Genomic DNA, 85,255 nt, shown 5'->3' on the forward strand with positions numbered 1-85,255 from the left:
ACGCAATCTGGCTGTTTCCAATCACGGCTCCGCCGCTCGCCACCTGGATGCCACCCGAGGTTTCGCCGGCGGTCGTCGGCGCCCTGGCGACCGCACCGTTGACCGTCGTGTTGCGCACGACGAGCTGCACGGCGCCCGCGCCAGGCAGGATGTTGATGCCCGAGCCGGTGAACCCCTGAATCGTGCAGTTCTCCACCAGCACCTTGTCCGCCGCGAGGATGCGGATGGCGTCCAGTCCCGTGGTGCCGCCATTGATGGCGACATTTCTCAGGATGACAGTGGCGCCGGCCGCGTTCACGACCACGCCATGCGTCCCTGAATAGAGGATGCCTCCGGCGCTGGGCCCGCCGTCAATCGTGATGGACTTGGTGATGGTCAGCGTGCCGTAGCCACCCGGGTCCATGGCATCAACCTCTCCACCCGTGGCCGTCTTGCTGAGCGCCCCCATGAACGTCTTGCACGGCGCGGTGCGAGAGCAGGGGTTCACATCATCCCCCACGCCCGAGACCCACGTGCGGGTCGCCTGGGCCGAGGCGGAGGAACCCAGCAGCAGGCACAGCAGGGCGGGAAGCGCGAACAGACCGGTCGCGCGAGAACGAGCAGAGCCAGGAGAGGACATGGTGAGACACGATACCCCGCTCGTGCTCACTCCACGAACGACGCCCGCGCGTGACTCATCCCAGGACAGCCCGAGTCCATCGGCACTCAGATTCTTCAAGGTGTTTCAGCCTTTCCCATGAAAGCTGAACGCACCCAGGAAGGGGTGTTTCAGCCTTTCGCATGAAGGCTGAACGCACCTTGTCGAATTCCTTCGCACGGGACGCTCGCCAGGCCGAGCGCGGCGAGTGTCCCCGTGTGGCTCCAGCCGGGATTACTTCGTCTTGTTGTACTCGCGGCTGGCGATGACACCCTGCACTTCGGCCAGGGCGCGAGCGCCGGAGGCGGACTCGAGCGCCTTCTCGGCGATGGTCTGCACCTGGCGCTTGGCGTCCGCCAGCTCCGCCTGGAGCGACTGGATGGCCTGTGCCTGCTTGGTGTTCGTGTCCTTGAGCGAGGCAATCTCCATGCTGGCCACGCGCTGCGACGTCTCCGCGTCCTTCGTGGCGAGCGTGAGCTTCAGGTCCCACTCCGACTTCACGCGGTTGCCGACGATGGCCGCCGCCGTGTCCGCTTCCTTCTTCAGCACCGCCGGGAACTCGGAAACCTGCTTGCGCAGGTCCTCCAGCTCCTTCTCGCGCAGCTTCAGCGCGTCCTCACGCGCGGCCCAGTCCTTCTCCAGCTTCTCCCTGCGGTCCCGCTCGGCCGCGGACTGCACGCGCAGCCCTTCCACGAACGCGTCCTGCTCCTTCTTGCGCAGGTTCTGGACGTCATACGCGTACTGCTCCTCCGCCCGCTGGCGCGCCATCTGCGCCGCCTCACGCTCGGTGGCCAGGTCCGTGGCCGCCTTGGCGCGCGTGTCCTCGATGTCCTTGTTCAGCCGCTCCATCTCCTCCTGCAGCTCCGCCTTGCGCTTGTCGTACTCCGCCACGAGCACGTCCACGGCGCTGGCCGCCACGTCCTTGCCGTGCAGCTCCGACAGCTCGTCCGTCTTGAGCTGGATGGCCTCGTCCAACTGCTTCATCTCCTCCACCAGCGCGATGACCTGCTCGTTGATGCCCGAAAGCGTCTTGTTGATGGTGAGCCCCGCCTCCGTGACTTTCTTCACCGCGGACTCGGCCGACAGGGTGGAGACGTCCGCCAGCACGTTCTTGGCGTGGGTGTCCCGGGCCTCCTGCTCCTTGGCGGGGACGACGGGCTTGCTGCGCGCCTTGCGAGCCAGGTCCTCGAAGGCGGCCTTGGTGGACTCCGAGGAACGGTTGCGGGCGGCGGACTTGCGGGAAGCGGACTTGCGCGTAGCCATGTGACTCTCCAGGTAGGGCACGGCCAGGCGGGCCAGGGCGGCTCGCGAATGACGTGCGGGTTTCGTGGGATTCGTGGTCCCCTTTTTGGGCGACCATGGGAGAAGAGTACCTGTGGGGTCTGACATGGTTGGCCGGGTTCCAGGCATCCGTCCGGGGCCCGGAAACAGGCGTTTGGGGGCCCGGAAAGCCACACCGGGCTTGTCCTTCGGGCCGGCGCGCGGCTAACTCGCCCCCCGAATCCGCTCAAGGGAGAGCGTCAATGCAGGTCGTCAGTGTGAAGCAGGTCCTCGCCGGCGCGGTGGAGGCAGGGACGAAGGTGGAGGTCCGTGGCTGGGTTCGCACCCGGCGCGACTCGAAGGCGGGCATCAGCTTCGTCAATGTCAGCGATGGCTCGGTGTTCGACCCCCTCCAGGTGGTCGCCCCCAATTCGCTGCCCAACTACGAGAAGGAGATCCTCCACCTCACCGCGGGCTGCTCCGTCGTGTGCCGCGGCACGCTGGTGAAGTCCCAGGGCAAGGGCCAGGCCTTCGAGGTCCAGGCCGACGAGGTCCAGGTGCTGGGCTTCGTGGACGACCCGGACACGTACCCCATTCAGCCCAAGCAGCACACGCTGGAGTTCCTGCGCGACGTGGCCCACCTGCGCGTGCGCACCAACACGTTCAGCGCCATTACCCGCGTGCGTCACCGCGCGGCGCAGGCCGTCCACCGCTTCTTCGACCAGGAGGGGTTCTTCTGGGTCAACACGCCCATCATCACCGCGAGCGACGCGGAGGGCGCCGGGCAGATGTTCCGCGTGTCCACGCTGGACACCGTCAATCCGCCCCGCACGCCGGAAGGCAAGATTGACTGGCACAAGGACTTCTTCGGCAAGGAGGCGTACCTCACCGTCTCCGGCCAGCTCAACGTGGAGGCCTACGCCATGGCCATGTCGAAGGTGTACACCTTCGGCCCCACGTTCCGCGCGGAGAACTCCAACACCACGCGCCACCTGGCCGAGTTCTGGATGATCGAACCGGAGATTGCCTTCGCGGACCTGAACGCGGACGCGGACCTGGCCGAGCGCTTCCTCAAGTTCGTCTTCAAGGCGGTGCTGGAGGACTGTGGCCCCGACTTCAAGTTCTTCGAGGAGCGCGTGCAGAAGGGCGTCACGGAGCGCCTGGAGAAGTTCATCCACTCCAGCTTCGAGCGCCTGACCTACACGGAGGCGATTGAAATCCTCAAGAAGGCGAAGAAGAAGTTCGAGTACGCGCCGGAGTGGGGCAAGGACCTCCAGACGGAGCACGAGCGCTACCTGTCCGAGGAGCACGTGGGGAGGCCCGTGGTGGTGATGAACTACCCGGAGGAGATCAAGGCCTTCTACATGCGCATCAACGAGGACGGGAAGACGGTGGCGGCCATGGACGTGCTGGCCCCGGGCATCGGCGAAATCATCGGCGGCAGCCAGCGCGAGGAGCGCCTGGACGTGCTGGACGCGCGCATGAAGCGCTTCGGCTTGGACCCGGCCCACTACCAGTGGTACCGGGATTTGCGCCGCTACGGCACGGTGCCGCACGCGGGCTTCGGCTTGGGCTTCGAGCGGCTCATCGTCTACATGTGCGGCCTGCAGAACATCCGCGACGCCATTCCCTACCCGCGCGTTCCGGGCTGGGCGCAGTTCTAGTCGGGGCGGTCCACCGGCGGGGAGGACGTCAGGGCAGTTGGGACTGGAGCGCGGGCCAGCGGGTGCGAACCCACTGGCGCACGTACTCCAGCTCCTCCTCGTAGGTGAGGAAGTCCGTGCGCTGGTACCAGGCGGGGAAGTTGCCCTCGCCCACGGTGCCGGGCGCGCCCAGGGCGCGGTACTCCAACTGCCACCGCGCCCAGTCTCGCCTCGCGACGGCGGACGTCTCCTTCTCGTAGCCGTCGATGAGCGCGAGCACGTTCTCCAGCTTCAGCTCGTTGCGCAGCAGCGTCTGGTAGCGCTCGCGCATGGGCCCCGCGAAGGTGGGGTCCGCGAGCAGCCGCGCGAAGATGCGGTTGTTCCCGGTGAAGGTGTTGCGCGTCGTCGGCGAGGTGCGCGTGGTGTCGAAGTTCTGGCCGAAGCTCGCATCGAGGTCCCAGGGGATGAAGCGCCAGGGACCCTGCGTCTTCGGGTCATACGCGTGATAGGCGTTCTTCGAGTGGGAGTCCGTCCCGAGGATGAGGGAGTTGAAGATCCACCAGTCCTCGTAGTCCTTCAGGCGGGTGCGCTGCGGGAAGCCCGAGCGGAACGTGGCGTCGTCGGAGTCCGCCACGAAGGTGATGAAGGCCTCCAGGGTGTCCCAGGCGTGGGGCTGGCCCATCTCCGGCTCGCCGACCTTCTTCTCGAAGCCCTCGCGCAGCGACGTCTTGGGCTCGCCGTTCTTGCGGATGCGGGAGAAGTTGGCGTCGTTCTCCACGGCCTTGAACAGGTCCGAGTCCTTGTCCATGCCGTGCTCCGCCATCAGCCGCTTGTGGGGCAGGTCCGCCGCCGTATAGAGGCCGAGGAAGCGATTGTTGGCATAGAGCACCGCGCTGAAGGTGCGCACGCGGATGTGCTCGGGTGACATGCGGCTCCACAGGTCGAACGCGAGCCGCGTGCGCACGTAGGAGTTGTCATTGAACGTGGTGACGAGCGCGACGCGCTTCTTCTTGAGGAAGCCGTCGCCGTGGACGGGCTCGTTGAAGAGGTCCTCGTCCGGGAACTCCAGCGTGAAGCTGCGCTTGGGGAAGGCCCCGGACGTGGCGCCCCGGTACTTGGCTTCGATGTTGTAGGTGCGGCCCCGGTAGATGAGCTGCGCGGGCTTGTCGCTGCCGGAGGTGAGGGGCGGGGTGTAGATGAGGTGGAAGACGGGCAGCCCGTACTCTTCCGTGTACTTCGTCGGGTCGACGATTTTGATGTTGCCGGGGCCTCCGTCGTTCTCCGCGACGCCGACCTTGAGGGTGCCCGTCTCATTGCTCGTGTGCTCGCGCAGGACGAGGTTCCACACGGCGGCCTGGTCCCTGCCGGGCGTCCAGCGCAGGGTGGCGGTGGCCTCGTCGAAGGTGGCGCCGGGCGGGAGGTTGTCCACGCCGAAGCGCAGCCCCGTCGTGGTGCTCCCGGTGGCGCACGTCACGGTGGCCGTGACGAGCTGCCCTTCCGTCAGCCAGCGCGTCTCGCCAGCGGTGGGGGCGCAGACAATGGGCGCGGGGCCCGCATCGGGCGGACCCGCGTCCGGAAGGGGGCTCCCCGCATCGGGCACGCCCGCGTCCGGAAGCTCCTGGGGATTCGTGGGGGGCGGGTCGGGGATGGTCCCCGAAGGTCCCGTCGGCTCGTCCGGAGGTTCACCTCCAGGGCCGGGGGAGGTGCCACCCCCACAGGCCACCGTCAGACAAACGACACACGCCAGCACGCCTCGCGACAAGCTTCTTCCGGCCACTGTGTAGCTCCCCCGTGTCCACCCACCCATGTCGGAGCGGAAGAGATAGGCATCCGGAGAAGCGCTGACAGGCCCCCGCCCCCGCACCGGTGTTGGCTCATGGACGCAAGGGTCCTTGAAGGCTCAGTCGAAAGCGAGCTGGTAGGCGCCGTAGCGGAAGTCATAGCCGACGTTCGTCTTCACCCTCAGGTGGTGGATGCCGGGCAGTCGTGGAGTGAAGTCTCCCTCGAAGGTCTTGGGCACTTCCTGTCCCTCCGGGTCCAGCACCGTGACGACCATCGTGGGATGGCCACCCGCGTTGACCCGGTGCGGCTGGCCGGCACGCAGGTTCACCGAAAACACGTCGGTGTCGAAGGGCGTCTCCATCAACGCGGAGAGCCTCAGCGGGAAGGTGATGGGCGTGGCCCGGGCCGTGTCGTCTCCATGGTCGTCCTTGCCGAGGAACGCCAGGGAGAGTTGATACGAGCTCCCGCTGACGACGCTGATGTGGACGGGACCGGTGTCGATGGCATCGAGGAGATAGCTGTCCGGGTTGGCGACATGGAGCGGGAGGACCTTGCCGAACGGTTGCAAGAAGACGAGGCCACAACCGCTGCACGTGAGTCGATAGAGGTTGTTCTCCTCGACGTGGAAGACGAAGACGTCCACGTCATCGTTCCGATGACGCCATCCGGGGAGTGTCTGTCCCACCTCCAGCAGGGTGGCTCCCTCGGGGAGGTTCGCATGGTCGTCGGGCCCCAGGTCCGTGGCCTGGATGGCGTAGGTGCCCGTTCCCCAGGTCTGGCTGAGCTTCACCTCGAACTGGTACATCGCCTCCTCTGTCGCCTCGTGGACCATCCAGTTGAGCGTCGAAAACTGGAGCTGCTTGCCCTGGGCGTCGTTGAGCTGGAAGGAGGTGTTGCTGGCGGTGCCCTCCACCCACTGGAATCGGTAGCTGTGGCCGGGGCGCAAGGGGAAGGTGAAGACATCCACGTCGGAGCGCGTCTCGATGCGCCCCGTGAGCAGCGTGGAGAGTGACACCTCCGTCGCCTGCGTGGCCGAGTCACCGTGGTCGTCGAAGCCCAGCTCCTCGAAGCGACAACGATACGGGCCCTCGTAGGCGCCATGGGAAAGCTCCACGAAGTAGTCGGCCGCGGCGGGGGCCTCCACGGCGACGCTCGTGCCCATGCCTTCGACAAAGGACGAGCCCTCCACGTACTGTCCCGCGCGGTCACGGAGCACCAGGGTGGGGCCAAGAGAACGGCCGAGCAGGATGTCGCAGGCGAAGCGGTAGACGTGCCCCTGGAGGGCCGTGAATGCGAAGACATCTCGGTCCACCGAGCCAGACAACTTGCCGGAGAAGGGGGCCGGAGAGGGGGCCAGTCGGGTGGCGTTATCCGAGGTGTCCGCGTGGTCATCGTCCTCCAGGTGCTCGAGACGGAGGGAGTACGCGCCCCGGATGACCACGTCCGTCCCCGGCGCGGTGGCGACCTCCACCAGATAATCGCCGGGATGGGTGGCATTGAAGGTGGCTGTGTTCTCGAGAAAGCCAGTGCCCACGCCGCTCGGCGCCGCGACATTCACCTGACACGGCGTGAAGGTCGGCGAGTCGCAGGACACGCGATAGAACGCACCGCGCGGCAGGGGGATGGCGAAGGCGTCGCGGTCCTCGCGCAGTTCCAGGACACCCGTGGCGAGGGTGTCGGGAACCCAGGGCGTCGCGGTGGCCAGCGTGTCGCCGTGGTCGTCCGCGCCCAGGTCGACGAGCTGGCAGGAATAGGGTCCGGAGACCGCGAAGGTCCTCGCCGACAGTCGCACATAGGCCACTTCCTGGGCGACGGCCTTGAAGTAGAGGCCGCGTCCCGGAGGACTCCAGACCACCTCGGTCCTCATCGGGGAGTTTCGCGCGTCGATGCGGTCGTGCTGCCAGCCCGGACGCAGCGAGGGAAAGGTGCACTGGAAGCGGTAAAAGTGCTGGGCCTTCGCCTGGAAGGAGAAGACATCCTTGTCGAAGGAGTCTTCCAGGGTGCCAGTGAAGGGACTGGCCGAGGCCTGGACGGGGGTCGCGGTCGCGGAGATGTCTCCATGGTCATCCAGCAGCAGCGGCGCGCGCTGGTGGAGCGAGGGCGCCCCTCCGGCGGGAGATTGCCCTTCGACAGGACCGGGAAGCTCTCCGCCGCAACCGATGGGGAGCGTCAGATAGACCAGACACAACAAGGGACGCCGTGACAGTTTGGTCATGGAGGTGCCTCCGCGTGAGGGTTGATGCCTCGAGGTCGACGGGACGATGGCTTCATTCCTGAAGCCATACGCGCTCGCGGAGAGGAATTGAATGGAATGGGTGCTGAACTGACTACCCCGCCCTGAGGCGCGCGAAGTCCTCCGCGTGTTTTTCCAGCGCCGCGGCAATCTGTGGCGCCGTCCACAGCGGATCCAGACAAGGGCAGAAGTAGCCAGGGCCCGCCTTCTCACGCACGGCCCACTCGAAGAAGCCGCGAGCCGTCGGGTGCAGTTCTTCCGGGAGGAAGAGTGCCGCCACGTCGTACTCGGTGAAGCGCAAGAGGCCCGGCACGCGCCACTCCCGCTCCCAGTCGAAGCGGTAGTTGTAGGGCGCGTTGTGCTTGTCGCCCTGGATGTCCACGAAGGGCGTCATGGCCCAGAGCGGGTGTGCTCGCGAGTCCGTCGCCGCCAGCGCCTGGTCCACCTGGTGCTTCAAGGAGAGGTGCGCGGGCGAGGCGTACTGGACGTACCAGACGGGGCCGCCGCCCTGGGAGAGGATGAAGCTCTTGCTGAAGCCGATGCCATACAGGCTGCGGCGCTGGACGAGCCTGCCGAGCTGGTCGAGCGGAATCTCGCTGAAGCAGACGGCGCGGTGCCGGTCCGCGACCTGGGGCTCCTTGCGCGCCAGCCCGAAGCCCTGGGCGCCGGGGATGAGCGTCCGCGTGCCCAGGATGTTCATCATGTTCTGGTAGGCGTCATGGAATGGCGGTCCGGGCTTCGTGAAATGCACCACGAAGTCAGACATGTCACGCCACTGTGAGTTCGCCTGATAACCCAGCATCGTCCAATCCCCGGAAGCAATGTCCCGGAGCGAGGTAGGCGATGCAACCGGACTGCATTCGCGACCCCACTGCCTGCCCGCCCTGCCGACGACGGGCCCGGTGCTCGGTGGCGTCAGGAGTCGACGCGAAGGGGCACCGCGAGCGCTGTCTCCGCTGGTCCGTCGGGGTGTTGGTTGATGGGCGACATCACAATCGTTGTCGAGCGGAGTGGGCCTTCCGCGCGGGGGGGAGCGAGCGATGCGCCACGATGGACGATTGTCACCAGTCGAGCTGATGCGGCGTCTGACCCTGTCACTCGAGCGAATCGCCGCCCATGGGCTCACGAGCGGCGCCATTCAGGGGGCCTCGGAGGGACTCCAGGCGGAGCTGCCAGGGCTCGACGGACAGCTTCGTCAGCTCATCCAAGACGCCGTGGCCCTGCTTGCTCGGGAGGTCGAGGTCGCGGCCGAGCGTCCTCGCGGTTCGTGGTCTCGCTCGCTCGTGGAGAGCGCGGTGCAGGGGGTGGTGGCGGAGCTGCGGCGCTCGATGCCCGGGGCGGATGCGTTGTCCCATGACCTCCTGGAGCGGGTGAATGGATGGTTGGACCACTCGGCCAAGGCGGCGGACCAGCGTCAGCGGGAGCTGCGCCAGCCCGGCGCGCGTGCCCGGACGCTGGCCACGGGCGCGGTGCGAGGCGCGGTGCTGGAGCTGGAGCACGAGATGCCCGTGCTGGCGCCCATCGCCTCGGAGGTGGCGTCCCAGGCGGGGCGCGGGCTCGTCGAGGGACTGAGCACGGCCCTGGATGCGCGGACCGAGCGGCTCGACGAGGTGCTGGAGCAGGTGGGGCGGCGGTTCATCCACGCCGTGGTGGGGCAGTTGGAGCTGGAGCTGAAGGAGCACCGCGAGCGCTCCGACGTGGACGTGGGCGTCGTCGTCGCGACGATGGCCGAGCGCACGGCGACCGCGACGGTGCGGGGCGCCTCCGAGGAGCTGCGACGCCAGCTCCGTACGACGCGAGACGAGCTGGGGAATCCTTCGCTGCGAAGCGCCAGCCGAGAGGTGACGCTGGGCGTGTTCTCCGCGTTGTCGGAGCGGCTGCGCATGCCCCTTGCCGTCGCGATGGGAGCGGGCGGCGCGCTCATGCTCACCGCGTTCACCCTCGCCAGGCGACGCTGAGCGGCGCGTGGCCCGGGTGCTTCGACGGAAAAAGCCCGAGGCCGACGAACTGCAGCGCGAGGTGGGGGAATGCGGATAGGCTGACCGGACGACACGAGGTCCTCCGGGGTGGGCTCGCGCATGAGGCGATGGTTTGGAATCGGCGCGGGGCTGCTGCTCCTGACACTCTTCCTGGGGCGTCTGTTGCTTGGCGGGACGAGCGTGGATGGGCGCGACACCGGAAAGCCTTCCTCCTCTGGCCTCGGAACGGAGGGCCGGGGATTGTCATGGCGCGCGCTGCTCGCGGCGCCCGTCGAGGCGCCCCGAGGTGAGTTGAGGGTGCGTGGCGTCGTGCTCGGACCCGATGGGCCTGTCGAGGGCGCGGTCGTGGTGGCCACCGAAGCAAAGCCAGACATGCCGTTGCTCAAACAGCCTTGCGACTGTGGCGAGCCCTGTGAGCTGCTGTTGCTGAGCACCCTGTGCCGGACGGAGGGGCTGCTGGACTGGTTGGAATCCGGCGCGGGAGAGACGCCTCCCCTGGCGCGCACCACGACGGACGCGGAGGGGCACTTCACGCTCGCGGGCCTGGAAGCGGGACGGTACGCGGTGTGGGCCGAGGGGCCGCGAGGCGTGGGGTTGAGCGAGGACGTCGCCGCGGGCGGCGAGGAGGTCGAAGTGCGGTTGGGCGGCGAGCCTCCGCTGTCGGGCCAGGTGCGGGACGAGTTCGCGCAGCCGGTGGAGGGCGTCCGCGTCACCGCCATCCTCGTGGCACACAACCGTGCCTTCGAGGTGTCCACGACGTTGGATGGGCGCTTCCAGTTCGCGTCGTTGCCCTTCGGGGACTACAACGTCCTCTTCTCCAAGGAGGGGCTGCTCCCGCAGCGCGTGCAGCTCCGGGGAACCGGCATGCAGCGGCTGGACGTGATGATGCCCCGCGCACGTCGGCTCTCGGGGCGTGTCGTCATGGGAGACGTGCCCATCCCTGGCGCGAGTGTGAGGTGCGGGAACCCATACTGGACGCGCGACGTCGTCACCGACGACCAGGGGCGCTTCACCTTCGAGGCACTGCGGCCTGACCAATATTCGTTCTCCGCCACGCACGGCGAAGCGGTGGCCGAGGAGCGCGTCGGCCTGGCGCCTGGGGGCGACTATCCCGAGGTCGTGCTGGCGCTCGGCAATGCCCTGCTCCTTCCCGGCGAGGTGCGCGACTCCAGGGGCGCGCCCATCGTCGGGGCGAGCATCTCCGCCTGGTTGATGGGGACGCCCGCCGTTCCCCTGGAAAAGCGTGGGACCACGGACGCTCGCGGGGCCTTCACGTTGGGGCCGCTGCTGCACGGCATCTACGCCGTCAATGTCGAGGCACCGGGCTTCCTCGACCATAACGGCGAGGTGCGGCTGGGAGCGGACACCGTGCCGTTCGCCATCGTGTTGCGCGACGCGGTCACGGTGGAGGGAACGGTGGTGGATGCCGAAGGCCATCCCCTGGCGGGAGCAAGCCTCGCCTTGAGGTCCGCGCGCGACCTGAGTGGCCCGTTCGATGCGTCGGTCATGGCGCGGGATGACCTCGAGTTGGAGAGCACCACGAAGACCGAGGAGGACGGCTCGTTCCTGCTCTCTTCCGCCGAGGCGGGGGAGCATGGACTGGTCGTCACCCATGACGCGCATCGGCCGACGTGGCTTCCCGTGACGTCACCTCGGAAGGGGCTCCGGGTGGTGCTCACGCCGGGCGCCACGGTGAGCGGCGAGGTGCTGAGCGAGACGGGCGCTCCCGTGCGCTCCGCCCAGGTGGACGTGGTGCCGGTGGTGTCGGAGGTGGCGGGCGCTCACGACAAGAGGGCGTTCACGGATGCGAGGGGCCGCTTCGCGCTCCAGGGCATCGAGGAGGGGCGGCACCACCTGGTGGTCACCCAGAAGGAGTCGGAGACGCTGCGCCAGTTGACCACGCCAATCGAGGTGCGGGGGCTTCAGCCCGTGTATGCGCGCCTCCAGTTCCTCGCGGGACTGTCCCTCTCGGGTGTCGTCGAGGACGGGGATGGCCGTCCCGTCGATGGAGCCCAGGTGCGTGCGCAGCCGGCGGGGAAGGCCGTGGTGGTGCGACCTCAAAGCGACGGCTCCAGCCGCATCCTGTCGCACCCGGGACCGTCGACGGGCAAGACCGACGAAGGAGGGCGCTTCACGCTGAGCCACCTCGTTCCGGGCGCGTACTCGCTCACGGTGCGAGGCAGTGGCTATTCACTGGATGCGACCCGGACACAGGGGGCCTCGACGACCAGGGGCCAGACCTCCGTGCCCGTCGAGGCGGGCGACGCCGAGGTGCGCCTGGTGATGCGCCGGGACGTGGGCATCCGGGGGCGGTTGGTTCGTGAGGATGGCACTCCCATCACCCGGTTCCAGTTGTGGGACGGCACCGTCACGAATGCGCGGGGCGAGTTCTTTCGGGGCCCCCTCAACGAGGGGAAGCTGACGCTCCACTTTTCCGCTCCCGGCTTCGCGAAGCTGTCGCTCACGGTGGAGGTCGTGGAGGGGCAGTCCCTGGACCTGGGAGCGGTGGTCCTCCACCAGGGACGGCCGCTGCGGGGGCGCGTGACGGACGCGGCGACGGGAAGGCCCGTGGCGGGAGCGCTGGTGGACGTGGGCGACGTCCCCGAGGATGCCGAGGGCTGGGAGCGGCAGGCTCGGCCCAACGAGGAGGCGGGAGCGGCGAGGACGCGGCAGGACGGCACCTTCACCTTGCCGCATGTCATGGAGCGACCGTATGCGCTCGTCGTGACGCACGCTTCGTATTCGCAGAAGCGACTGTTGCTCGGCGCGGGACAGGACGAAGTCGCCGTGGCGCTCGATGCGGGGGCCACGCTGCGCGGCACCGTGAGCGGCTTGAAGACAGGCGATGGCACGGTGGTCCTCTCGGGCGCGGCGAGTGGCTTCCGGAGGGAGGTGCGGGTCGTCTCCGGTCGCTTCGAGCAAGGAAGTGTCCCTCCCGGCACCTATCTCGTGGCTGTCCAGCCTCATGTCCACGAAGAGGAGGAGCCCGCGTCGCGCCCCGTGTTCATGGCGCGGCACGTCCAGGTCCCCGCTACCGGCACGGTGACGGTGGACTTCGAGGCGCGTCGGGACGGGGTGACGCTCCACCTGCGGGTCGAGGGGGCCTGCGAGGACTCCGTGGCCATCCTCGTGCCAGGGTCGGTGCCCGCTCCGAGCACTCCGGGGGAATTGGTGCTTCTTCAGTCCATGTACTCGCGGGAGCTGGCGCGGGAGGGCGGTGGCTGGACGTTCCGCTCGCAGCCGGAGGGGGCCTATACGGCCTTCGTCTTTCGAAAGGACGCGCAGCATCCCTTCAGTGTCGTGCGCGAGGAGTTGACGCTGCCGGGGACAGGAGAGGTGACGCTCGAATTGCCGCCCTCATGGACGCTGCTGCCGGAGAAGCTGTTGATGAAGATGGAGTGGAACTGACGGCGTGAGGCCCCTTCGCGGCGCGGTCCGTGGCGACTACCATTGCGCGCCATGCTCCGCCTCCGTCCGCTGTCTGTCGTGGCCCTGCTCACGCTGGTCGTCGCGCCGCTGGCGCTCGCCGCCGGTGGGACCCCCCAGCTCCAGGCCTTCTTCCAGCCCGAGCTGACGAGCGCCGCGTATCAGCAGCGCGCCTACTCCCAGGTCGCCGGCAAGTGGAAGCAGCCCGCGCGCAAGGGGCTGCCCGCCGTGGGACGCAGGACGGTGGTCCAGGCGGTGATTGGCCGGGATGGCAAGCTCGTCACCGCGGTCATCTCCCAGGAGTCGGGCTCCAAGGTCTGGGATGCCGCCGCGCTGTCCGCCGTGCAGAAGGCCGCGCCGTTCGCGCCGCTGCCCAAGGACTACGCCCTGGCCACGCTCGACGCGCACTTTCATGTCGCGTGGGTCGCCGCACCTTGAACACCTCGCCGCGCTCGTTCGCCTCGGTGCCACCGATGAAACGCTCGTCCCTGTCGTTCGCGCCCCTGCTCCTCCTCGCGCTCGCCCTGGCCGCGTCGCCCGTCGAGGCCGCGCGCAAACCTCGAAGCATCCAGAGCGCGACGAGCGTCGAGAAAATCTGGTCCGAGTCCCAGCACGTCTATGTGAAGGGAGACGTCGGCGCCTCCGAGGAACAGCTCGAGGAGCTGGAGGCCTGGCTCGCGACGAACGCGCCCCACTGGACGGTGGTGTTCCTCTGGAGCGCTGCGGGGGAGCGCTTCGTCGACGCCGAGGGCACGACCTTCACGGGCATCGACGCCGCGTTGCATGCCCTGGGCAAGGGGTTGTCCAACCGCACCCGCTTCGGCGCGCTGAAGCATCCGAAGACGCAGGAGCCGGACGGCGCCGTGTTCGTGCTGTCCCTGGCGGAGCGGAACCTGTCGTATTTCGGCTCGGAGGCGCAGGACCGGCGCAAGGCGGGCGAGGCCCAGTGGAAGGGCGACCTGGATGCTCCGGCCATCGAGGCCATGCGCAACGGCGGTCGCATCATCGACGCGGCGAAGAACACCGTGACGCTCGTCGACTCGCGGGTGGCCTCCGCCATCGACCAGGAGGTGGCCGAGCGCAACCGGCTCATCGAGTCCCTGCGGGGCCGGCTCCTGGCGATGCAGGAGGAGGTGCCGCGCCTCTCCGCGCAGCGGCTTGCGGCCTTCGGGACGGCGCTTCCCTCGGGGCTGACCGCGGCCGCCGTGGACCTTCCTGGCGCGGAGCAGCAGGTCCTCCAGGCCCTCGCGCTGCTGACACCTCTGGAGAAGGCCGACCTCGCGAAGGCGACGGCGGTTCATGACGGACTGCGGACGCGTCTGGACGGGCTGCGCGTGGCGATGGAGACGCACCGTGCCGCGTCCGAGCGACTCAAATCGCTGGAGTCCGCGCAGGTGACGCTGTCCGCGCATCCGTTGGCCGCGTTCGCGTCCGAGCGGCTCACGCTGCTGCGCACGGAGACGGAGACGGCGCGCGGCGCGGTGCGCGACATGACGCTCGCTCATGGCGGCGCGCTCACGTCGGCCGAGGCGGCACGCGCGAAGGTCTCCGAGACGCTGGATGCAGCGGGGCGGGATGGGCAGCGGCTCGCGGAGCTGGCGGGGTTGCTGGAGCGCCTCGCGACGAGGCCGGAGGTCGAAGACTTCCAGGAATCGCTCACCTCGGCCCGGCTGGCGCTGGGGCAGGCTCGCGAGGCGTTCGAGGCGCGCGCCCCCACGCACGGCGAGCTGCTGCGAGCGACTGAGGACTCCTACCGCACGGCAGTCGCGGCGGCGGACGAGGCGGAGCAGGCTCGGAGGACGCGCAACCGGGGCGGGGCGGCGGGTGGCGCGGGCCTGCTCCTCGCGGGTGTCTGGGCGCGTCGTCGCCGCAACGCGAGTCGGCGCAAGGCCACCGAGCTGCATGCCCGCTGGCGCACGGCCATCGACGAGAAGACCCACGCGCTCTTCGGTCTCCTGGAGCGCACGCACCTGTGCGCCGGCAAGTCTCGCGAGGACATCGAAAAGCGCTTCGCGGGGGTCACCCGGGAGCGCGGGCAGCAGCTCGCCTCCGATGTGGACGAACTCTTCCTGCTCGCCACCGCCGCCGCGCGCGTGCTGCATCGGGCCGAGGAATTGCTCGAGGGCTCGGGTATGACGAAGGCCCTGGGAGCGCATCTGGGGACGGCCCGCTACGAGCAGGTCACCCGCTTGCTGCGCGACGAGCCCATCGTCTTCCACCCCGACGAAGGTGTGGAGGACGTGCTGCGCGGACCGCGCACCGAGGCGCAGCGGCTCATCGGCGACCTGAAGAGTTACCAGCCCTTCTCGCTCTCCTTCGAGGCCTTGCTGGGGGCGTTCAACACCCATGCCGAGCGGGCCCTTGTGCTGGTGGACTCGCTGGAGAAGGCTCCGACGACTTCAGTGGACTCGGTGAAGGTGCTGGAGTCCTTCTCGGCCGAGCTGAAGACGACCGCCTCCGGGGACGCGGTGCTTCGCGTGAAGGACGTCATCGGTCACGTCACGCCGTGCCTGGACGCACTCGCGAAGCAAGCGAGGTCCCTGTTGGGTATGGACCCGCTCGCCGCGCTGGAGGGGCCGCTCGCGCAGGGCGCGCGACGGATGGATGATGCACTGGCGCTCGTCACCGTGTTGGACGTGGCCGCGCGCGAGGTGCTCCCGGTGGTGACGCAGGCGGGAAAGGCGCTGGGGGGCGCGGGCCTGTCGCGCCGGTGGTTGGATGACGCGCTCGCGGCCCTGGGACATACGGCGGAGGAGACCGCGAAGGCGCTGGTGGACCAGCCGGTGAAGGAGTCCGTCGAGGTGCTGGGGCAGTCCTTCTCGGCGCTGGCCACGCGAGCGACGGAAGCGGACGAGTTGGTGGCGCTCTCGGCCCGGGCGCGAGATTCCCTGGCGCGCGTGGAGAAGGAAACGGCGAAGGCCCGCGCGGAGCTGGGGCAGTCGATGGACAAGCCCGCCTCGGCGATGCTTCGCGAGAAGGACGCGGACCCGACCGATCGGCACGCCTCTGGCACCCACTCATTGACGGAGGCGCGAGCGGCCCTCGGTGAGGGACAGCTGGATGCGGCGCTCACGGCGCTCACGGCCACCCTGACGCGCGTGGGAGAGGTGGAGGCGCTCATCGCCGGCAGCCACGAGGCCCGGAAGAACTTCGCGGCCCGGCGGGATGCGTGCCGTGCGGAGGCCCGGCGTCTCGAGGTGCGCGTGGCGGATGGCACCGTGCTGCTCGAGGCGCTGACGCGTGGCTATCGCCCCTCCGCGTTGCGGCTGCGGCCGGAGGACCCGATGCATCCGGAGGCCAATGGCACGGTGCAGGACAACCTCGCCGAGGTGGCCCTTCATCGAGGTGAGGCGGCGAAGCGCCTGGCGGAGTCGGAGCTGGCGTATGCGGAGGCCCGATTGCTGGCCACCGCCGCGTTGCTGACGGAGGTGGAGGCGCGCCATGCCCGGGTCCACGCCCGGCTCGATGAAGTCGAGGAGAAGTCGCGGAGACTCCAGTCCACCGAGGAGGGCAATGCCCGCACGCTGCTCGTGGCCCAGGGCCTCATCACGGCCTGTGACACTGATGCCTCCGATGCCCGCACGATGCAGCCCACGCGCACGGCCCGCGATGCAGCCCGGCAGCTCCTCCTGGCGGCGGTGACCGCGGCGGAGACGCGCCCCGCGGACCCCTTCGACGCCGCCGAGCGGCTCGCCTCCGCCTGCCTGTCACTGGAGCAGGTGCGGCAGACCGCCGCCTCGGACCGGGCCCACCACGCCCAGGCCGAGGAGAGCCTGGCCTCGGCGGACCGCGCCCTGTCCTTCGCGGACCAGTGGATTCGTCAGGCCGCCAACGACGGCATCACCGACAGCCGCGCGACGACGGTCGCCATCAACGCCCTGGTGACGCTGCGTCGCGAGCTCGACACGACGATGAAGGACTTCGCGAAGCCCCATGGAGACTGGGTGGCCTTCGACCGGGTGGCGGACCGCATCGCCTCCGAGGCCGCGCGCAAGTCGGCGGACCTGCGCGGAGAGCTGCGCGCCGCCGAGGAGGCCTCCGACGCCATCCGGTCCGCCGCCAGCCTCGTGCAGAGCGCCGCGACCTGGCGGGGCAGGGCGGGAGGCTCCCAGCTCGACTCGGCGCGCCGCGCGCTCGACAAGGGGCTGTATCAGGAGGCACTGCGGTCGGCGGACTCGGCGACGCGCGAGGCTCGTGACGCCATCGAGGAGGCCGAGCGCGAGGAGGAGCGGCGCCGCGAGGAGGCCCGTGAGCAGGCGCGGGCTCGCGAGTCGTCCTCGTCCAGCTCGTTCTCGTCGAGTTCGTCCTCTTCGAGCAGCGACTCGGGCTTCTCCAGTTCTTCCTACAGCAGCGGTTCTTCTGGGAGCGGCTCGGGGTTCGGCAGTTCGAGTTGGTAATCGCGGGCAGGCGCACGGAGCGTTATGGTGCGCCCCCATGGCAACCCCTCATATCTCCGCCGCACCCGGCGACTTCGCCGACGTGGTGCTGATGCCCGGCGACCCCCTCCGGGCCCGCTATATCTCCGAGCGCTTCCTGGAGGACGCCCGGGGCGTCACCTCCGTGCGCAACATGTTCGGCTTCACCGGCACCTATCAGGGCCGCAGGATTTCGGTGATGGGACACGGCATGGGCGTGCCGTCCATCTCCATCTACGCCACCGAGCTCATCAAGGAATATGGCGCCCGTGTCCTCATCCGCGTGGGGAGCTGCGGCGCGCTCCGCCCGGACGTGAAGCTGCGGGACGTCATCGTCGCCACCGGGGCCGGCACGGACTCGAAGGTGAACCGGATGCGGCTCATGGACCATGACTTCGCGGCCGTGCCGGACTTCCAGCTCGCCCGGTGGGCGATGGAGGCGGCGGAGCGACGGAGCAAGGCCGTGCGCGCGGGCACCGTCTTCACGTCCGACCTGTTCTACCACCCGCAAGAGCAGCTCACCGCCACGCTGGTGCGCATGGGCGTGCTGGCCATCGAGATGGAGGTTGCTGGCTTGTACGGCGTAGCAGCCGAGTTCGGTGCGCGCGCCCTGGCCCTGCTCACCGTGTCGGACCACCTCCAGACGGGTGAGGCCCTCTCCCCGCAAGACCGGCAGACCTCGTTCGACGAGATGATTGAGCTGGCGCTCGACGTCGCACTCAAGGTGCCGGTGCCGGCGCCCTGACGCGGACATTCTCGCGCGGGAAGTGTGGCCCTGGCCACGCAGAGAGCGCCCCCCGGGGCAGGGGGGCGCCAAAAAATCAGGGCGGGGCTTTGTGCTCGAACGATTCTCGGGCCATCCTCCGGCCCGGTGCGTTACCCCCTCTGGCTCCTATTGGTTTGCGCCGGCTGTGCCGCGCGCGTGGCTCCCCCCTCTGGCGGCGAGGCTGCCCTTGCGTCCGTGCGTTCGGAAGGACTGACGCCCGCGCGAGAGCAGGTGCCTCCGGCACCGGTTGAAGCCGTGCCGATTGTCTCGGCGGAGGGGGCGACTTCCGGGGCCGCCGCTGTCGTGGCCCAGGCTTCCGACGAGAGCTGCGCGCTGTCGGCGGAGGACCTGGAGGACGAGGCGGCGGAGGCCGGCGAGGGTGAAGGCGACGACGGCGAGGGAGAGACGCCGGTGGTGGGCGGCGAGGTGCCGACGGGGCCGTTGTACTCGGCGGAGGTGTCCGATGAGGACCTGACGCGGCGCTGGAAGGAAGACATCGCGTCGCTCGGCTCGATGGCGGTGGGTTTCGCGCACAGCGGCCGGCTGGTGAACTCCGTGCAGTTCCCCCGGGGCGACGACTGGATTGTCGTGTCGCCGGAGATTGCGTGGGGCACGCAGGAGAGCATCGACTACCTGGTGTCGGCCATTCGTGAGGTGCGCTCGAAGTACCCGGAAGCGCCGCCCATCCGCGTCAACGGCATCAGCAACAAGGAGGGCGGCTACAAGCGTCCTCACAAGAGCCACCAGAATGGCCGGGACGTGGACGTCGGCTTCTATTACCCGACGGTGGACCCCATCCGTGAGCGCGAGCGCGAGAAGTACATCAACGTGCCGCTCAACTGGGCGTTCATCCGCGCGGTCGTCACCAAGACGGACATCCAGCTCATCCTCGTGGACAAGCGCGTGCAGAAGGTCCTGTATGACCATGCGCTCGCGGTGGGCGAGGACAAGGCGTGGTTGGACTCGCTGTTCAGCCCGGTGGGCATCATCCGGCACGCGCGTCGGCATCGGGACCACTTCCATCTGCGCTTCCACAACCCGAGGGCGCAGGAGCTGGGGCGCAGGGTGCAGCCGCTCCTGTCGTTGCAGCCCGAGCACAACGTGACGGTGCACCGCGTGCGCTCCGGTGACACGCTGGGCGGCATCGCGCTGAAGTACGCGTCGACGGTGTCGATGATTCGCAAGGCGAACCGCATGCGGAACAACTTCCTGCGTGCTGGCCAGCGGTTGTCGGTGCCGCTGCGGGGACCGTGCACGAACTGCCCCGTGCCGCCGCCCTTCGTGCTGCCGCCCCGGCAACTGCCGCCCGAGCCGAAGGCTCCCGCGATGGCCGTCGCCACGAGCGCCGCGCCCACCATGGATGCAGCGCTCGCGACGAACTGCGCGAAGCCCACGCCCGTTGCCGAGGCGGTGAAGCCGGCCGCCGCGCCCGTTGCCGAGGCGGGGAAGCCCGTTGCCATGCCTGTCGCCGAGACGGTGAAGCCGGCCGCCGCGCCTGTTGCCGAGGCGGTGAAGCCGGCCGCCGCGCCCGTTGCCGAGGTGGTCAAGCCCGCTGCCATGCCTGTCGCCGAGACGGTGAAGCCGGTTGCCGCACCTGTCGTCGAGGTAGTGAAGCCCGCTGCGCCCGTTGCCGAGACGGTGAAGCCCGCCGCCACGCCTGTTGCCGGAGCGGTGCAGACCACCATCCCGGTCGCTGCGTCGGCGCAGTCGGCCTCATTGCCAGTCGCCGGGTCGGTGCCGTCCGCTTCGGCTACGGCCGTGCCCGCGTCGCCGGCCTCCGTGCACGGTGCCTCGGAGGGCTCGTCCGCCGGTATCTCCCACGGACGCTGAACGTCGAGCGCTTCGCTAGAAGCGCGTCCTCACCCCCAGGTCCAGTGCGGGCAGGAACTTCACCTCGGTGAAGTCGTCCATCCGGAGGACGGCCACGGGCAGTCGTCCTCCGATGAGCAGCGCGAGCTGGGGCATGACGAAGACCGCGATGGACCCCACGGGCGCGACAGCGGGTCCAACGGTCCACAGTGTGTCACCCGACCGGCTCTGCACAACGAGCTGCATGCTGGCCTCGACGCCGCCGGTGAACTCCACGATGCGGGCCTGCTTCTTCCACGCATAGCCCACGCCCAGCCCCGTGATGAACTCCCGGTCATCCTGGTGCGGCCCCTGGCCCAGCTCCAGCGAGAAGGTCATTCCGCTCGACTCCGTCCGGGACAGTTCCAGTCGGAACGACACCAAGGCCCCGTCCGGATCGATCACCGTCTGACGCGCTCCCACCGTCAGGCTCAGTGCACGGCTCCCAGGAGGATTCTGGAATCGTGACATGGGCAGGGGTGGAGGCGGCAGTGCCTGTTCGAACACCGGCTTCTCGGCCGCGGGCTCCCGCGCGCCGACCGCCAGGGGCTCCGAAGTCGGAGGCTCCGGGGACTCCACCGAGACCGTGCCTGCCTCGGCCGCGGCCCGGCGCGTGGCGGCTTCCTCCCAGGGACGAGGTTCCTCAGGCGCCGTCTTGGAGGTCTTCGCACCGGGCGCCTGCCCAGGCTTCACCGGAGCCGCCGACCCCGGCCAGTTCCACTCCTCGGGTGACGAGGAGGAGACGGCCGTCCGCGCCACCGGCTCCGAGCCTCCCTTCCTGCCACCGACGAGAGGAGCGGGAGCCACGAGCTGAAGGTCTTCCCACCGCACCTTCTGAACCTGTCCCGACGGCGCGCGCACCGTGCCCTGGTGCTGCTTGCCCGCGCGCCATGCCCGCAGCTCGTACTCCCCGGGAGGCACCGCGAGCCGGGGCACCGCGCCCGGCCCCAGCTCGGCGAGCACCTGTCCCCGCCCGGGACGCAGCAACAACGCACGCTCGAAGTCGGAGGGCAGCTCCAGGGCCGTGCCCGGGCTGGGGAGCTGGGTGAGGATCAGCTCGCCCTTGCCCGTCAGCCGGTAGTCATAGGCGGGATGCTGCGCGCCCGTCAGCACGTCCGCGGTGGCGGAGACCGTATGCGCATAGGCGTACTGATACGCCTCCGCCAGCGTCACCAGCCCATCGCCGGAGGCATCCGCCGCCCCGCGCAGCCCGGACACCAGATGGTGCGTGAAGAGCGAACCGCCGACCTCGCGAGACTCCAGCGCCAGCTCGTCCTCCGCGCTGGAGGTGAGCAGCGCATGCCCCGTGCTGTGCACCTCGTCCGTCAAGCGCAGCTCGAAGGAGGGGCCGGGTCTTCCGCCCTTGAAGCGCAGCAGCGCGCCGCTTCGGCAACTGTCGACGATGGCCAGCCGCACATCCGCGTGCGTCGCGTCCAGCCACCGGCGCAGCTCCGCATACAGCAGTCGCTCCGTGCCCAGCTCCAGGGCCACGCCATCCGAGTGCCCGGAGAAATAGAAGAGCAGCACCACCCGCGTGTCCGGCGTGACGCGCAGCGAGTCGACCTTCCGCGCGGCGGCGTCCAGCGCGGCGCGTACCGTGGCGAGGTTCTCGCCCTGCAGGACGATGAGGTCCGAGGGTGGCACGTCTCCCAGCTCGGAGAGGACTCCGGCGAGCTTGACCGCGTCGGCCTCGGCGTAGCGCAACGGAGGCCGCTCTCCACTGCCGACGTTGTGGCCGACCAGCACCGCGATGCGCCGGGTCCCCGCCTGGGCGGGCAGGGCGGCGCAACACACGAAGGCGAGGGCGAAGCAGCGGATGAAGGTCATCACGGCTGGGTCTTCTCGAAGAGGAAGGAGGCCTGTGCTCCGGCGGGAACCGGCAACCTCGTGCGGTCTCGGATGACGTCAGCCCCCCCGGCCGAGATTTCACGCAGTGCGGGAGCCACGGACTCAATGGACAGCGGCTTGCGAGAGAACAGGGCGAACAGTCGCTCGGGGCCCGGGGCGCTGTCGAGCACCACGCTCCCCGGAATCTCCAGCGGCAGCCCCCTCGAGGGCAACAGGCCGCTCTCGGTTCCCCCGAACGGGAAGTAGGTGCTCACCTGTCCCGCGCCATCCACGGAGACGACGAGGACGTAGGGCAGCCCCAGTCCCTCGACGACGAAGCGCACCTGGTCGCCCGCGGCCAGCGCCTCGCCTTCCTCCACCTTCCACGTGCGCTCGCCGCGGTGCGCGAAGAGCTGGAGCACCGCGCCTCCCTTGAGGGCGAGCTCGGGCTCCTCGGCAGAGGGGATGGCGACGAGCGCGAGCAGGAGCAGCACCGCCGACGAGAGGGCCAGGGCGGGAGCCCACCATCGCCAGCGGTGTCCCCACGGCGACACGCGGGTGGGGAGCCGGTCGGCGCGGGGCAGCACATAGGCGGTGAAGTGGCGGCGCAGCGACGCCAGTTCGTCCGCGCGGGTGCGACACGTGAGGCAGGTGTCCAGGTGGGCCTGGGTGGCACTGCGCTCCTGGGGGGAGAGCGCATCCATCGCGAGGGCATCCAGCTTGAGGCTGGAGACGTGGGAGGGGGCGGTGTTCATGAGGGGGGCCTCCCGGCGAGCGTGTGTGCGTGCCGGTGGAAGTCTGCGAGCCGGTTGACGACGGTGCGACGGGAGATGCCGAGCACCTGGGCGACCTCGTCCTGGGTCATCCCATCGGCGAGGTGCAGCCAGGCGACCTCGGCCGCCTTGGGGGGCGCGGTGGTGATGAGGCGGCGAGCGAGGTCCCGGTCCTCCAGGAGTCGCTCGGCGTCGACGCCTGGTGCCTCGGGAAGCTCTCCGACGGGCACGGCGCGGCGGCGGCGGTCCCGGGCCTGGTTGAGGCAGTAGTTGGTGGCCACGCGGTAGATCCACGCGAGGGCGTGGTGGGCATCCGGGGCGCGGGCCAACTGACGGTGCAGGCGAAGGAAGGTCTCCTGGGCCGCGTCGGCGGCCGCGGCGTCGTCGCCCAGAATCTGGCGGCAGCGGGCATACAGGGCGGGCCCGTAGGTGCGGTAAAGCGCATGGAGGCGGTCTTCGGACATGGTGGTTTCGCGTTCCGGCCTCCCTACCAACACCCGGGGTGTCCGGATTGCGCAACAGGCGCTCCGGACAGAGCGGGTGTGGTAGCACGGGGCCGCCCATGGCCCTTCCCCCCCGCCGTGGCCCCTCGCTGGCCCAGAAGGCCCGCCAGCGCACTCCGGGTCACCACTACAACGCGAGCTTCCTGTCCGACGCGGACCGGATGGACATCCTCAACTGGCTCGGTGGGCTCCACCCGCTCTGGGAGGAGCGTTACTCCAAGCACTTCCCGCCCCCGCCGGGGCAGCAGCAGCGGCGCCTGCTGCGGCCGGTGTACTGGCTGGGAAACTGGCAGTTCGCGTGCCTGGACTACTACCGCCCCCCCAAGGGCCTCTTGAACCGGTGCGTCAAGGCGGAGCCCTTTCCGGCGGTGCTCCAGCGGCAGGTGGACAAGGTGGAGGCGCTGGCGCGGCGCATGTTCCGGGGGCCGGACATGCCCAAGGGCTGGCACCTCAACACCTGTCTGGTGAACTTCTACGGCAGTCGCCTGGAGGATGACCGCTGGGTGGACACGGCGCGGGTGGGTGAACACAAGGACTTCGAGCCGGGGCCGGTGGCCTCGCTGTCCTTCGGAGAGCGGGCGCTCATCCAGTTCGTCACGTCCTCACGGCCCGGTGAGCGGGACGCGGTGGTGCTGGAGCAGTGGCTGGATGACGGCTCGCTGGAGCTGTTCGGCGGGACGCGGTGGAAGGAAGAGACGTTCCACCGGGTGCAGCGGGTGGACACGCGCGAGGGGCATGACCTGGCGCCGAAGCTGCCGGACTTCCGCACGCGGCGCATCAACCTGACGTTCCGCTACGTGCCGGATGCGCACGTGATGCCCTTCGCGAAGCTGTCCGACGAGGCGCGCGAGGACGTGCGCGGCTACATGGCGCAGCTCGCCAAAGGCAGCGCCTTCTTCCGCGCGGAGCTGGAGCGCGAGCGCCCCGCTTCCCCCTGACGCGAACCCCCGTCGCCGGGGGTGGGTGGCCCTGGAGCCCTCGGCCTGGTCAGCGCTTGCGATGCGTGCGGGCGTGTCGGCCTTCGGGCCGCCGCTGCTCGCGCTTGGGCGCCTCCGATTCCTGCTGCGCCGGGCCCGGGTTCTTCTGTGAGGCGAGGAACTGGGCCCACGCCTCCTGGAACACGGGGGCCTCGCGAGGCACCGGCACTCGGGGAATCTGTCCGCGCATGATGCGCTCAATCTGCGCGACGACTTCCTTGTCCTTGGGGATGGCGAACGTGGAGGCCACGCCGCTGGCCTGCGCGCGCGCCGTGCGACCGATGCGGTGCACGTAGTCCTCGGGTGAATGGGGCAGGTCGTAGTTGATGACCTGTCCCACGTCCTCCACATCCAGGCCGCGCGCGGCGATGTCCGTGGCGACGAGGCACCGGTACGTCCCCTTGCGGAAGCCCTCCATCGCCTGGCGACGCTGGTTCTGCGTCCGGTCCGCATGCAGCACCGCGCTCTTGTGGCCCGCGCGCTGGAGGATGCGCATCACCTTGTCCGCGCGCTCCTTCGTCTTCGTGAAGACGAGCGCCGTCGTCGAATCCTCCGCCAGCAGCGTGAGCAGCAGCGAGGACTTCTCCTCGGCCTTGACGATGTAGAGCCGCTGCTCGGCCCGCTCGGCGGGAGTGCCGCTGCGAGTCACCTCCACGCGCACGGGACGGTACAGCCGCTCGCGGGCGAACTCGGTGACGTCCGGCCCCAGCGTCGCGGAGAACAGCAGCGTCTGCCGACGGCGGGGCAGGGCCTCGAAGATGCGCTCGAGTTGAGGGAAGAAGCCCATGTCGAGCATCCGGTCGGCCTCGTCGAGCACCAGGGCCTCCAGCTTGCTGAAGTCCACCATGCCGTTCTCCAGCAGGTCCACCAGGCGGCCAGGCGTGGCGAGCACGAAGGTGGGCTGGGCCTTGAGGGCCTCCACCTGGGCGCCCATGTCCTCGCCGCCGATGACCACGGCGTGCGTCAGGCCGCGGGCCTCGGCGAAGACCTGCACGGGCTCGGCGATCTGCTGGATGAGCTCGCGGGTGGGCGCGAGCACCAGTCCGAGCGTGCCCGACTTGCTGTGGAAGCGCTCCACGAGGGGCAGCACATAGGCGGCCGTCTTGCCCGTGCCGGTGGCCGCGCAGCCGATGATGTCCTTGCCCGAGAGGGCAGGGGGAATCGCCTGGGATTGGATGGGGGTGGGCTGCGTGAAGCGCACCCGGCGCAGGGCGCCGAGGGTGGCCTTGGACAGTCCGAGCCGTTCGAAGGATTCACTCACGGCTTCGGGGTATCACGGCGCGAGGCTCCGTGGGAAAGAGCCTCGACCGACACTGTCCTACGTCGTGGCTCGCAGCTTCTGGGCCCAGGGCTCCAGCGCCCGCAGGATGCCCTTCACCCGCTCGGGGGGCTTGCCGGAGTCCCGAAGGCGCTTGGCGATGGCGTCGAGGTGGGGGACGGCGCGCTCGGTGAGGGCCACCAGCGCGGCGGCGACGTCGCAGGTGTCCACCGCGTCATCCATGCAGATGACCCTGTCGCCCATGACGATGCGCCAGAAGTCCTCGCAGTAGCCCCTCCGCCGCTGGTCCGGGATGAGGAAGAACGGGTGGAACGTCCGCTCCAGCCGCTCGACGGCCTGATAGATGGGCATGTCCTTGTCGAGCGTGTCTCCGATGAGGGACTTCACCTGGGTCAGGGACACGTTCTCCAGGGCCGGCTCGTCGCCCGTCATGAAGAAGTAGCCCTTCTTCCCGCGCTTCTCGAAGCAGTCCATCGCGGTGTGCTCGGCGGCGAAGTACATGCCCAGCTCGTACGACTCGCCGGGGTTCGAGCCACCGCCGCGCTCCAGGAACATCCAGGTGAGCCACTGGTCCAGTTGATTCTCGGAGGACTCGAACTGGCCGACCTGGAGCGGGGCGCGGTCGAAGAAAGCGTCACCCACCGCCATGAAGAGCACCTGCGGGTCGGGGATGCCCGCCTCCATCAGGTCCTTCATGAACGAGGGGAACGTCTGGCGCGCGAGGCTCTCGGGGATGTTGCCCATGGAGCCCGTCACGTCGAGCGCCATGACGACGGCGAGCGAGTTCGGGTGGGACGCGCTGTCGCGGCTCTCGCGGAACTTCACCCCCAAGGGGTCCATCTGGGGATGGCAGGCGCGCTGCTTGAACACTTCCTGAGGCGGCAGCTCGCTGCGAGCCTTCGTCATCGCCTCATGCGCCTTGTGGCTGTAACTCCCGTAACCCATGACTGAAAGACCCCCTCGGTGGAGACACCGCGAATGCACCTCGCGATGTGCCCGGACGCTAGCCCGGAGGCCCTGTCGTCGTCAGCCCCGGGAGCGCTTGTCCCGGGCCCTGGGGCCCTGTGACGTCACGGAGACGCGCACGCCCAGGGTCGCCTCCACCCAGGTGATGAAGCGCTGCGTCCGGGTGTCGGCGCTCTCTCCCAGCGCAAGCGTCGTCCGCTCGGGTGTGCAGCGGGCGAGCGCCCCGGTGAGTCGTGCCTGCCATGCGAGGTCCTGGGCCGCGCCGGGACGCAGCGCAGTGACGCGCCCGGCCTCGTCGCGCACCACGAGCGCCTCGTCTTCCGCGGTGCCGGGAGGTGCGTGGTACGCGGAGCACACGGGCCAGTGCGGGCCAAGCCTGTCCACATGTGTCAGGGCGAGCGAGTCCACACCGCCGCAGACCTGGAGCGCATAGCGTCCGAGGACCGCGTCGAACCCGCCCACGCGGAAGCCGCCCTGCCAGCCGTCGGCGGTGTTGTGAGGCTCGGGCACCAGGGCCGCGAGCGATGCTTCCTCGGTGGGCAAGGGGCCCTCGCCGTGGCGCGTGGCGTAGGCGCGAAGCACGCCGAGTCGATGCACGTCCCCGTCGAAGCCCTGCTCGCGCAGCAGGGCCAGGGCCGGCTCGAAGGTGCAGGTGCTCCAGGTGGTGTGCGGATGGAAGCCGCGCCACTCATCCAGCAGGACGCCCTGCGCGCCCTCGAAGACGGTGTGGCCCTCGCGCAGCCGGGGGCCGAGCCAGCCATCGCCCACCACGCGCTGCTCGGGATGGATGACGCGCACGGCCTCCACCCAGCGCGAGGAGATGTCGGAGTCCTCCAGCAGTCCCAGCTCGGGCGCGGAGTCGGGATGGCCCATGGCGGCGCGCCGCACCTCGGCCAGCTCCGCGCGAAGTCGCTCCTGCGCGGCGCGGGCCTTCCTGGTGAGGACGTCGGGTCGACACAAGTCTGCTGCGAGGACGGCGGCCTCCGGATGCGCGAGCGCGTCGCGCATCGTCTCGCCCACGCCCACGCCGCAGGTGCCATGCCGCCGCGCGCCCCGGCCCAGCTCGCGCAGCCGTCCGGCCGCTTGATGGAACGGGGTGATGACGCGGGCGCGCTCGCTCACCGTCACGCGCGACAGGGCGTCCGGGACACCGCGCTCCGCGAGGTACTGCGCTTCCACGTGGAGGGCCAGTGGATGGAAGACGGTGGAGTGCGCCAGGTGCGTGGCCACGCCAGGGACGAAGGTGCCCGCGCCGAGCTGGGAGAAGGTGTGGTGCCTGCCGTCATCGGTGACGACGTTGTGGCCCGCCTGGGCGCCTCCGTTGAAGCGCACGACGAGCTGGGCGCCGTGGCGCCGCACCAGCCAGTCCGTGAGCGTGCCCTTGCCCGCGTCGCCGAAGCCGAGGTCGACGACGACGTGGGCCGCGCGGGGCGCCTTCATCGCTCGTCGCGAGGGATGCGGCGGTGGCCGGAGTTGGCGTCGTTGGTGGGCAGCGGCTCATCCTCCAGGCGAGGCTGTGGCGTGCCATCGCGCCCCAGCGTCGCGGCGAAGGACGTGAGCGCGCGGATGACGGCGCCGCGTCGGGGTCGCTCCAGTCCGCCTTTCTCCAGATGTCGGGCCAGCGCGTCCAGGTCTGGGATTGCGCCCTCGCACAGACCCACGAGACTGGCCGCCACATCCACCGTGTCGGTGGGGTCCTCCATGCAGATGACGCGGTCTCCGAGCAGCTCCCGCCAGTCGCGCTCGCAGTTGCGGCGTCGGGCCAGGTCCGGGATGAGGAAGAACGGCTCGAAGCCGACCTGGAGCTCCTCCACCACCTGCCGGACGGACAGGTCCTCGTCGAGCGTGTCGCCGATGAGGGACCTCACCTGCTTGCGAGAGACATACCCATAGGGGCGCTCGTCGCCCGTCATGAAGAAGTAGCCCCGGTGTTTGCGCTTGCGCCAGCAGTCCAGGTCCGTGTGGCGCGCGGCGAAGTACATGCCCAGCTCATAGGACTCGGTGCCGGGCGTGCCGCCGCCGCCTTCCAGGTAGCTGGACGTCAGCCACTGGTCCATCTGCCGCTCGGAGGACTCGAACTGGCCCACCTGGAGCGGAGCGTGGTCGCTGTTCGCGTCGCCCACCGCCATGAAGAGGACCTGGGGGTCCGGGATGCCCACGTCCATCAGGGACTTCATGAAGTCAGGCAGCCGGCGCCGGGCGAGCAGCTCCGGGATGGAGCCCATGGAGCCCGTGACGTCGAGGGCGAAGACGATGCCCAGGGACTTGGAATGCGCCTCGCTGTCGCGACTCTCCCGCCACTTCACGCCGTGCGGGTCCATCAGCGGGTGACAGCGCTCCTGTCGGAAGACGCGCTGCACGGGTATCTCCTCACGGGCCCGTGTGAATGCCGCATGTGCCGCGTGGCTGTAGCTCCCGTAACCCATGGCTCGACTCTCCTTCCTCGCACGGCCAGGCCGCGCTCAACGCCACCCAGGCAGGGTGAAGGGAACGTAACTCGGCGGACCGAAGGACTCCTGCGCGGCGGCGGAGACCTGCTCCTTCACGCTCCACGCATCGACGTCCAGGCCACTCCGCCCCGAATGCTGCGCGCGCAGCAGCTCCGCCAGGGGCGCTGGCACGCGGGACGGCACCGAGCCCGTTGCCGGGTCTCCACCGAGGACCCAGGTGATGGAGCGCGCGCACATCGCCACGTCCGTCTCCGGAGTGGGCACGCCTCCATTCCACAGTGTGTCGGGATAGAAGTCGCGGTGCGAGGCGCTGGTGGAGGGCAGGGACTGGAACGAGCGGTGCCGCACGGCGCTGGACCAGCCGACCAGCATCAGCCCGTGGTCCCTGGGGTGGAGGAGCAGGTGGGGCGGCAGCACCGCGCCGTGGACGTAGCCCGCGCGATGCACGAAGCCCAGCAGCTCCAGCGCGCGCTTCCACATCCAGACCGCGGCGCGTGGGTCGACGCCATCGGAGTACACCTCACGCACCTCCGAGAAGGTGTGCTGGAAGCCGCTCGTCCACCGGTACACCAGCGCCGCGCGAGCGATGCCCTCCGGGTCCTTCGCGGTGCCTCGCGCCACGGGCTGGGGGAGCAGGCGGGTGAAGTACTCTGCGCCCTGGGCGTCGGTGCGCTGCAGGTCCTCCAGCACCTCGTACTCGCGGGCGAGCAAGTCCTTGTCGTCGAGCGCGCGGGCCACCTTGAGCACCACCAGCTCGGTGATGCGGGAGTCGCGTCGCGCGAGGAACACGTCACTGCCGTCGCCTCGGCCCAGGCGCCCGAGCAGCACGTAGCGCGTGTTCGCCACCGTGACGCGGGGTCGGTCCGGAGCGAAGAGAGGGTCGTCCGCGGGGCGAGCGGGCTTGGGCCAGACAGCCGCGCCCTTCGCGGACACCATGGCACCGCAGTAGTCGCAGGTGAGGATGCCATTCGGTGAGGACGGGGGTGGAAGCTTCGCGCCGCAGCCAGGACACTTCAAAAGCTGTAGTTCCATCCACCCCTCACGCAGTGCCGGGCGAGCATACCGCAGCCTCCAGGAACCCGAATGTCCCCATTGACGCCTCCGCTCCCCGTGGTGCTCGACACCAACGTCGTCCTGGACCTGTACGTCTTCGAGGACCCCGCGCTGCGCGTGCTCCAGACGGCGCTGGAGGCGGGCGCGCTGGAGGCGTGGGCGGAGGACGCGACGCTGGCGGAGCTGGGCTTCGTGTTGGCGTCGCGCCACTTCCTGCCGGGACGAGACCTGGAGGGCCGGAGGACGGCCCTGGAACGCTACCGGGCTCGCGTGAAGGTGCTCCCGCCGGACGCGTCAGGGCCTTCGCTGGAGCTGCCTCGTTGCAAGGACCGCGACGACCAGAAGTTCCTCCTCCTGGCCGCCCGTGCGGGGGCGGCGTGGCTCGTGAGCAAGGACAAGCGCGTGTTGTCGATGTCGGACCGACAGGGGATGCCCTTCGTCATCCTCACCCCCCGGCAGGCCGTGGCGCGACTGGAGGCTCAGGCGTTGGTGGCGGGCCGGTAGCGAAGCACGCGCACCGACTCGAGGCCGATGATGAAGGTGGTGATGGCGCTCAGCTTCGCCTTGCCCCCGGACTCGCTCCAGTCGAGCACGTGCACGAAGACGGGCTCTCCACCCTCCTCCGCGTTCCGGTTTCCGAAGACGAGCACCGTGTCGGCCTTCTCGCCCGAGTAGGTGACGAGCGTCTGGCGGAAGGAGATCCACGACTCGCGGCTGCCGTTCTCCTCGCTGAGGCCACGCAGGAACGCGGTGGGCTGGGCGAGCGAGCCCTGGACGTACTCGCCACCGGTGAGCTGGTGCTTGAGCTGCTCGCTCCGGGTGCTCAGCTCGGGCTCCCGGTCACCCATGCAGCCCATGCACTGTTCATCGCAGCCGCAGATCTCCTCGGGCTCGGAGAGCGTCCGGCCCTTGCGGTCCGCTTCACACTGCTTGACGCAGGCGGCGAGCGCGCGGGACTCGGCCTTGTGGGTGCTGGCGATCTTCGCGCGCATCTGGGCCTGGGTGGCGTCGGACTCGAAGAAGGACGCATCCGCCAGGTGCAGCAGACCGGCGACCCGCACGAGTCCCGGGTCATCCATGGAGGACAGCGCTGAACTGGCGGCGGCCTTCTGCGGGCGCAGCAGCGCGGGCCTCACGCGAACCCACTTCGAGCGGGCCTCGGACTTGTCGCCGTCCAGGTTCAGGCTGGCGCGGTCGAACAGCGCCGCCGCGGCCTTCGCGCGAGCCAACTCCGCCTTGTAGGAGTCCTTCACCTTCACCTGGGCCAGCCACTTCGTGGGGGTGCGCTCCGTCTGGTAGAAGACCTCCTGCTGCTTCTCGGTGTTCTTCTGGATGAAGAGGTCCTCGGTCTTGTAGCGAGGCGCCCACTCCAGCTTCGCCTGTGTGTCGTTGCGCGCGGCGGCCATCTTCCGCTCGTACGCGTAGGCGCGCACCTGCTCGAAGGCGGCCGTCTCCATCTCCGCCTTGTAGGGGTCCTCGCCCTCCACGTAGACGCGCAGGTCGCTCAGGCAGGTGTCGTCGTACGACGCGCCGGGATAGGTGGACACGAGGGTGAGCCGCACGCCCTGGACCTTGCCGGGCACGGGCAGGGGGATTTCCTGCCAGCCGAGCACGTCCTTCAGCTCCACCTCCACGGCGGTGCCCGTCGTCTGCGGCCCCGTCTCGCCCTGGACGAGCGGCTCCAGCTTCACGCCCTTGGGACGGGCGTTGGCCCGGTAGAGCTTGTCCGTCTTCTGGTAGCCGTTGCGCAGGAAGACGCGGAAGGACTTCGCGCGTGTCAGCTCCGGGCCCCACCACTCGATGGCCTCGCCCTCGCCGCGTCCCTTGGCGCCCTCCACCCAGGCGGTGGCCGGGTCATCATCGGCGACGTAGAGCGGGAGGTAGTTCTGGGCATGTTTGTTCCAGCCGTTCTCCAGGAAGGAGGACGCTGTCACGCGGCGGGGATGCAGGCGGTGGGCGGTGCCCGCGTCGGGCTCCAGGAGGACCGGCGGCGCGGCGGCGAGGATGAGCGACAGGAGAATCATGGCTTGCGCTCCATAGGTGTTCGGGTCGAGGGAAGGGGCGCGGCCCACAGCACCAGCTGTGAGAGCCCCGGGGGATAGAGTCCCGAGTCTTCCTGCTCACGGGACACCAGGTGGTAGACGACGCGGGCATAACGCGCGCCCGCGGGCATGCGGATGCGGCGAGGCGGGCCGGGAACCAGCCGGGTGTCCTCGACGGCGCCCAGGTGTGGCAGCGGCTCCGGTGGCCAGGCGCGCACTTCGATTCGACGGCCCAGCGTGGCCACGGTGCGCGAGGACTCGAAGAGGGGATGGTCCGAGACCTCCACGCTGACCCAGCGCATGACGTCACCGGAGGGGAAGGCGTGGCCCACGTCGCGCGTGGAGAGCAGGAGCGCGCCGTCCACGGCCTCCACGACGAGCGCGGCCTTGAGGGACTCCGTGCGACGGGTGCCGCCCAGTCCGTGGTCGCCGCGAGGCATGTGACAGCTCGTGCAGTGGCGCGTGTCGCCCGTCTGTTTGCGCCACCGGGTCCATTCGCCCACGGTGTCCTGTTGCCACTGGGTGTCGGAAAGCCGGACGCGTTGGCCATCGCCCTGGAGCACCGGGAAGCCGAACTGGTGACAGCCCGCGCAGGGCATCGCGGGGGCGGCCTTCGCGTCACCGAGGGGGGCGTGACAGCCCGCGCAGGTGACGCCGTGCTCCTCGGGAGGGCTGCCCGTGGGAAGCGCGCCGCGCTCGAGGTTCCGCGCGAGCGGGGCGTGACACTGGACACACCAGGCGGGCCGGTCCTCGGTGATGGCGACCTGGAAGACGTCGTCCGTGCGCGCGGTGGCGTGGCCGCTGCGCTTCCAGGCCTCGACCTGGGGGGCGTGGCACTCCGCGCAGCGCTGGACGCTCCAGTCGGGGAGCCCGTGCGGCGCGGGGCCAACCTCCATGCGCGCGGTGCCCTGGGGGAAGCGAGGGCCGGGCGCGGAGGCCAGCAGTGCGCAGATGAGGAGGAGGGCGTGCACGATGAGGCGGGGAGTGTAGGCGCCCTCCGTGTGCGAGCGCGACTCCCACTCTGGGGCGTGGGCGCGGTAGAACCCGACCCATGCGGGCCTATGAAATTCGAGGCGGATTCGGGTTGGACAAGCTGGTGCTGGGCGAGCGGCCGGACCCCGAGCCGGGCCCGTTCCAGGTGCGGGTGCGGGTGAAGGCGACGAGCCTCAACTACCGCGACCTGATGATGGTGGAAGGTCGCTACAACCCGAGGCAGAAGCTGCCGCTGATTCCCAACTCGGACGGCGCGGGTGTGGTGGACGCGGTGGGGCAGGGTGTCACGCGCGTGAAGGCGGGAGACCGGGTGATGGGCCTGTTCTCGCAGGCGTGGCCCGCGGGTGAGCCGACGCGCACGGCGCAGCAGCACACGCTAGGGGGGCCGCTGGACGGCGCGCTGGGCGACACGATGGTGCTGCACGAGGACGGGGTGATGCTCACGCCCGCGTACCTGTCGGACGAGGAGGCGGCGACGCTGCCGTGCGCGGCGCTCACGGCGTGGAGCGCGCTGGTGACCTATGGCGCGTTGAAGGCAGGAGACGTGGTGTTGCTCCAGGGCACCGGCGGCGTCTCCATCTTCGCGCTGCAGATAGCGAAGCTGCTGGGCGCGCGCGTCATCATCACTTCCAGTCGCGACGACAAGTTGGAGCGAGCGCGCGCGCTGGGAGCGCACGACCTCATCAACTACGTGACGACGCCGGACTGGGACAAGGCGGCGCGGGCGCTCACCGGGAACGCGGGCGTGGACCACGTCGTGGAGGTGGGTGGGGCCGGGACGTTCGAGAAGTCACTGCGCGCGGTGCGGCCCGGGGGCACGGTGTCCGTCATCGGCGTGCTGAGCGGTGGCTCGGGCGCCGTGCCGCTGACGTCCATCCTGATGCAGAACCTTCGCGTGCAGGGAATCCTGGTGGGGCATCGCCAGGGCTTCGAGGCGCTGGTGCGTGCCTTCTCGCAGCACTCGGTCCGTCCCGTGGTGGACCGCGTCTTCGCCTTCGACGAGGCGGTGGCGGCGTTCCATCACCTCAAGAGCGGCGCCCACTTCGGGAAGGTGGTCGTTCGCGTCGGGTGAGCGGGTGCTGCTCTGTATCGCAGGAGTGGAGACGGGCCCGGTGACGTGAAGTGCTCACCGGGCCTGGGTCCTACGGGGTGGTCAGGAACCCGTTTCCGTCGGGCCCGAGTCCGAAGGGTTGTTGTTGCGAGCGACGTAGCTCACCTGGGGACCGCCGCGAGGAGCACGGGAGCCGCCGCCCCGGTTCGGAGCGGAGCGTTGCTGCCGGGGGCCGGGCCCATTCTGCCGAGGCTCTCGCAGCGTGTTGCCGCCGGGATTGGCATCAGGTGCGTTCGTCTCGGGGCGGGCCTCCACGACAGGCAGTGAGGCCCTGCCGTTGCCCCGATTGCCACCTCGCTGCTCGTTCCGGGCAGGTCGCTGCCGCGACTCGGGGAAGGGGCTTTCGGCGCCAGCCTGGACCTCGTTGCCGTGACGGCCGTTTGGCGCGGAGGATTGCTCACGAGGCGTGCCGTTGCGGGCGTCCCCCTGGGGGGCGCGTGGGCCGCTGCGTGAGTCTCCCTGGGTGGACCGGGGGCCTCCGTCGCGCTGCTCGCCCTGCGCGGAACGTGAGGAGCCACGGCGCTGCTCTCCTGAAGCCGGGCGGGTGTTGTCCACTCCGGACTGTTCTCTCGGGGCCCGGTGGTGTTCGCCCGGGGCGGAGTGCTGCTCGCTGGAGCGGGTGCGCGGGCTGCCGTTGCGCGAATCATCCGCGGTGCGGGAGCCGTTGCCGTTCCGTTGCTCGCCATCGAAAGCGCGAGTGTTCCCGTTGCGCGAGTCATCCGAGAATCGAGGTTCTGCGTTGCGCGACTCGTCCGAGGCACGAGGGTGGCCGCCGCGCGGAGCGTCCGAAGCCCGAGTGTTCCCGTTGCGCGAGTCATCCGAGAAGCGAGGTTCTGCGTTGCGCAACTCGTCCGAGGCACGCGGGGTTCCGCTGCGTGAGTCCCCCGACGCGCGAGCCGCCCGACCGTTGCGGGGCTCTCCTTGAGCGTCACGGGGACCGCCGTTGCGCGGATCACTCGTGCCTCGCGGACCACCGCTGCGCTGCTCGTCTTGAGGCGAGAGCGTGCTTCCGCTGCGCTGCTCACCCGGCGCGGAGCGCGTGCTTCCGTGGCGCTGCTCGTCCTGAGGCGAGAGCGTGCTTCCGCTGCGCTGCTCACCCGGCGCGGAGCGCGTGCTTCCGCGGCGCTGCTCGACCTGAGGCGATAACGTGCTTCCGTTGCGCTGCTCACCCGGCGCGGAGCGCGGGCTTGTGCTGCGCTGCTCATCCGGCGCGGAGCGGGGGCTTCCGTTGCGCTGTTCAACCTGAGGCGAGCGGGGGCTTCCGTTGCGCTGCTCATCCGGCGCGGAGCGCGGGCTTCCGTTGCGCTGTTCAACCTGCGGCGAGCGTGGGCTTCCGTTGCGCTGCTCGAACTGGAGAGCGCGCGGGCTCCCGTTGTGCTGTTCAACCTGCGGCGAGCGTGGGCTTCCGTTGCGCTGCTCGAACTGGAGAGCGCGCGGGCTCCCGTTGTGCTGTTCGACCTGAGCCGAGCGAGGGCTGCTGTTGCGCTGTTCACCCGGCACGGAGCGCGGGCTCCCGTTGCGCTGTTCGACCTGAGGCGAGCGGGGGCTCCCATTGCGCTGCTCGACCTGAGGCGAGCGAGGGCTCCCATTGCGCTGTTCGACCTGAGGCGCGCGAGTGCTCCCATTGCGCTGCTCGACCTGAGGCGCGCGTGAACTCCCATTGCGTTGCTCAGCGGGCGCCGAGCGCGGTCCACCTGAGTGCTGACCACCCTGCGGCGGGCGCGCGGCATTTCGCTGATCGCCAGCGCCACCCGTTCGCGGCGCCGACGCGGGAGCATTCGGGCGATTGCCTCCGGAACGCGGCGGCGATCGACCGGGCCCGCGGCGTCCGCCTCGCGGCGCTGGGGCCGCGGGAGGCTTGCTCCGCTCACCACCACCCTGCCGGAGCACCAATGCCTCCAGCGCGCGCAGCTCCGCCTCTTCGGCCTCCTCGGGCGTCATGGGCGCCTCTGGGGGCGCTTCCACCGGCTGCGCATGGACGGGGCGGCTCGCTCCCCGGCCCGCGCTACCATTGCGACGCGGCGCCTCGCGGAAGCTGCCGGAGGGAACGAACGAGGGCGTGAGCTCACGCCGCGTGTACGCGCTCCAGATTTCGCTCGTGTCGCCCCCGGCGCCGTGCAGCCAGGGCGCGATGCCCGCGAGGAACTCGCGCACGTTGTCCAGGTCGCGCCGGAAGTAGAACTCCGCGCGGTTGTTGCGCGCGGCGGCGATGGTCTGCGGAAAGTCGATGATGGTGGGCCCCAGGTAGCCCATCAGAATGTTGTAGGGCGACAGGTCCCCATGGATGAGGTCGGCGCACAGCATGCTGACCACCTGGGCCCGCAGGTCCACGTACATCGCCTGCGCTTCCTCGGGCGTCGCCGGAGGAGCCTCCACCAGCCGGGGCGCGGGTTGTCCCTGCGCGTCGAGCACCAGCTCCATCAGCAGGATGCCCTCGTAGAACATCACCGGCGTCGGCACGCGCACGCCCTGGGCGTGCAGCTTGTAGAGCGAGTCGGCCTCGGCGCTCTTCCACGCCTCCTCGGAAGCGGCCTGCCCGAAGCGGCTGCCCTTCTCCATGGCGCGACGCGTCCGGGAGTTGCGCACCTCGCGCCCTTCCCGATAGCCCACGTTGTTGCGGAAGTTCCGCTCGTGGCGCTGCTTGTACAACTTGGCTGCGACCACCTGCCCGGAGTGCTGAACCAGCCACACCTCCGCTTCCTTACCGGTCTTCAACTGGCCAATGACGGCCTCGATGATTCCGTCGGCGAGGAGGGTCTCTAGCGAGTCATTCATTCAGAGGCGGAAGTCCTGATGGGGCTCGGGCGGGTGTCTCGAAACGCGCGCGGTGCGGCCCTACTCGCAGCGCGCGGTGGCATGTGAACATCTGGCGGGGCCCTCTTTCTACCGCGTTGTCGCCGCGAGCAGTCAGGAGGGCCGACGCTCGGCCTGCTAACAGTTTGTCTGCCAGGGTTCCAGGGTATCAAGGGGACGCCAGAGCGGGTGGGTCATGTCGGACCTTGTCCTCGAGGCCTCTCCGGCAGCCCGTTCTGAGCAGAAGCGGCCTGGGTGCCGAGCGACCTGGTGGCACGCTGGTCGCTCGGAGAGAGGGCAGGGGCAACAACCCCGCGGAGCCCGCCAGATTCCGGAGACCGGGCATGCGGGCTAGGCGGAATGGGCTGTCGGGAGGGGAGGGCAGGCTGGGGCTTACCTGCACGCAGGGGGCTGCCGACCCGCACCGGGAGAGCGCTACGATGCGCGCCGCCCAGGAGGAGTCACCCATGGCGACGAAGAAACGCAAGACCAGTGCTGCGAAGAAGTCATCCCGGCGCGCCTCCACCCCGAAGAAGGCCGCGACTCGCAAGAGCGCGACACGGAAGGCCCCCGCCAAGAAGAGCGCGACTCGCAAGAGTGCCGCGAAGAAGGGCACGGCGCGCAAGAGCGCGGCGAAGAAGAGCGCGACTCGAAAGAGCGCCGCGAAGAAGGGCACGGCGCGCAAGAGCGCGGCGAAGAAGAGCGCGACTCGAAAGAGCGCCGCGAAGAAGGGCACGGCGCGCACGAGCGCCGCGAAGACGACGACGTCCGTGCCCTCGAGCGGAGGCAGGACCTCGACGTCCCCATCGCCCCGGCGCGCGGTCTCCCGGAAGGCGCCCGCGTCGCCGTCCGTCGAGGTCACCTCGGTTGCCTGGGACGAGCGCCCCGCCACGGGCTCGCCCTTCGTCGAGGAGGTGGAGACCTCATCCGCCGGCATCCAGCCCCTGGCGCCCGTCCACGCGGCGGTGGACGAGCTGACCAGCTCCGGCAACGAGCTGCTCGACATCTTCCAGCGCTACGACCGCAACCGCACCGGCTCGATTGAGCGCACCGAGTTCGCGCGGCTGCTGGAAGCGCTCGGGCAGAACGTCACGGACGAGGAGTTGGAGATCGCCGTCGACATCGTCGACACGGACCGCACGGGGAAGATCTCCTGGAGCCAGTTCAAGGTGTGGTGGACCAGCCGCTAGCAAGGAACGAAGCACGTCCGCCGCGCAGGGCCCTCTCCGGGGCGGAAGGTGACTGGCGAGTGCGCGGTCACCGGCCGGGTTCAACCTGGAGAGGACCCAGGCCCACGGTGAGCGGCTCCCAACGAGCCCTCTTTTTGGGAATGGTGGGGTCCATCATCTGTTCGAGCGCCCCTAAATAGTGACGGGGGGCCGAGCTGACCTACACTCGCGACGGGAGGGGGAACGGTGACCGACCTGGCGTCCAGAGCACATTCCACCGTCTTCGAGCACGCGCGCGACGCGGTGCTCGTGCTCGACGCCACGCACCTCATCCAGGAGGTCAACCGCGCGGCGGAGCGCATCTTCGGCCCCCGCGCGGAGCTGGTGGGCATGGCGGTGACGCGGCTGTTGTCGGGCTGGCGTCCCCCGGACACGCGAGGCTCGCCGGACACGCCCCATGAGACGGAGCTCGCCGGGCAGCGTCCGGGCGGCACGGGGCCCGCGTACTACCTGCGCGTGCAGACGCTGACCCAGGTGGACGCGCAAGGCGCTCCGCTCGGCTGGGTGCTCCAGCTCCAGGACATGCGCGGAAGCCTGGAGGTGGAAGCGTCCATCCGCCAGCAGAAGGAGTTCTTCGAGGCGGTGGTGCGCAACAGCCCGGTGGCCATCGTCACCATCACCCGCCAGTTCATCGTGCTCTCGTGGAACCCCGCCGCCGAGCGCCTCTTCGGGTACACACCGCAGGAGGCGCTGGGCAAACACATCTTCGACCTCGTTGCCACGGAGGAGACCGTCCTCCCCGACGCGAAGAAGGCGCAGCGCGATGTCACGCAGCGAGGCCGCGTGCACTCCGTCACCCGGCGGCTGCGCAAGGACCACACCATCGTCGACGTGGAGTTGCTCGCGCTGCCGGTGTCGGTGGGCGGACGGCAGTTGGGCTTCATCGCCATCTACCACGACATCACCGACCTCCAGCGCGCGCGCCAGGCAGCCGAGTCCGCCAACCAGGCCAAGAGCCTGTTCCTGGCGACGATGAGCCACGAGATTCGCACGCCGATGAACGCCATCATCGGCATGACGGGGCTGATGCTGGACACGCACCTGACGGTGGAGCAGCGGGAGTTCATCTCCACCATCCGTCAGAGCAGCGAGGCGTTGCTCACGCTGCTCAACGACGTGCTGGACTTCTCCAAGATTGAAGCGGGCCGCTTCGAGACGGACCCGCACCCGTTCGACCTGCGGCAGTGCGTGGAGTCGGTGCTGGACCTGCTCGCGGTGCGCGCCAGCGAGAAGGGGTTGGACCTGGGCGCGGACATCTCGCCGCAGGTGCCGCAGGTGGTGATGGGCGATGCCTCGCGGCTGCGTCAGGTGCTGCTCAACCTCGTGGGCAACGCGCTCAAGTTCACCGAGTCCGGCGGCGCCGTCGTCTCCGTGGACGGCGCGCGCCGCAAGGAAGCTCCGGACGCTCCCTGGGAACTCACCTTCTCCGTGCAGGACACGGGGCCCGGTATCACCGAGGAGAAGCAGAAGGGACTCTTCCAGCCCTTCAATCAGCTGGACGTCTCGGTGACGCGCAAGTTTGGCGGTACGGGCCTGGGGCTCGCCATCTCCAAGCGCCTGGTGGAGGCGATGGGTGGACGCATCTGGGTGGAGAGCGAGGGCGTGCCGGGCAAGGGCGCCACGTTCCATTTCTCCCTCACCGTGCAGGCCGCGCCGCAGACGACCGCCGGGTACCTGCGCGCGGACCAGCCGCTGTTGCAAGGCCGGCGCGTGCTCATCGTCGACGACAACGCCATCAACCGGCGGCTCCTCGGCCGGCAGCTCCAGACCTGGGGCGCGGTGCCGGTGGAGGCGGGCTCGGGGATGGAGGCGCTCGCGAAGCTCCAGCCAGGCGCGGGCTTCGACGTCGTGCTCATCGACCATCAGATGCCGGGGTTGGACGGGCCTTCGCTCGCCGCGCGCATCCGTGAGCGCGAGGACCTGCGGGCGCTGCCTTTGTTGCTGCTCACTTCGCCCGGTCGTCGCGCGGTGCCGCCGCCGGGCCTCTTCACAGGGGTGCTGTCCCGCCCGATGAAAGCCTCCCAGCTCCATGACACGTTGATGTCCTGCTTCTCCCAGGACGTGGCTCGGGCTCGCGCGGAGTCTGCCGCCACGGGGGCGCCCATCCCCAGGGACCGTCCGGGAGACCGCGTGCCCCTGCGCATCCTGTTGGCGGAGGACAACCCCACCAATCAGCGGCTGGCCAGCCTGATGTTGGATCGACTGGGCTATCCGGTGCAGGCCGCGTCCAATGGTCGCGAGGCGCTCCAGTGGGCCATGCGTCAGCGCTTCGACGTGGTGCTCATGGACCTGCAGATGCCGGAGATGGATGGGCTGGAGGCCACGCGTCGGCTGCGTCAGGAGCTGCCGCCCAACGTGCAGCCATGGGTCATCGCGATGACGGCCAACGCGATGGACTCCGACCGCGAGCAGTGTTTCGAGGCGGGGATGGATGACTTCCTCGCCAAGCCCATCCGCGTGGAGGCGCTGACCGCCGCGCTGGTGCGCTGTCAGACGCCGCGGCCGCAGGGCGGCACGCGCTCCAGACCCGAGCGTGGCGCGCTCGTGGACGCGCCGCTCGACGAGGACATCGTGCCGGTGGCGGCGCGCATTCCCGGCCTGCAGCCCGCCGCGCTGGCGCGGTTGTGGCGGGAGCTGGGCACCCAGGCGGGGAACATCCTCCCGGAGCTCATCGACACCGCGCTGCTCAGCATGCCGGCCCTGCTCGAAGACGCGTACACGGCGTTGCGGCATGGGCTGCTGGATGATGTCAGCCGCGCGGCGCACACCCTCAAGTCCAACGCGGCGTGGTTCGGCGCCTCGGGGCTGGAGGCGCAGTGCCGGGACATCGAATTGCGCGCGGACGCGGGCGAGGTCGCCGACATGGCGGAGCGCCTGGACCGCTGCCGGGCGGAGCTGGAGACGGCTCGCAGGCTGCTGTCCCGGCTGCGTGAGAGCATCGGGACGACGGTGCCCCGGAGCTGAGCCGACGGGGTGGTCAGCCCCTCGGGCTTCGCGCCGTCCCTGGCCGACCGCGACTTCCACTTCGAGGTGAACGATGAGCGACTCTCCAACGGACCCTCCCCGCTCGGGGACTTCTCGCATCCGGGGGCTGGAGCAGGTGGACCGGCTGTCGGTGCCCTTGCCGCACGGCACCGAGGTGACGACGCGCGTGGAGCGCCTGGCCTCGGGCGGGCGCCGCATTCCGCAGGGCGTGGTGGGGCGCGTGGTGCGCGCCCGGGATGGCGGGCTCGACATCCAGATTGTCGGCGTGGGCGAGGTCTGGTTCACGCGTGAGGAGCTGGTGCCTCGTCGTCCGGGGCAGGTCCAGTTCGCGCGGCGTCGCGAGGCGGCGTGGCAGTCCCTGGTGCCCTGCGTGGTGCTGGAGACGCGCGTGGGCAGCCATGCGTGGGGACTGGCGAACGCCCAGTCCGACGTGGACGTGCGTGGCGTCTTCGCGCTGCCGCTCTCGTGGACCTTCGGCCTGGTCGAAGCGCCCATGGACCTGGTGAGCGCCGATGGCAGCAGCACCTACTGGGAGACGCGCAAGACGGTGGAGCAGGCGCTGCGGGCGGACCCGAACACGCTGGAGACGCTGTTCGTGCCGGGAGCCCGGGCGCTGGACGAACTGGGCGAGTGGTTCCTCGCGGAGCGTGAGGCGTTCGCCTCGCAGGCCATCTTCGGCAGCTTCGGGCGCTACGCCATGAGTCAGCTGGACAAGCTCACGCGCAGCCAGCGGCTGGCCGAGCACCGGGACCTGTTGCTGGAGTGGCTGTGCGAGGAGCCCGCTCCGAACCTGGACGAGGTGGCGCGGCGCCTGTCCGAGGTGTCTCCGCGTGAAGCGCCCACGCAGCAGGACGCGCTGCTGGCGGCGAAGACGTACGTGAAGCAGCTCTACCGCTCGCTGTGGGACCAGGGGTTGTTGACGGCGAACGACTTCGCGGCGCTCACGGCCTATGCCCGGGGTGGGGGGCAGCGTCCTCCCTCCGCGCGGGAGCTGCGGCCGAAGAACGCGTACAACCTGCTGCGGTTGATCTCCACGGCCACGGGCTGGCTACGCCATGGCGAGCCCGTCTTCGAAGCGACGGGCGCACTGAAGGCACGGCTGCTGGACATCAAGGCGGGGAGCGTGCCGCTCGATGACGTGCTGCGGGACGCGGAGGCGATGGCGCCGGAGCTGGAGGCGGCGCGACGGGAGAGTCGACTGCCGGAGCATCCCGACTACGCGCGCGCGGACCGACTGTTGCGACGCGTGGGGGCCGAGGTGGCGCGACGCTGGGTGTTGAAGACACCGGGACCGCTGGGGCGCGAGGCGCCCGAGGCCCCGGAGACGGAGTGGAGGGATTCGGAATGAAGGGCGCCATGACGGAGCACGAGCGGAAGGTGGCGGACGGCGTGCTCGACGAGGAGTCCGCGAAGCGAGAGCACCTGGTGGTGTCCTTGTCGGGTGCGCATGCGTATGGCTTTCCCTCGCCGGACAGTGATTTGGACCTGAAGTCCATCCACATCGCGCCCACGGCCCTGCTGCTGGGCCTGCAACCCCGGCAGCTCAACGCCGAGCGGCTCCAGGTGGTGGACGGAGTGGAGGTGGACTACTCGTCCAACGAACTCCAGCCCGTGCTCCAGGGACTCTTGCAGGGCAATGGCAACTACCTGGAGCGCCTGCTGGGGGCCATTCCCGTGCGGGTCTCCCCGGAGCTGGAGGCCCTTCAGCCGCTGGTGCGCGGCGTGTTGTCGCGTCGGGTGCACCGGCACTACCGGGGCTTCGCCTACGGTCAGCTCCGGGAGTGGGAGAAGAGCGGCTTCCGCTCCGCGAAGAAGCTCCTCTACGTGTTGCGCACCACGCTCACCGGGACGCACGCGCTGCGCACCGGCGAGGTGGAGACGGATGTCACCGATCTGCTGGATTCCCACGGCTTCGCGGAGGCGCACGAACTGGTGGAGCAGAAGCGACGCGGGGAGAAGTCCGAACTGCCCGAATCGCTCAGCGCGAAGTGGCGCGCCGAGGTGGCCCGCTCCTTCGAAGTGCTCGATGCCGCCCTGGAGGCTTCCGTGTTGCCGGAGGAGCCCTCGCAGGCGGCGGTGGACGCGCTGGAGGCGTGGATGCTGGACCTGCGACGCAGGCGGTTCGTGGCCGTGTCGTGAGGCACGGGCCACGCACCGCGCCGTGGGCCTCAGGGGTCCGTGGGTGACAGCCGCGACAGGGAGCGGTTCTTGACCTTGAGCCAGGCCTGTTGCCTGAACAGGTAGGTCGAGCAGAGCTGGCGCCACGTCCACACGTCCGGCAGCTTCCACCACGCCGCGGGCGGCTGGATGCCCTTGTCCCGCAGGTTGCCGATGCCCCGGTAGCCGACGCCGTCGAGCCCGAAGGCGCAGTTGGACTCGAGGACCAGGACCTTGTCCGTCGCGGGGTGGTGGTCCACGACGAGGAGCGTGTGGCCGGAGCGCCACTGGTTTCGCCAGCCCTGGATGAGTGTCCACGGGTGGGGTGGCACGTCCGCAGACGGAGGGGGGATGGCCATGCCGCTCTCGACGGCGGAGGTGACGGGGGAAAAGTTATCCTCCGTGGAGGCAATCATCATCTGTCGGTGACGGCGGGAGTCCCAGGCGAAGGCCGCGCCGTGCGCATCGGCGAAGGCCTTCACGGTGAGGGCCTCCACGAAGGTGCAGCAGTTGTTGAACCGGGGAGGCCCCAGGGGGACGCGAATGCCTGGCAGCGTCCACGGGTAGTAGGCCTTGTCCGGGTCGTAGCGGTAGTCGCGCAGCCCGCCGAGGAGCGCGACGAGCCGGTCCTCGGCCACGGCCAGTGGCTCGTCGTCGAAAGGCAGCCTTACGGCCGGAGGCGGCTTCTCCTGCTGGACGACGGTCGCGTAGCGCTGGGTCCGCCAACGCACGCAAATCCAGGTGTCCAGCGCGCCCAACGTCGGGACTTCCAGGCGCACGTAGTCCGTGTCGGGCGTCGGAAAACCGAGGCGCTCGTCCAGGACGAAGTAGGTGCCTGGCTCGACGTAGCCCTCGAACTGCGCGTTCGTGTCCGGCTCCACGAAGCCGCGAAGTCGGATGGGAAGCTTCGCGACACGATAGGTTTCCGCCAAGACAGGACCCCCCGGAGAAGATGACCTGATGTGAAGTCTAACTCACTCCGGGAGTTGTTCGCAGGACGTGGCGGGGAAGGTGCCGGGCGGGTGCTCCGACTGGTCCGCGCTAGGAGCAGCAGTCCCTGGGGCAGTTGCTGTACTCATTCACTTCGCAATAGCCGTCGCCGCACACATGGATGAAGTTTTCATCCTGGGGCGGAGGGGTGATTGCCTTGGGCGTGAGACACACGGGGCCGCAGTCTACCGGGCAGTTCTCGCCCGCGCCGCAGACACCATCGCCACAGTACGGCGAATATCCACAGTCGGTGGGACACGTCGATTGATTCTCGCCCACTTCACAGATGCCATTGCCGCAAGAGGCCGGGCAGTCCGAAGGACAGGTGACGCGCTCGTTCCCATCGCATTCGCCATCGCCGCACTGGTGGCCAAGGCCCGCCTCGGCGGACTGCTGCTCGAGCTTTGCGACGTCCGAGTCGTCGGCTTCCGTCGCGATTCCGCCGCACGCCAACAGGACCAGTGAGGCCACCACGGTGGCCGTCACACCACTCCAACGCTTGCTCATACAGCCTCCTGGAAAAGGAGGCGCGGAGCCTGGTCGTTGCTCTCATGGAAAGGTCTGGCCTTTCCAATTCGTGACATGAGGTCGCGGCTGGTGCAACGCGTTACGAGGCCTGTGAGTCCAATCCGCCCCTGTTGTTTCCCCGTAGAAACTCCACCTGGAGCACGGTGCCTTCGGGACGGTGCGCCCACTCCAGGAAGGATGCGCGGAAGGACTCCACGGCCTCGACCAGCGGGCTGCCCGGCTTCCAGGCCAGCGCGCCCGCATCTTGCGCATCCCGGGTGCTCAGGCCGATGACGAAAGAGCCCTTCGCGGGTGTGGCCTGGAGCGGGCGTACGGAGAGCCGCCGGTCCCCTTCCAGCCGGTACACCAGGGCCGTGAGATGGCCGAGGACCCAGCCCACGGCGACTTCGTGGTCCGCCGCGGAGCGTGCTTCGACGGACAGGCGCAGCCGCGTGGGCAGGTCCTGGGCGGTGTCGACAGGCTGGAACAACGCCTCCCACGAGAGAGTCGTACCCGCCGCGCGGGCCTCCGCCACGAGCGCTCGAGCGCGCATCCACTCATCGCGGAGGACGCGGAACGTGGAGCGCGACACATTGCGCGCCGTGTTCCGCGCGGGTGCGGCCGGGGCGATGACGGGCAGCAGGTCTCGCTTGCCATCCGGACGATAGCGCGCCAGCTCCGGCGTGAGGGCCACGGGCTGTGGCCAGGGCCAGGAGGCGAAGGTCCCGAAGAAGTGGGCGAGCAACTCCGCGTCGGTCTTCACCGTGCCCGGCGCCGCCCTCGTGAAGGCCCACGTCGCGAGCACCGTCCACGACAGCCCTCCGAGATAGCCGAGCGCATGCGAGTAGACGCCCCGGGCCTTGGCCCACGTCTTCACCGCGCGAAGCAGGGTCCGGAAGCGCTCGCGCTGTCCTTCGTCCTTGCCCAGTGTTTCCAGCACGCCTTGCATGTCCGCGAGTCCCAGGACGGAGCGGAGTCCCGCAACATCCAGCTCCTCTCCATGGAGCGACAGCAGCGTCGAGGGCTCGCAAGGAGCCACGCCTTCGGGACGGCTGGCGTAGGACACCTCGAAGCTCACGCCGCCCAATGACAGCTTCACCAGGGGAATGGCGGCATCGGCCACGAATCGCGCGGAGCCCGATGCGGAGGGCGGCTGCTTCTCCAGCTCTCGAAGCAGTGCATGCGCGAAGTCCTCTCGAGAGAGGGTGGCGGGGCCAATGGCCACCGCGTCCACGTCGCTGTCCGGTCCATCCGTGCCGAGCAGCGATGAGCCATAGGGATGCAGCGTGGTGCCCACGCGTTCGCAGAGTTCCTTCAGGTCTTTCACCGCCTGGAGTCTGGACGCACGTGACGCATCGGTCGCTTGGGCGCACAGGGTCGCGAGCACCGCGCGCAGCGGGGTGTCTTCCTGCCCGGCCGCCGCCTGAGACTCAGAGAGCCCTGGTCGCCGGGACGGGGCGGATGCTCCCAGGGGAATGCGCCGCACGACTTCGAACGGGGTATCGCCCTTGCGACGGATGATGCAGACCTCGCTCACGCGGAAGCTCACTGGACGCCAGCCTCGCGCCCACGAGGAAAGGGTCCGTTCGAGTTCCACGTCCCCCGTGCGTGGGAGCTGTCCCACGGAGAGGTGCGGTGTGAATCCGTGGGTTGGGGGCGCGCACTCGGGCACGGCCGCCACAAGCTTCGCGTGCAGGGCCGCCAGCGCGTCTTCGGGCTGGGTGTCCGGCCGGAGCCAGGCCGTCGCATTGGCTCGGTGCTCGAAGTGGGCGAAAGAGGAGAGCGTCACGTCGAAGGGCTCGATGTCTCGGAGCGTCTCCGCGAGCACCGCCTCGGCGGTGTCGAAGTCCTCTTCCGGGAGGAAGGGGTAGAGCAGCGTGACGTGTGGCATCCACCGCTCGAACTTCGCGTCGTGCTTCTTGCGCAAGGCCTGGATGGGCGGCCACGCGGCCTCGGGTGGAATGAGCACCACGGCCGTGTGATGGACCCGTCGCTCCGCTCCCGGGAAGGTGCTGGGCCGCGAGGAAACCTCACGCGCCAGAACACAGCGGACTCCGAAGTGGTCGGAGGCAAAGAGCGCGTCTCCCAAAGGAGTCGGAGGCCCGGCCAGCGGGGCCTCGCCGAAGAGGCCAACGGCCTCCGGAACGAGTCGACCCGATGGAGACTTCACCAGCACGCGGTCCGGTCGTTGGAGTCGACCGGAGACGGTGGTGAGCGCGGCCAGCGGATTGAGCAGGGGGTTGTAGGTCTCCCCGGTCTCCGAGGGCCGCAAGGTAGGCCACGCATCCACGAAGCCCGCCCGTGTGAAGGTGTCCGCCTCCTGCTCTCCCTCTCCGAAGTTGAAGTCACCGGCCAGCACGATGTCCGGTGCCCCGCCTTCTGCCGATGCCGTCAGCTCGCGAGCCCAGTCGACGAGCGCCTGGACCTGCATGCCTCGCGCGGCGGCGCCGGACGCATCCCGGTTGCTCGTGAGGTGCGGCGTGGCCACCCACAGCGAAGTGCCCGCCACCCGCAGCTCGCCGGCGATGATGCGCTTGTCCCGGGAGAAGACGCGCTGCCACACCGAGGCGAAAGGCACTCGCGACAGGAGCACCTGGCCATAGGTCTCCACCGTGTTCGTCTCCGGGCCGTCCGACACCCAGTAGTGCTCACGCACCCACGGCTCATCGAGCAGGGCCTGCAGGAAGGAGGTGGTGACTTCCTGGAGGGCGATGACGTCCGCATCCGTCTCGCGCAACAGGTTCATCGTCGCCGGAGTCCTGCGTTCGGTCTCCAGCTTCTCCGCGTCATACAAGTCGAAGAGGACGTTGAACGTGACGACGGTGAGCACGTCCGGTGTCGCTGCCACCTCGTTCGGGGAGGGCGACACCTTCCTCCATTCCTCCGCGCGCGTGTCGTAGCGATAGGAGGGGAGGGGTGTGAAGCCAGGAGCCGCGCTCGCGCGACGCGGTGCGGGCGCGGGCTCCTCGGTAGGGGACGCGGTGTGACTCAGCCGGTCGATGCGTTCCTTGCGGTCCCACATCACCTCGCGGCCACGCTTGAAGTACCAGACGCGGTGCCACGGAATCTCACCGTCTGGGACGAAGGCCTCGAAGGGCATCTCCTCCAGGGCCTCGCCGTGCGCGTCGTAGCCGATGACGAACTCGCGAGCCTCCAGGCGAGGGTCCCACCGGATGCGGTGATACACCTCGCGGCTCGTCGTGAAGCGTTCCTGGGACATGGCGAGCACTCACAAGAGAAGGGGAGACTTCCGCCGACTACATCTGAGGCTTCGGAGAGAGGCCAGCGGACGCGTCGCACCTGACGCCACGCCGCCGGCCCGGCTGACAGTCTGCTTCAGGTCGGACTCACCCCCGCCACCAGATAGAAGCGGAACTCCCCGGAGTTGACTCCGTAGGCGGCGTCCACTCCCACCAGGGGCAGCACGAGGTTGCGCAGATAGAGCCGCAACCCCGCGCCCAGGCCCTGCGCCAGGGTGGCGCCCTTCAGTCCGCTCTGGCTGTCGGGCAGGTAGCCGCGCACCACTCGCCCATTCACGTCCCGCAGCTCGCCGTCCGAGGGCAGCTCCCTCCACGCCATCAGCCCCGTGTCGGAGAAGCCCACGCCCCGGAAGGACAGGGAGCGGATGGTGAAGAGGGGGAAGTGATACTCGGCGGTGAAGGACAGCCGGGTGTCGCCTCGGAACTGACGGTGGACGAAGCCCCGCAGGCCGTTGCCTCCCATCACCAGTTCCTGGTGGAAGGGCAGGTCCACGCCCGCGGCGGCTTCACCGCGCAGCACCAGGTTGTGCTCTTCGAACAGGCGCAGGCCATGGCGGTACAACAACCCGAAGCGCCGGTAGCGGAAGTCGCTCCACACGCCGGGGTTGGACACCTCGTAGGAGGCCTCCAGGTTGAGGCCCTCCATCACCGCGTGGAGGTTCTGCCGGGTGTCGATCCCCACCATCAGGCGCAGGGAGGTATCTCGCTGCGAGGGTCCGATGGAGAACGCGGGCGTGGTGACCTCCTTCTCCGGGTCCGGGGACTTCGCGTCGATGCTCATCAGCCGGTACTTCACGGCGGCGCGCACGCGCTCGAAGAGCATCACCCCCAGCTCGCTCGAGATGGACGCCGAGTTGAGCCGCGTGCGCCGAACGACGACCGGGTCCTCCTGGCCCGCTCCTGGCTGGTACTCGTCCATGCGGTCGCTGCGAAGCTGGCCCTCCAGGCTGAACCGCAGCTGCGGCAACCCAAAGAGGTTCGGGTCCAGGTAGCCGGCGAAGATGCCGCTCTCCGCCGTGCTCACCTGCGCGGCCGTCGCGAACTTCTTGGCCCGGCCCCAGAGGTTGTTCTCCGCGTACAGCAGGCCGCCGCCGATGTTGTCCGAGGACAGCGCGAACGTGGGCGCCACCACCCAGGACGCCTTGTCCTCCACCTCCAGGATGAGGCGCACACGGTTGGGGGCCGTGGGCTCCAGGCTCACCTTCACCTCCTGGAACAGGCCGGTGGCGACCAGCCGCCGCTCCACCTTGTCCAGCTCCTCGAAGGTGATTTCGTCGCCGGTGTCGATGCGCGAAAAGGAGCGCACCGTCTCCGGCAGTGTCTTCTCGGGGCCTCGCACCGCCACCTCGTCCACCACCTGCCCCGGACCCTGCGCGTCCGCCCGCCCCGACAACAGGGCGATTCCCAGCGCCGCGCACCACTTCACCACACGTCTGCTCATGACTCGTCGCACGTCCCGTGACTGCTCGGGGCCGCCGGCCTGGACCCATGGAGGCCCACCCTACCGCCCCCCGCGCCTCGTGGGGCCACGGACTGTGGGCAAGGAACTTCCGCGAAACATTTGCTATGCCTGACCCCAGGAAGCCCTGGGACCCCCGGGGCGCCGACCCGATGACCGGTATTTTTCGTCAGCTGCGGCGCCGACGTCTCATGCGTCGGCCCTTTCCTACCGACTGGCTCGGCTACCTCGACGCGCGAGTGCCCTTCTTCGCCACGCTGTCTCCCGCGCTGCGCGACGACTTCCTCGCCAAGCTGAAGGTCTTCGCCTGGGAGAAGGAGTTCATCGGGGCCGGGGGACTGGAACTCACCGACGAGATTCGCGTCGTCGTGTCCGCCACCGCCGTGCAGCTCGTGGTGCACCTGGACCTGGCCTATTACGACCGGCTGCGCGAAGTCATCGTCTACCCCGATGCCTTCCTGCTGCCAGACCGCACCGGTGTGGTGCTGGGCGAGGCCAAGAACTGGGGCTCCGTCATCCTCTCCTGGGCCGCGGTTCTCGGGGGCCTGCGCAATCCGGACGACGGCCACGACACCGCCACGCACGAGTTCGCCCACGTCCTGGACCGGGCGGACGGGGCCTTCGACGGGACGCCGAAGCTGCGCAGCTATTCGCACTACCGGACCTGGGCCTCGGTGATGAGCGAGCACTACCATGGGCTCCAGGAGGGACGCCCCCGGGAGCGCCAGGTGTTGGATGACTACGGCGCCGTCAACGAGGCGGAGTTCTTCGCGGTGGCCACCGAGAACTTCTTCGAGCGACCCACGCGGATGCGCGAGAAGACGCCGGATTTGTATGAAGAGCTGAAGCGTTTCTACGGCTGGGACCCGGCCTCGGGCACCTGAGTCCGCGCGCGGCCCGCCCCGCTGTGGTAGGCGCGATATCCAGCACCCGCAGGAGAGACTCGCAATGTCCGCACCCGCTGCGCCCTCGGTGTCCATGTTCGTCGAGCTGGAGCGCGAAGCCTGGCGGGCGCTGCGCGCGTCCACGCCGCTGACGCTCACGACGGAGGACCTGGACGGTCTGCGGGGGCTGGGTGAGCACCTGGACCTGGAGGAGGTCTCCGACGTCTACCTGCCCCTGTCCCGGCTGCTCAATCTCCAGGTGGCCGCGGCCCAGCGGCTGTGGATGGAGCAGCAGGCGTTCCTGGGGGGCTCCACCAGCAAGGTGCCGTTCATCATCGCCATCGCCGGCAGCGTGGCGGTGGGCAAGAGCACCACGGCCCGCATCCTCCAGGCGCTGCTCGGCCGGTGGCCGGACCATCCTCGCGTGGAGTTGGTCACCACGGACGGCTTCCTCTTTCCCAACCGCGTCCTCACCGAGCGTGGGCTGATGAAGCGCAAGGGCTTTCCGGAGAGCTATGACCGGCGCGCGCTGGTGCGCCTGCTCGCGGAGCTGAAGGCGGGACGTCCAGAGGTGTCGGCGCCGGTCTACTCGCACCTCGTCTACGACGTGGTGCCCGACGAGGCGAAGGTCATCCGCCAGCCCGACATCCTCATCCTGGAAGGGCTCAACGTGCTCCAGTCCGGCGCCACCGGACAGCGGGTGCCGCACACCTTCCTGTCGGACTTCTTCGACTTCTCCATCTACGTGGATGCGAGCGAGCAGGACATCCGCCGCTGGTATGTCGACCGCTTCCTGCGGCTCCAGCAGACGGCGTTTCGCGACGAGCGCAGCTACTTCCGCCGCTTCTCCGACCTGACGAAGGACGAGGCGGTGACGATGGCCGAGTCCGTGTGGGGCGACATCAATGGCCCCAACCTGGCGCAGAACATCGCGCCCACTCGCTCGCGCGCCCGGCTCATCCTGCTCAAGGGACCGGACCACAAGGTGAAGCGCGTGCGGTTGCGCAAGCTGTAGTCCGCCCGTGTCAGCGCGCGGTGGAGGGACCGCGGTTGGCGAGCGGTTGTACCCGGGGTGTATGTCTGGGACATTTCAGCGACACATTGGGAGTCACCGCATGCCCCTCCCTTCGATTCGCCGTACGGTCCGCTCAGTGATGGTGCTTGCGCTGTCCCTTCTGTCCGGTCCGAGTCTCGCGGCGGACGCGGGCTCCGACGGGCGTCCGGCGGGCTTCGAGTGCCCGGTGCGAGTGGACGGCACCGAACACCTCCTCCGGGTCGCTGACGCGGAGCCTCCAGCAACGGCATCCCCTTGAGCTTCAGGGGGCGCGAAAACCACGGCGCCTGTCACACGTAGCGTGAGGCGCTCCAGTCGCGCGTGAACGAGGCGTTGCTCAGCGTCGGGGGCGGCGGACCATCTCGATGTGCGGGATGCCGTCCTCGTCGTAGATGTCACCCTCGGCGACGAAGCCGAGGCTTGTGTAGAAGGCCCGCAGGTAGTCCTGCGCGGAGATGCGGATGTCCGCGTCGGGGTAGAGGGCTTCGAGCCGGGTGATGCCTCGCGCCGTCAGCTCTCGTCCCAGTCCACGCCCTCGCGCCCTGGGTGACGTCACCACGCGGCCCAGGCTGGAGGCGCCGGGGAACTTCACGTCGGGTGGGAGGATGCGCAGATAGGCTGCGAGGAAGGACTGAGGGCCTGCGTCCTCGAAGGCGAGGAGGTGGAGGGCGCTCCGGTCCAGCCCGTCCACGTCCAGGTAGAGCGACTTCTGCTCCACGATGAACACCTCCTGGCGCAGGGCGAGCACGTCATACAGCTCGTCCAACGTCAGCTCCGAGAACGCCTTCCATTGCCAGTTCGGCATGCGGAAGGCGTCTACCACGGATGCTCGCTCCTTGCGGAGGTTCAGGCGGTGCGGGACTCAGCTCTGGTGTCGTGGGGAATCTCCGACAGCAACACGTTGAGTGCATCCACCTCTTGCCGCACGTGGTCCGGCCGGGACTGGACGATGTCGATGGCGCGCTGGAGCGCGTGCCTCGCGGCGTCGAGCGCCTGGTGCTCGACGTGGAGCCTCGACAGGTCCGTGAGCAGGGGCACCAGATACGGGTGTTTTTCACCGGCGGTCTGCTCGAGTCGACCCACCGACTCCTGAAGCAGGGGATAGGCGACCGGGTGCTGGTGTTCTCCCAGGACGACTGCCGCATGGTGCAGGGCGAGGGCGGCGGCCAGGCGGTCCCGCTCCTCGTCCGTCACGTCCACGGGCGGGGCTGCCTCATGGCCCTGACCCTCCAGCGTGTTCTCCAGGTTCGAAAGCAGCTCGCCGCCCAGCTCGGCCGTGAGCGCTTCGCCATCGGCGAACAGCGTCAGCGCGGACGTGTCTTCGACAGGGCGGTGGCCAGGGAGGCCCGCCACGCGTTCGATGCGCTCGGACGGAGGCGGGTGGGTGTCGTACGCGTCCACGGGGCACGCGAAGAGCTGCGCATGCATGAACGCCTGGAACTCGAGCGGCGTGTCCCGGGCCACCACGTCGATGGTGTGGAACAGGTCCTTCGTGGGCCTTCCCGTGGCGCGCAGCCCCACCGTCACGCTCATTCCGCGCTTGAACGCGTCACTGCCCTCCACCGCCTTCGTCAGCGCGCGAGCGAAGGTGTCGCCGCCATAGGCGAGCGCGGACACCCGGTCCGCGAGCAGCTCCCTGCGGCGTCCGTGCCCGGCGGTGATGCGCAGGTGGACGAAGAAGTACGTGCGCAGGAACCACCACACCGGATTGATGGAGGCCCAGCCCGCCGCCTGGATGGCGTGGAGCATGCGGACCATCTGGATCTGGATGCGACCGATGATGGGAGTCAGCCGCGTCTCGCCATGGGAGAAGTGGCCATACTCGTGCGCGAGGATGGACTTGAGCTCGGAGACCGTGAGCAGTCGCACGACGCCCAGCCCCAGTTGGAGGACTCGCTCACCACGTCCCAGCAGCACCCTCAGCCGTCCTCCTCGCTCACTCACGCCGATTCCCGTGCCCGCGTCGATGAGGACGCGGTCCACCTTGCGCGACTTCGCGACGTCCGCCACTTCCTCCAGCGCGGCGAAGAGGCGCGGGGCCTCCTCGCGTTTCAGCGCGCGGCCTTCGTCTGGCTGGGTGTCACGGAAGAACAGGCCCCGGAAGATGCCGATGATTCCACCGAGGCAGGCAATCACCCCGATGAACAGGAGCTTCACCGGGATGACGGGCATCATGGCCATGGCGAGGAGCAGTCCTCCGAACACGGCCAGGGTCAGCACCACCATCATCGGCACGGCGACGTAGAACAGCAGGGACGAGAACCAGAGCACCGCGATGTAGAGCCGGTCCACCAGTCGCTCGCTCGCGGTCTGTTCCTCGCGCAGCAGGTGCAGGTCGCTCGCCTGGAGCCGGCCCAACTGCGCCGAGGACAACGCTCGGCCCGCGAGCCAGGAGAGCAGCAGCCCCAACCCCAGGAACAGCGCCATCCCGAGGGGAATCCCCACCAGCAGCCACCCCCTGCGCCGGTCCTCGAACCGCTCCTCGACGACCCGCAGCAGTCCCTGGGTGGCGCCCAGTTCACGGGCTCGCCGGGCCGCTTCCCGCGCGGCCTCGTTGTCTCCCCGGGTCTCCAGAATCACGGCGAGCAGCGCATGTCCCTCGCCATTCCAGGGCGCGAGCGCCGTCAGTCGCCGTGCATGGGCCAGCGCACCCTCGACCTCGCCCGCCTCAAGGGAGCGAATCCCCGCGTCGAAGAGCGACTCCGGGTCGTGAGCGTTCACGCCGTGCTCCGACGACATCCCCAGGCGCGCTTCCTCCATGGCCGACAGGTGCCGTCGGACGGCGTCGAGCTGACCTTCGACCTCCTCGCGATGCCTCGGGTCGATGCCGCGCGCGAGGGCCTGACTCAGCGCCGTCTCGGCCTCGGCGAAATGGCCCCGCTTGAGGCGCAGCCGCCCGTGGAGCCAGTGCGTCGCGGGATGCTTGGGTGCATCCGCGAGCAAGCGGTGGAAGTTGCGCAACGCCTCTTCCGGCTGGTCGTTCCGCAAGGCCGCGTCAGCCTGCTCATACGCGGCCTGAAGCCCGGGGGCGCCGTGGAAAGGGGGCTGCTCGGTCGCCGAGGCCGGAGCCTGGGAGGCGAAGAACAGGACAAGAACCAACGCGTACATGTACTTCCTCGGAACTGGCCCCTGATGCCCACTCTAACACGGGCGCCGAGCAGAGGCCCGACCGCCGGCCTGGCCCGCGAGGTGGGCGTCGCGGTGGGGGCCCGACAGGGAGTCTGGGCAAGCCGCCGGGGAGGCCATTATACCTAGGCCGCCATGACCCCTCTGTCGCAGACGTCGCCCGTTCCCGGGGCCGCCCAGGATGTGGACGCCTTGGTTTCGTTGCTGCGCGGACGGCGCACCGTGGTGCTCACCGGCGCGGGTTGCAGCACCGAGTCAGGCATCCCGGACTATCGCGGGCCGGGCACGCGGGCCCGGGCGCGCAATCCCATCCAGCACCGGGAGTTCCTCCAGCGCCCCGAGGTGCGGGCCCGCTACTGGGCCCGGAGTCTGCTCGGCTGGCCCCGCTTCGCTTCCGCCCACCCGAACCCCGCTCACCGGGCGCTGGCCGCGCTGGAGCAGGGTGGACATGTCCCCGGCCTCATCACCCAGAACGTGGACCGGTTGCACCACGCCGCGGGCAGCTCGCGCGTCATCGAGTTGCACGGCGCGCTGGCTCGCGTGCGCTGTCTGGACTGTGGAGCGCAGGAGGCGCGTGTCGACCTGCAGGCGCGACTGCTGGCGCTCAACCCGGACTTCTCCCACCAGGTGCTGGAGCTTCGGCCGGACGGTGACGCGGAGCTGTCGTCGGAGGCGCTCCAGTCCTTCCAGGTGCCCGCTTGCGTGCGCTGTGGCGGGACGCTGAAGCCGGACGTGGTGTTCTTCGGCGACAACGTGCCCGCGCCCACGGTGACGGAGGCGTTCGCCTTGCTGGAAGAAGGGGACGCGCTGCTGGTGGTGGGCTCGTCGCTCGCCATCTACTCCGGCTATCGCTTTCTCGTCCGCGCCGCGGAGCGCCACGTGCCCATCGCCATCCTCAACCTGGGCGAGTGTCGTGGCGTGGAGCTGGCGGACCTTCGCGTGGAAGCGAGCGCTGGAGACGTGCTGCCCAGGCTCGCCGAGGCGCTGGCGCGAAGCTGAGCGCGTCGTCACCCGTCAGGGCAGGCGCACGTGCGTGGTGAGGTGGTCCACGAAGGCGCGCACGCGCGCGGGCAGGTGTCCGCCCTGGCTGAGGAAGAGGGCATGGATGACCTCCGTGTCGCCGGGGTTGTACTCCTCCAGCACGGCCACGAGGCGGCCTTCGTCCAGGTCGTCCTTCACCTGGAAGCGCGCCAGCCGTGCCAGACCCACTCCGGCCAGCACCAGTTGTCGCAGCGCTTCACCGTCGCTCGCCTGGATGTTGCCGACCGGGGACAGCGAGAGCTGCGAGGAGGACTCCGTCAGGGGCCAGCCCTCGATGGCGCGCGCGTAGCTGAAGCCCAGCCGGTTGTGTGACGCCAACTCGCCCGGAGTCTTCGGCACGCCCTGGCGCTTCAGGTAGTCCGGCGAGCCGACGATGACCATCCGCGTCTCACCGAGCCTGCGCGCGGTGAGCTGGGAGTCCTTGAGCTGCCCGTGGCGAATGGCCACATCCGTGCGGTCATCGAGCAGGTCGATGAGCTTGTCCGTCAGCGTGAGGTCCACCGTCACCGACGGATATCGGGCGAAGAAGCCGGGGAGCAGGGGGATGAGGATGCAGCGCCCGAAGGCCGGGTTGGTGTTGATGCGCAGTCGCCCACTGGGCTCGTCGCTCGCGGCGGCACCGCGCTCCGCCTCGTCGAGTTCACCCAGGATTCGCACGCTGCGTTCATAGAAGCCGCAGCCTTCCGGCGTGAGCTGGAGCGCGCGCGTGGAGCGATTGACCAGCCGAGCCCCCAACCGCTGCTCCAGCCGGGCCACCAGCTTGCTCACCGCGGAGGGGGTCATCCGGAAGGCTCGCGCCGCGGCGGAGAAGCCTCCCAGCTCCACCACCTTCACGAAGACTTCCATCTCTCCGAAGCGATTGACGTCCAGGCGAGCCATGGTGAGCCGAACTCACAAGTCCTATTCCGCACGTCGCTCTACCGCAGCGAATTCGCCCCGTCCATACAAGGCCCCATCCAACTTCTTCACGGGAGGGCCGCGAATCATGCCGCTGGCCTTGTTCGCATTGACCGCGGGCGCCTTTGGAATCGGCGTCACGGAGTTCGTCATCATGGGCTTGTTACTGGAGGTGGGCACGGACCTGGGGGTCTCCATCTCCACGGCGGGCCTGCTCATCTCCGGCTACGCACTGGGCGTCGTGGCCGGCGCCCCGGTGCTCACCGTGTTGACGGGGCGCTGGTCCCGCAAGCACGTGCTGCTGGGGTTGATGGTCATCTTCACGCTGGGCAACATCGGCTGCGCGCTGGCGCCCACCTACGGCACGCTGATGGCCGCGCGGGTGTTGACCGCGCTCTCCCACGGCACGTTCTTCGGCGTAGGCTCCGTGGTGGCCACGGGCCTGGTGCCGGTGGACAAGCGCGCGTCGGCCATCGCCATCATGTTCACCGGCCTGACGGTGGCGAACATCCTCGGTGTGCCGCTGGGCACGTGGCTGGGGCAGTCGCTCGGATGGCGCTCGACGTTCTGGGCCGTGGCGCTGATTGGCCTGCTCGCCGTGGCGGTGATTGCGCTGTTCGTGCCGCGTGACGAGGCGTCGCAAGAGGCGAACGACTGGCGCGCTGATTTGAGGGCCCTGGGACGGCGGCCGGTGTTGCTGGGACTGTTGACGACGGTGCTCGGCTTCGCCGGGGTGTTCACCGTGTTCACCTTCATCGCGCCCATCCTGACGCGGCTCAGCGGCTTCTCACCGACGGCGGTGTCTCCCATCCTGCTCGTCTTCGGCGGTGGGCTGGTGGTGGGCAACCTCGTGGGCGGCAAGCTCGCGGACCGGCGGCTGGTGCCGTCCATCCTCGGCAGCCTCGCGGTGCTGGCGCTGGTGCTGTTCGGGATGACGTTCGTCCTGCATGACCGCGTCCTCACGGTCATCGCCATCGGCCTCTTCGGCGCCGCCGCGTTCGCCACGGTGCCGCCCCTTCAGATGTGGGTGCTGGAGAAGGCCGAAGGGGCCGGTCAGAGCCTCGCGTCGAGCCTCAACATCGGAGCCTTCAACCTGGGCAACGCGCTGGGTGCCTGGTTCGGTGGCGTCATCATCGACCGCGGCCCGGGCCTGGGCGCCGTCACGTGGGTGTCGGCGCTGGTGCCGGTGTCCGCCATCTTCATCGTCCTCCTGGCGCTGCGCCTGGAGTCCCGCGAGCGCCGCCTCGGCGCTCCCAACGAACGAATGCTGCAAGGAGGAGTGTCATGAGCACGGTCAACAAGGTCGCCCTCGTGGTGGGCGCGCAGGGTGTCATCGGTCGCAACCTCATCGAGCACCTCGAGTCGCTGGGTGACTGGGAGGTCATCGGCCTGTCCCGGCGAGGCGGCCCGTCCTCCGAGCGCGTGCGGCACGTGCAGGTGGACCTGCTCGACGCGGAAGACTGCCGCGTGAAGCTGGCGAACCTGGGCCATGTGACGCACATCTTCTACGCCGCGTACCAGGAGCGGCCGACGTGGGCGGAGCTCGTCGCGCCCAACCTGGCGATGCTCGTCAACGTCGTGGATGCCATCGAGCCGGTGGCCGCGGGCCTGCGCCACGTCAGTCTCATGCAGGGCTACAAGGTCTACGGCGCGCACCTGGGGCCCTTCAAGACGCCGGCCCGGGAGACAGACCCGGACCACATGCCGCCCGAGTTCAACGTGGACCAGCAGCGCTTCCTGGAGCAGCGGCAGAAGGGCAAGGCGTGGACGTGGACCGCGCTGCGTCCGTCGGTGGTGGGCGGCGTCGCGCTCGGAAACCCGATGAACCTGGCCCTGGTGATTGCCGTCTATGCGTCCATCTCCAAGGAGCTGGGGCTGCCGCTGCGCTTCCCTGGCAAGCCCGGTGCGTATCACTCGCTGCTGGAGATGACCGACGCGGGGCTGCTCGCGAAGGCGACGGTGTGGGCGGCGACGGATGCGCGCTGCGCGAACCAGGCGTTCAACATCAACAACGGCGACCTGTTCCGCTGGAGCGAGCTGTGGCCGAAGATTGCCCGCTACTTCGGGCTGGAAGTCGCGCCTCCGCTGCAGATGTCGCTCGACGTCGTCATGGCGGACAAGGCGCCGCTCTGGAAGGCGATGACGGAGAAGCACGGGCTGGCGGGCCACTCCTACCAGGACGTGTCCTCCTGGCGCTTCGGCGACTTCGTCTTCTCGTGGGACTACGACATGTTCGCCGACGGCACCAAGGCGCGGCGCTTCGGCTTCCACGAGTTCGTCGACACCGAGGCGATGTTCCTGCGCCTCTTCGATGACTTCCGCCGCGCGAAGGTCATTCCCTGATTCCTCGGGGTGGCGCTTCTGGAGTTGAGCGGGCCTGGGGGGTGGGGAACAATCCAGGGATGGCTCACGGCGACGGAATGCAACAGGTCATCGGCTTCATCCTGGAGCTGGACAAGCTCAAGGGTGTCACGCGCAAGGTCAAACCGTTGGGCCTTGCTCGCTACGAGAACTCCGCGGAGCACAGCTGGCAATTGGCCATGCTGGCCCTCTCCCTGTCCCACCATGCTCCACCTGGGATTGACCAGGACCGCGTGGTTCGGATGCTGCTGGTGCATGACGTGGGCGAAATCGACACCGGCGACACGCTGGCGTTCGTGGAGGGCGGGTGGAAGGAGCGCAAGGCGGCGGAGCTGGCCGCGGTGGAGCGCATCTTCGGTTTGTTGCCCGCGCCCCAGGGCCCTGCATTCCTCGCGCTCTGGAAGGAGTTCGAGCAGGCGGAGACTCCCGAGTCCCGGTACGCGAACGCGGTGGACCGTGCGATGCCGGTGTTGCTGAACCTCTCCAACGAGGGACAGAGCTGGCGGGAGAACGGCATCAGCCACGCGAGGGTGGTGGCCCGCATCGCGCCCCCCATCCAGGCGGGGTGCCCCGCCCTGTGGGAGTACCTGGAGGGCCGTCTGGAAGAGGCCCGCCAGCGTGGCTGGTTCGGCGCGTGAGTGAGCGCGTCGCTCAGGCGGCTTGAGGTGTGCGGGACGGAGGCGCGGGGACGTGCCCCGCCCGCACCAGATAGTCGCCGAAGCCCTCACCCTGCTGTCGCTCGCTCGCATACGCCGCGAACAGTGGCTCCAGCACTGAGAGGATGGTCGCCTCGTCGATGTTCTCCCGGACCAGTCGGTTGAGGCGCTGGCCCCGGGCATCCCCGCCCAGGTGGAGGTTGTAGCGACCGGGGGCCTTGCCCACGAGGCCAATCTCCGCGAGGTAGGGGCGCGCGCAGCCGTTGGGGCAGCCGGTGATGCGCAGCAGGATGTTGGCGTCCTGGAGGCCATGTGCCTGAAGGCGGCCCTCCACGCGCTCCACGAAGGTCGGCAGGTAGCGCTCCGCCTCGGCCATGGCGAGGGCGCACGTGGGCAGGGCCACGCAGGCGAGCGCGTTGCGCCGCAGCGGACTGGCGGTCCGGAAGCTCTCCAGTCCATGGGCCCGGACGAGCGCGTCGATGTGCTCCTTGGACTCCGGGGGCACTCCCGCGATGACGAGGTTCTGATTGGGGGTCAGCCGGAAGTCGCCGGCATGCACCTGGGCAATCTCGCGCAGCCCCGTGAGGTGGAGCGCGCCGGGCCGGTCCGCCACGCGGCCACTGTCCAGATGCAACGTCAGGTGCCAGCGCCCGTCGTGGCCCTCCCTCCAGCCGAAGCGGTCTCCGTTGTGCTCGAAGGTGAAGGGCCGCGTGGGCTCCAGCTTGAAGCCGAGGCGGCGCTCCAGTTCCTCGGTGAACCAGGCGACGCCCCGGTCCTCCAGGACGTACTTCAGGCGCGCGCGCTTGCGGTTGCCCCGGTCTCCGTAGTCACGATGAATCTTCAGCACCTCCTCGGCCACCGCGAGCATCTGTTCGGGAGGCACGAAGCCCAGCACATCCGCCAGCCGGGGAAAGGTGTTGGCGTCACCGTGGGTCGCGCCCAGGCCGCCGCCCACCGCGACGTTGAAACCCTGGAGGACGCCGTCCTCGATGATGGCGATGTAGCCCAGGTCCTGCGCGAACAGGTCCACGTCGTTCTCGGGCGGCACCGCGACGGCGGCCTTGAACTTCCGGGGCAGGTAGGTGGCGCCGTACAGGGGCTCCTCCTCGCCGCCGGCCACCTTCTCCTCGTCCAACCAGAGCTCGTAGTACGCGCGAGTCTTGGGCAGCAGGTGCTCGGACAGGCGCACCGCCCAGCCGTACACCACTTCATGCACACGGGTGTCCACCGGGTTGGGATTGCACAGCACGTTGCGGTTGACGTCGCCGCATGCGGCCAGCGTGTCGATGAGGGCGGCGTTGATGCGCGCAATCGTCGGCTTGAGGTCGCCCTTGAGGATGCCGTGCAGTTGGAAGGCCTGCCGCGTGGTGATTCGCAGGGTGCCGTTGGCGTGCTCTCGCGCCAGCCCGTCCATGACGAGCCACTGCGCGGCGGTGCAGACGCCCCCGGGGAGCCGGGTGCGCAGCATGAAGCTGTAGTCCGGCTCCAGCTTCTGCTGGCGACGCTCCTCGCGGAGGTCCCGGTCGTCCTGCTGGTAGCTGCCGTGGAACTTGATGAGGCTGGTGTCCGGCGTGGAGATGGCGCCCGTCACCGGGTCCGCCAGGCTCTCCGCCAGCGTTCCGCGCAGAAGGCGGCTGTTCGCCTTGATGTGCTCCACTTCGGAGAGGGGCTTGGGCTGGGTGCTCATGTCATTGCTCACAGTCAGAAGGATTCAGTAGACGTCACGCAGGTAGCGCCGCTCGTCACGCAGCGTCTTGAGCCAGTCCTCGGCGTCCTCTCGGCCGCGGCCACCGTGCTCGGCGATGACGTCCACCAGGGCCGCGTGGACATCCGGTGCCATGCGCTGGGCATCGCCGCACACGTAGAGGTGGGCGCCGCCTTCCAGCCAGGTGTAGAGCTCCTTGCCCGCCTCACGCAGCCGGTGCTGGACGTAGACCTTCGCCGCCGTGTCGCGAGAGAAGGCGAGCGAGAGCTTGTGGAGCGTCTTCTTCTTCAACGCCTCCTGCCACTCCGACTGGTAGAGGAACTGGCTGCGGAAGTGCTGCTCTCCGAAGAACAGCCAGTTGCGTCCGCGCGCGCCGACCTCCGCGCGCTCCTGCACGAAGGCCCGGAAGGGCGCCACGCCCGTGCCGGGGCCAATCATCACCACGTCCCGGTCCGTGTCCTCCGGCAGCCGGAAGCGCTCGTTGCGCTCCACGAAGACCCGCACCGAGTCCGCGTCCGCCCCTCGCGTGGACAGATGGGACGACGCGGCGCCGAGGTGGCGCTCGCCAAAGGCCGTGTAGTCGACCACCGCCACCGTGAGGTGTGCCTCCTCGCCCACGCGCTTGGGACTGGAGGCAATCGAGTACAGCCGGGGCGTCTGCTTGCGCAACGCGAGGACCAGTTCCTTCGCGCTCCATGGCGCGGGGTGCTGGCGAAGCACGTCGATGACCTGATGACTCTTCAGCAGCGCGCGGAAGGCCTCCGCGCCCGTGGGCGTCAGCACGGACTGGAGCGCGGTGCTCGCGCCGAGCGTGGCGTGTCGCTCCAGGAAGGGCCGGCTCAGACGCGTCAGCTCCAGTCCCTCCGAGAGCCACACCGCCAGCGGGAGTGTCTTCCCGTCGCGCGTCACCGGCTCCGCGCCATCCAGTCGCTGTTGCCTCAAGACGGCGTCCACCAGCTCCGGTGGATTGGGTGCCCACACCCCCAACGCGTCGCCCGGCGCGTATTCCAGGCCGGAGCCTTCGAGGGAGATTTCAACGTGGCGGACGTCCTTGAGCGCGCCTCGTCCGGTGATGCGCTGGTTGACCAGCACGGTCGCGGAGAAGGGGGCCTCCTTGCCCACGGTGGGTGTCGCCGTGGCGCCTCTCAGCGGGACGATGGTGGCGACGGAGGGCGTGCGCGGTTCGAGCGCCTCGCGAGCGCGACCAAGCGTCTGGTCCAACCAGCCCGTGGCGATGGGCTCGAAGTCCAGGTCGCAGTCGGCGCGCTCCACCAGTCGCGTGGCACCCAGCTCCGCCAGTCGCGCGTCGAGTGCCCGCCCCACTTCGCAGAACTTCGGATAGCTGGTGTCCCCGAGTCCGAGCACCGCGTAGCTCAGGCCCTCCAGTCGGGGAGCGCGCTTGCCCAGCAGGTGCTCGCAGAACCCACGCGCGTCGTCGGGAGGGTCTCCGTCTCCTTGCGTGCTGATGACCACGGCCAGCAGCTTCTCGCGTGCCAGCTCTCGCACCGGGTACTCACTGGCCCGGATGATGCGCACGGGAAGGCCCGCGCTCTCCGTCTGGTGCTTGAGTCGCTCGGCGATCAGCCGGCTGTTTCCCGTCTGCGTGCCGTAGACGATGGTGAGGGGCGCGGCGGGTGTCGCCGTGGGAGCCATGGCGACGGACGCCGCCGTGGAGACCGCACCGGGGCGTGCCGCGAGGCCCGCGGCGTAACCACTCAGCCAATGAAGCGCCGTCGGGTCCAGCCCCGCCACCAGCTCCAGCAGCAACGTGCCCTTCTCCGCGCCCAGCAATGCGCCGATGAAAGGAGGCGGGGACAAGGTGAGATTGCCTGGGGAGGAGGCGCTCATGTCGCGTCCTCCCGTGGGGCGGTGAGGCGTCGCGCCCACTGCTCCGGGGCCTCCGCGTCGTCCAGCTCCCACCAGCCCGTGCCCGCGTCATGGGCTTCCTCTCGCAGCGCACGCCGGACCTGGGGCGCCTCCGCGTAGACGAGGGCGAACAAGCCCGCGCGCGCCAGGGCCAGGGCCACTTCCACATCCCCGGGCACGGTGGCGACATGGCGGCCCAGGTTGAACAGCTCACGCTCCAGCGCGAACGCGCGACTGGCCGCCTCGGGCGTGGCGGGAAGCAGGACGACGGCGCCGACCTGGCCCAGCCGTCCGTGTCGCTCGGCGCTCGTGACGAGCGACGCACCGGCGCGCGAAGTGGACTCCGCGGGGCCGAGCACCATGCCCGCGCCCACGGTGTCGTGGGTGAGCGCGTCGATGACGATGAAGGCCCCCGTGCGCCGGTTCTCCTGGTACGGGTCGCACAACAGGGGCCGGCGGCACACCAGCCGGACGCGGCCGATGTCGTTGAGCGCCAGCGACTCCGAGGGCACCTCCGAGAGGGTCTCCAGCTCCTTGCGCCAGAGCACACGCTCGAACTGCGCGGGTGCAGTGCGCGTGGTCTGCTTCACCAGGTAGCGGCGAGTCACGTCCAGCGGCTGCTCACCGAACCACACCAGCATCGCGTCCAGGTGTTGTAGCGCCAGGGGCGGCTGGTCCACGTGGGCGAGCAGGTCGCCTCGGCTGGCGTCCACGTCGTCCGTGAGCAGCAGTGTGACGGAGTCCGTCGCGGAGGCTTCCTCCTTGGCGCCGTCGAAGGTGTCGATGGCCTCCACGCGCGTCCTGCGACCCGAGGGGAGCACCTGCACCTCGTCTCCCACGCGCACCGTGCCGGAGGCCACCTGGCCCGCGAGTCCCCGGTAGTCCTGATGGGGCCGCAGCACGTACTGGACGGGGAAGCGGAAGGGCGCGCCGTCGAGCCTTCGCTGGTGAGGAAGCGACTCCAGCCAGCCCAGCAGCGTGCCGCCCTCGTGCCAGGGTGTGCGGGGACTGAGGCGGGTGATGTTGTCGCCCCGGCTGGCGCTGACAGGGAACAGGCGCACGCCCTCGAAGCCCAGCGTGCGCGCGAAGTCCACCAGCTCGGAGCCGATGCGCTCGAACGTCGCGCGCTCGTAGCCCACCAGGTCCATCTTGTTCACCACCACCGCGAGGTAGGGGATGCCCAGCAGCGAGGCGATGTACGCGTGGCGCCGCGTCTGCGGCAGGACGCCGAGTCGCGCGTCCACCAGGATGACGCCCGCGTCCGCCGTGGAGGCACCCGTGGCCATGTTGCGCGTGTACTGAAGGTGTCCTGGCGTGTCGGCGATGATGATCTTCCGCAGCGTCGTGGACAGGTACCGGTACGCCACGTCGATGGTGATGCCCTGCTCTCGCTCGGCGCGCAGGCCGTCGGTGAAGAGGGAGAAGTCCAGCTCCTCCTCGTCACCCGCGCCCGCCGCGGCCTTGAGCCCCTGGGCCAGCAGCTCAGGAGGAAGCTCCGTCCGGGCGGCGGCCCGCTTCGCGCTGGCACGTCGCACCGCGGAGATCTGGTCCTCGAAGAGTCCGTCACACTCGAAGAGGAGTCGGCCGATGAGCGTGGACTTGCCATCGTCCACCGAGCCCACCACCGCGAGCCGCAGCAGCGCCCGGTTGGAGTGCTCGTCGAGGAGTCGTTGGATGTCGGGTTGCGCAACGGCCTGGAGTGCGGTGTCCATCAGAAGTACCCCTCGCGCTTCTTCAGCTCCATGGAGCCTTCTTCGTCGTGGTCGATGAGTCGGCCCTGGCGCTCGGACTGACGTGCGTGGACCATCTCGTGGATGACGGCCTCCACCGTGGTGGCGGATGACTCGATGGCTCCGCTGAGCGGGTAGCAGCCGAGCGTCCGGAAGCGCACCCGCCGGAGCGTGGGCCGCTCCCCGGCGCGCAGGCGCATGCGTTCGTCATCCACCATCAGCAGCGTGCCACCCCGGTCGATGACGGGGCGCTCGGCGGCGAAGTAGAGCGGCACCACCGGGATTTTCTCGCGCAGGACGTAGTGCCAAACGTCCAGCTCCGTCCAGTTGGACAGGGGGAAGACGCGCATGCTCTCGCCCGCGTCCACGCGGCCGTTGAAGAGGTTCCACAGCTCTGGCCGCTGCCGGCGCGGGTCCCACTGGCCATGCTTGTCCCGGAAGGAGAACACGCGCTCCTTGGCGCGGGACTTCTCCTCGTCGCGGCGGGCTCCACCGAAGGCCGCGTCGAAGCCGTGCAGTGCGAGCGCTTCGAGCAGCGCCTGTGTCTTCATCGCGTGCGTGTACTTCTGGCTGCCGTGGTCGAAGGGGTTGATGCCCTCGGCGAGCGCCTTGTGGTTCTGATGGACGAGCAGCCGCAGACCGTGTCGCGCGATGAAGGCGTCGCGAAACGCGTACATGTCCCGGAACTTCCACGTCGTGTCGACATGGAGCAGCGGGAAGGGCAGGGGCGCGGGGTGGAAGGCCTTGCGCGCCAAGTGCAGCAGCACCTGCGAGTCCTTGCCAATGCTGTAGAGCATCACCGGGTTGGCGAACTCCGCCACCGTCTCGCGGAGGATGTGGATGCTCTCCGCTTCCAGCTCCTCCAGATGCGTGGAGCGTGCGTGGGTCGTGTCAGTCATGTCCCGCCTCCGCGAACCGGGGGACGGAGTCTCCCGTCGCCGTGTGATTCCTCGCCGCGAGCGAAGGGAGCCGAGCGCGCAGCGCGACGACTTCGCCCACCACCAGCAGCGAGGGAGAGCCCAGTCCGGCCTTGCGCGCCTCCTGGGCGACGGTGCCCAGGGTGGCCTCCACCACGCGCTGGTGTTCCCAGGTGCCTGCTTCCACCAGGGCGGCGGGCGTGGAGGCCGCGCGACCCGCGGTGACCAGGGCCGCCGTCGTCTCCTCCAGGCGGTTTCCCGCCATGAACAGCACCAGCGTCTGGGCGCGTGCGAGGAAGCCCCAGTCGGGCGCTCCCCCCGCGCGGAACGCCGTGGCGAAGGTCACCTCGCCGGACATGTCCCGATGGGTGACGGGAATACCCGCCGAGGCGGGCACCGCGATGCCCGAGGAGATGCCGGGCACCACCTCGTAGGGAATGCGCGCGGCCTCCAGCGCCAGGGCCTCCTCCCCGCCGCGACCGAAGACGAACGGGTCTCCGCCCTTGAGGCGAACCACGGTGCGGCCGAGCCGTGCCTGGGCGATGAGCACCGCGTGGATGGCCTCCTGTTGTACCGACTCGCCCCCACCTTCCTTGCCCACGTAGATGAGCCGGGCGTGCGGACGCGCGTGCTCCAGCACTCCGGGGTGGATGAGCCGGTCATGCACCACCGTGTCCGCCTCTCGCAGCAAGCGCGCCGCGCGCAGCGTGAGCAGCTCTGGATCTCCAGGGCCCGCACCCACCAGGTACACGCGCCCTCTCGACGACTCCTTCATGTGAACTCTCCAGACGACTTGAAGGTCTTCAGTTCCGAGCGAAGCCGAGCCACCGCGGCCCCTCGCTCACCGCGCGCGAGCAGAGCGCCAGGCTCTCCCTCCACCAATTGCTTCAGCAGGCGCTGACGCCGGGGACCACGAGGCAGCCGTCGGCGCAGCCATCCACTCAGCCTCGCCAGCCAGACGTGGTGGGGCGCGACCTGGGCTCCCAGCTCCCTGCGCAGGTGGCGCGCCAGCGCGGGGGCCTGACCGGCGGTGGATACCGCCACGGTGATGGGGCCTCGTCGCTCCACCGAGGGCAGGGTGAAGTCGCACAGCTCCGGCTCGTCCGCCGTGTTCACCCACAAGCCCAGCTCACGCGCCTCGGCCGTCAGGTGTTGATTCACGGCGGGCTCATCCGTCGCGGCCAGCACCAGCGCGTGGCCGCGTACATCGCCGGAGGCGTAGGCCCTGCGCTCCCAGTCCAGACGTCCCTCGGCGGCCAGGCGTTGGAGGGTGTCGGTGACGTCAGGGGCTATCAGGTGGAGCCGCGCGCCCGCTTCGAGCAGGGCCAGGGCCCGGCCTTCGGCCACGGCGCCTCCGCCCACCAGCAGGACGCGGCGGCCTTCCAGCCGGAGGCAGACGGGATAGTCGACAGGAGTAGAGGTCGCCATGGCGGGAGTCCGCGTCACCGAATGCGGTGCAGTCCGCACTCGCTGTGCTCTCGTGACTCCCACCACCACCGGCCCGCGCGCTCGTCCTCGTACGGCTTCACCGCGCGCGTGCACGGCGCGCAGCCGATGGACGGGTAGCCCCGGTCATGCAGGGCGTTGTACGGGACGGCGTTCGCCTGGATGTAGCTCCACACCTGTTGCCGGCTCCAGGCCGCCAGGGGGTTGAGCTTGAGCAGCCCGCCATGGTCGCGGTCGTGCTCGACGATGGCGACCTCCGTGCGGTTGGCGGACTGCTCGCGGCGCAGCCCCGTCACCCAACCGTCCAGTCCCTGCAGCGCGCGACGCAAGGGCTCCACCTTGCGGATGGCGCAGCACTCCTTGCGCGCGTCGAGGCTCCGGCGAAACGAGAAGTAGCCCTGGGTCGACTCCAGCGCCTCGACGCGGGCTCGCTCCGGGAAGTAGGTCTCCACGGGAATGCCGTAGCGATTGCGGACGACCTCGATGAGCTCGTAGGTCTCCGACGGCAGGCGACCGGTGTCGAGGGTGAAGACGCGCAGGCTGGGCGCGTGCTTGCGCGCCAGGTCGATGAGGACCATGTCCTCCACTCCGAAGCTCGAGGCGATGGCCGCGCGCGCGCCGAGCCGCTGCTCGACCCAGGCGAGAATCTCCTCGGTGGTGGCGGCTTCGAGCGACGCGGCTTCCGCGAGCAGGGCCGAGGGCTCGCGAGCGATTCCAAGGGCGGGGGACGACGACACGACGGACACGGTGGACTCCAGGGGCTGAAAAGCAGACGGCCCGCGCCTCTTTCGAGGGCGGGCCGCGCGAGCAGGGGAGAAGGGATGGAACCGCTATCCGCTCCTCAACGCTCCGGGCCCGCCTGTCGGCGGACACACCTCACACGCACACGCCAGACAGCACGCACAGCGGGCCCCGTGGGGCGCCTGCTGCGTCGCGACTGGCTGGGTGGAGAGAAGGTGCATGAGGGAGCGTCGGGAAGCGGTGAGCGGGAAACAGCGGAGCAGACCCAGACCTCGGGACGGAGGTGGGGCCAGGCGAGGCGCGGAGGGAATCAGGAGGCTTCCGGCGCGCGCTTCAACAGCCCAGGCCCGAGAGGGCACAACAGGCACACGACCGACAGCAGCGGCGGAACAGCGCGGCCATCGGAGTGGAAGGCGTCAACACGGAACGGCAAGCTAACGGCTGTCACCTCGCGCCGTCAACCTGACCTCCCTGTCCCGAGGGGTACTCAGGTGTCGCTTGTCCCACTCGCCCGCCTCGTGACGGTGGAAGTCTCCAGTCGGTGCGGGGACGCGGTGGGTTCCAGGGTCGCGGGCGTATCGACCCGCAGCGCGGAGCGCTCCAGCTCACGGAGCCGCGGACGACCCAGCAGCGCGAGCGTCCGGTCAATCTCCGAGGTGAGGATGTCCAGCGACAGCTCCACGCCCGCCTGCCCGTCCGCCGCCAGCCCGTAGAGGAACGGTCGACCCACCATGCAGGCGCGTGCGCCCATGGCGACAGCCTTCACCACGTCGGAGCCTCGGCGGATGCCCCCGTCGAGGATGACCTCCGCTCGGCCCTCGACCGCGTCCACCACCTCCGGAAGTACGTCGATGGCGCCCGGGAGGAAGTCGAGCTGCCGGCCTCCGTGGTTCGAGACGATGAGGGCCTCGACACCCAGCGAGACGGCATGTCGCGCATCCTCCGCGCAGGTGATTCCCTTGAGCACGAGCGGGCCGGTCCAGATGGAGCGAAGCCACTCCACGTCCTTCCACGTCACCGAAGGGTCGAACTGGCTGTTGGTGAAGCGCGCGACACCCACCGCGTCGGTGCGGGTCAGCGAGGGATGGTCCACGAAGTTGCCGAAGGTGGCTCGGGGGCTCTTTGACATGCGCAGCACCCAGCCCAGGTGGCGCAGCACGTCCATCACATTGGAGAACTGGACGCGAGGAGGCAGGGTGAAGCCATTGCGTCGGTCCTGCTCCCGGTTGCCCATGACGGGCACGTCCACCGTGAGGCACAGCGCGCGATAACCCGCCGCCTTCGCACGCTCCACCAGCGCACGCGTGACGCTCCGGTCCTTCCAGACGTAGAGCTGGAACCAGAGTGGGGAGGGCGCCGCGGCGGCCACTTCCTCCAGGGTTCCGATGGACATGGTGCTGAGGGTGAAGACGGTGCCTCGGCTCGCCGCGGCCTTCGCGGCCAGCTCTTCGCCCCGAGGCGCGAGCAGCCCCGCGAGCCCCGTGGGCCCCAGGATGATGGGGGTGGCCAGCTTCTCTCCGAGCAGCGTGGTGGAGTGGTCCACCGCGCTCACGTCCACCAGGGCCCGCGCTCGGAAGAGATAGCGGTCGAAGCCGCGTCGGTTGGCGCCGGAGGTGAAACCGTCGTCGGCGGCGCCCTCCACGTAGTCGAAGACGGTTCGGGGCAACCGGCGTCGTGCTCGCTGGCGCAGGTCATCGATGCTGACAATCACGATGCGTGCTCCCTCGGGGCCCGACACCCCAGAGCATCCACTCCGGGAGCGGGCCTGCTGACGTTAGCAGCCCCGACGTGGGGGACCGCGCAGCGCGCGTACATCAAGCGGCGTCTCGCTTCAGCGCGGCGAGCAGTCGAGCGAACAGCTCGGCCAGTGTGGTGACGTGCGGCGCGCGCAGCATCGTGTAGTGGTCTCCCGGTGACTCATGCACCGTCGGCGCGGTGGCCAGCCACTGGCCCCAGCCCAGGTCCGCAGTCACGGTGAGCCCGGGGAGCGGCGTCGCGGCCTTGATGAGCACGGTGGTCCCCTCATACGGCGCGCCCGTGGGCACATAGCCACGCTGGGCTTCGCTCAATCGTTGGTAGAGCGCGAAGAGACGCTCCGCCGCGTCGACGTCCAGGTCGATGGTGTGCGTGGAGGCGCGGCGGGTCAGCTCCAGCAGATAGGCGAGCCGCTCCCGGCCTTCGAGGCGGGCCAGTCGCTCCGGGTCCACCGGGAGGTCTCGCCACGGCAGGCCGAGCACCTGTCCGAAGGCCGCGAGCTGCGACAGTGCATCCGGTGTCGGACGCGGCTCCGGCTTGGGAGCATGGCTGTCGATCATCGCCAGCAGCTCCACCTGCTCGCCTGATGCCTGGAGCCGACGCGCCATCTCATAGGCGACGAGCCCGCCGAAGGACCAGCCCGCGAGGAGGTAGGGGCCATGAGGCTGTACGGCGCGAAGCTGCGACAGGTAGTCCCGCGCGAGAATCGCGACGGACGCGGGAGGAAGCTCGCCTCCATCGATGCCGCTCGCGGAGAGGCCGTGAATGGGCCGGCTTGGAGCGAGTTGACGAACGAGCTCCGTGTAGCCCAGCGCGCTGCCGCCGCCTCCGTGGACCAGGAACAACGGGCTCTCGGTGGAGGTGCCCGAATCGAGGCGCACGAGGTTCGGCGTGACGCGCGTGCCGTCCTGCTGCTGCTCCAGGAATGGCGCCAGACGCTCGATGCTGGAGCCCTGGAAGAGCGCGGTGACGGGGAGCGAGACTCCCGTGCGCTCGCGAATCCGCGCCATCAGCTTGATGGCGAGGAGTGAGTGGCCGCCGAGCTCGAAGAAGTCGTCCTCGATGCCGACCTGGGGGACGCGAAGGACCTGCGCCCAGATGGAGGCGAGCAGCTCCTCGGTGGGCGTGCGCGGCGCGACGTAGGTGGAGGAGGGAGCCGAGAGGACGGCCTCGGGAGGAGGCAGTGCCTTGCGGTCAATCTTCGCGTTGGAGGTGAGCGGGAGCGCGTCCAGGCGAAGGAGCGACGACGGCACCATGTACTCAGGGAGCCGAGACTTGAGGAAGGCTCGGAGGGAGACGGCGTCCAGGTCGTCACCGACGAAGTAGCCGACGAGGCGCTTGTCGCCGGGGACGTCCTCACGAGCGATGGCGATGGCATCGCGGATGGAGGGATGCGCGAGCATCGCGGCTTCGACCTCGGGCAACTCGATGCGGAAGCCGCGCACCTTCACCTGCGCGTCGGCGCGACCGACGAAAGCGAGCGTCCCGTCATGGCTCCAGCGGACGAGGTCGCCGGAGCGATAGAGGCGCGCCCCAGGGACGGAGGAGAACGGGTCCGGGATGAAGCGCTCGGCGGTGAGTGAAGGCTGGCCGACGTAGCCGCGCGCCAGGCCGTCACCGCCGATGAAGAGCTCACCGGTGATGCCGATGGGGACGGGCTGGAGCGAGGCGTCGAGGACGAGGAGACGGGTGCCGTTGGTGGGCCTGCCGATAGGCATCGTTGCGCCAACGTCTTCGGGCCGAGCGGCCAGGAAGGTCGTGGCGAAGACGGTGGATTCGGTCGGGCCGTAGCAGTTGGTGACGGAGATGCCCCAGTCCTGCAACGCGCGTCGGACATGGAGAGGCGAGACGATGTCGCCACCCGTGAGGACGCGCTGGATTGAAGGAGGCGCGGGGAGGCGACTCTCGACGAGCTGGGAGAACAGACCACTGGTGGCCCAGAGCGTGGTGACGCCATGGCGGGCGGCGGTCTGGAAGAGCTCTTCGAGCGAGGGCGCCTGAGGCGGGAGGACGACGAGGCGCGCGCCGTGGAGCAGTGCGCCCCAGATTTCGAAGGTGGTGGCGTCGAAGGAGATGGGCGCGAGGAGGAGGTGGGTCTGCTCGGGCCCGAGGCGGGTGAAGTCGACGCCGATGAGGGTGTGGATGACGCCGCTATGGGTGCAGCCAACGCCCTTGGGCTTGCCGGTGGAGCCGGAGGTGAAGTCGATATAGGCGAGCGACATGGGAAGCGCGGACGACGGCAGGGCTTCGGTGGGGCTGTTGGTCAGCGACACCTCATCCAGGAGGACGCACGTCAGGCCATCGGCGGGCACCTTGTCGAGGACGGCCCGCGTGGAGATGAGGACCTGGGGCTGAGCGTCCTCGAGCATGAATGCAATGCGCTCGCGCGGATATTGGGTGTCGAGGGGGACGTAGGCGGCGCCAGCCTTGAGGATGGCGACGAGGGCGATGATGAGCTCCGCGGAGCGCTCGATGGCGATGGCGACGCGGGAGTCGGTGCGGACGCCGAGCGAGCGCAGGTGCCAGGCGAGCTGGTTGGAGCGCTCGTCGAGCTGACGGTAGGTGAGGGAGGTGTCACCGAAGAGGAGCGCGACGGAGTCGGGCGCACGTGCGACGACGTCGGCGAAGACGGCGGGCAGGGTGGACTCGGGCGAGACGTGCGCGGGAGCGGTGGCCCAATCCACGAGGAGGTTGTGCCGCTCCTCGATGGTCAGCATTCCGTGAGCGCGGACCGGGACGTCGGGGCGCGCCACGAGAGCTTCGACGAGCAACTCGAAGTGTCGAGCCATCCGCTCGATGGTGGAGCGCTCGAAGAGGTCGGAGTTGTAGCCCAGACCACCGAAGACGCCTTCAGACGTCTCCGTCAGGTTCAACTGAAGCTCGAACTTGGCGGTGACCGCCACGCTGCCCAGGTCCACCGGACTGAGCGTCAGCTCCGACTTCTGGACGGCGGACTCGGGCGTGTTCTGGAGGACGAAGAGCGCCTGGAACAGCGGGCTGCGGCTCATGTCACGCGCGGGCTGAAGCTCCTCGACGAGTCGCTCGAAGGGAATGTCCTGATGGGCATAGGCACCCAGCGCGGACTCCTTCACCTGCCTCAACAGCTGGAGGAAGGACGCCCGTGAATCGACGCGGGCGCGAAGCACGAGCGTGTTGATGAAGAAGCCGATGAGCCCTTCGACTTCCGAGCGGTGGCGGCCGGCGATGGGCGAGCCGACGGCGATATCATCCTGTCCCGAGTAGCGGGAGAGCAGGAGCTGCCACGCCGCGAGCAGCAGCATGAACGGTGTAGCGCCTTCACTCTGGCCAAGGGCCTTGAGCTGCTCCGAGACGGCCTTCGAGAGGAAGACCGGAAGCGTGGACCCTCGGAACGTCTGGAGCGGAGGTCGCGCCTTGTCGATGGGCAGCTCCAACGAGGGAGTCCCGGTGAGCTGGTTGCGCCAGTAGGAGAGCTGCTGGTCCAGCACCGCACCCTGGAGCCAGTCCCGCTGCCAGACGGCGTAGTCGGCGTACTGGATGGAGAGCGGCGCGAGGGGCGACGGCCTGCCGTGGGCGAAGGCGTCGTAGAGCGCGGCGACCTCCTGGGTGAGCACGCCCATGGACCAACCGTCGGAGACGACGTGGTGCATGTTGAGCGCGAGCACGTGCTCGGTGTCGCTCAACTCGAGGACCTGAGCGCGGATGAGCGGACCCGTCGAGAGGTCGAAGGGCCGCTGGTACTCCTCTTTCAATCTGCGCTGGACCTCGCTGTGAGACGTCTCCGCGTCGAGGCCTCGGAGGTCCACGCGCACCATCGGGAGTTCGCCCACGGGAGAGATGCGCTGGAAGGGTTGCCCATCCAGCTCGAAGAACGTGGTGCGGAGCGCTTCGTGACGGTGGACGAGTTCATCGAAGCTGAGCTGGAGCGCGTGGATGTCGAGGTGCCCGTCCAGCCGGACGAAGGAGGGCATGTTGTAGATGGAGCTGCCGGGCTGGAGCTGGTCGATGAACCAGAGCCGCTGCTGAGCGAAAGAAAGAGGCAGCGGGCCGGAGCGAGGCACCGGGAGGATGGGGGGAGGTTGAGCGCTGAGGCTCTCCTGCGAGGCCGCGAGGATGCGAGTGGTGAGGGAGGCGACAGTGGGTGCCTCGAAGAGGGCACGGAGGGGCAACTCGACGCCGAAAGAGGAGCGGACGCGAGAGATGACCTGGGTGGCGAGGAGGGAGTGGCCACCGAGTGCGAAGAAGTTGTCGGTGACGCCGACGCGCTCCAGGCGGAGGACGGTGGCGAAGAGGGAAGCGAGCTTCTCTTCGTCGGGGTTGCGAGGAGCGACGAAGGAGGAGTCGCCCCGCAGGGAGTCCGCGTCAGGAGCGGGAAGCAGCTTGCGAGCAAGCTTTCCGCTGGGAGTCAGGGGTAGCGCCGCCAGGGAGAGGAAGGCGGAGGGCACCATGTACTCAGGCAGTCGCTTGAGGAGGAAGGTGCGCAGGGCCTCGGAGTCGAGGGAGGTGTCGGGAGCGAGGACGACGTAGCCGATGAGGCGCTTGTCGCCGGGGACGTCCTCACGGACGACTGCGGCGGCGTCACGCATTCCTGGCGCGGTGCGGAGGACGGACTCGACTTCGCCCAGCTCGACACGGAAGCCACGGACCTTCACCTGGAAGTCGAGGCGGCCGAGGAACTCCAAGGTGCCGTCAGCCCGCCAGCGAGCAGCGTCGCCGGTGCGGTAGAGGCGCGAGCCCTCCACACCGGAGAAGGGATTCGGGACGAAGGCCTGAGCGGTGATGTCGGGACGGGCGAGGTAGCCGTGAGCGAGGTGGGTGCCGCCGACGTACACCTCACCCGAGACGCCAATGGGGACGGGCTGGCCGAGGGAGTCGAGGACGTAGAGCTGCGTGTGGCCGACGGGCGAGCCGATGGAGGGCAGGCGAGGCCAGGAGGAGGGTGCGCCCTGGAGCCGGAAGGCGGAGACGACGTGCGCCTCGGAGGGGCCGTACTGGTTTTCGAGGACACTGCCCGGGAGCTTCTCGAAGAAGGAAGCGAGGGTGGCGTTGACCTGGAGTTGCTCGCCGGCGGTGACGACTTCGCGGAGGGCGGAAGGAAGCGTGGCGCCGTGAAAGACGGAGTCCGCCATGGCCTGGAGGGCGACGAAGGGAAGGAAGAGACGCTCCACCTGCTGGCGGTGCATGAAGTCGAGCAGGGCGGGGATGTCCTGGCGGAGTCCCCCGGTGGGCAGGACGACGTGGGCGCCGACCCACCAGGAAGCGAAGAGCTCTTGAATCGAGACGTCGAAGTTGAGGGAGGCGAACTGGAGGGTGACAGCGCGAGGGTTGGGGGACTGACGAATCTGCCAGGCGAGGAGGAAGCTGAGGGCCCGGTGGGGCATGACGATGCCCTTGGGGATGCCCGTGGAGCCGGAGGTGTAGATGACGTAGGCGATGTCCTCGGTGGAGACGAGGACGCCCGTGGCCTGTGAGGACTGGCGGGAGATGGCGTCGGCTTCGGAGTCGACGAGGACGAAGCGCGCACTGGTGCTCGCGGGGAGGACGGAGGCGAGCAGGGAGTGGGTGAGAACGACGGGGGCGCGAGTGTCCTCGAGCATGAAGGCGAGGCGCTCGGGGGGGTAGTTGGGGTCGAGAGCGACGTAGAAGGCGCCGGCCTTGAGGGTGGCGAGGACGGCGACTGCCATGTCGAGGGACTTGTCGAGGCAGATGCCGACGGCGCCGCCAGGAGTCACGCCGCGAGAGGCGAGGTGGTGGGCGAGCTGGTTGGCGCGTGCATCGAGGGCGGCGTAGGTGAGCGAGCGCGAGCCGTCGGAGATGGCGATGGCGTCGGGCGTGCGGAGTGCCTGGGCCTCGAAGGGGCCGTGCATCGTCGTGACGGCGTGAGACTCGCGTGACGTGTCATTCCAGGAGACGAGGAACTGGTGACGCTCCTGCTCATCGAGCAGGGGCAGGCGCCACAACGTCTGGCTCGGGTCGCTGATGGCGGATTGCAGCAGCCGCGACAGGTGCGAGCCCATTCGCCGGGCTGTGTCCGGATCGAACAGGTCGGTGTTGAACTCGAGCAGGCCGCTGATGTCATCGCCATGGTCCGCGAGCAACAGGGACAGGTCGAACTTGGCGCTGCCGTAGGTGACTCCCGCCGGGCCCGGAGCGTGTGCCGGCTCCTCATTGCGCGCCTCGGTGCGCCGCTGACGCGGCGTGTTCTGCAGGGCGAGCATCACCTGGAAGAGCGGAGACCGGCTCAGGTCGCGCTCGGGCTTCAGCTCATCGACGAGCTTCTCGAAGGGCACGTCCTGGTGCGCATAGGCACCGAGCGTCGTCTCCTTGAGCTGAGCCAGCAGCGCACGGAACGTCATCGCCCCCGTCAGCCGTGCGCGCAGCGCGAGCGTGTTGGCGAAGAATCCGACGATGCCTTCCAGCTCCGTTTGCTGCCGGTTCGCGATGGGCGAGCCGACGACGAGGTCGTCCTGCCCCGAGTACCGCGCCAGCAACGTGTGGAACGCGGCGAGCAGAACCATGAAGGGTGTGACGCCTTCGCGCTTGCACAGTGCACGCAGCGCCTCGGTCACCTCGGTGCTCAGGTGCACCGGGAGCGACGCGCCGACGTGGGTCTGCACGGGCGGGCGCGGCCGGTCGGTCGGCAGTTCGAGCGCATGAGGTGCGCCTGCGAGCTGCTGCCGCCACCAGGAGAGCTGTTGCTCCAGTGCCTCGTCGCGCAGCCAGCCGCGCTGCCACAGCGCGTAGTCCGCGTACTGGAACTCCAACGGCGCGAGCGGGGACGGACGCCCCTGGGAGAACGCCTCGTAGAGCGCGCTCACTTCGCGCAACAAGATGCCGTTGGACCAACCATCCGAGACGATGTGGTGCACCGTGACGAGGAGCACATGGCTCTGCTCGGTCACTCGCAGCAGGGATGCTCGCAGCAGGGGTGAGTGCGTCAGATCGAAGGGCTTCTTGGCCTCGGCGGAGGTCAGTCGCACGAACTCCGTGTCCAGGGCCGTGCCTGTCAGGTGTCGGAGGTCGGTGACGGGAACGGACAGCTCGGCGCGCGGATGGATGACCTGAACCGCGGTGCCGTCCTCCTGCACGTGGAAGGAGGTACGCAACGCTTCATGGCGCTGCACGAGTTCCTGAATCGCGCGCTCCAACGCGGAGGTATCCAAGTCGCCATCGAGCTGCTTGCTCGAGTGGATGTTGTAGGAGGCGTTGTTGGGCTCCAGCCTGTCGAGGAACCACAGGCGCTGCTGCGCGAAGGACAGCGGCAGCGGCCCGGTACGAGGCACCGCCACGAGCGGAGGCCGCGTGTTGACCGGAGTCTCTCCACGGGCCGCTTCGACCCGCAGCGCAAGCTCACCCACGGTCGGCGCCTCGATGAGCGCGCGAAGGGGCAGCTCGACGTCGAAGGCCTTGCGGACGCGAGAGACGACCTGGGTGGCGAGGAGGGAGTGGCCGCCAAGGGAGAAGAAGTCGTCGGAGACGCTGACGGAGTCGAGGTGGAGGACCTCTGCCCAGATGGCGGCGAGGCGAGCCTCGGTGGGATTGCGAGGCGCGAGGAAGGAGTCGGTGGGGCCGGAGTCGGGAGCCGGGAGCGCCTTCCTGTCGAGCTTGCCGTGAGTGTTGATGGGCAGGGCGTCCAGGGCGACGAAGGCCGAAGGCACCATGTACTCGGGGAGGCTGAGAAGCAGCTCCGCGCGAAGAGACGAGGTGTCGACGGAGGCCGGGGTGACGTAGGCGACGAGGCGCTTGAGGCCCGGGACGTCCTCACGGACGAGGGCTGCGGCGTGGTGGACGGAGGCCAGCGCTTCGAGAGCAGCTTCGACTTCGCCCAACTCAATGCGGAAGCCGCGCAGCTTCACCTGGAAGTCGATGCGGCCGAGGTACTCGAGGTGGCCGTGGGCAAGCCACCGAGCCTTGTCACCGGTGCGGTAGAGGCGAGCGCCCGGCACCGAGGAGAAGGGGTTGGGGACGAAGCGCTCAGCGGTGAGGTCGGGACGGAGGTGGTAGCCGCGAGCGAGGCCGTTGCCGCCGATGAAGAGCTCACCAGGGACGCCGATGGGGGCGGGGTGGAGAGAGGCGTCGAGGATGAAGGTGGAGACGTTGGAGAGCGGCCCACCGAGTGCGGGACGCGCGGAGGCGCGGATGGAGAGGGCGGTGGTGTCGACGGTGGCCTCGGTGGGCCCGTAGACGTTGAAGGCGCTCAGGGAGGGCGAAGAGGAAAGCGTCGCCCAGAGAGCGTCGTCGATGGCCTCACCGCCAATGAGGAGACGCAAGGGGCGCTGAGAAGAAGCAAGGCCCTCGTCGAGGAGGAGGCGGAGGTGAGAAGGGGCGCAGTCGAAGACGTCGAGCTGGTGCTTCTGAATCCAGGAGAGGAGCAGGGGGACGTCTTCGCGAGCGGCCTGAGGGACGAAGCAGAGGCAGTGGCCCTGGGCGAGGAAGACGAGCTGCTTGACGGAGGCGTCGAAAGAGAGAGGCGCGTTGAGGGAGATGCGGAGCGGGCGCTGGACGTCGGAGTAGACGGAAGAAGAGAGGGCGGAGAGGAGATTCACCACGGAGGAGTGGTGGACCATGACGCCCTTGGGCCTGCCGGTAGAGCCGGAGGTGTAGATGACGTAGGCGAGGTGAGAAGGAAGGGAGACGCGAGGAGGGTTGGAGTCGGGGAGCGCGGCGAGAGAAGCGCGCAGTGCGGCGTCATCGAGGCAGAGGGCCGAGCAGGAGGCCGAGTCGAGACGAGGCAGGAGGTGGGACTGGGTGAGGACGAAGGGAGCGCCGGAGTCCTCGAGCATGAAAGCCAGGCGCTCGCGAGGGTAGGCGGAGTCGAGAGGGACGTAGGCGGCGCCGGCCTTGAGGATGGCGAGGAGGGCGACGAGGGAGTCGACGGAGCGCTCCAGGCAGAGGGCGACGCGGACTTCGGGCCCGACACCACGGGCGCGCAGCAGGTGAGCGAGCTGGTTCGAGCGCTGGTTGAGCTGAGAGAAGGAGAGAGAGGAGGAGTCGTCGAGGACGGCGAGGGCGTCGGGCGTGAGAGCGGCCTGGGCCTCGAAGCGCTCGTGGAAGGCGCCAGTCCAGGGCAGCTCGCGGCGGGTGTTGTTCCACTCGACGAGCACCTGACGGCGCTCCTCGGCCGGCAACATCGGCAGCTCACCCACAAGGGTATCGGGAGTGGTGATGGCGGCTTCCAGCAGGGTGTTCAGGTGTTCCACCCAGCGCGTGATGGTGGCCTCCTCGAAGAGGTCCACCCGGTAGCTGAGCCCACCGGCCAGGCCTTCCGGCGTCTGTGACAGGGTCAGCGTCAGGTCGAACTTCGTGACCTGAAGCTCCTGCGCGAATGACTCCAGGTGCAGCGGAGAGCTGTCCGTGGAGGTGCTCTCCACGGTGCGGTTCGCCACCGGGAGGTTCTGGAGCGACAGCATCACCTGGAAGAGCGGCGTGTGGCTCAAGCTGCGCTGAGGCTTCAGCTCTTCGACGAGCTTCTCGAAGGGAACATCCTGGTGATCATAGGCGGCCAGCGTGGTGGCGCGGACCTGGGCCAGCAACTCCCGGAAGCGCAGCCCGGGGCGGACCTGCGTGCGAAGCACGAGGGTGTTCACGAAGAAGCCGATGAGGCCCTCGGTCTCCGTCCGGGTGCGCCCTGCGATGGGCGACCCGACGGCGATGTCGTCCTGTCCGGAGTAGCGAGCGAGCAACACCTGCCAGGCGGCGAGCAGCGCCATGAACGGCGTGGCCCCTTCCTGGCGGCAGAGCGTCATCAGGCGCTCCGTGAGCTCCTTCGACAGCCGCACGGGGCGCGAAGCCCCACGAGGATTGCGCACGGGAGGACGGGGCTTGTCCGTCGGCAGCTCCAGCAGCGGAGGAAGCGCTCCGAGCTGACGACGCCAGTACCCGAGCTGCTGCTCCAGCACGTCACCCTTCAGCCAGGAGCGCTGCCAGGCCGCGAAGTCCGCGTACTGGATGGGGAGCGCGGGCAGTCGAGCGTCTCCGCCCGTGGCGAAGGCTTCATAGAGCGCCGCGAGCTCCTGGATGAGCACCCCCATGGACCAACCGTCCGAGACGGCGTGGTGCATGGTGACCAGCAACACATGCTCCTCGGGCGCGAGCCGCACCAGCATCGCCCTGAGGACGGGGCCCCGGGCGAGGTCGAACGGGCGCTGAGCCTCCTCGGCGGCGAGTCGCAGTGCGTGCTCCTCGCGTTCCTCGGCGGGCAGGATGCCCAGCTCCACGATGGGCAGTGAGAACGGCTCGGCCGGATGGATGTGCTGAATCGGCTCGCCATCACGCGCGAGGAACGTGGTGCGGAGCGATTCGTGGCGTTCGAGCAGCGCGGTGAAGGACCGCTCCAGCGCGGCGGTGTGGAGCGTTCCACGCAGCCTCAGCGCGGAGGGAATGTTGTACGCGGAGCTGCCGGGCTCCAGCTGATCCACGAGCCAGAGCCGCTGCTGCGCGAACGACAGCGGCAGCTCTCCGGTGCGCGGCGTGGGAACCAGCGGAGGCGCTTGCCGTGAGTGCTCCTGCCGAGCAGCGGCGATGCGCGAGGCCAGCGCCGCCACGGACGGCGCCTCGAAGAGCGCACGCAAGGGCAGCTCGACCTCGAAGGCCCTGCGGATGCGAGACACCACCTGCGTGGCGAGGAGGGAGTGGCCGCCAAGCTCGAAGAAGTCGTCGGAGACGCTGACCTTGTCGAGACGGAGGACGTCCGCCCAGATGGAGGCGAGCACCTCTTCGGTGGGATTGCGAGGCGCGAGGAACGACGCGGAGGACGCGAATGCGTCGGGAGACGGGAGGGCCTTCCTGTCGATCTTGGCGTTCGTGGTGAGCGGGAACGCGTCCAGATGGAGGAGGAAGGAGGGCAGCATGAACTCGGGCAGCTTGAGCTTGAGGAACGAGCGCAAGGCGGCCGAGTCGATGGGAGCCGAGGACGTGAAATAGGCGGCGAGGCGTTTGTCGCCCGGCGTGTCCTCGCGCAGCAGGGCGAGGGCCCCCGTGACGGACGGATGAGACAGCAGCGCGGCTTCGATTTCGGGAAGCTCGATGCGGAAGCCACGCAGCTTCACCTGGGCATCGGAGCGGCCGATGAAGTCGAGCGCGCCGTCGTCGCGCCAGCGGACCAGGTCGCCGGAGCGGTAGAGGCGTGCTCCGGGCGTGGTGCTGAAGGGGTTGGGGATGAAGCGCTCGGCGGTGAAGTCGGGGCGGAGGAGGTAGCCGCGTGAGAGACCCTCACCACCGATGAACAGCTCACCCGTGACGCCAGGGGGAACAGGCTGGAGTGTGGCGTCGAGGACGAAGAGCTGCGTGCCGTGGATGGGGCGGCCAATGGGCAGCGACGTCCCGACGTCTTCGGGCCGGGAGACCGTGAACACGGACGCGAAGACGGTGGACTCCGTCGGGCCGTAGGCGTTGGACACAGGCACGCGCCACGCGCCGAGGGCCTTGCGGACGTGGACTGGCGAGACGATGTCGCCGCCGGTGAGGACGTGCTGCAACGAACTCCAGCCCGGAAGCTCGGAGTCCGCGAGCTGGGAGAACAGACCACTGGTGGCCCAGAGGGTGGTGACACCGTGACGGGAGACGGCGAGTTCGATCTCCTCGAGGGACAGCGCATGCGGCGGCGGGACGACGAGCCGCGCGCCGTGAAGCAGAGCGCCCCAGATTTCGAAGGTGGAGGCGTCGAAGGAGATGGGCGCGAGCAGCAGGTGCGTCTGCTGGGGGCCGAACCTCGTGTAGTCGGGACCCACCAGGGTGCGAAGGACCGCGGAGTGCGGCGTGCCGACGCCCTTGGGCCTGCCAGTGGAGCCGGACGTGAAGTCGACGTAGGCGAGCGACAGGGGCAGCGCAGCGAGCGGCAGCGCCCCCGTGGGCTGAGACGAGAGGTCGACGTCGTCGAGGACGAGGGTGGTGAGGCCCTCAGACGGGAGCTTTGACGCGAGGGCTCGCGAGGTGAGGAGGAGCAGCGGCTGTGCGTCCTCCATCATGGAGGCGAGGCGCTCTCGGGGATAGCTGGCGTCGAGAGGGACGTAGGCGCCGCCGGCCTTGAGGATGGCGAGCAGGGCGACGACGAGGTCGAAGGAGCGCTCCAGCGAGAGTGCGACGCGAGAGTCGGTGGAGACGCCCAGGGCGCGCAGGTGCCAGGCGAGCTGGTTGGACCGGGCGTCGAGCTGGCCGTAGGTGAGGACGTCCTCTCCGAAGAGGAGCGCGGTCTTATCGGGAGAGCGCGCGACAACGCGTGCGAAGACCTCTGGGAGGGTGGAGTCGGTATCGGTGACGAGCGGTGATGAAGCCCAGTCGACGAGGACGTTGCGGCGCTCGGCCTCCGTGAGGATGGAGTGCGCGGCGACGGGGACGTCGGGACGGGTGACGACGGCTTCGACGAGCAACTCGAAGTGACGCGCCATGCGCTCGACGATGGAGCGCTCGAAGAGGTCGGAGTTGTAGCCAATTCCTCCGAAGATGCCGTCCGGTGTTTCGACGAGGCTGAGCTGAAGCTCGAATTTCGACGTGCTTCCGCTGATCTCCACCGGGCTGAGCGTCAGCTCCGTCTTCTGGATGGCGGAGGCCGGAGTGTTCTGGAGGACGAAGAGCACCTGGAACAGCGGGCTGCGACTCATGTCGCGGCTGGGCTGGAGCTCCTCGACGAGCCTCTCGAAGGGGATGTCCTGATGAGCGTAGGCGCCCAGCGAGGCCTCCTTCACCTGCCGCAGCAATCGCGGGAAGGACGCCTGTGAGTCGATGCGGGCGCGCATGACGAGCGTGTTGACGAAGAAGCCGATGAGCCCTTCGAGCTCCGAGCGGTGACGCCCCGCGATGGGTGAGCCGACGGTGATGTCGTCCTGGCCGGAGTAGCGGGACAGCAGGAGTTGCCACGCCGCGAGCAGCGCCATGAAGGGCGTTGCGCCTTCACGCTGGCAGAGAGCCTTGAGCTTCTCCGCGGTTGCGAGCGGGACGCTGACGTACACCTGCCCGCCGGCCGTGGTCTGCACCGTGGGTCGAGGCTTGTCGAGTGGCAGTTCGAGGGCCGTGAGGTCCGCGAGCTGACGGCGCCAGTACGCAATCTGCGCGTCCAGCACGGCACCCTGGAGCCAGCCACGCTGCCAGACGGAGAAGTCCGCGTACTGGATGGAGAGCGGCGCGAGGGGCGACGGCTTGCCGTGGGCGAAGGCGTCGTAGAGCGCGGCGACTTCTTGGGTGAGCACGCCCATGGACCAACCGTCGGAGACGATGTGGTGCATGTTGAGCGCGAGTACGTGCTCGGTGTCGCTCAACTCGAGGACCTGAGCGCGGATGAGCGGGCCCGTGGAGAGGTTGAAGGGCTGCTGGTACTCCTCCTTGAGCCTGCGCTCTACCTCCGCACGGGTGCTCTCCTCGTCACGGCCTCGGAGGTCCACGCGAGTGACGGGCAGCTCGGCATGCGGCGCGATGACCTGCAAGGGCTGGTCGTCGCGCTGGATGAAGGTCGTGCGGAGCGCTTCGTGGCGGCGAACGAGTTCATTGAGGCTGAGCTGGAGCGCGTGGATGTCGAGATGCCCGTCCAAGCGGACGAAGGAGGGCATGTTGTAGATGGAGCTGCCCGGCTGGAGCTGGTCGATGAACCAGAGACGCTGCTGAGCGAAGGAGAGAGGCAGCGGGCCGGAGCGCGGCACCGGGAGGATGGGGGGAGGTTGCGCGCTGCTGCTCTCCTGTGAGGCCGCGAGGATGCGAGCGGTGAGGGAGGCGACAGTGGGTGCCTCGAAGAGGGCACGGAGGGGCAACTCGACGCCGAAGGATGAGCGGACGCGAGAGATGACCTGGGTGGCGAGGAGGGAGTGGCCACCGAGCGCGAAGAAGTTGTCGGTGACGCCGACGCGCTCCAGGCGGAGGACGGTGGCGAAGAGGGAAGCGAGCTTCTCTTCGTCGGGGTTGCGAGGAGCGACGAAGGAGGAGTCGCCCCGCAGGGTGTCGGCGTCAGGAGCGGGAAGCAGCTTGCGAGCAAGCTTTCCGCTGGGAGTCAGGGGCAGAGCCGCCAGGGAGAGGAAGGCGGAGGGCACCATGTACTCAGGCAGCCGCTTGAGGAGGAAGGTGCGCAGGGCCTCGGAGTCGAGGGAGGTGTCGGGAGCGAGGACGACGTAGCCGATGAGGCGCTTGTCGCCGGGGACATCCTCGCGGACGACTGCGGCGGCGTCACTCATTCCTGGCGCGGTGCGGAGGACGGACTCGACTTCGCCCAACTCGACGCGGAAGCCACGGACCTTCACCTGGAAGTCGAGGCGGCCGAGGAACTCCAAGGTGCCGTCAGCCTTCCAGCGAGCCGCGTCGCCTGTGCGGTAGAGGCGAGAGCCCTCTTCGCCCGAGAAAGGATTCGGGACGAAGGCCTGAGCGGTGATGTCGGGGCGGGCGAGGTAGCCGTGAGCGAGGTGGGTGCCGCCGACGTACACCTCACCCGAGACGCCAATGGGGACGGGCTGGCCGAGGGTGTCGAGGACGTAGAGCTGCGTGTGGGCGACGGGCGAGCCGATGGAGGGCAGGCGAGGCCAGGAGGAAGGTGCGCCCTGGAGCCGGAAGGCGGAGACGACGTGGGACTCGGAGGGGCCGTACTGGTTTTCGAGGACACTGCCCGGGAGCTTCTCGAAGAAGGAAGCGAGGGTGGAGTTGACCTGGAGTTGCTCGCCAGCGGTGACGACTTCGCGAAGGGCGGAAGGAAGCGTGGCGCCGTGAGAGACGGAGTCCGCCATGGCCTGGAGGGCGACGAAGGGGAGGAAGAGTCGCTCCACCTGCTGGCGGTGCATGAAGTCGAGCAGGGCGGGGATGTCCTGGCGGAGTCCCCCGGTGGGCAGGACGACGTGGGCGCCGACCCACCAGGAGGCGAAGAACTCCTGGACGGAGACGTCGAAGTTGAGGGAGGCGAACTGGAGGGTGACAGCGCGAGGGTTGGGGGACTGACGAATCTGCCAGGCGAGGAGGAAGCTGAGGGCGCGGTGGGGCATGACAATGCCCTTGGGGATGCCCGTGGAGCCGGAGGTGTAGATGACGTAGGCGATGTCCTCGGTGGAGACGAGGACGGAGGGCGCCTGTGAGGACTGGCGGGAGATGGCGTCGGCTTCGGAGTCGACGAGGACGAAGCGCGCACTGGTGCTCGCGGGGAGGACGGAGGCGAGCAGGGAGTGGGTGAGAACGACGGGGGCGCGAGTGTCCGCGAGCATGAAGGCGAGGCGCTCGGGGGGGTAGTTGGGGTCGAGAGCGACGTAGAAGGCGCCGGCCTTGAGGGTGGCGAGGACGGCGACGGCCATGTCGAGGGACTTGTCGAGGCAGATGCCGACGGCGCCGCCAGGAGTCACGCCGCGAGAGGCGAGGTGGTGGGCGAGCTGATTGGCGCGTGCATCGAGAGCGGCGTAGGTGAGCGAGCGCGAGCCATCGGAGATGGCGATGGCGTCGGGCGTGCGGAGCGCCTGGGCCTCGAAGGGGCTGTGTATCGTCGTGACGGCGTGAGACTCGCGTGACGTGTCATTCCAGGAGACGAGGGACTGGTGACGCTCCTGCTCATCGAGCAGGGGCAATCGCCACAGCGACTGGCCTGGGTTGTTCACCGCGGACTTCAGCAGGCGCACCAGGTGCGCGCCCATCCGCTCCGCAGTGCTTCGGTCGAACAGGTCGGTGTTGAACTCGAGCAGGCCGCCGATGTCGTCGCCGAAGTCACCGCAGAGCAGGGACAGGTCGAACTTGGCCGTGCCGCTGTCCACCTGCATCGGCTCGAGCGGACTCTTCTCCTCACCGTCCTGCGGCCCGGCCG

General features: G+C 69.2%; 52 protein-coding genes (1 of these 52 only partly in view). 20 read left to right on the plus strand and 32 right to left on the minus strand.

Annotated features, from left to right (window positions below; translation table 11 throughout):
- Both HUA78_RS33765 and HUA78_RS33770 read right to left on the minus strand, forming a co-directional pair.
- Positions 1-619, minus strand: the 5' portion of a protein-coding gene (locus HUA78_RS33765; protein WP_174478039.1) for a right-handed parallel beta-helix repeat-containing protein. It extends 311 nt beyond the left edge of the window; only the first 619 of its 930 coding nucleotides appear in the window; its start codon is at positions 617-619; the stop codon falls past the left edge of the window.
- 252 nt (positions 620-871) lie between these two features.
- Positions 872-1,900 (minus strand): kinetoplast-associated protein, encoded by a 1,029-nt coding sequence (locus tag HUA78_RS33770; protein WP_174458425.1) that lies wholly within the window; start codon positions 1,898-1,900, stop codon positions 872-874.
- Between the two features lie 260 nt (positions 1,901-2,160).
- Here HUA78_RS33770 and asnS point away from each other — a divergent pair, with 260 nt between their 5' ends.
- On the plus strand, positions 2,161-3,561 hold the full coding sequence (asnS, locus tag HUA78_RS33775; protein ID WP_174458424.1) for an asparagine--tRNA ligase: 1,401 nt from the start codon (positions 2,161-2,163) through the stop codon (positions 3,559-3,561).
- 28 nt (positions 3,562-3,589) lie between these two features.
- Here asnS and HUA78_RS33780 read toward each other — a convergent pair whose 3' ends face one another.
- The 3 genes from HUA78_RS33780 to HUA78_RS33790 all read right to left on the minus strand — a co-directional run bounded on the left by HUA78_RS33780 (position 3,590) and on the right by HUA78_RS33790 (position 8,321).
- Entirely contained in the window at positions 3,590-5,347 is a 1,758-nt protein-coding gene (locus tag HUA78_RS33780; RefSeq protein ID WP_174478040.1) for a CotH kinase family protein, read from the minus strand.
- A gap of 93 nt (positions 5,348-5,440) precedes the next feature.
- On the minus strand, positions 5,441-7,537 hold the full coding sequence (locus HUA78_RS33785) for a hypothetical protein (protein WP_174478041.1): 2,097 nt from the start codon (positions 7,535-7,537) through the stop codon (positions 5,441-5,443).
- Positions 7,538-7,649: 112 nt separating this feature from the next.
- The gene (locus HUA78_RS33790) at positions 7,650-8,321 is read right to left on the minus strand and encodes an abortive infection system antitoxin AbiGi family protein (protein WP_254624041.1); all 672 of its coding nucleotides are present in this window, start codon (positions 8,319-8,321) and stop codon (positions 7,650-7,652) included.
- 310 nt (positions 8,322-8,631) lie between these two features.
- Here HUA78_RS33790 and HUA78_RS33795 point away from each other — a divergent pair, with 310 nt between their 5' ends.
- The 6 genes from HUA78_RS33795 to HUA78_RS33820 all read left to right on the plus strand — a co-directional run bounded on the left by HUA78_RS33795 (position 8,632) and on the right by HUA78_RS33820 (position 19,971).
- Positions 8,632-9,513, plus strand: a complete 882-nt coding sequence (locus HUA78_RS33795; RefSeq protein WP_174458423.1) for a hypothetical protein — start codon at positions 8,632-8,634, stop codon at positions 9,511-9,513.
- Between the two features lie 120 nt (positions 9,514-9,633).
- Entirely contained in the window at positions 9,634-12,942 is a 3,309-nt protein-coding gene (locus HUA78_RS33800) for a carboxypeptidase regulatory-like domain-containing protein (protein WP_174478042.1), read from the plus strand.
- Between the two features lie 51 nt (positions 12,943-12,993).
- The gene (locus HUA78_RS33805; RefSeq protein WP_174466248.1) at positions 12,994-13,398 is read left to right on the plus strand and encodes a TonB family protein; all 405 of its coding nucleotides are present in this window, start codon (positions 12,994-12,996) and stop codon (positions 13,396-13,398) included.
- A gap of 35 nt (positions 13,399-13,433) precedes the next feature.
- Complete coding sequence (locus HUA78_RS33810; protein WP_174478043.1) at positions 13,434-17,357, plus strand: hypothetical protein; 3,924 nt, start codon at positions 13,434-13,436, stop codon at positions 17,355-17,357.
- A 37-nt stretch (positions 17,358-17,394) separates the two neighbouring features.
- The gene (deoD, locus tag HUA78_RS33815) at positions 17,395-18,120 is read left to right on the plus strand and encodes a purine-nucleoside phosphorylase (protein ID WP_174466246.1); all 726 of its coding nucleotides are present in this window, start codon (positions 17,395-17,397) and stop codon (positions 18,118-18,120) included.
- 216 nt (positions 18,121-18,336) lie between these two features.
- A complete protein-coding gene (locus tag HUA78_RS33820) occupies positions 18,337-19,971 on the plus strand; it encodes a penicillin-insensitive murein endopeptidase (protein WP_371745717.1) in 1,635 nt (544 codons plus the stop codon).
- Between the two features lie 15 nt (positions 19,972-19,986).
- Here HUA78_RS33820 and HUA78_RS33825 read toward each other — a convergent pair whose 3' ends face one another.
- Genes HUA78_RS33825 through HUA78_RS33835 form a run of 3 tightly spaced genes read right to left on the minus strand, consistent with a single transcriptional unit; the run spans position 19,987 to position 23,053 of the window.
- Complete coding sequence (locus HUA78_RS33825) at positions 19,987-21,816, minus strand: caspase family protein (protein ID WP_254614369.1); 1,830 nt, start codon at positions 21,814-21,816, stop codon at positions 19,987-19,989.
- Positions 21,816-22,571, minus strand: a complete 756-nt coding sequence (locus tag HUA78_RS33830) for a DUF4384 domain-containing protein (RefSeq protein ID WP_141644167.1) — start codon at positions 22,569-22,571, stop codon at positions 21,816-21,818. Before HUA78_RS33830 ends, HUA78_RS33825 begins: the two co-directional genes overlap by 1 nt.
- Positions 22,568-23,053 carry an RNA polymerase sigma factor gene (locus HUA78_RS33835; protein ID WP_141644168.1) on the minus strand — a complete coding sequence of 162 codons (486 nt, stop codon included), beginning with the start codon at positions 23,051-23,053 and terminating at the stop codon, positions 22,568-22,570. Before HUA78_RS33835 ends, HUA78_RS33830 begins: the two co-directional genes overlap by 4 nt.
- 98 nt (positions 23,054-23,151) lie before the next feature.
- On the opposite strand from HUA78_RS33835, the gene HUA78_RS33840 reads away from it, so the two are divergent.
- Positions 23,152-24,030 (plus strand): alpha-ketoglutarate-dependent dioxygenase AlkB, encoded by an 879-nt coding sequence (locus tag HUA78_RS33840; protein WP_174466243.1) that lies wholly within the window; start codon positions 23,152-23,154, stop codon positions 24,028-24,030.
- A 49-nt stretch (positions 24,031-24,079) separates the two neighbouring features.
- Here HUA78_RS33840 and HUA78_RS33845 read toward each other — a convergent pair whose 3' ends face one another.
- The 5 genes from HUA78_RS33845 to HUA78_RS33865 all read right to left on the minus strand — a co-directional run bounded on the left by HUA78_RS33845 (position 24,080) and on the right by HUA78_RS33865 (position 29,796).
- Positions 24,080-25,330, minus strand: coding sequence for a DEAD/DEAH box helicase (locus HUA78_RS33845; protein ID WP_174478045.1), 1,251 nt, complete (start codon positions 25,328-25,330; stop codon positions 24,080-24,082).
- 57 nt (positions 25,331-25,387) lie between these two features.
- Positions 25,388-26,293 carry a VWA domain-containing protein gene (locus tag HUA78_RS33850; RefSeq protein ID WP_174478046.1) on the minus strand — a complete coding sequence of 302 codons (906 nt, stop codon included), beginning with the start codon at positions 26,291-26,293 and terminating at the stop codon, positions 25,388-25,390.
- An 81-nt stretch (positions 26,294-26,374) separates the two neighbouring features.
- Positions 26,375-27,754 (minus strand): adenylosuccinate synthetase, encoded by a 1,380-nt coding sequence (locus tag HUA78_RS33855; protein WP_174478047.1) that lies wholly within the window; start codon positions 27,752-27,754, stop codon positions 26,375-26,377.
- Positions 27,751-28,674, minus strand: a complete 924-nt coding sequence (locus tag HUA78_RS46820; RefSeq protein WP_371745718.1) for a VWA domain-containing protein — start codon at positions 28,672-28,674, stop codon at positions 27,751-27,753. Before HUA78_RS46820 ends, HUA78_RS33855 begins: the two co-directional genes overlap by 4 nt.
- Positions 28,675-28,776: 102 nt before the next feature.
- Positions 28,777-29,796, minus strand: a complete 1,020-nt coding sequence (locus tag HUA78_RS33865; protein WP_174466241.1) for a hypothetical protein — start codon at positions 29,794-29,796, stop codon at positions 28,777-28,779.
- 51 nt (positions 29,797-29,847) lie between these two features.
- Between HUA78_RS33865 and HUA78_RS33870 the strand changes: the two genes are divergently transcribed.
- Positions 29,848-30,321: a putative toxin-antitoxin system toxin component, PIN family gene (locus HUA78_RS33870; protein ID WP_141644174.1), complete on the plus strand. Its 474-nt coding sequence runs from the start codon at positions 29,848-29,850 to the stop codon at positions 30,319-30,321.
- On the opposite strand, the gene HUA78_RS33875 is transcribed toward HUA78_RS33870, so the two are convergent.
- Positions 30,297-31,841 carry a hypothetical protein gene (locus tag HUA78_RS33875; RefSeq protein ID WP_174478048.1) on the minus strand — a complete coding sequence of 515 codons (1,545 nt, stop codon included), beginning with the start codon at positions 31,839-31,841 and terminating at the stop codon, positions 30,297-30,299. The two genes, HUA78_RS33870 and HUA78_RS33875, sit on opposite strands and share 25 nt — an antisense overlap.
- Positions 31,838-32,830 (minus strand): multiheme c-type cytochrome, encoded by a 993-nt coding sequence (locus HUA78_RS33880; RefSeq protein WP_371745719.1) that lies wholly within the window; start codon positions 32,828-32,830, stop codon positions 31,838-31,840. The genes HUA78_RS33875 and HUA78_RS33880 overlap by 4 nt, the downstream gene beginning before the upstream one ends.
- A gap of 80 nt (positions 32,831-32,910) precedes the next feature.
- On the opposite strand from HUA78_RS33880, the gene HUA78_RS33885 reads away from it, so the two are divergent.
- Positions 32,911-33,924, plus strand: coding sequence for an NAD(P)-dependent alcohol dehydrogenase (locus HUA78_RS33885; RefSeq protein WP_174461713.1), 1,014 nt, complete (start codon positions 32,911-32,913; stop codon positions 33,922-33,924).
- A gap of 81 nt (positions 33,925-34,005) precedes the next feature.
- Here the strand turns inward: HUA78_RS33885 and HUA78_RS33890 are convergent, their stop codons facing one another.
- Positions 34,006-36,738 (minus strand): RIO1 family regulatory kinase/ATPase, encoded by a 2,733-nt coding sequence (locus HUA78_RS33890; RefSeq protein WP_174478049.1) that lies wholly within the window; start codon positions 36,736-36,738, stop codon positions 34,006-34,008.
- Between the two features lie 485 nt (positions 36,739-37,223).
- On the opposite strand from HUA78_RS33890, the gene HUA78_RS33895 reads away from it, so the two are divergent.
- The 4 genes from HUA78_RS33895 to HUA78_RS33910 all read left to right on the plus strand — a co-directional run bounded on the left by HUA78_RS33895 (position 37,224) and on the right by HUA78_RS33910 (position 43,109).
- Positions 37,224-37,946, plus strand: coding sequence for an EF-hand domain-containing protein (locus HUA78_RS33895; protein WP_174478050.1), 723 nt, complete (start codon positions 37,224-37,226; stop codon positions 37,944-37,946).
- A gap of 225 nt (positions 37,947-38,171) precedes the next feature.
- On the plus strand, positions 38,172-40,949 hold the full coding sequence (locus HUA78_RS33900) for a response regulator (protein ID WP_174465334.1): 2,778 nt from the start codon (positions 38,172-38,174) through the stop codon (positions 40,947-40,949).
- A gap of 73 nt (positions 40,950-41,022) precedes the next feature.
- A complete protein-coding gene (locus tag HUA78_RS33905; protein ID WP_174458409.1) occupies positions 41,023-42,318 on the plus strand; it encodes a DNA polymerase beta superfamily protein in 1,296 nt (431 codons plus the stop codon).
- Positions 42,315-43,109: a DNA polymerase beta superfamily protein gene (locus HUA78_RS33910; RefSeq protein ID WP_174478051.1), complete on the plus strand. Its 795-nt coding sequence runs from the start codon at positions 42,315-42,317 to the stop codon at positions 43,107-43,109. The genes HUA78_RS33905 and HUA78_RS33910 overlap by 4 nt, the downstream gene beginning before the upstream one ends.
- A gap of 29 nt (positions 43,110-43,138) precedes the next feature.
- Here HUA78_RS33910 and HUA78_RS33915 read toward each other — a convergent pair whose 3' ends face one another.
- The 4 genes from HUA78_RS33915 to HUA78_RS33930 all read right to left on the minus strand — a co-directional run bounded on the left by HUA78_RS33915 (position 43,139) and on the right by HUA78_RS33930 (position 49,325).
- The gene (locus HUA78_RS33915; RefSeq protein WP_174478052.1) at positions 43,139-44,059 is read right to left on the minus strand and encodes a hypothetical protein; all 921 of its coding nucleotides are present in this window, start codon (positions 44,057-44,059) and stop codon (positions 43,139-43,141) included.
- A 109-nt stretch (positions 44,060-44,168) separates the two neighbouring features.
- A complete protein-coding gene (locus HUA78_RS33920) occupies positions 44,169-44,624 on the minus strand; it encodes a hypothetical protein (RefSeq protein ID WP_174478053.1) in 456 nt (151 codons plus the stop codon).
- 100 nt (positions 44,625-44,724) lie between these two features.
- Complete coding sequence (locus HUA78_RS33925) at positions 44,725-47,844, minus strand: poly(A) polymerase (RefSeq protein ID WP_174478054.1); 3,120 nt, start codon at positions 47,842-47,844, stop codon at positions 44,725-44,727.
- Between the two features lie 116 nt (positions 47,845-47,960).
- Positions 47,961-49,325: a BamA/TamA family outer membrane protein gene (locus HUA78_RS33930; protein ID WP_174478055.1), complete on the minus strand. Its 1,365-nt coding sequence runs from the start codon at positions 49,323-49,325 to the stop codon at positions 47,961-47,963.
- Positions 49,326-49,495: 170 nt separating this feature from the next.
- Between HUA78_RS33930 and HUA78_RS33935 the strand changes: the two genes are divergently transcribed.
- Complete coding sequence (locus tag HUA78_RS33935; protein ID WP_174478056.1) at positions 49,496-50,227, plus strand: M90 family metallopeptidase; 732 nt, start codon at positions 49,496-49,498, stop codon at positions 50,225-50,227.
- Between the two features lie 64 nt (positions 50,228-50,291).
- Positions 50,292-51,242, plus strand: coding sequence for a type I pantothenate kinase (gene coaA, locus HUA78_RS33940; RefSeq protein ID WP_141644616.1), 951 nt, complete (start codon positions 50,292-50,294; stop codon positions 51,240-51,242).
- A gap of 376 nt (positions 51,243-51,618) precedes the next feature.
- On the opposite strand, the gene HUA78_RS33945 is transcribed toward coaA, so the two are convergent.
- Positions 51,619-52,086 carry a GNAT family N-acetyltransferase gene (locus HUA78_RS33945; RefSeq protein WP_174478065.1) on the minus strand — a complete coding sequence of 156 codons (468 nt, stop codon included), beginning with the start codon at positions 52,084-52,086 and terminating at the stop codon, positions 51,619-51,621.
- A gap of 41 nt (positions 52,087-52,127) precedes the next feature.
- Positions 52,128-54,389 carry a tetratricopeptide repeat protein gene (locus tag HUA78_RS33950; protein WP_174478057.1) on the minus strand — a complete coding sequence of 754 codons (2,262 nt, stop codon included), beginning with the start codon at positions 54,387-54,389 and terminating at the stop codon, positions 52,128-52,130.
- Positions 54,390-54,542: 153 nt separating this feature from the next.
- Here HUA78_RS33950 and HUA78_RS33955 point away from each other — a divergent pair, with 153 nt between their 5' ends.
- Positions 54,543-55,406 (plus strand): NAD-dependent protein deacetylase, encoded by an 864-nt coding sequence (locus HUA78_RS33955; protein ID WP_141644618.1) that lies wholly within the window; start codon positions 54,543-54,545, stop codon positions 55,404-55,406.
- A gap of 15 nt (positions 55,407-55,421) precedes the next feature.
- Here the strand turns inward: HUA78_RS33955 and HUA78_RS33960 are convergent, their stop codons facing one another.
- Positions 55,422-56,327, minus strand: coding sequence for a LysR family transcriptional regulator (locus HUA78_RS33960; RefSeq protein WP_174461723.1), 906 nt, complete (start codon positions 56,325-56,327; stop codon positions 55,422-55,424).
- A 106-nt stretch (positions 56,328-56,433) separates the two neighbouring features.
- On the opposite strand from HUA78_RS33960, the gene HUA78_RS33965 reads away from it, so the two are divergent.
- Genes HUA78_RS33965 through HUA78_RS33975 form a run of 3 tightly spaced genes read left to right on the plus strand, consistent with a single transcriptional unit; the run spans position 56,434 to position 59,344 of the window.
- A complete protein-coding gene (locus HUA78_RS33965) occupies positions 56,434-57,633 on the plus strand; it encodes an MFS transporter (RefSeq protein ID WP_174458402.1) in 1,200 nt (399 codons plus the stop codon).
- A complete protein-coding gene (locus HUA78_RS33970) occupies positions 57,630-58,688 on the plus strand; it encodes an SDR family oxidoreductase (RefSeq protein WP_141644621.1) in 1,059 nt (352 codons plus the stop codon). Before HUA78_RS33965 ends, HUA78_RS33970 begins: the two co-directional genes overlap by 4 nt.
- Before the next feature lie 59 nt (positions 58,689-58,747).
- Entirely contained in the window at positions 58,748-59,344 is a 597-nt protein-coding gene (locus tag HUA78_RS33975; RefSeq protein ID WP_217442687.1) for an HD family hydrolase, read from the plus strand.
- A gap of 13 nt (positions 59,345-59,357) precedes the next feature.
- On the opposite strand, the gene cysI is transcribed toward HUA78_RS33975, so the two are convergent.
- From cysI to HUA78_RS34020, 9 genes are all read right to left on the minus strand, one after another.
- Positions 59,358-61,049, minus strand: coding sequence for an assimilatory sulfite reductase (NADPH) hemoprotein subunit (gene cysI, locus HUA78_RS33980; protein WP_174458401.1), 1,692 nt, complete (start codon positions 61,047-61,049; stop codon positions 59,358-59,360).
- Positions 61,050-61,073: 24 nt separating this feature from the next.
- A complete protein-coding gene (locus HUA78_RS33985) occupies positions 61,074-62,915 on the minus strand; it encodes an assimilatory sulfite reductase (NADPH) flavoprotein subunit (protein ID WP_141644624.1) in 1,842 nt (613 codons plus the stop codon).
- Positions 62,912-64,645, minus strand: a complete 1,734-nt coding sequence (locus tag HUA78_RS33990; RefSeq protein WP_141644625.1) for a GTP-binding protein — start codon at positions 64,643-64,645, stop codon at positions 62,912-62,914. The genes HUA78_RS33985 and HUA78_RS33990 overlap by 4 nt, the downstream gene beginning before the upstream one ends.
- Positions 64,645-65,562, minus strand: a complete 918-nt coding sequence (cysD, locus tag HUA78_RS33995) for a sulfate adenylyltransferase subunit CysD (RefSeq protein ID WP_174458398.1) — start codon at positions 65,560-65,562, stop codon at positions 64,645-64,647. Before cysD ends, HUA78_RS33990 begins: the two co-directional genes overlap by 1 nt.
- On the minus strand, positions 65,555-66,355 hold the full coding sequence (gene cobA, locus HUA78_RS34000; RefSeq protein ID WP_141644627.1) for a uroporphyrinogen-III C-methyltransferase: 801 nt from the start codon (positions 66,353-66,355) through the stop codon (positions 65,555-65,557). The genes cysD and cobA overlap by 8 nt, the downstream gene beginning before the upstream one ends.
- Positions 66,352-67,008, minus strand: coding sequence for a bifunctional precorrin-2 dehydrogenase/sirohydrochlorin ferrochelatase (locus tag HUA78_RS34005; protein ID WP_174461727.1), 657 nt, complete (start codon positions 67,006-67,008; stop codon positions 66,352-66,354). Before HUA78_RS34005 ends, cobA begins: the two co-directional genes overlap by 4 nt.
- 14 nt (positions 67,009-67,022) lie before the next feature.
- A complete protein-coding gene (locus HUA78_RS34010; RefSeq protein ID WP_174478058.1) occupies positions 67,023-67,772 on the minus strand; it encodes a phosphoadenylyl-sulfate reductase in 750 nt (249 codons plus the stop codon).
- Positions 67,773-68,254: 482 nt separating this feature from the next.
- Positions 68,255-69,478, minus strand: coding sequence for an alpha-hydroxy acid oxidase (locus tag HUA78_RS34015; RefSeq protein ID WP_174478059.1), 1,224 nt, complete (start codon positions 69,476-69,478; stop codon positions 68,255-68,257).
- 103 nt (positions 69,479-69,581) lie between these two features.
- A complete protein-coding gene (locus HUA78_RS34020; RefSeq protein WP_217442688.1) occupies positions 69,582-85,211 on the minus strand; it encodes a non-ribosomal peptide synthase/polyketide synthase in 15,630 nt (5,209 codons plus the stop codon).
- Positions 85,212-85,255: the final 44 nt, after the last annotated feature.

Origin of the sequence: Myxococcus sp. CA033 (genome assembly GCF_013336625.1) — a bacterium.
In the GTDB taxonomy this organism is placed as follows: Bacteria; Myxococcota; Myxococcia; order Myxococcales; family Myxococcaceae; genus Myxococcus; species Myxococcus llanfairpwllgwyngyllgogerychwyrndrobwllllantysiliogogogochensis.

Bases quoted from the DNA above. Each gene is read 5' to 3' on its own strand.
- HUA78_RS33770 (WP_174458425.1), bottom strand. From the start codon at position 1,900: ATGGCTACGCGCAAGTCCGCTTCCCGCAAGTCCGCCGCCCGCAACCGT.
- asnS (WP_174458424.1), top strand. From the start codon at position 2,161: ATGCAGGTCGTCAGTGTGAAGCAGGTCCTCGCCGGCGCGGTGGAGGCA.
- HUA78_RS33780 (WP_174478040.1), bottom strand. From the start codon at position 5,347: ATGGGTGGGTGGACACGGGGGAGCTACACAGTGGCCGGAAGAAGCTTG.
- HUA78_RS33785 (WP_174478041.1), bottom strand. From the start codon at position 7,537: ATGACCAAACTGTCACGGCGTCCCTTGTTGTGTCTGGTCTATCTGACG.
- HUA78_RS33790 (WP_254624041.1), bottom strand. From the start codon at position 8,321: ATGTCTGACTTCGTGGTGCATTTCACGAAGCCCGGACCGCCATTCCAT.
- HUA78_RS33795 (WP_174458423.1), top strand. From the start codon at position 8,632: ATGCGGCGTCTGACCCTGTCACTCGAGCGAATCGCCGCCCATGGGCTC.
- HUA78_RS33800 (WP_174478042.1), top strand. From the start codon at position 9,634: ATGAGGCGATGGTTTGGAATCGGCGCGGGGCTGCTGCTCCTGACACTC.
- HUA78_RS33805 (WP_174466248.1), top strand. From the start codon at position 12,994: ATGCTCCGCCTCCGTCCGCTGTCTGTCGTGGCCCTGCTCACGCTGGTC.
- HUA78_RS33810 (WP_174478043.1), top strand. From the start codon at position 13,434: ATGAAACGCTCGTCCCTGTCGTTCGCGCCCCTGCTCCTCCTCGCGCTC.
- deoD (WP_174466246.1), top strand. From the start codon at position 17,395: ATGGCAACCCCTCATATCTCCGCCGCACCCGGCGACTTCGCCGACGTG.
- HUA78_RS33825 (WP_254614369.1), bottom strand. From the start codon at position 21,816: ATGACCTTCATCCGCTGCTTCGCCCTCGCCTTCGTGTGTTGCGCCGCC.
- HUA78_RS33830 (WP_141644167.1), bottom strand. From the start codon at position 22,571: ATGAACACCGCCCCCTCCCACGTCTCCAGCCTCAAGCTGGATGCCCTC.
- HUA78_RS33835 (WP_141644168.1), bottom strand. From the start codon at position 23,053: ATGTCCGAAGACCGCCTCCATGCGCTTTACCGCACCTACGGGCCCGCC.
- HUA78_RS33840 (WP_174466243.1), top strand. From the start codon at position 23,152: ATGGCCCTTCCCCCCCGCCGTGGCCCCTCGCTGGCCCAGAAGGCCCGC.
- HUA78_RS33850 (WP_174478046.1), bottom strand. From the start codon at position 26,293: ATGGGTTACGGGAGTTACAGCCACAAGGCGCATGAGGCGATGACGAAG.
- HUA78_RS33855 (WP_174478047.1), bottom strand. From the start codon at position 27,754: ATGAAGGCGCCCCGCGCGGCCCACGTCGTCGTCGACCTCGGCTTCGGC.
- HUA78_RS33865 (WP_174466241.1), bottom strand. From the start codon at position 29,796: ATGGAACTACAGCTTTTGAAGTGTCCTGGCTGCGGCGCGAAGCTTCCA.
- HUA78_RS33870 (WP_141644174.1), top strand. From the start codon at position 29,848: ATGTCCCCATTGACGCCTCCGCTCCCCGTGGTGCTCGACACCAACGTC.
- HUA78_RS33875 (WP_174478048.1), bottom strand. From the start codon at position 31,841: ATGATTCTCCTGTCGCTCATCCTCGCCGCCGCGCCGCCGGTCCTCCTG.
- HUA78_RS33885 (WP_174461713.1), top strand. From the start codon at position 32,911: ATGCGGGCCTATGAAATTCGAGGCGGATTCGGGTTGGACAAGCTGGTG.
- HUA78_RS33890 (WP_174478049.1), bottom strand. From the start codon at position 36,738: ATGAATGACTCGCTAGAGACCCTCCTCGCCGACGGAATCATCGAGGCC.
- HUA78_RS33895 (WP_174478050.1), top strand. From the start codon at position 37,224: ATGGCGACGAAGAAACGCAAGACCAGTGCTGCGAAGAAGTCATCCCGG.
- HUA78_RS33905 (WP_174458409.1), top strand. From the start codon at position 41,023: ATGAGCGACTCTCCAACGGACCCTCCCCGCTCGGGGACTTCTCGCATC.
- HUA78_RS33910 (WP_174478051.1), top strand. From the start codon at position 42,315: ATGAAGGGCGCCATGACGGAGCACGAGCGGAAGGTGGCGGACGGCGTG.
- HUA78_RS33920 (WP_174478053.1), bottom strand. From the start codon at position 44,624: ATGAGCAAGCGTTGGAGTGGTGTGACGGCCACCGTGGTGGCCTCACTG.
- HUA78_RS33925 (WP_174478054.1), bottom strand. From the start codon at position 47,844: ATGTCCCAGGAACGCTTCACGACGAGCCGCGAGGTGTATCACCGCATC.
- HUA78_RS33930 (WP_174478055.1), bottom strand. From the start codon at position 49,325: ATGAGCAGACGTGTGGTGAAGTGGTGCGCGGCGCTGGGAATCGCCCTG.
- HUA78_RS33935 (WP_174478056.1), top strand. From the start codon at position 49,496: ATGACCGGTATTTTTCGTCAGCTGCGGCGCCGACGTCTCATGCGTCGG.
- coaA (WP_141644616.1), top strand. From the start codon at position 50,292: ATGTCCGCACCCGCTGCGCCCTCGGTGTCCATGTTCGTCGAGCTGGAG.
- HUA78_RS33945 (WP_174478065.1), bottom strand. From the start codon at position 52,086: ATGCCGAACTGGCAATGGAAGGCGTTCTCGGAGCTGACGTTGGACGAG.
- HUA78_RS33950 (WP_174478057.1), bottom strand. From the start codon at position 54,389: ATGTACGCGTTGGTTCTTGTCCTGTTCTTCGCCTCCCAGGCTCCGGCC.
- HUA78_RS33955 (WP_141644618.1), top strand. From the start codon at position 54,543: ATGACCCCTCTGTCGCAGACGTCGCCCGTTCCCGGGGCCGCCCAGGAT.
- HUA78_RS33960 (WP_174461723.1), bottom strand. From the start codon at position 56,327: ATGGCTCGCCTGGACGTCAATCGCTTCGGAGAGATGGAAGTCTTCGTG.
- HUA78_RS33965 (WP_174458402.1), top strand. From the start codon at position 56,434: ATGCCGCTGGCCTTGTTCGCATTGACCGCGGGCGCCTTTGGAATCGGC.
- HUA78_RS33970 (WP_141644621.1), top strand. From the start codon at position 57,630: ATGAGCACGGTCAACAAGGTCGCCCTCGTGGTGGGCGCGCAGGGTGTC.
- HUA78_RS33975 (WP_217442687.1), top strand. From the start codon at position 58,748: ATGGCTCACGGCGACGGAATGCAACAGGTCATCGGCTTCATCCTGGAG.
- cysI (WP_174458401.1), bottom strand. From the start codon at position 61,049: ATGAGCACCCAGCCCAAGCCCCTCTCCGAAGTGGAGCACATCAAGGCG.
- HUA78_RS33985 (WP_141644624.1), bottom strand. From the start codon at position 62,915: ATGAGCGCCTCCTCCCCAGGCAATCTCACCTTGTCCCCGCCTCCTTTC.
- HUA78_RS33990 (WP_141644625.1), bottom strand. From the start codon at position 64,645: ATGGACACCGCACTCCAGGCCGTTGCGCAACCCGACATCCAACGACTC.
- cysD (WP_174458398.1), bottom strand. From the start codon at position 65,562: ATGACTGACACGACCCACGCACGCTCCACGCATCTGGAGGAGCTGGAA.
- cobA (WP_141644627.1), bottom strand. From the start codon at position 66,355: ATGAAGGAGTCGTCGAGAGGGCGCGTGTACCTGGTGGGTGCGGGCCCT.
- HUA78_RS34005 (WP_174461727.1), bottom strand. From the start codon at position 67,008: ATGGCGACCTCTACTCCTGTCGACTATCCCGTCTGCCTCCGGCTGGAA.
- HUA78_RS34020 (WP_217442688.1), bottom strand. From the start codon at position 85,211: ATGCAGGTGGACAGCGGCACGGCCAAGTTCGACCTGTCCCTGCTCTGC.